The 115,343-nt window shown below is 54.3% G+C and carries 106 protein-coding genes, 4 tRNA genes, 2 rRNA genes, 1 other RNA gene, 1 pseudogene and 1 other annotated feature (2 of these 115 running past the window's edge); of the genes and pseudogenes, 53 read left to right on the forward strand and 61 right to left on the reverse strand.

The window, feature by feature from the left end; translation table 11 throughout:
• The 6 genes from ECL_RS19550 to rluD form a co-directional block, all read right to left on the reverse strand.
• Window positions 1-1,229: ribosomal RNA gene (locus tag ECL_RS19550) — 23S ribosomal RNA — on the reverse strand (it extends 1,676 nt beyond the left edge of the window).
• Window positions 1,230-1,413: 184 nt separating this feature from the next.
• A tRNA-Glu gene (locus ECL_RS19555) sits at window positions 1,414-1,489 on the reverse strand.
• 84 nt (window positions 1,490-1,573) lie between these two features.
• Window positions 1,574-3,113, reverse strand: a 16S ribosomal RNA gene (locus ECL_RS19560).
• The 16S and 23S rRNA genes sit together here with 1 tRNA gene alongside, the layout of an rRNA operon.
• Window positions 3,114-3,542: 429 nt before the next feature.
• Window positions 3,543-6,116 (reverse strand): ATP-dependent chaperone ClpB, encoded by a 2,574-nt coding sequence (gene clpB, locus ECL_RS19565; protein WP_013098336.1) that lies wholly within the window; start codon window positions 6,114-6,116, stop codon window positions 3,543-3,545.
• A gap of 129 nt (window positions 6,117-6,245) precedes the next feature.
• Complete coding sequence (gene yfiH / locus ECL_RS19570; RefSeq protein ID WP_013098337.1) at window positions 6,246-6,977, reverse strand: purine nucleoside phosphorylase YfiH; 732 nt, start codon at window positions 6,975-6,977, stop codon at window positions 6,246-6,248.
• Window positions 6,974-7,954 carry a 23S rRNA pseudouridine(1911/1915/1917) synthase RluD gene (gene rluD, locus ECL_RS19575; RefSeq protein WP_044157452.1) on the reverse strand — a complete coding sequence of 327 codons (981 nt, stop codon included), beginning with the start codon at window positions 7,952-7,954 and terminating at the stop codon, window positions 6,974-6,976. The genes yfiH and rluD overlap by 4 nt, the downstream gene beginning before the upstream one ends.
• Window positions 7,955-8,085: 131 nt before the next feature.
• Between rluD and bamD the strand changes: the two genes are divergently transcribed.
• From bamD to pheA, 4 genes are all read left to right on the forward strand, one after another.
• A complete protein-coding gene (gene bamD / locus ECL_RS19580; protein ID WP_013098339.1) occupies window positions 8,086-8,823 on the forward strand; it encodes an outer membrane protein assembly factor BamD in 738 nt (245 codons plus the stop codon).
• Between the two features lie 267 nt (window positions 8,824-9,090).
• A complete protein-coding gene (gene raiA, locus ECL_RS19585; RefSeq protein WP_008502470.1) occupies window positions 9,091-9,432 on the forward strand; it encodes a ribosome-associated translation inhibitor RaiA in 342 nt (113 codons plus the stop codon).
• Between the two features lie 103 nt (window positions 9,433-9,535).
• Window positions 9,536-9,661, forward strand: a sequence feature (Phe leader region).
• Complete coding sequence (gene pheL / locus ECL_RS19590) at window positions 9,537-9,584, forward strand: pheA operon leader peptide PheL (RefSeq protein ID WP_100249759.1); 48 nt, start codon at window positions 9,537-9,539, stop codon at window positions 9,582-9,584. Its footprint overlaps the feature before it by 48 nt.
• Window positions 9,662-9,691: 30 nt before the next feature.
• A complete protein-coding gene (pheA, locus tag ECL_RS19595) occupies window positions 9,692-10,852 on the forward strand; it encodes a bifunctional chorismate mutase/prephenate dehydratase (protein WP_013098340.1) in 1,161 nt (386 codons plus the stop codon).
• Here pheA and ECL_RS19600 read toward each other — a convergent pair.
• Genes ECL_RS19600 through aroF form a run of 3 tightly spaced genes read right to left on the reverse strand, consistent with a single transcriptional unit; the run spans window position 10,849 to window position 13,984 of the window.
• Window positions 10,849-11,721: an SMP-30/gluconolactonase/LRE family protein gene (locus ECL_RS19600; protein ID WP_013098341.1), complete on the reverse strand. Its 873-nt coding sequence runs from the start codon at window positions 11,719-11,721 to the stop codon at window positions 10,849-10,851. The genes pheA and ECL_RS19600 overlap by 4 nt on opposite strands.
• Before the next feature lie 60 nt (window positions 11,722-11,781).
• Window positions 11,782-12,903 (reverse strand): bifunctional chorismate mutase/prephenate dehydrogenase, encoded by a 1,122-nt coding sequence (tyrA, locus tag ECL_RS19605; protein ID WP_013098342.1) that lies wholly within the window; start codon window positions 12,901-12,903, stop codon window positions 11,782-11,784.
• 10 nt (window positions 12,904-12,913) lie between these two features.
• Window positions 12,914-13,984 (reverse strand): 3-deoxy-7-phosphoheptulonate synthase AroF, encoded by a 1,071-nt coding sequence (gene aroF / locus ECL_RS19610; RefSeq protein WP_013098343.1) that lies wholly within the window; start codon window positions 13,982-13,984, stop codon window positions 12,914-12,916.
• A 214-nt stretch (window positions 13,985-14,198) separates the two neighbouring features.
• Between aroF and ECL_RS19615 the strand changes: the two genes are divergently transcribed.
• From ECL_RS19615 to ECL_RS19630, 4 genes are all read left to right on the forward strand, one after another.
• Window positions 14,199-14,573, forward strand: a complete 375-nt coding sequence (locus ECL_RS19615) for a DUF2799 domain-containing protein (RefSeq protein ID WP_013098344.1) — start codon at window positions 14,199-14,201, stop codon at window positions 14,571-14,573.
• Window positions 14,574-14,775: 202 nt separating this feature from the next.
• Complete coding sequence (gene yfiR, locus ECL_RS19620) at window positions 14,776-15,264, forward strand: regulatory sequestration protein YfiR (RefSeq protein WP_013098345.1); 489 nt, start codon at window positions 14,776-14,778, stop codon at window positions 15,262-15,264.
• On the forward strand, window positions 15,257-16,477 hold the full coding sequence (gene dgcN / locus ECL_RS19625) for a diguanylate cyclase DgcN/YfiN (protein WP_013098346.1): 1,221 nt from the start codon (window positions 15,257-15,259) through the stop codon (window positions 16,475-16,477). The genes yfiR and dgcN overlap by 8 nt, the downstream gene beginning before the upstream one ends.
• A 12-nt stretch (window positions 16,478-16,489) precedes the next feature.
• A complete protein-coding gene (locus tag ECL_RS19630) occupies window positions 16,490-16,975 on the forward strand; it encodes an OmpA family protein (protein WP_013098347.1) in 486 nt (161 codons plus the stop codon).
• Window positions 16,976-16,977: 2 nt separating this feature from the next.
• Here the strand turns inward: ECL_RS19630 and ECL_RS19635 are convergent, their stop codons facing one another.
• The 7 genes from ECL_RS19635 to ffh all read right to left on the reverse strand — a co-directional run bounded on the left by ECL_RS19635 (window position 16,978) and on the right by ffh (window position 22,394).
• Window positions 16,978-18,348, reverse strand: coding sequence for a PepSY-associated TM helix domain-containing protein (locus tag ECL_RS19635; protein WP_013098348.1), 1,371 nt, complete (start codon window positions 18,346-18,348; stop codon window positions 16,978-16,980).
• 37 nt (window positions 18,349-18,385) lie between these two features.
• Window positions 18,386-18,790, reverse strand: a complete 405-nt coding sequence (locus ECL_RS19640; RefSeq protein ID WP_013098349.1) for a DUF2946 domain-containing protein — start codon at window positions 18,788-18,790, stop codon at window positions 18,386-18,388.
• 132 nt (window positions 18,791-18,922) lie between these two features.
• Window positions 18,923-19,270 carry a 50S ribosomal protein L19 gene (gene rplS / locus ECL_RS19645; RefSeq protein ID WP_002914145.1) on the reverse strand — a complete coding sequence of 116 codons (348 nt, stop codon included), beginning with the start codon at window positions 19,268-19,270 and terminating at the stop codon, window positions 18,923-18,925.
• A gap of 43 nt (window positions 19,271-19,313) precedes the next feature.
• Entirely contained in the window at window positions 19,314-20,081 is a 768-nt protein-coding gene (trmD, locus tag ECL_RS19650; RefSeq protein WP_008502493.1) for a tRNA (guanosine(37)-N1)-methyltransferase TrmD, read from the reverse strand.
• 31 nt (window positions 20,082-20,112) lie between these two features.
• Entirely contained in the window at window positions 20,113-20,652 is a 540-nt protein-coding gene (rimM, locus tag ECL_RS19655; protein WP_013098350.1) for a ribosome maturation factor RimM, read from the reverse strand.
• Window positions 20,653-20,667: 15 nt separating this feature from the next.
• The gene (gene rpsP, locus ECL_RS19660; protein ID WP_003863133.1) at window positions 20,668-20,916 is read right to left on the reverse strand and encodes a 30S ribosomal protein S16; all 249 of its coding nucleotides are present in this window, start codon (window positions 20,914-20,916) and stop codon (window positions 20,668-20,670) included.
• A 116-nt stretch (window positions 20,917-21,032) separates the two neighbouring features.
• The gene (gene ffh, locus ECL_RS19665; protein WP_013098351.1) at window positions 21,033-22,394 is read right to left on the reverse strand and encodes a signal recognition particle protein; all 1,362 of its coding nucleotides are present in this window, start codon (window positions 22,392-22,394) and stop codon (window positions 21,033-21,035) included.
• A 166-nt stretch (window positions 22,395-22,560) separates the two neighbouring features.
• Here ffh and ECL_RS19670 point away from each other — a divergent pair, with 166 nt between their 5' ends.
• Window positions 22,561-23,352 (forward strand): cytochrome C assembly family protein, encoded by a 792-nt coding sequence (locus tag ECL_RS19670; RefSeq protein WP_014832951.1) that lies wholly within the window; start codon window positions 22,561-22,563, stop codon window positions 23,350-23,352.
• An 18-nt stretch (window positions 23,353-23,370) separates the two neighbouring features.
• A complete protein-coding gene (locus ECL_RS19675) occupies window positions 23,371-24,657 on the forward strand; it encodes an HlyC/CorC family transporter (RefSeq protein ID WP_028028086.1) in 1,287 nt (428 codons plus the stop codon).
• A 52-nt stretch (window positions 24,658-24,709) separates the two neighbouring features.
• On the opposite strand, the gene grpE is transcribed toward ECL_RS19675, so the two are convergent.
• On the reverse strand, window positions 24,710-25,303 hold the full coding sequence (grpE, locus tag ECL_RS19680; protein ID WP_013098354.1) for a nucleotide exchange factor GrpE: 594 nt from the start codon (window positions 25,301-25,303) through the stop codon (window positions 24,710-24,712).
• 122 nt (window positions 25,304-25,425) lie between these two features.
• Here grpE and nadK point away from each other — a divergent pair, with 122 nt between their 5' ends.
• From nadK to bamE, 3 genes are all read left to right on the forward strand, one after another.
• Window positions 25,426-26,304 (forward strand): NAD(+) kinase, encoded by an 879-nt coding sequence (gene nadK, locus ECL_RS19685; protein WP_013098356.1) that lies wholly within the window; start codon window positions 25,426-25,428, stop codon window positions 26,302-26,304.
• A gap of 85 nt (window positions 26,305-26,389) precedes the next feature.
• Entirely contained in the window at window positions 26,390-28,051 is a 1,662-nt protein-coding gene (gene recN / locus ECL_RS19690) for a DNA repair protein RecN (RefSeq protein WP_013098357.1), read from the forward strand.
• 138 nt (window positions 28,052-28,189) lie between these two features.
• Window positions 28,190-28,528, forward strand: coding sequence for an outer membrane protein assembly factor BamE (bamE, locus tag ECL_RS19700; RefSeq protein WP_003863121.1), 339 nt, complete (start codon window positions 28,190-28,192; stop codon window positions 28,526-28,528).
• A 108-nt stretch (window positions 28,529-28,636) separates the two neighbouring features.
• On the opposite strand, the gene ECL_RS19705 is transcribed toward bamE, so the two are convergent.
• Together ECL_RS19705 and ECL_RS19710 are read right to left on the reverse strand one after the other, a co-directional pair.
• A complete protein-coding gene (locus ECL_RS19705) occupies window positions 28,637-28,924 on the reverse strand; it encodes an RnfH family protein (RefSeq protein ID WP_003863119.1) in 288 nt (95 codons plus the stop codon).
• A complete protein-coding gene (locus ECL_RS19710; protein ID WP_008502504.1) occupies window positions 28,914-29,351 on the reverse strand; it encodes a type II toxin-antitoxin system RatA family toxin in 438 nt (145 codons plus the stop codon). The genes ECL_RS19705 and ECL_RS19710 overlap by 11 nt, the downstream gene beginning before the upstream one ends.
• A 156-nt stretch (window positions 29,352-29,507) precedes the next feature.
• Here ECL_RS19710 and smpB point away from each other — a divergent pair, with 156 nt between their 5' ends.
• The 8 genes from smpB (at window position 29,508) to ECL_RS19750 (ending at window position 36,043) form a co-directional block, all read left to right on the forward strand.
• A complete protein-coding gene (gene smpB / locus ECL_RS19715) occupies window positions 29,508-29,990 on the forward strand; it encodes an SsrA-binding protein SmpB (RefSeq protein ID WP_008502505.1) in 483 nt (160 codons plus the stop codon).
• Between the two features lie 89 nt (window positions 29,991-30,079).
• Window positions 30,080-30,443, forward strand: a transfer-messenger RNA (tmRNA) gene (gene ssrA, locus ECL_RS19720).
• Between the two features lie 529 nt (window positions 30,444-30,972).
• The gene (locus ECL_RS19725; RefSeq protein WP_013098360.1) at window positions 30,973-32,505 is read left to right on the forward strand and encodes an amino acid adenylation domain-containing protein; all 1,533 of its coding nucleotides are present in this window, start codon (window positions 30,973-30,975) and stop codon (window positions 32,503-32,505) included.
• Between the two features lie 3 nt (window positions 32,506-32,508).
• Window positions 32,509-32,760, forward strand: coding sequence for an acyl carrier protein (locus tag ECL_RS19730; protein ID WP_013098361.1), 252 nt, complete (start codon window positions 32,509-32,511; stop codon window positions 32,758-32,760).
• A 25-nt stretch (window positions 32,761-32,785) separates the two neighbouring features.
• On the forward strand, window positions 32,786-33,727 hold the full coding sequence (locus tag ECL_RS19735) for a chlorinating enzyme (protein ID WP_013098362.1): 942 nt from the start codon (window positions 32,786-32,788) through the stop codon (window positions 33,725-33,727).
• 16 nt (window positions 33,728-33,743) lie between these two features.
• Entirely contained in the window at window positions 33,744-34,424 is a 681-nt protein-coding gene (locus tag ECL_RS19740; RefSeq protein ID WP_013098363.1) for an alanyl-tRNA synthetase, read from the forward strand.
• Entirely contained in the window at window positions 34,417-35,334 is a 918-nt protein-coding gene (locus tag ECL_RS19745) for a DMT family transporter (protein WP_013098364.1), read from the forward strand. Before ECL_RS19740 ends, ECL_RS19745 begins: the two co-directional genes overlap by 8 nt.
• Window positions 35,327-36,043, forward strand: coding sequence for a thioesterase II family protein (locus ECL_RS19750; protein WP_044157473.1), 717 nt, complete (start codon window positions 35,327-35,329; stop codon window positions 36,041-36,043). Before ECL_RS19745 ends, ECL_RS19750 begins: the two co-directional genes overlap by 8 nt.
• A gap of 50 nt (window positions 36,044-36,093) precedes the next feature.
• On the opposite strand, the gene ECL_RS19755 is transcribed toward ECL_RS19750, so the two are convergent.
• Window positions 36,094-36,666 (reverse strand): helix-turn-helix domain-containing protein, encoded by a 573-nt coding sequence (locus ECL_RS19755; RefSeq protein ID WP_013098365.1) that lies wholly within the window; start codon window positions 36,664-36,666, stop codon window positions 36,094-36,096.
• A gap of 138 nt (window positions 36,667-36,804) precedes the next feature.
• On the opposite strand from ECL_RS19755, the gene ECL_RS19760 reads away from it, so the two are divergent.
• Both ECL_RS19760 and ECL_RS19765 read left to right on the forward strand, forming a co-directional pair.
• Window positions 36,805-37,401 (forward strand): LysE family translocator, encoded by a 597-nt coding sequence (locus ECL_RS19760; protein ID WP_038420437.1) that lies wholly within the window; start codon window positions 36,805-36,807, stop codon window positions 37,399-37,401.
• 21 nt (window positions 37,402-37,422) lie between these two features.
• A complete protein-coding gene (locus ECL_RS19765) occupies window positions 37,423-38,121 on the forward strand; it encodes a 4'-phosphopantetheinyl transferase family protein (RefSeq protein WP_071843279.1) in 699 nt (232 codons plus the stop codon).
• A gap of 272 nt (window positions 38,122-38,393) precedes the next feature.
• Here the strand turns inward: ECL_RS19765 and ECL_RS19770 are convergent, their stop codons facing one another.
• The 3 genes from ECL_RS19770 to ECL_RS19780 all read right to left on the reverse strand — a co-directional run bounded on the left by ECL_RS19770 (window position 38,394) and on the right by ECL_RS19780 (window position 41,124).
• Window positions 38,394-39,440 carry a bifunctional transcriptional activator/DNA repair enzyme AdaA gene (locus ECL_RS19770; protein ID WP_013098369.1) on the reverse strand — a complete coding sequence of 349 codons (1,047 nt, stop codon included), beginning with the start codon at window positions 39,438-39,440 and terminating at the stop codon, window positions 38,394-38,396.
• Window positions 39,424-40,200, reverse strand: a complete 777-nt coding sequence (locus ECL_RS19775; RefSeq protein WP_013098370.1) for an isocitrate lyase/PEP mutase family protein — start codon at window positions 40,198-40,200, stop codon at window positions 39,424-39,426. Before ECL_RS19775 ends, ECL_RS19770 begins: the two co-directional genes overlap by 17 nt.
• A gap of 138 nt (window positions 40,201-40,338) precedes the next feature.
• Window positions 40,339-41,124: a hypothetical protein gene (locus tag ECL_RS19780; RefSeq protein ID WP_013098371.1), complete on the reverse strand. Its 786-nt coding sequence runs from the start codon at window positions 41,122-41,124 to the stop codon at window positions 40,339-40,341.
• Window positions 41,125-41,402: 278 nt separating this feature from the next.
• On the opposite strand from ECL_RS19780, the gene ECL_RS19785 reads away from it, so the two are divergent.
• Together ECL_RS19785 and ECL_RS19790 are read left to right on the forward strand one after the other, a co-directional pair.
• Window positions 41,403-41,729, forward strand: a complete 327-nt coding sequence (locus ECL_RS19785; protein ID WP_013098372.1) for a hypothetical protein — start codon at window positions 41,403-41,405, stop codon at window positions 41,727-41,729.
• A gap of 624 nt (window positions 41,730-42,353) precedes the next feature.
• Complete coding sequence (locus ECL_RS19790) at window positions 42,354-42,743, forward strand: DUF7079 family protein (protein ID WP_013098373.1); 390 nt, start codon at window positions 42,354-42,356, stop codon at window positions 42,741-42,743.
• 111 nt (window positions 42,744-42,854) lie between these two features.
• On the opposite strand, the gene ECL_RS19795 is transcribed toward ECL_RS19790, so the two are convergent.
• From ECL_RS19795 to ECL_RS19825, 7 genes are all read right to left on the reverse strand, one after another.
• On the reverse strand, window positions 42,855-43,865 hold the full coding sequence (locus ECL_RS19795) for a TauD/TfdA family dioxygenase (protein ID WP_013098374.1): 1,011 nt from the start codon (window positions 43,863-43,865) through the stop codon (window positions 42,855-42,857).
• 87 nt (window positions 43,866-43,952) lie between these two features.
• On the reverse strand, window positions 43,953-44,492 hold the full coding sequence (locus ECL_RS19800; RefSeq protein ID WP_013098375.1) for a LeuD/DmdB family oxidoreductase small subunit: 540 nt from the start codon (window positions 44,490-44,492) through the stop codon (window positions 43,953-43,955).
• Window positions 44,482-45,837 (reverse strand): 3-isopropylmalate dehydratase large subunit, encoded by a 1,356-nt coding sequence (locus ECL_RS19805; RefSeq protein ID WP_013098376.1) that lies wholly within the window; start codon window positions 45,835-45,837, stop codon window positions 44,482-44,484. The genes ECL_RS19800 and ECL_RS19805 overlap by 11 nt, the downstream gene beginning before the upstream one ends.
• Before the next feature lie 108 nt (window positions 45,838-45,945).
• Window positions 45,946-47,172 carry an MFS transporter gene (locus tag ECL_RS19810; protein WP_013098377.1) on the reverse strand — a complete coding sequence of 409 codons (1,227 nt, stop codon included), beginning with the start codon at window positions 47,170-47,172 and terminating at the stop codon, window positions 45,946-45,948.
• Complete coding sequence (locus tag ECL_RS19815) at window positions 47,169-47,774, reverse strand: L-threonylcarbamoyladenylate synthase (protein ID WP_013098378.1); 606 nt, start codon at window positions 47,772-47,774, stop codon at window positions 47,169-47,171. Before ECL_RS19815 ends, ECL_RS19810 begins: the two co-directional genes overlap by 4 nt.
• Before the next feature lie 12 nt (window positions 47,775-47,786).
• Window positions 47,787-49,013 (reverse strand): HlyD family secretion protein, encoded by a 1,227-nt coding sequence (locus ECL_RS19820; protein WP_013098379.1) that lies wholly within the window; start codon window positions 49,011-49,013, stop codon window positions 47,787-47,789.
• Between the two features lie 10 nt (window positions 49,014-49,023).
• Window positions 49,024-49,500, reverse strand: a complete 477-nt coding sequence (locus ECL_RS19825) for a YbhB/YbcL family Raf kinase inhibitor-like protein (protein ID WP_013098380.1) — start codon at window positions 49,498-49,500, stop codon at window positions 49,024-49,026.
• A 235-nt stretch (window positions 49,501-49,735) separates the two neighbouring features.
• On the opposite strand from ECL_RS19825, the gene ECL_RS19830 reads away from it, so the two are divergent.
• Both ECL_RS19830 and ECL_RS19835 read left to right on the forward strand, forming a co-directional pair.
• Window positions 49,736-50,515, forward strand: a complete 780-nt coding sequence (locus tag ECL_RS19830) for an L-threonylcarbamoyladenylate synthase (protein ID WP_013098381.1) — start codon at window positions 49,736-49,738, stop codon at window positions 50,513-50,515.
• A gap of 38 nt (window positions 50,516-50,553) precedes the next feature.
• A complete protein-coding gene (locus ECL_RS19835; RefSeq protein ID WP_013098382.1) occupies window positions 50,554-51,147 on the forward strand; it encodes an L-threonylcarbamoyladenylate synthase in 594 nt (197 codons plus the stop codon).
• On the opposite strand, the gene ECL_RS19840 is transcribed toward ECL_RS19835, so the two are convergent.
• The gene (locus ECL_RS19840) at window positions 51,131-52,045 is read right to left on the reverse strand and encodes a LysR family transcriptional regulator (protein ID WP_013098383.1); all 915 of its coding nucleotides are present in this window, start codon (window positions 52,043-52,045) and stop codon (window positions 51,131-51,133) included. The two genes, ECL_RS19835 and ECL_RS19840, sit on opposite strands and share 17 nt — an antisense overlap.
• A 340-nt stretch (window positions 52,046-52,385) precedes the next feature.
• On the opposite strand from ECL_RS19840, the gene ECL_RS19845 reads away from it, so the two are divergent.
• The 6 genes from ECL_RS19845 to ECL_RS19870 all read left to right on the forward strand — a co-directional run bounded on the left by ECL_RS19845 (window position 52,386) and on the right by ECL_RS19870 (window position 70,701).
• Window positions 52,386-53,792: an MFS transporter gene (locus ECL_RS19845; RefSeq protein ID WP_077681899.1), complete on the forward strand. Its 1,407-nt coding sequence runs from the start codon at window positions 52,386-52,388 to the stop codon at window positions 53,790-53,792.
• A 359-nt stretch (window positions 53,793-54,151) separates the two neighbouring features.
• Window positions 54,152-54,508, forward strand: a complete 357-nt coding sequence (locus ECL_RS19850; protein WP_013098385.1) for a hypothetical protein — start codon at window positions 54,152-54,154, stop codon at window positions 54,506-54,508.
• Between the two features lie 696 nt (window positions 54,509-55,204).
• The gene (locus tag ECL_RS19855) at window positions 55,205-65,845 is read left to right on the forward strand and encodes a BapA/Bap/LapF family large adhesin (RefSeq protein WP_013098386.1); all 10,641 of its coding nucleotides are present in this window, start codon (window positions 55,205-55,207) and stop codon (window positions 65,843-65,845) included.
• 83 nt (window positions 65,846-65,928) lie between these two features.
• Window positions 65,929-67,332, forward strand: a complete 1,404-nt coding sequence (locus ECL_RS19860) for a TolC family outer membrane protein (protein WP_013098387.1) — start codon at window positions 65,929-65,931, stop codon at window positions 67,330-67,332.
• On the forward strand, window positions 67,329-69,521 hold the full coding sequence (locus tag ECL_RS19865; RefSeq protein WP_013098388.1) for a type I secretion system permease/ATPase: 2,193 nt from the start codon (window positions 67,329-67,331) through the stop codon (window positions 69,519-69,521). The genes ECL_RS19860 and ECL_RS19865 overlap by 4 nt, the downstream gene beginning before the upstream one ends.
• Window positions 69,522-69,531: 10 nt before the next feature.
• Window positions 69,532-70,701 (forward strand): beta-barrel domain-containing protein, encoded by a 1,170-nt coding sequence (locus ECL_RS19870; protein ID WP_086528237.1) that lies wholly within the window; start codon window positions 69,532-69,534, stop codon window positions 70,699-70,701.
• 64 nt (window positions 70,702-70,765) lie between these two features.
• Here ECL_RS19870 and ECL_RS19875 read toward each other — a convergent pair whose 3' ends face one another.
• From ECL_RS19875 to ECL_RS19895, 4 genes are all read right to left on the reverse strand, one after another.
• A complete protein-coding gene (locus ECL_RS19875; protein ID WP_044157496.1) occupies window positions 70,766-71,251 on the reverse strand; it encodes an Hcp family type VI secretion system effector in 486 nt (161 codons plus the stop codon).
• Between the two features lie 14 nt (window positions 71,252-71,265).
• Window positions 71,266-71,592: a DUF1493 family protein gene (locus ECL_RS19880; protein WP_040023494.1), complete on the reverse strand. Its 327-nt coding sequence runs from the start codon at window positions 71,590-71,592 to the stop codon at window positions 71,266-71,268.
• A complete protein-coding gene (locus tag ECL_RS19885) occupies window positions 71,586-72,035 on the reverse strand; it encodes an STM2901 family protein (RefSeq protein WP_040023496.1) in 450 nt (149 codons plus the stop codon). Before ECL_RS19885 ends, ECL_RS19880 begins: the two co-directional genes overlap by 7 nt.
• An 859-nt stretch (window positions 72,036-72,894) precedes the next feature.
• Window positions 72,895-73,626: a helix-turn-helix domain-containing protein gene (locus ECL_RS19895; protein WP_013098392.1), complete on the reverse strand. Its 732-nt coding sequence runs from the start codon at window positions 73,624-73,626 to the stop codon at window positions 72,895-72,897.
• A 98-nt stretch (window positions 73,627-73,724) separates the two neighbouring features.
• Here ECL_RS19895 and ECL_RS19900 point away from each other — a divergent pair, with 98 nt between their 5' ends.
• Window positions 73,725-74,144, forward strand: a complete 420-nt coding sequence (locus tag ECL_RS19900; protein WP_013098393.1) for a nuclear transport factor 2 family protein — start codon at window positions 73,725-73,727, stop codon at window positions 74,142-74,144.
• Between the two features lie 2 nt (window positions 74,145-74,146).
• Here ECL_RS19900 and ECL_RS19905 read toward each other — a convergent pair whose 3' ends face one another.
• From ECL_RS19905 to ECL_RS19915, 3 genes are all read right to left on the reverse strand, one after another.
• Window positions 74,147-74,665 carry a DUF6622 family protein gene (locus tag ECL_RS19905; RefSeq protein ID WP_040023548.1) on the reverse strand — a complete coding sequence of 173 codons (519 nt, stop codon included), beginning with the start codon at window positions 74,663-74,665 and terminating at the stop codon, window positions 74,147-74,149.
• Between the two features lie 85 nt (window positions 74,666-74,750).
• Window positions 74,751-75,932: an aminotransferase-like domain-containing protein gene (locus tag ECL_RS19910; RefSeq protein ID WP_013098395.1), complete on the reverse strand. Its 1,182-nt coding sequence runs from the start codon at window positions 75,930-75,932 to the stop codon at window positions 74,751-74,753.
• Window positions 75,933-75,951: 19 nt separating this feature from the next.
• The gene (locus ECL_RS19915) at window positions 75,952-76,839 is read right to left on the reverse strand and encodes a LysR family transcriptional regulator (RefSeq protein WP_013098396.1); all 888 of its coding nucleotides are present in this window, start codon (window positions 76,837-76,839) and stop codon (window positions 75,952-75,954) included.
• Between the two features lie 97 nt (window positions 76,840-76,936).
• Between ECL_RS19915 and ECL_RS19920 the strand changes: the two genes are divergently transcribed.
• The gene (locus ECL_RS19920; RefSeq protein ID WP_013098397.1) at window positions 76,937-77,539 is read left to right on the forward strand and encodes a short chain dehydrogenase; all 603 of its coding nucleotides are present in this window, start codon (window positions 76,937-76,939) and stop codon (window positions 77,537-77,539) included.
• A gap of 37 nt (window positions 77,540-77,576) precedes the next feature.
• Here the strand turns inward: ECL_RS19920 and ECL_RS19925 are convergent, their stop codons facing one another.
• Genes ECL_RS19925 through ECL_RS19940 form a run of 4 tightly spaced genes read right to left on the reverse strand, consistent with a single transcriptional unit; the run spans window position 77,577 to window position 81,549 of the window.
• On the reverse strand, window positions 77,577-78,575 hold the full coding sequence (locus ECL_RS19925; protein WP_013098398.1) for a transketolase family protein: 999 nt from the start codon (window positions 78,573-78,575) through the stop codon (window positions 77,577-77,579).
• Window positions 78,575-79,420, reverse strand: a complete 846-nt coding sequence (locus ECL_RS19930; protein WP_013098399.1) for a transketolase — start codon at window positions 79,418-79,420, stop codon at window positions 78,575-78,577. Before ECL_RS19930 ends, ECL_RS19925 begins: the two co-directional genes overlap by 1 nt.
• Window positions 79,421-79,432: 12 nt before the next feature.
• Entirely contained in the window at window positions 79,433-80,182 is a 750-nt protein-coding gene (locus ECL_RS19935) for an SDR family NAD(P)-dependent oxidoreductase (protein ID WP_013098400.1), read from the reverse strand.
• A gap of 35 nt (window positions 80,183-80,217) precedes the next feature.
• Window positions 80,218-81,549, reverse strand: a complete 1,332-nt coding sequence (locus ECL_RS19940) for an MFS transporter (RefSeq protein ID WP_013098401.1) — start codon at window positions 81,547-81,549, stop codon at window positions 80,218-80,220.
• Between the two features lie 215 nt (window positions 81,550-81,764).
• On the opposite strand from ECL_RS19940, the gene ECL_RS19945 reads away from it, so the two are divergent.
• On the forward strand, window positions 81,765-82,685 hold the full coding sequence (locus tag ECL_RS19945; RefSeq protein ID WP_013098402.1) for a LysR substrate-binding domain-containing protein: 921 nt from the start codon (window positions 81,765-81,767) through the stop codon (window positions 82,683-82,685).
• Window positions 82,686-82,780: 95 nt separating this feature from the next.
• Here ECL_RS19945 and ECL_RS19950 read toward each other — a convergent pair whose 3' ends face one another.
• From ECL_RS19950 to ECL_RS19975, 6 genes are all read right to left on the reverse strand, one after another.
• Window positions 82,781-84,160: an amidohydrolase family protein gene (locus ECL_RS19950; RefSeq protein WP_013098403.1), complete on the reverse strand. Its 1,380-nt coding sequence runs from the start codon at window positions 84,158-84,160 to the stop codon at window positions 82,781-82,783.
• Window position 84,161: 1 nt separating this feature from the next.
• Window positions 84,162-85,118, reverse strand: coding sequence for a carbamate kinase family protein (locus ECL_RS19955; protein WP_013098404.1), 957 nt, complete (start codon window positions 85,116-85,118; stop codon window positions 84,162-84,164).
• Window positions 85,115-86,695 (reverse strand): xanthine permease, encoded by a 1,581-nt coding sequence (locus ECL_RS19960; RefSeq protein WP_013098405.1) that lies wholly within the window; start codon window positions 86,693-86,695, stop codon window positions 85,115-85,117. The genes ECL_RS19955 and ECL_RS19960 overlap by 4 nt, the downstream gene beginning before the upstream one ends.
• An 11-nt stretch (window positions 86,696-86,706) precedes the next feature.
• Window positions 86,707-88,122: a YlbE family protein gene (locus ECL_RS19965; protein WP_013098406.1), complete on the reverse strand. Its 1,416-nt coding sequence runs from the start codon at window positions 88,120-88,122 to the stop codon at window positions 86,707-86,709.
• Window positions 88,122-89,663, reverse strand: coding sequence for an acyl-CoA synthetase FdrA (gene fdrA, locus ECL_RS19970; RefSeq protein ID WP_013098407.1), 1,542 nt, complete (start codon window positions 89,661-89,663; stop codon window positions 88,122-88,124). The genes ECL_RS19965 and fdrA overlap by 1 nt, the downstream gene beginning before the upstream one ends.
• 105 nt (window positions 89,664-89,768) lie before the next feature.
• On the reverse strand, window positions 89,769-90,374 hold the full coding sequence (locus ECL_RS19975) for an ankyrin repeat domain-containing protein (protein WP_013098408.1): 606 nt from the start codon (window positions 90,372-90,374) through the stop codon (window positions 89,769-89,771).
• Between the two features lie 318 nt (window positions 90,375-90,692).
• Here ECL_RS19975 and ECL_RS19980 point away from each other — a divergent pair, with 318 nt between their 5' ends.
• A complete protein-coding gene (locus ECL_RS19980; protein WP_013098409.1) occupies window positions 90,693-91,622 on the forward strand; it encodes a LysR substrate-binding domain-containing protein in 930 nt (309 codons plus the stop codon).
• Here ECL_RS19980 and ECL_RS19985 read toward each other — a convergent pair.
• On the reverse strand, window positions 91,619-91,777 hold the full coding sequence (locus ECL_RS19985) for a YqaE/Pmp3 family membrane protein (RefSeq protein WP_013098410.1): 159 nt from the start codon (window positions 91,775-91,777) through the stop codon (window positions 91,619-91,621). The two genes, ECL_RS19980 and ECL_RS19985, sit on opposite strands and share 4 nt — an antisense overlap.
• A gap of 178 nt (window positions 91,778-91,955) precedes the next feature.
• On the opposite strand from ECL_RS19985, the gene ECL_RS19990 reads away from it, so the two are divergent.
• Both ECL_RS19990 and ECL_RS19995 read left to right on the forward strand, forming a co-directional pair.
• Window positions 91,956-92,477, forward strand: a complete 522-nt coding sequence (locus tag ECL_RS19990; RefSeq protein WP_013098411.1) for a rhodanese family protein — start codon at window positions 91,956-91,958, stop codon at window positions 92,475-92,477.
• A 79-nt stretch (window positions 92,478-92,556) separates the two neighbouring features.
• Entirely contained in the window at window positions 92,557-92,736 is a 180-nt protein-coding gene (locus ECL_RS19995; protein WP_013098412.1) for a YodC family protein, read from the forward strand.
• Between the two features lie 38 nt (window positions 92,737-92,774).
• On the opposite strand, the gene stpA is transcribed toward ECL_RS19995, so the two are convergent.
• Window positions 92,775-93,179 carry a DNA-binding protein StpA gene (gene stpA, locus ECL_RS20000; RefSeq protein ID WP_013098413.1) on the reverse strand — a complete coding sequence of 135 codons (405 nt, stop codon included), beginning with the start codon at window positions 93,177-93,179 and terminating at the stop codon, window positions 92,775-92,777.
• Between the two features lie 479 nt (window positions 93,180-93,658).
• On the opposite strand from stpA, the gene alaE reads away from it, so the two are divergent.
• Window positions 93,659-94,108 (forward strand): L-alanine exporter AlaE, encoded by a 450-nt coding sequence (gene alaE / locus ECL_RS20005; RefSeq protein ID WP_013098416.1) that lies wholly within the window; start codon window positions 93,659-93,661, stop codon window positions 94,106-94,108.
• Between the two features lie 32 nt (window positions 94,109-94,140).
• Here the strand turns inward: alaE and ECL_RS20010 are convergent, their stop codons facing one another.
• Window positions 94,141-94,485: a DUF2002 family protein gene (locus ECL_RS20010; RefSeq protein WP_013098417.1), complete on the reverse strand. Its 345-nt coding sequence runs from the start codon at window positions 94,483-94,485 to the stop codon at window positions 94,141-94,143.
• A 160-nt stretch (window positions 94,486-94,645) separates the two neighbouring features.
• On the opposite strand from ECL_RS20010, the gene ECL_RS20015 reads away from it, so the two are divergent.
• From ECL_RS20015 to leuA, 13 genes are all read left to right on the forward strand, one after another.
• A complete protein-coding gene (locus tag ECL_RS20015; RefSeq protein ID WP_029883716.1) occupies window positions 94,646-94,972 on the forward strand; it encodes an ElaB/YgaM/YqjD family protein in 327 nt (108 codons plus the stop codon).
• A gap of 243 nt (window positions 94,973-95,215) precedes the next feature.
• A complete protein-coding gene (gene nrdH, locus ECL_RS20020; RefSeq protein ID WP_013098419.1) occupies window positions 95,216-95,455 on the forward strand; it encodes a glutaredoxin-like protein NrdH in 240 nt (79 codons plus the stop codon).
• Window positions 95,452-95,862, forward strand: coding sequence for a class Ib ribonucleoside-diphosphate reductase assembly flavoprotein NrdI (gene nrdI / locus ECL_RS20025; protein ID WP_013098420.1), 411 nt, complete (start codon window positions 95,452-95,454; stop codon window positions 95,860-95,862). Before nrdH ends, nrdI begins: the two co-directional genes overlap by 4 nt.
• Window positions 95,835-97,979, forward strand: coding sequence for a class 1b ribonucleoside-diphosphate reductase subunit alpha (nrdE, locus tag ECL_RS20030; protein WP_013098421.1), 2,145 nt, complete (start codon window positions 95,835-95,837; stop codon window positions 97,977-97,979). The genes nrdI and nrdE overlap by 28 nt, the downstream gene beginning before the upstream one ends.
• A 9-nt stretch (window positions 97,980-97,988) precedes the next feature.
• Window positions 97,989-98,948 carry a class 1b ribonucleoside-diphosphate reductase subunit beta gene (gene nrdF / locus ECL_RS20035; RefSeq protein WP_013098422.1) on the forward strand — a complete coding sequence of 320 codons (960 nt, stop codon included), beginning with the start codon at window positions 97,989-97,991 and terminating at the stop codon, window positions 98,946-98,948.
• 333 nt (window positions 98,949-99,281) lie between these two features.
• The gene (gene proV, locus ECL_RS20040) at window positions 99,282-100,484 is read left to right on the forward strand and encodes a glycine betaine/L-proline ABC transporter ATP-binding protein ProV (RefSeq protein WP_013098423.1); all 1,203 of its coding nucleotides are present in this window, start codon (window positions 99,282-99,284) and stop codon (window positions 100,482-100,484) included.
• On the forward strand, window positions 100,477-101,541 hold the full coding sequence (proW, locus tag ECL_RS20045) for a glycine betaine/L-proline ABC transporter permease ProW (protein ID WP_013098424.1): 1,065 nt from the start codon (window positions 100,477-100,479) through the stop codon (window positions 101,539-101,541). The genes proV and proW overlap by 8 nt, the downstream gene beginning before the upstream one ends.
• Window positions 101,542-101,550: 9 nt before the next feature.
• Window positions 101,551-102,546, forward strand: coding sequence for a glycine betaine/L-proline ABC transporter substrate-binding protein ProX (gene proX, locus ECL_RS20050; protein ID WP_013098425.1), 996 nt, complete (start codon window positions 101,551-101,553; stop codon window positions 102,544-102,546).
• 622 nt (window positions 102,547-103,168) lie between these two features.
• Complete coding sequence (locus ECL_RS20055; protein ID WP_013098426.1) at window positions 103,169-104,353, forward strand: MFS transporter; 1,185 nt, start codon at window positions 103,169-103,171, stop codon at window positions 104,351-104,353.
• Window positions 104,354-104,667: 314 nt separating this feature from the next.
• A complete protein-coding gene (gene mprA / locus ECL_RS20060) occupies window positions 104,668-105,198 on the forward strand; it encodes a transcriptional repressor MprA (protein WP_013098427.1) in 531 nt (176 codons plus the stop codon).
• Between the two features lie 129 nt (window positions 105,199-105,327).
• Window positions 105,328-106,500: a multidrug efflux MFS transporter periplasmic adaptor subunit EmrA gene (emrA, locus tag ECL_RS20065; RefSeq protein ID WP_013098428.1), complete on the forward strand. Its 1,173-nt coding sequence runs from the start codon at window positions 105,328-105,330 to the stop codon at window positions 106,498-106,500.
• A gap of 16 nt (window positions 106,501-106,516) precedes the next feature.
• Entirely contained in the window at window positions 106,517-108,064 is a 1,548-nt protein-coding gene (emrB, locus tag ECL_RS20070) for a multidrug efflux MFS transporter permease subunit EmrB (protein WP_013098429.1), read from the forward strand.
• Window positions 108,065-108,242: 178 nt separating this feature from the next.
• Complete coding sequence (leuA, locus tag ECL_RS20075) at window positions 108,243-109,898, forward strand: 2-isopropylmalate synthase (protein WP_013098430.1); 1,656 nt, start codon at window positions 108,243-108,245, stop codon at window positions 109,896-109,898.
• Here the strand turns inward: leuA and ECL_RS20080 are convergent.
• The 10 genes and pseudogenes from ECL_RS20080 to alaS form a co-directional block, all read right to left on the reverse strand.
• The gene (locus ECL_RS20080) at window positions 109,876-110,649 is read right to left on the reverse strand and encodes an AraC family transcriptional regulator (protein WP_013098431.1); all 774 of its coding nucleotides are present in this window, start codon (window positions 110,647-110,649) and stop codon (window positions 109,876-109,878) included. The genes leuA and ECL_RS20080 overlap by 23 nt on opposite strands.
• A gap of 53 nt (window positions 110,650-110,702) precedes the next feature.
• Window positions 110,703-111,218, reverse strand: coding sequence for an S-ribosylhomocysteine lyase (luxS, locus tag ECL_RS20085; RefSeq protein WP_013098432.1), 516 nt, complete (start codon window positions 111,216-111,218; stop codon window positions 110,703-110,705).
• A 153-nt stretch (window positions 111,219-111,371) separates the two neighbouring features.
• Window positions 111,372-112,916: a glutamate--cysteine ligase gene (gshA, locus tag ECL_RS20090; RefSeq protein WP_013098433.1), complete on the reverse strand. Its 1,545-nt coding sequence runs from the start codon at window positions 112,914-112,916 to the stop codon at window positions 111,372-111,374.
• An 83-nt stretch (window positions 112,917-112,999) separates the two neighbouring features.
• A pseudogene (locus tag ECL_RS20095) lies at window positions 113,000-113,427 on the reverse strand (YqaA family protein).
• Window positions 113,424-113,990: a fructose-1-phosphate/6-phosphogluconate phosphatase gene (gene yqaB, locus ECL_RS20100; protein WP_013098435.1), complete on the reverse strand. Its 567-nt coding sequence runs from the start codon at window positions 113,988-113,990 to the stop codon at window positions 113,424-113,426. The pseudogene ECL_RS20095 and the gene yqaB overlap by 4 nt, the downstream one beginning before the upstream one ends.
• A 117-nt stretch (window positions 113,991-114,107) precedes the next feature.
• Window positions 114,108-114,184 (reverse strand) — tRNA-Arg (locus ECL_RS20105).
• A gap of 29 nt (window positions 114,185-114,213) precedes the next feature.
• Window positions 114,214-114,290: transfer RNA gene (locus ECL_RS20110), tRNA-Arg, on the reverse strand.
• A gap of 4 nt (window positions 114,291-114,294) precedes the next feature.
• Window positions 114,295-114,387, reverse strand: a tRNA-Ser gene (locus ECL_RS20115).
• Window positions 114,388-114,730: 343 nt separating this feature from the next.
• A complete protein-coding gene (csrA, locus tag ECL_RS20120) occupies window positions 114,731-114,916 on the reverse strand; it encodes a carbon storage regulator CsrA (protein ID WP_000906486.1) in 186 nt (61 codons plus the stop codon).
• A 241-nt stretch (window positions 114,917-115,157) separates the two neighbouring features.
• Window positions 115,158-115,343, reverse strand: partial view of an alanine--tRNA ligase gene (gene alaS, locus ECL_RS20125; protein ID WP_013098436.1) — the 3' portion only. Its footprint extends 2,442 nt past the window's final position; only the last 186 of its 2,628 coding nucleotides appear in the window; its start codon lies off the right edge, out of view — the gene reads right to left on this strand; the stop codon is at window positions 115,158-115,160.

Raw genomic sequence — 115,343 nt, forward strand, 5'->3', positions numbered from 1 at the left:
AACCCTCACAGGCCACCTTCAACGGCTTACAGAACGCTCCCCTACCCAACAACGCATAAGCGTCGCTGCCGCAGCTTCGGTGCATGGTTTAGCCCCGTTACATCTTCCGCGCAGGCCGACTCGACCAGTGAGCTATTACGCTTTCTTTAAATGATGGCTGCTTCTAAGCCAACATCCTGGCTGTCTGGGCCTTCCCACATCGTTTCCCACTTAACCATGACTTTGGGACCTTAGCTGGCGGTCTGGGTTGTTTCCCTCTTCACGACGGACGTTAGCACCCGCCGTGTGTCTCCCGTGATAACATTCTTCGGTATTCGTAGTTTGCATCGGGTTGGTAAGCCGGGATGGCCCCCTAGCCGAAACAGTGCTCTACCCCCGAAGATGAGTTCACGAGGCGCTACCTAAATAGCTTTCGGGGAGAACCAGCTATCTCCCGGTTTGATTGGCCTTTCACCCCCAGCCACAGGTCATCCGCTAATTTTTCAACATTAGTCGGTTCGGTCCTCCAGTTAGTGTTACCCAACCTTCAACCTGCCCATGGCTAGATCACCGGGTTTCGGGTCTATACCCTGCAACTTAACGCCCAGTTAAGACTCGGTTTCCCTTCGGCTCCCCTATACGGTTAACCTTGCTACAGAATATAAGTCGCTGACCCATTATACAAAAGGTACGCAGTCACACCACGAAGGTGCTCCCACTGCTTGTACGTACACGGTTTCAGGTTCTTTTTCACTCCCCTCGCCGGGGTTCTTTTCGCCTTTCCCTCACGGTACTGGTTCACTATCGGTCAGTCAGGAGTATTTAGCCTTGGAGGATGGTCCCCCCATATTCAGACAGGATACCACGTGTCCCGCCCTACTCTTCGAGTTCACAGCCTGTGTGTTTTCGTGTACGGGACTTTCACCCTGTACCGTGCGACTTTCCAGACGCTTCCACTAACACACAAGCTGATTCAGACTCTGGGCTGCTCCCCGTTCGCTCGCCGCTACTGGGGGAATCTCGGTTGATTTCTTTTCCTCGGGGTACTTAGATGTTTCAGTTCCCCCGGTTCGCCTCGTTAACCTATGTATTCAGTTAACGATAGTGCAACGGATTGCACTGGGTTTCCCCATTCGGACATCGCCGGGTCAAGGGTTCATATCACCTCGCCGGCGCTTTTCGCAGATTAGCACGTCCTTCATCGCCTCTGACTGCCAGGGCATCCACCGTGTACGCTTAGTCGCTTAACCTCACAACCCGAAGATGTTTCACTTCATGATTGCGAAAATTTGAGAGACTCGAACACACCATTAAAGATGTGTCGTTTCAATTTTCAGCTTGATCCAGATTTTTAAAGAGCAAATATCTCAAACATGACTCGCAAGTCAGTTTTGAGATATGACGGCAGGTGACTTTCACTCACGAACCAGCAAGTGGCGTCCCCTAGGGGATTCGAACCCCTGTTACCGCCGTGAAAGGGCGGTGTCCTGGGCCTCTAGACGAAGGGGACGTACAGTCTCAATCGCAAGACGCCTTGCTATTTACTTTTCATCAGACAATCTGTGTGAGCACTGCAAAGGCAGGTTCTTTAAGGTAAGGAGGTGATCCAACCGCAGGTTCCCCTACGGTTACCTTGTTACGACTTCACCCCAGTCATGAATCACAAAGTGGTAAGCGCCCTCCCGAAGGTTAAGCTACCTACTTCTTTTGCAACCCACTCCCATGGTGTGACGGGCGGTGTGTACAAGGCCCGGGAACGTATTCACCGTAGCATTCTGATCTACGATTACTAGCGATTCCGACTTCATGGAGTCGAGTTGCAGACTCCAATCCGGACTACGACGCACTTTATGAGGTCCGCTTGCTCTCGCGAGGTCGCTTCTCTTTGTATGCGCCATTGTAGCACGTGTGTAGCCCTGGTCGTAAGGGCCATGATGACTTGACGTCATCCCCACCTTCCTCCAGTTTATCACTGGCAGTCTCCTTTGAGTTCCCGGCCGGACCGCTGGCAACAAAGGATAAGGGTTGCGCTCGTTGCGGGACTTAACCCAACATTTCACAACACGAGCTGACGACAGCCATGCAGCACCTGTCTCACAGTTCCCGAAGGCACCAATCCATCTCTGGAAAGTTCTGTGGATGTCAAGACCAGGTAAGGTTCTTCGCGTTGCATCGAATTAAACCACATGCTCCACCGCTTGTGCGGGCCCCCGTCAATTCATTTGAGTTTTAACCTTGCGGCCGTACTCCCCAGGCGGTCGATTTAACGCGTTAGCTCCGGAAGCCACGCCTCAAGGGCACAACCTCCAAATCGACATCGTTTACGGCGTGGACTACCAGGGTATCTAATCCTGTTTGCTCCCCACGCTTTCGCACCTGAGCGTCAGTCTTTGTCCAGGGGGCCGCCTTCGCCACCGGTATTCCTCCAGATCTCTACGCATTTCACCGCTACACCTGGAATTCTACCCCCCTCTACAAGACTCCAGCCTGCCAGTTTCGAATGCAGTTCCCAGGTTGAGCCCGGGGATTTCACATCCGACTTGACAGACCGCCTGCGTGCGCTTTACGCCCAGTAATTCCGATTAACGCTTGCACCCTCCGTATTACCGCGGCTGCTGGCACGGAGTTAGCCGGTGCTTCTTCTGCGGGTAACGTCAATTGCTGCGGTTATTAACCACAACACCTTCCTCCCCGCTGAAAGTACTTTACAACCCGAAGGCCTTCTTCATACACGCGGCATGGCTGCATCAGGCTTGCGCCCATTGTGCAATATTCCCCACTGCTGCCTCCCGTAGGAGTCTGGACCGTGTCTCAGTTCCAGTGTGGCTGGTCATCCTCTCAGACCAGCTAGGGATCGTCGCCTAGGTGAGCCGTTACCCCACCTACTAGCTAATCCCATCTGGGCACATCTGATGGCAAGAGGCCCGAAGGTCCCCCTCTTTGGTCTTGCGACATTATGCGGTATTAGCTACCGTTTCCAGTAGTTATCCCCCTCCATCAGGCAGTTTCCCAGACATTACTCACCCGTCCGCCACTCGTCACCCGAGAGCAAGCTCTCTGTGCTACCGTTCGACTTGCATGTGTTAGGCCTGCCGCCAGCGTTCAATCTGAGCCATGATCAAACTCTTCAATTTAAAAGTTTGATGCTCAATGAATTAAACTTCGTAATGAATTACGTGTTCACTCGTTGAGACTTGGTATTCATTTTTCGTCCGAGGACGTTAAGAATCCATGTCACTTTGAGTGCCCACACAGATTGTCTGATAAATTGTTAAAGAGCAGTGCCGCTTCGTTTTCGCTGCGGCGCGGGGTGTGCATATTACGCTTTCCCGCTTCAGAGTCAAGCGTTTAATTTGCTTTTCTCTGCTGACCCGGCGGCGTGTGTGCCGTTATTCCGTGTCAGTGGAGGCGCATTATAGGGAGTTATTCTGAAGCTGCAAGGATAAAGTGAAAATTATTTACTGACCGCTCACTTTCCAGGCAAATTACATCCCAGACCTCAATTCTGGCCTGGTTTTTAAACAAAAACGAGCCGCAAGCGGCTCGTTTTTGCGTTTTGTGACTTACTGCACTGCCACAATTCGGTCGTCGTTGGCTTCCAGACGGATAACTTTGCCCGGAACCAGTTCGCCTGACAGTATCTGCTGCGCCAGCGGGTTTTCGATCTGCTGCTGGATAGCACGTTTCAACGGACGCGCCCCGTAAACCGGATCGTAACCATTTTCGCTCAGCAGTTTCAGCGCATCGTCAGAGATGTGAATTTCATATCCACGCTCTTCCAGACGTTTGTACAGACGCTGCAGCTGGATCTGTGCAATCGAAGCAATGTGTTTCTCACCCAGAGGATGGAATACCACCACTTCATCGATACGGTTGATGAACTCCGGACGGAAGTTATGGCTAACCACACCCAGAACCAGATCCTTCATATGGCTGTAATCCAGTTCACCGAAACGTTCCTGAATCAAATCGGAACCCAGGTTCGATGTCATGATCACGACCGTATTACGGAAATCCACCGTTCTCCCCTGCCCGTCGGTCAGACGACCATCATCCAGGACCTGCAGCAGAATATTGAACACATCCGGGTGCGCTTTTTCCACTTCGTCCAGCAGGATGACGGAATAAGGGCGACGGCGTACCGCTTCTGTCAGGTAACCACCTTCTTCATAACCGACATATCCCGGAGGCGCACCCACCAGACGTGAAACGGAGTGTTTCTCCATAAACTCGGACATGTCGATACGCACCATCGCATCGTCGCTGTCGAACATAAAGTTAGCCAGCGCCTTACACAGCTCGGTTTTACCCACCCCGGTAGGGCCCAGGAACAGGAACGAACCAATCGGACGATTAGGATCAGACAATCCGGCGCGGCTACGACGGATGGCGTTGGAAACCGCTTCAACCGCCTCGTCCTGGCCAATCACGCGCTGATGCAGATCCTGCTCCATGCGCAGCAGTTTATCGCGTTCGCTTTCCATCATGCGTGCTACCGGAATACCGGTCCAGCGCGCCAGCACCTCTGCAATTTCCGCATCCGTTACTTTGTTACGTAACAGACGCATCGTTTTGCCTTCAGACTGCGTCGCAATCTCAAGCTGTTTCTCCAGCTCAGGGATTTTGCCGTACTGCAGCTCAGACATTCGCGCCAGGTCACCCACTCGACGCGCCTGCTCAATGGCAATTTTTGCCTGTTCAAGTTCAGCCTTAATGGTCTGAGTGCCAGAGAGTGACGCTTTCTCTGCCTTCCACTCTTCTTCTAACTCAGAATACTGGCGCTCTTTATCGTCCAGTTCCTCATTTAGCATATCGAGGCGTTTTTTACTGGCTTCATCAGACTCTTTCTTGAGTGCCTGCTGTTCCAGTTTGAGCTGAATAATACGACGGTCGAGTCTGTCCAACTCTTCCGGTTTCGAGTCTATCTGCATACGAATGCTGGATGCGGCCTCATCGATAAGGTCGATCGCTTTATCCGGTAACTGACGGTCGGCGATATAACGATGCGAAAGCGTCGCTGCCGCAACAATCGCCGGGTCAGTGATCTGCACATGGTGGTGCAGCTCATAACGTTCTTTCAGACCACGCAGGATCGCGATGGTATCTTCCACGCTTGGTTCCGCGACAAACACCTTCTGGAAACGACGTTCAAGTGCAGCATCTTTTTCAATGTACTGACGGTACTCGTCCAGCGTCGTGGCACCCACACAGTGAAGTTCACCGCGTGCCAGTGCAGGTTTCAGCATGTTCCCGGCATCCATCGCGCCGTCTGCTTTACCGGCACCGACCATGGTGTGCAACTCATCGATAAACAGAATGACATTGCCTTCCTGTTTTGCCAGATCGTTAAGCACCCCTTTCAGACGCTCTTCAAATTCACCGCGATACTTCGCCCCGGCCACCAGCGCCCCCATATCCAGCGCCAGTACACGGCGGCCTTTCAGCCCTTCCGGTACTTCACCGTTTACAATACGCTGCGCCAGTCCTTCAACGATGGCGGTTTTACCAACACCCGGTTCACCAATCAGCACCGGGTTGTTTTTGGTACGGCGCTGTAGAACCTGAATAGTACGGCGAATTTCTTCATCACGGCCGATCACCGGGTCAAGTTTACCCTGCTCAGCACGCTCGGTCAGATCGACCGTAAATTTTTTCAAAGCCTGACGTTGGTCTTCGGCTCCCTGATCGTTCACGCTTTCACCCCCACGCATTTTCTCAATCGCCTGAGTCACATTGGCCGTGGTTGCGCCGGCAGTTTTCAGCAGGTCGGTCAGGGTACCGCGTGATTCAAGCGCCGCCAGAACAAACAGTTCCGACGAAATAAAGTTGTCCCCACGTTTTTGCGCCAGCTTGTCGCAAAGGTTCAGCACCCGCACCAGATCCTGGGACGGCTGAACGTCGCCGCCGGTACCTTCTACCTGCGGTAAACGGCTCAGCGCCTGATCGATGGCAGTGCGTAACTGGCCAGCATTAATGCCAGCAGATGTTAATAATGGACGTACCGATCCCCCTTCCTGATTCAGCAAGGCGCTCATTAAATGAAGAGGTTCGATGAATTGGTTGTCGTGCCCCAGTGCAAGGGACTGGGCATCGGCGAGAGCAAGCTGGAATTTATTAGTAAGACGATCCAGACGCATAACTCCTCCCATAACAGGTCAAATTTGCTACTGGAGATTAAATGAGGTCATCCCTCAATTATTCAAGGTTAATGACCTGAATTATGTGAAAAGAAAACGGCACGTGCCGGATCGTCTTGATTCTTTAGGTTATATCAGCCAAATAAAACTTGCCATACGCCCCGTCGTCTTGTCGCGGCGATAAGAGAAGAAATCACCCTTTTCGGTGAACGTACAGCGGTCACCGCCGAAGATCTGCGTCACCTTGACATTATTCAGACGCTGACGTGCAAGCTGATAAATATCGGCCAGATATTTTTCCCCCACGGGTTCGAAAGCGTTAACGGCTTGCGGATCTTTTGCCATAAACGCTTCACGAACCTCTGGGCCCACCTCGAATGCCTGAGGACCAATTGCCGGGCCAAGCCAGGCAATGATATTTGCAGGATCGTCTTTGAAGCAGGCGACGGTTTCTTCCAGCACGCCTTCACACAGACCACGCCAGCCCGCATGAGCAGCCGCAACCTCGGTACCCGCACGGTTACAAAACAGCACCGGCAGGCAATCGGCTGTCATCACCGCGCATACTGTTCCCTGCGTATCGCTGTAGGAGGCATCGGCACGTTTAGACGCGTAGGGTTCTCCCGTCAACTTCAGCACGGCTTTACCGTGAACCTGCTCAAGCCACACCGGTTTAGACGGTAAGTTGCCCGCAGCAAACAGCCGCGAGCGGTTTTCTTCAACGTGTTCCAGGTTGTCGCCGCAGTGTGCGCCAAGGTTCAAAGACGCCCACGCCCCCTGACTTACCCCGCCAACGCGGGTTGAACTGCAGGCTGCCACACCTTCAGGCAGTGGCCACTCCGGAACAATCAGTTTGGTCATAACCAGTCCACTTGATCTTTGTGTTCTTCAAAATCCGCGCGCATGGCGTCAATAAGCTCCACCATATCCTGCGGGATCGGCGCATGCCATTCCATTTGAATCCCTGAAACAGGGTGATAAAGGCGCAGCATGGTGGCGTGCAGCGCCTGACGATCAAACTTGCGCAGTACGCTAATGAACTCGTCCGATGCTCCTTTTGGCGGACGCGGACGACCACCGTAAACCTGATCCCCCACCAGCGGATGGGTGATGTGCGCCATATGCACGCGGATCTGGTGGGTACGACCGGTCTCCAGACGCAAACGCAGACGCGTATGAATGCGGAAATGTTCCATAATGCGATAGTGCGTCACCGCCGGTTTACCCATCGGATGCACCGACATATGAGTACGTTTGGTAGGGTGACGGCTGATCGGCTCATCAACCGTACCGCCAGCAGTCATATGGCCAATAGCCACGGCTTCATATTCGCGGGTGATCTCACGCAGCTGCAGTGATTCCACCAGGCGAGTCTGGGCAGGTACGGTCTTTGCCACCACCATCAGACCGGTGGTGTCTTTATCCAGACGATGCACGATACCGGCACGCGGCACATCAGCAATCGGCGGATAATAATGGAGAAGTGCGTTAAGTACCGTACCGTCAGGATTCCCCGCTCCCGGATGAACAACGAGGTCGCGCGGCTTGTTAATCACCAGAATGTCATCATCTTCATAGACGATATCCAGTGGGATATCCTGTGGCTCGAAGCGGATTTCCTCTTCGATTTCAGCATTGATGGCGACAGCTTCCCCACCTAACACTTTCTCTTTCGGTTTGTCCCAGACTTTACCGTTTACCAGCACGCGCTGGTCAAGAATCCATTCTTTTATGCGTGAACGCGAATAATCAGGGAACAATTCGGCCAAAGCTTGATCTAAGCGTTGACCGAGCTGATTTTCGGAGACTGTTGCGGTGAGTTCTACTCGTTGTGCCATAAACTGCTTCTTCGTTTAACGTTGGGTTTTACGGCTTTGCCGTTTAATATAGTGTGCTATTGTAGCTGGTCTTAATCGGGAGCAGGAACAGAGTTTCTCCCGGACAAACATTTGAGGAAAGTCAAAACGTCATGACGCGCATGAAATATCTGGTGGCAGCGGCCACGTTGAGCCTGGCTTTGGTGGGCTGCTCCGGTTCAAATGAACAGGTCCCTGACAATCCGCCGAATGAAATCTATGCGACTGCACAACAAAAGTTGCAGGACGGTAACTGGAAACAGGCGATAACGCAACTGGAAGCGTTGGATAATCGCTATCCATTTGGTCCGTATTCGCAGCAGGTACAGTTAGATCTCATCTACGCATACTATAAAAATGCCGATCTGCCGCTGGCTCAGGCAACCATCGATCGTTTCATGCGTCTGAACCCGACTCATCCTAACATCGACTATGTAATGTACATGCGCGGTCTTACCAACATGGCGCTGGATGACAGTGCCCTGCAGGGCTTCTTCGGTGTGGATCGCTCCGACCGTGACCCACAGCATGCGCGTGATGCGTTCAACGACTTTTCCAAACTGGTGCGCGGCTATCCGAACAGCCAGTACGTAACCGACGCCACCAAACGTCTGGTGTTCCTGAAAGACCGACTGGCGAAATACGAATACTCGGTTGCTGAATACTACACCCGTCGTGGCGCATGGGTTGCCGTGGTTAACCGTGTAGAAGGAATGCTGCGTGATTATCCGGATACGCAGGCGACCCGCGACGGCCTGAAGCTGATGGAGAATGCTTACCGCCAGATGCAGATGACCGCACAGGCAGACAAGGTAGCAAAAATCATCGCCGCGAACAGCAGCAACACCTGATAGCGACGTCAAAGCAAAACGGCAGCGAGCGGGCTGCCGTTTTTTTATTCAATTCAGACAAAGCTGAAGCGGTTTAGCTTCAACACATCCTATCAACTATGACCGCAATTTTTGCCTTCGACAAGGTAAATCTCACCTCTTCCTGCCCTGCCTCACAAAAAGATTCCCTGACAAAAACCGACAAAATAACGTGATCTAAATCACACATTTTGACATTAGGACAGGTATGCTGGAATCACCAAGACGGAAAGACAAGAGGTAAAATTTATGACAATGAACATTACCAGCAAACAAATGGAAATTACCCCGGCAATTCGCCAGCACGTCGCAGACCGTCTCGCCAAACTGGATAAATGGCAAACACACTTGATTAATCCACATATCATCCTGTCTAAGGAGCCGCAGGGTTTCATCGCTGACGCAACTATCAATACTCCAAACGGCCATCTGGTCGCCAGCGCAAAACACGAGGATATGTACACCGCTATTAACGATTTGATCAACAAGCTGGAACGGCAGCTCAATAAAGTGCAGCACAAAGGTGAAGCCCGTCGCGCCACGACCTCGGTGAAAGACGCCAGCTTCGCGGAAGAAGTTGAAGAAGAGTAATCCTTTAAATTGAGTTTACCGCCAACGCGCCTTCGGGCGCGTTTTTTATTGACAGGGTGAAAACAGTACGGGTACTTTAACGTTATCAACCACAGGATGATTTCATGAAACTGACGCCGTTTTTCTTCGCATTCTTTTTTACCTTCCCCTGAACGGGAGGCGTTTCGTCGTGTGATAAAGAATGCGAAGACGAACAACAAGGCCTCCCACACCGGGAGGCCTTTTTTATTGATAACGATAAAACGAGACAGACAACACTATGACACCGGAAAACCCGTTACTGGATCTGCGAGTAAAAATCAGCGCGCTGGATGAAAAATTACTGGCACTTCTGGCTGAACGCCGCGCGCTCGCCATCGAAGTGGGTAAAGCCAAACTGGACTCCCACCGTCCGGTACGTGATATCGACCGCGAACGCGACCTGCTGGAACGTCTGATTCAACTCGGCAAAGCCCATCACCTTGACGCACATTACATCACCCGTTTGTTCCAGCTCATCATCGAAGACTCTGTTCTGACCCAGCAAGCGCTGTTGCAGCAGCATCTGAATAAAACCAACCCGCACTCTGCCCGCATCGCGTTTCTTGGCCCTAAGGGCTCCTACTCCCATCTGGCTGCCCGCCAGTACGCTGCACGTCATTTTGAAGAGTTCATTGAGAGCGGCTGCGCGAAGTTCGCCGATATTTTCAATCAGGTGGAAACCGGCCAGGCGGATTACGCCGTCGTGCCGATTGAGAACACCAGTTCCGGTGCCATCAACGACGTGTACGATCTGCTGCAACACACCAGCCTGTCGCTGGTTGGGGAGCTGACAATTCCTATCGATCACTGCGTGCTGGTCTCTGGCTCAACCGATTTGAGCACCATCGAGACGGTCTACAGCCATCCGCAGCCGTTCCAGCAGTGCAGTCAGTTCCTGAACCGTTATCCGAACTGGAAAATTGAGTACACCGAAAGCACCTCCGCGGCGATGGAAAAAGTCGCCCAGGCAAACTCCCCTACCGTCGCGGCGCTGGGCAGCGAGGCGGGCGGTGCGCTGTATGGTCTCCAGGTTCTGGAACGTAACCTGGCAAACCAGACGCAAAACATTACCCGCTTCATCGTGCTGGCACGCAAAGCCATTAATGTCTCTGATCAGGTGCCCGCCAAAACCACCCTGTTGATGGCAACCGGGCAGCAGGCAGGCGCACTGGTTGAAGCGCTACTGGTACTGCGTAACCACAATCTGATCATGACCCGGCTCGAATCGCGCCCGATTCACGGCAATCCCTGGGAAGAGATGTTCTATCTCGACATTCAGGCCAACCTGGAATCGCCGTCCATGCAGAAAGCCCTGCGCGAACTGAGCGAAATCACCCGTTCAATGAAGGTGCTGGGCTGTTATCCGAGCGAAAACGTGGTACCGGTTGACCCAAGCTAACGTTCGATAAACCGGCTTTTCTTCATCCCTGCCACACTGACCGGCAGGGTGAAGATAGCGCCGGAGAGGGGATATTGCGCCACCTCCTGCGCATCCATATTTTCCCGGGTGGTCGTGATAAACAGCGTTTTCATATCGTCACCGCCAAAGCAGACCATCGTTGGGCAACGGACCGGCATTCGGTACTCTTCCAGTTGCTCTCCCTGAGGTGAAAAGCGCGCGATGCGCCAGCCATCAAACAGCGCACTCCAGTAACAGCCTTCCACGTCCATCGCAGCACCGTCAGGTATCCCTTCGCCGTCGTTGAACCGGCGGAATACCTCCCGTTTACCGGGTTCCCCCTGCTCATCCAGCGGGGTACGGTAGATAACGCCGTTTGGCGTATCAGAGGTAAACATCCACCGATGGTCGGGGCTGAATGCCAGACCATTGTGGCCATGAATGTCGCACTGGATAACTTTTGGCGTCAGATCGTTATCAATGCGCATCAGCAGCGCCCCGTTGTAATCACCCGGTGCCCAGAAGGTCCCGGCGTAGAACTGGCCCCGGTGATCGGTTCCCCCATCATTGAAACGCGCAAGCTGCGGATTCGACGGGTTATCACAGACTTTGCGCTGCAGCAGGCCGTGTTTATCGGAAAGCCAGATGCCGCTTCGCATCGCGACGATAAAGCCGCCGCGTTCGCGCAGGGCGAAACACCCCACCTCTTCGTGGAAAGAGAGCACGGTGTGTTCCGCCGTGGGTAAATGATAACGGTGGATCTCACCTTCAAGAATATCCGCCCAGTAAAGCGCATTTTCCTCTGCACTCCACGTCGGGCATTCGGGCAGATGCCCGGTGTAGTTCAACAGCAGCTGCGGTTCGGCCATGACAGTTCCCCAAAATGAAAAAAGCCAGCAATGCTGGCTTTCAGTATATACATCATCGCATTACTGGCGACTGTCATTTGCCTGACGCAACAGCGTGCGGCTCTCGCTCTGGAAACGTTGCGCGTAATCGCCAAACCAGTGTTCGACCTTACGGAAGCTGTCGATAAACGCCTGCTTGTCTCCGTGCTCCAGCAGCGTAATGGCTTCGCCAAATCGCTGGTAGTAACGCTTAATTAGTGCCAGGTTGTTCTCAGACGACATAATAATGTCGGCGTAAAGCTGGGGATCCTGAGCAAACAGACGCCCCACCATCGCCAGCTCCAGACGATAGATAGGCGAAGAGAGTGCCAATAACTGCTCAAGCTGCACATTCTCTTCCGCCAGATGCAGCCCATAGGCAAAGGTCGCAAAGTGGCGCAGCGCCTGGATGAACGCCATATTCTGATCGTGTTCAACCGCGCTAATGCGGTGCAGCCGCGCGCCCCAAACCTGAATCTGTTCCAGGAACCACTGGTAGGCTTCCGGCTGACGACCATCGCAGTAGACCACCACCTGTTTCGCCAGGCTGCCGCTGTCCGGGCCAAACATAGGATGTAGCCCCAGGACCGGCCCCGTGTGCGCAGCCAGCATTGCCTGCAGCGGACCATTTTTCACGGATGCTAAGTCCACCAGGATGCAATCTGCAGGTAGCGGAGGAAGCTTCGCAATGATCTGCTCCGTCACGTGAATCGGCACGCTGACGATGACCATTCCGGCATCTTTCATCAGCTCCGGTGCTTTTGCCCAGTCCTCTTTTTCCAGGATACGCACCTGATAGCCAGACAGGGTCAGCATTTTTTCAAACAGCCGCCCCATCTGACCCGCCCCGCCCACAATAACGACCGGGCGCAGGGACGGACAAAGGGTTTTGAAGCCTTTATCGTTTTCGCTGGAGTAGGACTCCCGCATCACACGACGCAAGACATCTTCAATCAAATCCGGCGAGACGCCCAGCGCCTGGGCCTCTTTACGACGGGAAGCCAGCATGGAGGCCTCGCGCTCCGGAACGTAAATCGGCAGGCCATATTTGCTTTTGACCTCACCCACCTCGGCAACCAGCGCCATACGGCGCGCTAACAGATCCAGCAGTGCCTTATCCACTTCATCAATTTGATCGCGTAATGCGGTCAATTCAGCAACCATACCTAACCTCTTAAGCCAGACGCGTCGCCAGCTGGCCGTTTATATCTTTGTGGATCTCACGCAGCAGCGCATCGGTGGTTTCCCAGCTGATGCAGGCATCCGTCACGGACACACCGTACTTCATTGCGCTGCGCGGTTGTTCAGATGATTGATTGCCTTCATGAATATTGCTCTCAATCATCAGACCGATAATAGAACGGTTGCCGTCTTTGATTTGTGCGACCACCGATTCCGCCACCGCAGGCTGACGACGGTAATCTTTGTTCGAATTACCATGACTGCAATCTACCATCAGTGCCGGGCGCAGTCCCGCCTGCTCCATCTCTTTTTCACACTGTGCCACATCTGCCGGGCTGTAGTTTGGCGCTTTACCGCCACGCAGGATCACATGACCGTCCGGATTACCCTGCGTCTGCAGGAGACAAACCTGGCCCGCCTGGTTAATACCTACAAAGCGATGCGGCATGGCCGCGGCGCGCATGGCGTTGATCGCCGTGGCAAGGCTACCGTCGGTCCCGTTTTTAAAACCTACCGGCATCGACAGACCAGACGCCATTTCACGGTGGGTTTGTGATTCCGTGGTACGCGCACCAATCGCAGACCAGCTAAACAGATCGCCCAGGTACTGCGGGCTGTTCGGATCCAGCGCTTCGGTTGCCAGTGGCAGCCCCATGCTGACCAGCTCAACCAGCAGGCGACGCGCAATCTTCAGACCGGCTTCCACATCAAACGAGCCATCCATGTGCGGATCGTTAATCAACCCTTTCCAGCCAACGGTGGTACGTGGCTTCTCAAAATAGACGCGCATCACCAGGTAGAGGCTATCGCTGACCTCCTCCGCTAATGCTTTAAATCGACGAGCGTACTCAATGGCGGTTTCAGGATCGTGAATGGAACAAGGACCACATACCACCAGCAGACGCGGATCGCGGCCAGCGATAATGTCAGAAATGGTCTGGCGCGAGTGCTCAATTTGAGCCTCCTGCGCGGCGCTCAGCGGGAACTCCGCTTTCAGTTGATCCGGTGTAATCAAAACCTGTTCGTCAGTGATATGTACGTTGTTCAGCGCGTCTTTTTGCATGATGGCGATCCTGTAAAGCTCGTTTGCGATAGGTGTTTTCCTCGAAGAGGTGAAACAACGATACCACAACAAGTAAAGATTTCAATCCAAAATACGTACACTTTACTTTACAAAAGCAATTTTACTGCAAAAATCAGCCGACAAAATCGTAAACATAAAATTACACCCTCACTTTCTTTTGCCAGGCTATGCTGAAGAAAAAAGGAGAATGGCTATGCGTTCAATCGCTCTGATGCTGTTGTCGCTGTTTTTATCGGGCTGTGAGATCAACCCTTATACCTTCCAACCCGACTGGACTAGTCCCAGCTGGTTTGATGCGGGTAAAGAAGACGCCATGAATGGTCTGCCGGTTAAAGATAATCAGACGCTGGCCGATAGTTTTAACGACCCGCAGGTTGATCGTAGTGAATATCTTCGTGGCTACGCCGACGGACAGAAAAAAGTGTGTGAGGAAGGTTTTATTCACGCCTGGGGAGTAGCAGGTAAATCTTTCCCGGCCAGTTGTGATACTGTTGAAAACGCAGCAAAACTGCATGAATCATGGCAACAAGGAATGGATAAGAGTATGCGTTCCAGCAGACTTAATTAAGCCGTTTTTTATACGCCGGAATATATACAACTGTAGGATTTAGCTTAGGTCGTACTCAGTACATTTCTGACATAATGACGGCTTTGATAAACAATGGTATTCTGCCGACAACTCGTAAGGACATCTATTTTCCAGAGCGGTATGGCGGATTCTGGTGAGAAATTCATTCTTGATCTCTTTGTTCCGACTCACTCTGGTGCTAATGCTGTTCTTTATGGTGGGCCCAGCACCGGCAGCCACATTCACGGAAACCGATAAATCGGTACGTTCGATTGTATCGGGTATTGTGAGCTATACCCGATGGCCGTCACTTTCCGGGCAACCTAAACTCTGCGTTTATGCCTCGTCTCACTACACGCAAGCACTGAGCAGCGAAGAGGGGCAAAGCGAGTTACCTTATACTCCCGTCATTGTACGTAACGATCAGGAAGCCCTGTCCGCGACGTGTGATGCTATTTATTTCGGGGCTGAATCGCCTGCAAAACAACTTGAATTAATAAGTCAATATCAGGGCAGAGCATTGCTATTAATCTCAGAGCAGAATCCGGAATGTGTTATTGGCAGTGCATTCTGCCTGATAATCGATCATAACCAGGTCAGATTTTCCGTTAATCTGGATGCATTGACGCGCAGTGGCGTACGCGTCAATCCGGATGTATTAATGCTGGCACGGAATAAGCAGCATGGATAAAGAAATCACTTCAACGCCACGTCCAACGTTTAAAAGCACGTTGAGACGAATCAGCATGATAAGCGTCATCATCACTATGACGTTAATTTGGCTCCTGCTCTGTTTTGCTTCTGTGGTGACATTAAAGCAATACGCCCAAAAAAATCTCGAATTAACCGGCGCAACAATGAGCCACAGCCTTGAAGCCTCACTGGTGTTTAATGATTCGCTGGCGGCTAACGAAACGCTCGCCACCCTGGGTAAACAGGGCCAGTTTGCCGTGGCTGAGGTTATTAACGCGCATAAAAAGCGGTTTGCTTACTGGTCCTGGAACCCGGAAGAGAATAACGACACGCTGGGTGCATTGGTTAGCCGCTGGCTGTTCCCCGACCCGGTCGCACAGCCCATCATGCATAACGGTAATGCGATCGGCGAAATTCGCCTGACCGCACGCGATAATCTCATCAGCCATTTCATCTGGCTGTCGTTTGCCGTTCTTACCGGCTATATTCTTTTTGCCACCGCCGTCGCGCTTACGATTACACAATCTCTGCATCATGGCATGGTCACGGCGCTGCAAAACATCACCGATGTCGTGCATGACGTACGCACCAACCGCAACTTTTCCCGGCGGGTGAAGGATGGCCGCATCGAAGAATTCCACCAGTTTGGCGAAGACTTCAACAGTCTGCTGGATGAAATGGAAGAGTGGCAGCTTAAGCTGCAGGCGAAAAACGCTCAGCTACTGCGTACCGCCATGCACGATCCTCTCACCGGCCTCGCCAATCGGGCGGCGTTTCGTAGCAGCATCGCGGCATTAATGCACGACGCCTCCGCCAAAACCAACACTGCCCTGCTCTTCCTCGACGGTGATAATTTCAAGTTTATTAACGATACCTGGGGACATGCTGCGGGCGATTGCGTCCTGATTGAAGTCGCCCGCCGGATGGTTGAGTTTGGCGATAAGCGTCATCAGTCATACCGCCTTGGCGGTGACGAGTTTGCGATGGTGCTGTACGGCGTGCAGTCTGCCGCGGAGGTTCAACAGATTTGTGCTGCGTTGTCGCAGCAGTTTATGCGCCCGTTCGATCTGCATAACGGGCAGACAGCAACGATGTCACTTAGCATTGGCTTTGCTCTGGCGTGGGAAAGTGCCTCTGTGGAAGCATTACTGGAGCAAGCCGACCGCAACATGTACCAGGATAAAAACCAGCGTACAAAAGCAATAACTTAGAAAGGATACGATATGTTAAAGCGATACTTCGCGCCGTTATTTCTCGCTTCGATGGTACTGACGGGTTGTCAGTCACCGCCTGAAGGTAAATTCTCCCCTGAGCAAATTGCGGCGATGAAGTCATACGGTTTTAACGAACTGAATGGCGACTGGTCTTTGGGCCTGTCAGATACGATCCTGTTTGATAAAAATGACGCCAGACTGCGCCCGGAAAGTGAAGCGCAGATCCGCACCATGGCCTCTCGCCTGGCGGCTACCGGCCTGAAACACGCCCGTATGGATGGCCACACCGATAATTACGGTGAAGAGAGCTACAATGAAGCGCTGTCGTTAAAACGTGCCAATGCAGTGGCTGACGTCTGGGCCAAAGGCGCCAATATCCCGCGCAGCAACCTCACCACGCAGGGATTAGGTAAAAAATATCCGGTTTCCAGCAACAGTACGGCGCAAGGGCGTGCTGAAAACCGTCGGGTCGCGGTGGTCATCAGCACGCCATAGCCTTATTTAATGGATGATTGTGCGAGCGACACGCCAGTTGCCGCTCGCCAGCGTAGCCAGTCAATCAGCATAAACAGCGCCAGGCTCACGCCCATCACCGGCAATGCCAGCCCCAGCAATACGCTGACCACCACCGTGACGGCTTTTCCCCATCCCGGGAGCGCCAGCCAGCACTGACAAAGCGTCTGAAGCGGATCCGCCGTTGATTGCGCCGGACGACGCATCCACCACATCCGGTATCCCCAGACAATCAGCGCACACAGCGCCAGGCCAAATGCGACGAGCAGTAACTGGTTAACCAGCCCGAATAAGATCCCCATATGGAAATCCACCCCCCAGCGGGTCAGCTTTGCCATTAACGGGAAATCCTCAAAGCGGGTTCTGTCCAGAATTTGCATGGAATTTGGATCCACCGCAACGGCATCCACCTGGGTCGGCCAGCTGCGGTCAATTTCCGTCACGGTCCACGCCTGGTCAGCGCTTTTCGCCGGGCGGATTTCGAGTTTATTCGCATCAATCCCGGCCTGGCGGGCAGCGTGCAATACGCCATCGAACTGGGTCAGATCCATCGTCATGTCGGGCATCATCATGCCAGCATGATGCCCATGGTGTTCAGCGTGCTCATCCATCGTGACGGGCGCACCCGAAAGCGTGGTGTTCACCTGCGGCGTGAGCCAGTTCATCTGCGCGCGCAGTTTATCCACGTTGCCACCCGCCCACTGGGACCACGTCAGGCCGGTCGCAGAAAACAGCAACATTCCCCCCAGCAGCACCCAGCCCAGCGTGACATGCAGGCGACGCCGGTTCTGAAAACGATTGTTGAGCCGACGTTTTGGCCGGGTATAAAACCACAGCGCAATCCCGCCCAGCGCAGCGACCCACATCCACGAGGCGGCCAGCTCGCTATAGAGCCGACCAACGTTACCCAGCATCAGGGACGTATGCAGATAATCAATGGTCTGGCGTAGCGGTAAAATCCCGCTGGTGCCATACACGGTCATATCGCCACGCACCGCAAGAGTAACGGGATCGATAAAAATAGCGCGGGTCTCCGATGGGCCAAGCGACGGGTCGGCAAACATCACCCGGGTGGTTTCACCCGCAGCCAGGCCAGGACGAACGGCGTATAAACGCAGCTCGGTGCCGATGTTTTTTTCCGCCACGGCGATCTGTTCCGCCAGCGGTTGGAGTTCCCCCACGGAATCCGTATGGAGCGCGTGCCGGTACAGAATATTTTCCAGCTGCGGTGTCGCCACGTACAGCGTACCGGTCAGCGCGGCGAAGAAGATAAACGGGCCGACAAACAGCCCGACATAGAAATGGAGTCGACGCAGCAGGTTTCCCCATGCCGCGCGCGGAGTGCAGGTAGTCATACTTTTCCTATTTAAGGCAAAAAGTTATCGATATTTTTTAAAGGGAAAAAGCAGACTGCCGCGGCGGCGCGCGGGTATCAGGATAAAGCCAGGGGAAAAAGTGCCAGTGGCTGACCGCCTGACGCGGCATCCTGACACGCAGCCTTTGCAGCACGATACTGAGCAGCACAATCAGCGCGAGTATCATGCCCGGCACGTGGGCTAATAGCACGCAGTAGCCACAGGCTTCCGCATGGTCAACCGGCATGCTGTGCTGCATATCGCCGTGGTGCTCATCCATCGACATCATGCTCATGTCATGATGCATCCCCGGCATGGCAATCATGGGATCTTTTTGCAGCGAGACGGAGATCAGCGGTGCGATCACGATCAGCAGGATCGCAAACAGCGCGGTCAATGCCGCTGCGCGTTTCCAGTTATGCTGATGCAGTACGTTAATCACTTACCCTCCACGGAAGAGGCCAGCATTGTAAATGATTTATGACGAAAGGGTTAACACGAGAGATGCGATGGGATAAAAAAAGGGCCAGCCTTTCGGCCAGCCCTTTCTAACAGGATGTCGCTTAAGCGAATCTTAGTTCAGACGCTCTTTAATACGAGCAGACTTACCAGTACGCTCACGCAGGTAGTACAGTTTAGCTTTACGTACAGCACCACGACGTTTAACAGCAATGCTGTCAACTACCGGAGAGTGAGTCTGGAAGACACGCTCAACGCCTTCGCCGTTGGAAATTTTACGAACAGTGAATGCAGAGTGCAGACCGCGGTTACGAATAGCGATAACCACGCCCTCGAATGCCTGCAGACGTTTTTTGGAACCTTCAACAACCCATACTTTCACTTCCACGGTGTCACCTGGACGGAAGGAAGGTACGTCCTGCTTCATCTGCTCTTGTTCAAGTTGCTTAATAATGTTGCTCATAATTTAATCTCTTATCCTGGGTAAACTGATATTCGGGAGCGTATTACGCATTCCCATCATGTTCATGCTGCTGTTGCGCGTGTTCAGTTTTGAACTCGGCCAGCAACTTTGCTTGCTCTTCAGTCAGAGCCAGGTTTTCCAGAAGTTCAGGTCTTCTAAGCCAGGTTCGGCCCAGCGACTGCTTCAAACGCCAGCGACGTATCTCAGCATGGTTTCCTGACAGTAACACTGCCGGGACTTCCATCCCTTCTAACACTTCAGGACGGGTATAGTGTGGACAGTCCAGCAACCCATCGGCAAAGGAATCTTCCGTTGCCGAAGCTTCATGGCCCAGTACTCCCGGAATGAACCGGGCGACGGAGTCAATCAGCGTCATTGCGGGTAACTCACCACCGCTGAGAACGTAATCGCCGATAGACCATTCTTCGTCAATCTCGGTTTGAATTACGCGCTCATCTATCCCTTCGTAGCGACCACAGACCAGAATCAGTTTTTGATTCGTCGCCAGTTCGCTGACGCCCGCTTGATCAAGCTTGCGTCCCTGAGGTGACAGATAAATCACCTTTGCGCCTTCACCTGCCGCGGCTTTTGCTGTGTGAATGGCGTCCCGTAAGGGTTGCACCATCATTAACATCCCCGGTCCGCCGCCGTAAGGACGATCGTCCACGGTACGGTGCCGGTCATGCGTGAAGTCACGAGGACTCCAGCTCTGGATGCTCAGCAGGCCATTCTTTACTGCCCGGCCAGTTACCCCGTAATCGGTAATCGCGCGGAACATTTCAGGAAACAGGCTAATTATGCCAATCCACATAGCGCCGTCTTTTACCGTTTATCCGGAGAATTTAAAAACCAGGATCCCAATCTACTTCAATCGTTTGAGTAGCGAGATCGACTTTCTTGATAACCTGTCCATCGAGGAACGGAACCAACCGCTCCTTGATGCCAAATGCATCTTTCAGGTTTGCCTTAATGACGAGAACGTCATTGGACCCGGTTTCCATCATGTCGATGACTTTCCCCAGGCTGTAGCCTTCAGTAGTGACTACCTGGCAACCCATAAGGTCTTTCCAGTAATAGTCGCCTTCTTCAAGCTCCGGCAACTGCGACGAATCCACGACAATTTCACAATTAGTCAGTGCATTCGCGGCATCACGATCGTCAACGCCTTTCAGCTTGATGATGATGTCCTGATTGTGGTGACGCCAGCTTTCCAGCTCGACCTCTTCCCACTTACCGCCTTTCTGGATAAACCAGGGCTGGTAATTAAAAATGCTATCAGCGTCTTCAGTGGAGGAAAACACTCTGAGCCAACCACGGATACCGTAGCAAGAACCCATTTTGCCCAATACAATCGGTTCAACAGGTGCTTTATTGCTCATCATGACCACCGTGACAGATTAAGCTGCTTTGTTTGCTGCTTTGATCAGCGTAGCAACGCGATCGGAAACAGTCGCGCCCTGGCCAACCCAGTGAGCGATACGATCCAGATCCAGACGAGTTTCTTCTTCTGCGCCAGCGGCCAGTGGGTTGAAGAAACCAACGCGCTCGATGAAGCGACCGTTGCGTGCATTACGGCTGTCAGTCACAACAACCTGGTAGAACGGACGCTTTTTAGCGCCGTGACGTGCTAAACGAATAGTTACCATAACATCCTCTTGTGTGAATAAAACAACCGGGCCCCATCGAGGAACGGAGCCCGGGTGTCATATTAAAAGCCCGAAAATTTTACTCATTTTCGGGCAAAAAGCAATCTCAAAAGCGATTATCGCCCAGGAAAACCGGGTGGCATCATGCCTTTCATGCCACGCATCATTTTCGCCATGCCGCCTTTCTTCATTTTCTTCATCATGCGCTGCATGTCGTCGAACTGTTTCAGAAGGCGGTTAACGTCCTGCACCTGCATGCCGCAACCGGCTGCGATACGGCGCTTACGGGAACCTTTGATGATATCCGGGTTAGCACGCTCTTTGAGGGTCATTGAGTTGATGATCGCCTCCATACGCACCAGCACCTTGTCATCCATCTGCGCTTTTACGTTGTCTGGGATCTGGCCCATGCCCGGCAGTTTGCCCATCAGGCTTGCCATCCCGCCCATGTTTTTCATCTGACGCAGCTGCTCAAGGAAGTCGGTCAGATCGAAACCGTCGCCTTTTTTCAGCTTGCTGGCCAGCTTCTCGGCCTGCGCACGGTCAACTTTGCTCTCGATATCTTCAATCAGCGACAGTACGTCGCCCATGCCGAGGATACGGGAGGCAATACGGTCCGGGTGGAACGGCTCCAGCGCTTCGGTTTTTTCGCCCACACCGAGGAATTTGATCGGCTTACCGGTGATATGACGAATAGAAAGCGCCGCACCACCGCGGGCGTCACCGTCCACTTTGGTCAGCACCACGCCGGTTAACGGCAGCGCTTCGTTGAACGCTTTCGCGGTGTTTGCCGCATCCTGACCGGTCATGGCGTCAACCACAAACAGGGTCTCTACCGGGTTGATAGAAGCATGCACCTGTTTGATTTCGTCCATCATCGCTTCATCAACGTGCAGACGACCGGCGGTATCCACCAGCAGCACGTCGTAGAACTTCAGCTTCGCCTCTTTCAGCGCCGCGTTCACGATGTCGACTGGCTTCTGGGCCACGTCAGACGGGAAGAAATCGACCCCAACCTGCTGCGCCAGGGTCTCCAGCTGTTTGATCGCCGCCGGGCGATAAACGTCCGCAGAAACCACCAGCACCTTTTTCTTGTGCTTCTCGCGCAGGAATTTACCCAGCTTACCGACGCTGGTGGTTTTACCCGCACCCTGCAGACCCGCCATCAACACGACGGCCGGAGGCTGAGCCGCCAGGTTTAGAACCTGGTTCTCTTCGCCCATCGCCGAAACCAGTTCGTTACGAACGATTTTGACGAACTCCTGACCCGGGGTCAGGCTCTTGTTAACTTCATGACCAACCGCCTTCTCTTTAACGCGGTTGATAAAATCACGAACAACCGGCAACGCGACGTCTGCTTCCAGCAGCGCCATGCGCACTTCGCGCAGCGTTTCCTTGATGTTGTCTTCGGTAAGGCGTCCGCGGCCGCTGATGTTGCGCAGCGTGCGCGACAAACGATCGGTTAAATTATCAAACATTGTCTCTCGCCTGAGTAGAAACGTTGGGCCGCCATGAGCGACACATACACAGAATTTTGCCGGAGTATAACATGAAGGCGCCTTTGTTGTTATGCAACGGTTGGAGCAGGCGTCACGTAACGTTATACTGCTTCTCTTTCTTATTAAGACAACTGTCGATGCCTATATGCCTGTTTTCGCACTGATCGCCCTTGTTGCCTACTCTGTCAGCCTTGCGCTGATCATTCCCGGACTGCTGCAAAAAAACAGCGGCTGGCGGCGCATGGCTATTCTGTCGGCGGTGATCGCACTGATTAGTCACGCTTTTGCGCTGGAATCGCGCATCATTCCCGGTGACGGCAGCGTGCAAAACCTGAGCGTGCTGAACGTCGGTTCGCTGGTCAGCCTGATGATCTGTACGGTGATGACCATTGTCGCCTCTAAGAATCGTGGCTGGCTGTTGCTGCCCATTGTTTATGCCTTCGCGCTGATCAATCTGGCCTTAGCTACCTTTATGCCCAATGAGTTCATTACGCATCTGGAAGCCACGCCGGGCATGCTGGTGCACATCGGCCTGTCGCTGTTCTCTTACGCAACGCTGATCATTGCCGCGCTCTATGCCATGCAGCTCGCCTGGATTGACTACCAGTTGAAAAACAAAAAGCTGGCGTTTAACCATGAGATGCCGCCGCTGATGGTCATTGAGCGTAAGATGTTCCACATCACCCAGGTCGGCGTAGTATTATTGACCTTAACGCTCTGCACTGGCCTGTTTTATATGAAAAACCTGTTCAGCGTGGAGAATATCGACAAAGCGGTGCTCTCCATCATCGCGTGGTTTGTCTATATTGTGCTGTTATGGGGCCATTATCATGAGGGCTGGCGCGGTCGTCGCGTGGTCTGGTTCAATGTCGCGGGTGCGGGCATACTCACCCTTGCCTATTTCGGAAGTCGCTTCATACAGCAATTTGCTGGCTAAGTAACAAAGGAGTTCCCCCTGGAACACATCTCTACCACCACGCTGATCGTTACGCTGATCGTCATGGTGGTCATCTCCGCCTATTTCTCTGGCTCGGAAACCGGCATGATGACCTTAAACCGCTACCGGTTACGTCATCGTGCTAAACAGGGTAACCGTGCCGCACGTCGCGTTGAAAAACTGCTCCGTAAACCGGATCGCCTGATAAGCCTGGTGCTTATCGGTAACAACCTCGTCAATATCCTCGCCTCTGCGCTGGGCACCATTGTCGGGATGCGACTGTACGGCAACGCCGGGGTCGCGATTGCTACCGGCGTACTGACGTTTGTAGTGCTGGTGTTTGCGGAAGTGCTGCCCAAAACCATCGCTGCGCTTTACCCGGAAAAAGTGGCTTACCCGAGCAGCTTCCTGCTGGCACCGCTGCTGATCCTGATGATGCCGCTGGTCTGGCTGTTGAATATGGTCACCCGTATCCTGATGCGCATGGTCGGCATCAAAGCCGACGTCGCCATCAGCAGTGCACTCAGCAAAGACGAGCTGCGCACCATCGTGAACGAATCCCGCTCGCAGATTTCACGCCGCAATCAGGACATGCTCCTGTCGGTGCTGGATCTGGAAAAGGTCAGCGTTAACGACATTATGGTGCCGCGTAACGAAATCGTCGGGATTGATATTAACGACGACTGGAAGGCCATCGTCCGCCAGCTGACCCACTCCCCGCACGGACGCATTGTGCTTTATCGCGACTCCCTGGACGACGCCATCAGTATGCTGCGCGTACGGGAAGCCTATCGCCTGATGACCGAGAAAAAAGAGTTCACTAAAGAGGTGATGCTGCGCGCCGCCGACGAGATTTACTACGTGCCGGAAGGAACGCCGCTCAGCACGCAGCTGGTAAAATTCCAGCGTAACAAAAAGAAAGTCGGTCTGGTGGTCGATGAGTATGGCGATATTCAGGGGCTGGTGACGGTCGAAGATATTCTGGAAGAGATTGTTGGAGACTTTACCACCTCCATGTCCCCTTCTCTTGCGGAAGAGGTCACACCGCAAAACGACGGTTCGGTGCTGATTGACGGCAGCGCGAACATCCGCGAACTCAATAAAGCCTTTAACTGGCATCTGCCGGAAGATGAGGCTCGCACCATGAACGGGATGATTCTGGAAGCACTGGAAGAGATCCCGGCGGCGGGCACGCGGGTGCGCATTGAACAGTATGATATTGATATCCTGGACGTGCAGGACAATATGATTAAGCAGGTGAAGGTCCTGCCTGTTAAACCACTGCGCGAAAGTATCGCGGAATAAAGTTGTAGGCCGGGCAAGGCGAAGCCGCCGCCCGGCACTACGGAGCGGCAAATTACGCTTTCGCTTTCGCCACGGTTACCATCGCAGCACGGATGGTACGGCCGTTCAGGGTATACCCTTTCTGCATCACGCCCAGCACTTTACCGGCTTCAACGTCTTCTGATTCCACCATCGCAATTGCCTGGTGCACGTTAGGATCCAGCGGGACGTCGGTATCGGCAATCACTTCCACACCAAACTTACGCACCACGTCCAGCATGGATTTCAGCGTCAGTTCGATACCTTCGATCATTGCCGCGTTGTCCGGATTCGCTTTATCAGCCACTTCCAGCGCGCGATCGAGGCTGTCGATTACCGGCAGCAGTTCGTTGACGAATTTCTCCAGCGCAAACTTATGCGCCTTTTCAACGTCCTGTTCGGTACGACGACGCAGGTTTTCCATTTCCGCCTTGATGCGCAGAACACTGTCGCGTTCGCGATTCTGTGCTTCTACCAGTTGGGCTTCCAGATTCGCAATTTTTTCATCGCGCGGGTCCACCTGCTCAGCAGATGCGTCTGGCTCTACAGCCTCAACTTCATCGTGCTGTTCCGTGATAATTTCTTCAGGGGCTTGCCCCTCAGGCGTTTTCTGTTCTTTACTACTCATGAATTTCTCCGCGTTTTTCTGCATTCATCTCGCTAACTTCGCTTATTATGGGGATCAGTTTCCTGGATTCAAGGGAACAAGAGAGATTGTCATCATTCATCAGGCACAAGGACCTCCAGAAAATGAATAATCATTTCAGGTGTATTGGGATCGTCGGGCACCCGCGTCACCCTACGGCATTGACGACACATGAAATGTTGTATCGCTGGCTGTGTAGCAAAGGCTATGAAGTGATGGTTGAGCAGCAGATCGCTCAGGAGCTGCAGCTAAAGAGCGTCAAAACCGGCACGCTGGCAGAGATTGGACAGCAGGCGGATCTTGCCGTGGTGGTCGGCGGCGACGGCAACATGCTCGGCGCGGCTCGCACGCTGGCGCGCTACGACATAAAAGTCATCGGCATTAACCGTGGCAATCTCGGTTTTCTGACCGACCTCGACCCGGACAACGCGCAGCAGCAGCTGGCCGATGTGCTGGAAGGACATTACATCAGCGAAAAACGTTTTTTACTGGAAGCGCAGGTGTGTCAGCAGGACTGCCAGAAACGCATCAGTACCGCCATTAACGAGGTGGTACTTCACCCCGGCAAAGTGGCGCATATGATTGAGTTCGAAGTGTATATCGATGAAATCTTCGCGTTCTCCCAGCGCTCTGACGGGCTGATTATCTCCACGCCGACGGGCTCGACCGCCTATTCGCTTTCTGCGGGAGGACCAATCCTGACGCCTTCGCTGGATGCCATAACGCTGGTGCCGATGTTCCCGCACACCCTTTCTGCCCGCCCGCTGGTGATTAACGGCAGCAGCACCATCCGCCTGCGTTTCTCGCACCGCCGTAATGACCTGGAGATCAGCTGCGACAGCCAGATCGCGCTGCCTATTCAGGAAGGTGAAGATGTGCTAATTCGGCGATGTGATTATCACCTGAACCTTATTCACCCGAAAGATTACAGCTATTTCAATACATTAAGCTCGAAGCTTGGCTGGTCAAAAAAATTGTTCTGATTTTGCATCCAGTACTTTACTGTATAAAAAACCAGTTTATACTGTATGAAAACACAGTCATGGTTTTTCATACAGGAAAACAATTATGCTGGCACAACTGACCATCAGCAACTTTGCCATTGTTCGTGAGCTTGAGATCGATTTCCACAGCGGCATGACGGCGATCACCGGGGAAACCGGTGCGGGTAAATCCATTGCCATTGATGCCCTCGGCTTGTGCCTTGGCGGGCGTGCTGAGGGTGACATGGTGCGCATGGGCGCCAACCGTGCTGACCTCTGTGCTCGCTTTTCCCTGAAAGACACCCCTGCAGCCCTGCGCTGGCTCGAAGAAAACCAGCTTGAAGATGGACGTGAGTGTTTACTTCGCCGCGTTATCAGCAGCGACGGTCGGTCACGTGGTTTTATCAACGGCACGGCGGTACCGCTTTCTCAACTTCGCGAGCTGGGTCAGTTGCTTATTCAGATACATGGTCAGCACGCGCATCAGCAGCTGGTTAAGCCGGAGCAGCAAAAATCGCTACTCGATGGCTATGCAGGTGAGTATGCACTTACTCAGTTGATGGCAGAACACTATCGCCAGTGGCACCAGAGCTGCCGCGAGCTGGCTCAGCATCAGCAGCAAAGCCAGGAGCGTGCCGCACGCGCCGAGCTGCTGGAGTATCAGCTCAAAGAGCTGAACGAGTTTAACCCGCAGGCGGGTGAGTTCGAACTCATTGACGAAGAGTACAAGCGTCTGGCCAACAGTGGCCATCTGCTCTCTACCAGCCAGAACGCCCTCACCTTACTGGCAGATGGCGAAGACGTTAATCTGCAAAGCCAGCTGTATAACGTGCGTCAGCTTGTTACCGAGCTGGCGGGCATGGACAGCAAACTGTCCGGCGTGCTGGATATGCTGGAAGAGGCGGCGATTCAAATCTCTGAAGCCGGTGATGAACTGCGCCACTACTGTGAACGTCTGGATCTCGATCCCAATCGCCTGTTTGAGCTGGAACAGCGCATTTCCCGTCAGATTTCTTTGGCGCGCAAGCACCACGTCACGCCGGAAGAGTTGCCTGCGTTCTATCAGTCTCTCCTTGATGAACAGCAGCAACTTGACGATCAGGCTGATTCACTGGAAACGCTGACTCTGGCGGTAAACCAGCACCATCAGCAGGCGCTGACCACGGCGAAACAGCTGCATGATGTTCGTCAGCATTATGCTCAGGAACTCAGCCAGCACATCACCGACAGCATGCATACGCTGGCGATGCCACACGGCATATTCACGATTGATGTCCGCTTCGAAGAGAACTCCCTGACGGCGGAAGGCGCGGATCGCATCGAATTCCGTGTCACCACCAACCCAGGCCAGCCGTTACAGCCTATTTCCAAAGTGGCATCTGGCGGTGAGCTCTCCCGTATTGCTCTGGCGATCCAGGTTATCACCGCCCGTAAAATGGAAACCCCGGCCCTGATTTTCGATGAAGTGGATGTGGGGATCAGCGGCCCGACGGCGGCGGTAGTGGGTAAACTGCTGCGCCAGCTCGGTGAATCGACCCAAGTAATGTGCGTCACCCACCTGCCGCAGGTGGCAGGCTGTGGTCATCATCACTTTATCGTCAGCAAAGAAACGGACGGTGAAATGACCGAAACGCACATGAAACCGCTGGATAAACGCTCGCGCCTGCAGGAGCTGGCTCGTCTGCTGGGAGGCAGCGAAGTCACCCGCAATACGCTCGCGAATGCGAAAGAACTGCTGGCGGCATAAACTTTTTCGGGATCTCAGGGTCATACAGAACAACAAAAACGCCGCCAGACCGGTTTCAAAGTGGGGCAAGGTCTATTATCATCGGCATATTACATATGAGCCGCGTACTGCTCGGGCCCGAAAAGGAATCAAATCACTATGCGCTGTAAAACGCTGACCGCTGCCGCTGCGGTTCTTCTGATGTTGACCGCAGGCTGTTCCACTCTGGAGAAAGTGGTTTACCGTCCTGACATCAACCAGGGGAACTACCTTACCCCTAACGATGTGTCTAAAATCCGTGTAGGGATGACACAACAGCAGGTCGCTTATGCACTGGGAACCCCGATGATGTCCGATCCGTTCGGCACCAACACCTGGTTCTATGTATTCCGTCAGCAGCCAGGCCACGAAGATGTGACCCAGCAGACCCTGACGCTGACCTTCAGCAGCGCTGGTGTGTTGACCAACATCGACAACAAGCCTGCCCTGACCAAATAATCCGGCGTCAGAAATGCAAAAAGGTGCTCAATGAGCACCTTTTTTGTATCGACATTTCGCACTGGATCGTAGCCCCGGTAAGCGCAGCGCCACTGGGGGAGAAAAGCACTACTTACCAGATTTCTCCGCACGCTGGCGACGCAGCTCTTTCGGGTCGGCAATCAGCGGGCGATAAATCTCCACCCGGTCGCCCTCTTTCAGCACATCACCTAGTTTCACCGGGCGGCTGTAAATGCCGACTTTATTTTTTGCCAGATCGATATCGCGACGAAGCTCCAGAATGCCAGAAGCTCGGATAGCCGCCTCAACGGTTGCACCCTCTTCCAGCGTCACGCGCTGCAGATACTGCTTCTCCGGCAACGCGTAGACCACTTCCACAGCTATCTTATGCGACACTGTAGACCTCTTTGGCGCGGGTCGTGAACGCCTGAACCATATTGGACGCCAGCTCTTTGAAGATGCGGCCAAACGCCAGCTCAATCAGCTTATTGGTAAACTCAAAGTCCAGATGGAACTCGATGCGGCAGGCATCAGCGCTCAGCGGCGTAAACTTCCAGCCTCCCATCAGGGTCTTGAATGGACCATCCACCAGATGCATCAAAATACTCTGATTGTTCGTCAGCGTATTGCGGGTGGTGAACGTCTTGCTGATCCCCGCTTTGGAGACATCCACCGCCGCCGTCATCTGCGTCGGGCCAGACTCCAGAACGCGGCTCCCGGTACACCCAGGGATAAATTCTGGATAAGACTGAACATCGTTCACTAACTGATACATTTGTTCCGCGCTGTAAGGTACAAGCGCAGTACGGCTAATCTGAGGCATAGCATTTCCCATGGTCACACAACGGACAAATAATAACATTTATCACCTGTTAAAAAAACGCTAAGCCTCATCTCGTGCTAAGATAGCGCGTTAGACCTCACAGGACGCAATGAGGTGACTTTTTGAAATCAGATTACCGACGGCTTTACGACACTTATGACGAAGAAAAAAGCACATAAACCAGGCTCGGCGACCATTGCGCTCAACAAGCGTGCTCGCCATGAGTATTTCATTGAAGAAGAATTTGAAGCTGGCCTTGCCCTGCAGGGCTGGGAAGTAAAATCGCTGCGCGCCGGGAAAGCCAACATCGGCGATAGCTACGTCATCCTGAAAGATGGCGAAGCCTTCCTGTTCGGTGCCAACTTTACGCCGCTGACCGTCGCCTCTTCGCACTACGTGTGTGACCCAACGCGTACCCGTAAGCTGCTGCTGAACAAGCGTGAACTGGAATCCCTCTACGGGCGCATTAACCGAGAGGGCTTTACCGTGGTCGCGCTGTCGCTGTACTGGAAAAACGCCTGGTGCAAAGTAAAAGTTGGCGTTGCCAAAGGTAAAAAACAGCACGACAAACGTACTGACCTGAAAGAGCGCGAATGGCAGCTCGACAAAGCGCGCATTATGAAAAACGCAGGACGTTGATTCTGCACACTTATTGTACTATTCAATAAGTTAGCGTTCCGGGCTGGTATCCAGGAAGTGAAATCTGGTATACTGAGTTCAACACTATTGGGGCTGATTCTGGATTCGACGGGATTTGCGAAACCCAAGGTGCATGCCGAGGGGCGGTTTGCCTCGTTAAAAGCCGCAAAAAAATAGTCGCAAACGACGAAAACTACGCTTTAGCAGCTTAATAACCTGCTCTGAGCCCTCTCTCCCTAGCTTCCGCTCTTAAGACGGGGATCAAAGAGAGGTCAAACCCAAAAGAGATCGCGTGGAAGCCCTGCCTGGGGTTGAAGCGTTAAAACTAATCAGGCTAGTTCGTTAGTGGCGTGTCTGTCCGCAGCTGGCGTGCGAATGTAAAGACAAACTAAGCATGTAGTACCGAGGATGTAGAAATTTCGGACGCGGGTTCAACTCCCGCCAGCTCCACCAAACATTCATTCATGATGTATCATGAACTTTAAAAAATCCTGCAACTTTAACGAGTTGCAGGATTTTTTTGTTGCGTGTATGGTCATGATATCTGTATGGATCTTGAGCATTCTGTATCTTGTTTAGCACCGCGTTGCCAGAACGCTAAAAAATTAAAATTCCCAACAAACTCAACCAATTCATCCAGCAATCACACCGTCTTCAACTATTAAGATCATGTCTGGGCTCGTTAGTACCAGCCCTTTTCCTCTCGAACAAAGTACACCCACCCGCCTTAATCTCGCCATGACGTTTGTTTAGCCATGATTCATATGCAGGTACCTACAAGCGAGCGAACAATGGTTCAATCGCCTGAGGCAAGAAATTAAAACGAACACCACCTTTGCATAATCGCGAGAGGGCTACAGGATTAATATTTATTTATTCATATTTTACAATGAGTTATGTAAAATATTAAAATTAACAATAAAAAAACATTTGTTCACTTCTTTAGCTTAATGTACTTTTATTCCGAACAGGAGGGTATTGTATGAGAATCATTGATTCACAGGCACATGATGCGCTAACTCAGATTGAGCTTTTTTGGGCAGTATCCTGGAAATTCCCACAAAGGGTTGCGGTTAAAGATCTCGATCATGAGATCAGCTATGGCGAGCTCAGAGACTGGATGCTCAGGATTATTCAGACACTGAAGGATGAAGGTGTTCACGCAGGTGACAAGGTTGCAATAGAGCTGCCACCAGGTGCTGAGTTAATCGCCTCTATTCTGGCGATTCAGTTCATTGGTGCTGCTTATGTACCAATAGACCGTAATGCGCCAGTAGCGCGTAATATTCTGATATTGAATGATTCTCAGCCTCGCATGATTATCAATGAGAGCGGTCATTCAAACTTTGCCGGCTTTCAGGCAAAAAGCATATACCAGATGTTGTCTGTCTCTGTTATGGCGGATTCATTACTGAATATGGCCGTTCCGGAAGGATTGGCATATATTATTTATACTTCGGGCACGACAGGTAACCCAAAAGGTGTTCCGATCACCCATGCTAATTTGCGTGCTCTCTTTCGTGCAACGGAACCTGTGTTTAAGTTTAACGAAGATGATTCCACTGTGCTTTTTCATTCCTATGCTTTTGATTTTTCAGTATGGGAAATGTGGTCAGTTTTAGCTTATGGTGGGAAGCTTGTTATTCCAGATAATGAAACACGTTTAACCCCTAGTAAACTTGCACAACTCGTTCACGATCAAAAAATTACTTTACTTAATCAAACTCCTGGTGCTTTTTCCGTTAATGCCTCTTGGCTCTGTCAATTCCCGAAGGGATCATTGGCTTTACGGTTTATTATTTTTGGTGGCGAAAGGCTTAATTTTCAGATGCTCAAACAATGGCAGCAGCATTTTGGGCTGATGTCTCCTTTACTGGTTAATATGTACGGCATTACCGAAACGACTGTTCATTCAAGTTGGCATATTATCAGTAATGATGATCTGGAGCACACAGAGTCTATAATAGGTGAATTATTGCCTGGATTCGATTACATCATTCGGCCCCTTGATGAAAGTGATCTGCGTTCAGGCTATGGCGAATTGCTTCTCTGTGGTTCGCAAGTCACGCCGGGTTATCTGAACCAGAATAATGAGACCAATGGTAAATTTATTTTGGCTGAAAAAAACAATATTACCAAGCGGTATTATTGCACAGGAGATCTTGTTCAATATAATTCCACAGGGAAGTTGGTTTATATGGGGCGTTGCGATCAACAGGTAAAAATAAATGGTTATCGAATCGAAATTGGCGAGATTGAATCTGTGCTTGCAAGGCTTGAATCTATTATCGACATTTCCGTCATAACGTCTCATTCAGAAACACTTGGTCATCATCTGGTTTGTTGTTTTGCATCAAATGACAATAAAGCAGATGTTATTGAACAGTTACATAAATTGGCAAAGGAGTTATTGCCATTTTATATGCGCCCTATTCGCTATCGTGGTTTTGATGCTATACCAAAAACCATTAATGGAAAAATCGATAAACAACACCTGAAACTTTCTGTGGAGTAAATTATGAACGAAGTTGATTTAGATGATGTCAATAAAGAACAGGTAAAAGTACTTGCATTACAACAGTATATAGTTTGGCTGCAAGATGTTTTAGAAAAATCAGTCAGCGCGGAAGATAACTTCCTTGATATTGGTGGGCATTCAATGATTGCCATTGCACTGAATGAACGAGTACGAAATGAATTCAATCTAACGCTATCTATGGAACGTCTATATAACAGCACGCTTAGCGAAACATTTTACAGTACTAAATAAAACCAATCATTCACTGGAGATTACCATGTCAAATAATATTCATTTGTCTGAAGAAGAACTTGCCAACTTCCATAAAAATGGTTATATCGGCCCAATTACCATTTATTCTCCGGAAGAAATGGCGGAAATTTGGAGTACCGTTCGTCGGCAATTACCAGATCGTTCGAATGCTGCTTACCCTTCAGACTCGTACGGTGCGGCAACGAATATATCGAATTACGATCGCCATCTTGATATCAATAAACTTAGCCAACATGTCACTAATCCCAAAATTGTGGCACCGGTATCTGATATCCTTGGCGATGATGTTTTATGCTGGCGTACGGAGTTCTTTCCTAAATACCCCGGTGATGAAGGTACTGACTGGCATCAGGCTGATACATTTGCTAACGCCAGTGGAAAACCGCAAATTCTTTGGCCTGGAGAAACTGAAGATCAGTTTGGAAAAGGGACTTTAACGGTCTGGACAGCTTTTACTGATTCAACCATTGAGAATGGTTGTCTGGAAATTATGCCTGGCACCCATCATAAAATGAATTATGATGAAAAGAAATCAATGCAATATCAAAGCGACATTATTAATAACATTGAAAAGGAGGGTAAGAGTCGTGGATTCTTTGGATATGATTACCGCGACCTGCAAATAGATCCTGACTGGCATCCGGATGAAAAACAGGCCGTCCCGTTGGAGATGAAAGCCGGTCAATGTGTCATCTTTTGGTCAACGTTAATGCATGCTTCCTATCCTAATATATCTGATAAGATATATCGCATGGGCTTTGCTACCCGCTACGCCCCCAGCTTTGTTGATATTTATCCCAATACCGATCATGTGCATGAGTATGGTGGCAATATCCCATTGGATAAATTTGGCTGCGTGATTGTTGCTGGCCAAAGTCGTAATACTAATAATCGTATAGCAACCCATAATTTGCTCGGAAATCCATTTACTCCCCTTTCTATATAAAATAAGGATTATCGCTATGCAACAAAATCAGTGTTATCTGGAGGATACTTATCGCTTTAATATATTAAGCGATGTCATTGCTACCGGTGCTGATGAAGGAGGGCAATGGATTGCCCTGCAGGATAATATTTTTCATCCGCAGGGAGGCGGGCAACCTGCAGATCTCGGGTGGGTAAATGACATACCGGTGGTGGTAAAAAAACAGGAATCAGGATTAGTGGTTCTTTATCCGCAGTCTCCTTTTTCGCCGCCGGTTGAAACAAAAGTATCATCAGTTGTATCAGCGGATGCCCGCGCTTACCATGCTGCACTGCATACTGCCGGGCATTTACTGAACTGGGAAATGCGCCAGTTCGGGTGGATGGCTGTCCGGGGGCATCATTTCCCCGGTGAGTCGCGTGTGGAATTTAGCGCCATTGATGCTTCAGCTATTCCAGCTGATCGCCTGGAGGCGGCTGAAATTGAACGAATTATTTGCCAGCGTCTGCAAAAGGGAGCGGAAATCCGCAGTTGGTTCGAGGGCACCACCCGGCTATGCCAGATTAACCAATCAGAGGCTATGCCTTGTGCCGGGACACACACTGATGATTTGGCAAAAATTAGCTCATTTAACATTAAGGCGATAAAGTTTAAAAAGGGCACTCTACGGATCAGCTATGATGCCGGGCATGTCCCGCTAAAGGAATGTCATGTCTAATTATTCTATTCTGGCTCCACGCAGCCGACTTTGGATAATTGATCTGGGATTATTGACCGTTGCCCTCTCATGGGGGGCAAGTTATTCCTTGATGCAGCTTATTATCCAGGCAGGGGTCACTGTTCCCCTGTTTTTAATGCTGAGATTCGCACTGGCTGTTCCCTTCATGTTTGTTGGCACTCGTGTCAGATTAAACAGCTTCACTCGTGGTGAAGTGATTAATGGGATCGTATTTGGTGTGCTTCTTTATGCGATCCTAACATTCGAAACGTTTGGTGTTAAACACACCTCAGCTGCAAATGCAGGTTTCTTGATTGCATTATCGGTGGTATTAGTTCCCTTTTTTGAACGTTTTATCGGCAAGAGAAAACAAAGCAAATTCATTTATTTCACCTGTTTTATGTCCCTTGCAGGTGGCGGCATGTTGAGCTTTACGGCCAATGGAAATATTGAGTTCAATCAAGGCGATATTCTTATCTTATCGGCTGCATTGATTCGCGGTTTTCAGATATTTATGTTTGGTCGGCAGACTGCTGGTAAGGATTACTCGCTAATCAATATCACATTGATTGAATTACTGGTTGTCGCGGCCCTCGGCTTGGTTACTATTGTGCTGACCGAACCCACTGCGTTGCAATATATACCTGAAATATCTATTTCGACATGGGGCTTGATTCTCTTTCTGAGTCTGCTGGCAACGGCATTTGCATTCCTGATGCAATTATATGCCGCTAAAATAACCAGTCCGACGCGCGTCGGGTTGATCTTGTCTCTCGAACCGGCCTTTGCAGCTATGTTTGCCATCACCATTATGGGCGAAACCCTTGGTGTGCTGCAAGCAATAGGGGGCGGGATCATTATATGTGCAGCCCTGTTGGGGCGCATTGCTGAAGGGAAGCGTTATGAATGAGCAGCCACATATTGCTATGTTTCATCATGCCGGAGGGAACGCTGCCGCTCTTGATGTACTGGAAAAGCATTTTTCAAACTTCAATGTGAGTAAGTTTGAAATGCCTGGCCGCGGACGCCGCCGTCAGGAAGCGTTACTAACAGATATCAATAAGGTGATTAAGGATTTTTTTCCACAATTGCCACGCCATTGTCCGATAATTTTTATGGGGCATAGTCTCGGCGCCTATGTCGCATATGTAATGGCAAAAAAATACCGTTTCAATGATGCTCGACAAAAAAGTATGCTCGTGGTGATTGGTAATGAACCAATCCATTGCCGTCAGTTTTTTGATTTAACTGAATCCAGTGAAATTGCAAAACATTCATTACTTAATTTTGCGAATCATTTCAGGCAATTACCTGACTGGCTGCAGAGAGAACCCGTTTTGCTGAAGCAATTTTTGCAGGTGCTATCTGCTGATTTGCAGGTTGCTAATTCTATCAGTGAAGAAGATAGCGCTGCGCTTGACGATATTCCAGTATTAGCATTTTACGGAAAAGAGGACCCCTTATTTCTTTTTCCCCCGGAACGATGGCAAGAATGTACCCTCCAGCCATTCAGGCTGGAGGGGATCTCAGGGGGGCATTTTATTTCAGATACACAAGCTCGTGAGATTAGTGAACTAACAATGGATTTTATACGGAACAACAAGGTCTTTAATATATAAATAGCGCAGGCAGGTGAGGGGTAACACAGTAATGCCGTAAACCTGCTGAATTAACCTTGTGTACTGTAAGACATTATAACCGTCGCACTTACCGCATCATCTGCACAAATATAGGCATGTTTAACATCACCTGAGAAGGCATAAAAATCTCCAGGTTGAAGAATAATACTTTCACTGTCAGATATTTTCAGAAGTAATGTGCCAAGGTGAACGATGATATGTTCATGCGTCCCTGAAACATGAGCCGGACTGTTTATTACCACACCTGGTTTCATTTGTAAATGCCATATTTCTGTGATATTGCCCTGGCCGATGCGGAACTTCATTACCTGGGAATAATCACCTTTGTAGTCAGAATTTTTTTCGATATAGGGATAGCGTTCATTATTATTACCGAGCAAATCGCCTAATGTAAGTCTTAGTGCGCTGGCGATGGAATCCAGTGTATCAACGCGAGGATTAGAACCGCCCGATTCGAGCGTGGACAGCGTAGCTTTGGAGACGCCGGAAAGTTTTGCCAGTTCATTAAGTGAAAGATTTCGAGCTATTCGTAACTTTTTTACGTTATTACCAATGTTGGTGTACGTTCTTTTTAAGCGATCGCTCTGTTGTGCATTACTCATCTTTTAATCTTCACTGTCAGGATAAAATTTGTAGCATATTAACATTTTAGGAAGAAAATATCTTCAAAAGTGACACATGAATTCAAACGCGGGCTATCAGTCTGATTTTTCTCATTTGTTAATGTATCAGAGGTTGAAATGTTACTGAATGACTGCATTAAAATTATGGGTTCTGGCATGTTGTTGCTTGTAATGCCTGGCCCAACCAATACTCTTCTCCTTTTCTCAGGGTACGCCAGTGGTATCAGGCCAAGTATAAAAATGATTATTGCCGAATGGGGGGGATACTTTTGTGCAATCACCTTTTGGGGAGTTATTGTGAGTGTCTTAGCTCAACATGGCACGTTTTTACTCGGTATTATTAAGTTATTATCAGCATTCTATGTCGCCTGGCTGGCTGTTAAAGTCTGGGGGTTTTCATTACAGTCTCGACCGACAAAAATTGGAATGAAAACCATATTTATTACCACTTTGTTTAACCCTAAATCATTCGTATTTGCGACATATATAATTCCTTCAATTGCTTTCAGAGAGCTTCAGTCTTTCACTGCCGCCATGCTGAGTGTTTTTGTCGCGCTATTGCCTCTTTCTTTTATATGGGTTGCCTGTGGGAAGGGGATAGCCAGGCAAGGCAAGCTGCAATCACGATTATGGCCAATGTTTTTTTATCGCGGTCTGTCGCTGGCGATGGCGAGTTTCGCTGCTTCTATGGTTTACCATTCCGTCGCTGTTTGATGCGAAAACCTAAGGATAACCATGAAAATTTGCTGGTATCAAACACAACGACTAATGAAAGTCTTACCCGATTACATCCATTTCACCGTATTGCGTTTCTCCCTGGATGGTGTGCTGGAGGATGCTTTCCGAGTTTATGATATACCGCTCCCGCGCCGGTTGGCGAACGCATCAGATCAACGCCGGGCTGAATATCTTGCTGGACGGATTGGCGCTCAAAAGTTACTACAACATTTCGATTCCTCGCTATGTGCGCCGCTGATGGCAGATGATCGCGCACCCTCATGGCCTTCTTCCTTTTGTGGGGCAATTTCTCACGATCGCGATTTTGCTTCTGCCGCCGTTATCAAAATGCACCATGGCCGGGTCGGAATAGATATTGAATCGCTCTCACCGAAAATAGCTCTCGATACGATAAGCCAGCGCATAGCCTCTGCCAGGGAAATTGACACATTGGCCAACTCCCGCGATTTGCTTTCGGACCACGTCCTGCCATTGCTTTTTTCTGCTAAAGAGAGTGCCTATAAGGCTTTCCCACGTGATCTTCAACAGCATCTGGACTTTCACAGTATTGAATTGCGCGAGATTGATCCCCACTTGCAGCAGTTTACTTTTAGCCTGACACTTACGCTTAATCATGAATATGAGGCGGGGTTTCGCTTTAACGGCTGGTATACTTTTCTGGGAAATCGGGTTCTGACCTTGGTTCATTTGCATTGACGGATATCGGTGACTCCAGACAATCTCCGCTCTCTTTGCGCCTTCCCTTCCCTTCCCTTCCCTTCCCTTCCCTTCCCTTCCCTTCCCTTCGAAAAAAAGAAAAAATCTCAAACAAAATCAATCATCTCCCCCATCAATTACAAAGACTTCAACCCATTTCCGATCACCAGAGTCGACTGATGAAGTCCTTAAAGCCCTGCAGGCTTTTCTGAGCTTGTAATTTATCCCGCAGAGCCCGTAAAATTTTCCGGCTACAAGTGAGCATCACGCCATTAAACGTTATTTCTCTCATGCTCAATGAGCCATTCTTTTCGAGAAATCCCCCCTCCATAACCCGTCATCGCTCCATCTTTACCAATTATCCTGTGGCAAGGGATCACAATCGCAATTCGGTTTGCACCATTAGCAGCAGCGACAGCGCGCACAGCATTTGGCTTATTCATCCGTAGTGAGATGGCCTGATAGTGTGAGGTCTGTCCATAGGGAACTGACCGCAGCTCGCGCCAGACGGATTGTTGAAAATCACTCCCCGGGGCATCTACAGAGAGATCAAACTGTCGGCGCGTTCCGGCAAAATACTCGCTGACCTCTTTTACTGTCTGCCGGGTGTGGCTGTTTTCTCCGGTGACGATTCTGGCGTTAAATAAACGCTGAATATCGCGAAATTCTGTTTCTAACATCCGGCGATCGGTAAACTCCAGTAGACAAACTCCCCGCTCTGTCGCACAGACAAACATCGGCCCAAGCGTCGTGGTAAAACGGTGAATGACAATCACCTGGGTTGCCTGAGTCGGCGCTGCACCAGTAAGTCGCTTATAGGTATAACCAAACCCGCTCAGGGATTCATAGCCGTTGTCCAGCGCAACGTCAGTCGCCGTTCGTCCGCTTTTGAGCTCCTGCAGGGCAACGTTCACCCGCTGCATTCGCTGGAAAGCCTGAAAAGTGATGCCGTGATGTTGCAGAAACCAGCGCCTTACCCGCTCCGGACTGATTCCATGCTGGCGAAGCTCCGCGTCTGCAACACGGGATTTAATATCGCGCCTGACAAGCGCAAGCGCCTGTTCAACAAATAATGGCGCGCTGTGCGCATTCTCAGCGGGTCTGCAGACCTTACAGGGCCGAAAACCGGCCGCAAGGGCAGATTTGGCATCTTTATAAAATTCGACATTTTCACGTTTGGGCTTTCGCGCCCGACATACCGAAATGCAGAACACGCCAGTGGTTTTAACGCCGACAAAAAACACGCCAGTATATTCTGAAGCACGTTCAAGTAATGCCTGATACCAGATATCACATAAATTCTTATCGGTTATTTTCATCACCAAAAAGTCCTTCAAACGTCTGACGAGATCGGATCGCATGCATGACATCAGTCAGCGTTGACTGCATGGCTGAATGCACAAAATTGCCCATGGAAATGCGGCTTACTCCGGCCAGCTTCAGCCTGTCGAACGACGGAAGGTCGGGCATACACATGACATTAAGAGGCAGAACCGTCGCCTCTGCAATGAGGCTGATGTCTTTCTCTGACGTCAGACAGGGAACAAAAAGGCCGTCAGCACCTGCAGCTTTATAACTTTGACCCCGTAATATCGTCTCCTGCAACGCATCTACATGCCCGAGCAGGTAAGTGTCAGTCCGGATGTTCAGAAACAGGCTATGATTTTCGCTTCTTAGCGCATCGCATACTGTTCTTAGGGTACAGGTAAAATCAGAGGCATCGTCAAGCTGACGCACCCCGTTTATGACTCTGCTGTCTTCAAGGTTAACGCCTGCGACACCTGTCTGAGCAAGGCGCCTGAGATTGGCTGTTATCTCTTCGGCTGAATCACCATACCCTGCTTCCATGTCAACGCTCAATGGCAGCTTGCTGACAGCCTGGATACGGGTGACCATATAAAATAACGCATCAAATGGCATTCCCTGCCCGTCTTCATATCCTAGTGTGGACGCGATTGCTGCGCTGGACGTTCCCAATGCCTGATAACCTGCTTCTTGCGCTGCTACAGCACTGGCGGCATCCCAGACATTAGCGATAAGAAGTGGCTCATGCTGGTTGTGGAGTTCTGCAAAGTTCATATCCATATCCTCTCGATAGATTGAAAATGAATCTAAGCAGTCAGCAAGAACGTCACAACCGAAATTCAGACGACCATTTTTTTAGCAAACGTCGTCTGAACCCGGAGTGAATCAGACCGAAACCTTTCAAGGTCGGGTTCAGGCTTTCAGCATGGCAAGAACCGCCCATCGTGCCGCATCGTCTGCGATATTTTTCGGCAGCGCATCAGCCCGCAGAGTGATATAAGCGTCAATAGCCTTTCTGATGGCAATGCTGACGGAGTCACGATCGTGCGTTGCCAGCGTGGATGCAAGCAGGCCATCAGGATCAAGGCCATGGAATTCAATGCGGCGAACCCCACGTTGCGGTAGATTTGCCCGACGGCACAGCATAGGTCCCAGCACTTGCTCGCGAAAGAATGACAGCATGCCAATCGCTTCAAAGAGTTCGCCCCTTCCCAGTTTCACCGCCGCATAATGAAGCCAGATCCATGCTCGGGACTCAAACCACTCTGGCGTCATGTCAGGCCATTGAGCACTATATTTTGCCAGTTGTTGTTCCAGAGCCAGGTGATCGCGGGTAAATAACACTGCAGGCTCCTCAACGCGTTGAGTGAGCATGTCCAGTGTGACAAATTTCAGATCGACATGGAGGAGTTCAGGACCATAGAGGCATATAAGCAGACGAGGCTCTCCGACATGTTCGCCGGTGAAGGCATGCAGCAGATGCCCCAGTGTTCCGGCGAACTCAATACGCTGCGCCATGATCTCGTCATAGCAGAGAGGGTCTACCACAACGACAAAATCGAGATCGGAGTAAATATCGAACCCGCCATGAATAAGCGAGCCGCCAGCGAGAAGAGAGTGAATTCGCGAATCAGCCTGAATTTTAAGCTTGAGTTGCTCTGCAAAACTTCTGTGTAAATCGGGTAATGTACTTAGCATACTTTTTCCTGTTCACAAAAAAGACAAAGCATTACAGAATATCGAGCTCTTTCAATAAGGGCCAGATATTTTTTGCAGGAACAGTCTTGTCCCTGAGGAGTTTACTCGCTTAGCCATAAAGCAATCTCTTAGATATGAAGGGCATAGTTATGTTCTGACTGCTGGGCACGATATCGTAATTCATCACTTCAGCGAGTGTTGAATCTGTTTTTGCTCAGTCATAACTGTTATTGTTTAATATAATTTAAGCAGGAGCATTCAACGTTCAGGAGTGATGGGTGATAGATGCGCAACAGGAAGCGAAACTTCGTTCATACGGGTTTACTGATAAAAACATTACAGCTTTGCGTGCCGTACTTGAAGATCCGAAACGTAAAGATCGGACTCTGCATTCACTTTTAGTTGAGCTAAAACGACGCTTCTACACGACCTGGATCATTGTCATTGGTTTACTGTTTTTTGCTACCTATGCCACTATCACTAATGATTATGATAATGGTTGGGTTTATTTCGCAACAATTATCGTTTTATCTCTTTTTATACTGGGAATGGCCCCGCTGTCTGTTTCATGTAAGGCGGTGAAATTTTTACGCAACGAAGATTAACTCTCCTTTCTGCCTGGCGAGCAAACTCTTGTTCATCGGTATTATAGGTTTTCCCATTTTATAAAGTTTATGGGCTAATTTTTTCACCTTTAATAGCCTATGTCGGCCCTGTCATCAAATACGATGAGGCGTTACATTAAAACTATTTTCATGCGTTCAATATAAAAAGCATAAAAACATTTCTGTAATTACAGGGATGACTAATGAATGTTGCATTCAAAAAATTGTATAGTGTTTATATAAGGAGAAAATTAGCCAGAGATATTATCTCTACCGCGTTGTTCGTCATGATGAGGTGCTGAATAGGATTCACATACCCCGCCGTTGCTGGAGCAATGCAGAATGATCAGAGAGCCTTTTCTACTGCTCTTGCTTCGCTGCAAGGAAAGGCGTCAAATTTTGCAGCACATTGTATACAGGACTCGCGTGTCAGACAGCAGTATTTGCGCGATATTCTGAAAATGTCTGCTGAGTTTGTGCAAGCAGTGGTAGCCACGGGTGTGTGCGCAGCAACTGCACCCGTTTGTATTGGTGTTGCGGCATTAGTGGGCGGAATTCTTGCGTCGATTGGAACAGACCTCCTGTTCGGAACCGTGTATGTTTCACCGCAAGGGAGAAATTAAAATGCATTTGACTGAAACCCAGCTGATCGCCCGCGTCCCCGTCTGGCACGCCTTATCAGAACTTTTTTCCGGGCGTGAACTCCAGGAGTATGACTATCAATGGATGGCAGAGGTGCTGAAAAAATCCGAATTAAACCGGGAAGAGATCTTCAGAATTGTGGATGAGGAAGTCGCCCCTGCTCTACAGGCTAACCTGCTTTACAACCCAACGCCGGTGATGGACGGTTGGTCAGAGGAAGACATCAAACGGCTTGTGACAGCGTATTTGAACAGAAAGCCGACAATTATCGAACGCATCATTCCGGCCCGGGTACTGTTAAAACAACGGCGCAAACACATCAGCAAGGAACTTAACAGGCTATCCGCTGAGCTTGATAACGGCTTGTCATAAGTTATAAAGCGAGATGATAACCAAAGAACGTTAATAGCACAGGCCTTCCCGCAAAAACAAAAGCCCGCACACCTCAGGAATGCGGGCTTTTTTATACCAGCAAGGTCACCCTTACTCGGCGACCACAAACCCCGGCAGATCGGCATCGAAGTAGTTATGATACATATTCATCACCTCGGGATTACGGAAGCTGTAGGTTTTCAGCAGCCAGCGTTTTTCCGCTGAGTATGGATCTCTCACCTGGATGATTTCCCGGTTGTGTAAAGAGTCCTGATTGGCGAAGGAGAACAGGTCGCCTTTGTTAATAGCAACGCGGCCTTTTGCCGCTTTGGTGATGGCCACCTTAAGGTCAATTAATGCTTTGATCGCCTCTGCTGGCGCATCCGGAGAATACGTTGTGCGTGTGTCGTAGTAACGGAAAGTATGAATATTCTCCAGGATCGGATGCAGCTCAGAATCAATCTGGCTGGCGTTCGAGTCGCGAGAGTATTCATCAAAAGGGGTAATAAAAAGTGGCTTTCGTAACCACTCCTGGGATTCAGCCTTCAAATTATCCAGAATCGCTTTACCGTCCAGGTAGCCGGTAAAAATCAGGTTTTCTTCGCTGCAACGCATGCCTAATAAACTGAGAAAATCAGCACGTACCGGGTGAGCGGTGCGATCGTTGTGGTAATAAAGTTCGCCGTCCGTTTTTTGCGTTTGTGTGTTGCTGTATTTTTTGTCGGCATAAACATCATGGAAAAAATCACCGTTGTTGCGCGTACGGTAGGCCAGTAACGGGGAGTCGGTGAGCTGTGCGAACAGCTCCAGCAGCGCCTCTCCTACAAAGGTGAGCTTTTTGGCGTACTTATCGTTAACGGGATTGGACTGATCAAATTCAGGAATGATGGTGTCGAGTGGTACGTTTTTTAATAAATGCGCGTTAATGCCTTGATCCTTGCGCTCTTGCCTGACGCGCTCGCAGGCCTGAACAAAAAAAGTGGGCACCAGACCATTTTCGATGAGTTCGGTGATGGACTGCTTGAAGAGTTTGTAGTCTGTATAAGGGCTGATGGTGACACGGCTGATAAGTTTTGATAGCTCATCTTTTTGAAGATCGTTAAACTCTAGCTGGGTGATCATAGTTTGATTGCCTTATGTACGCTCAAAACAGACGCTGCACCCTGAGAAAGTAAGGCGTCTTGTTTTGAGTCTTATGGTTGTATTGGATTAAATCTTTCCTGTTTGCCTTGCGTAAGCGAACAAGCCACCGGCGGCGACAATGTTCGCAAGTTCCCCTACCGGAGCGGTTTTCAGAATCCCATCAGCAGTACCAATCTGATGAGCGTCTAAATCGATTTCAATGGTATCCCCCGTTTTCAGCGCACGGATATCACAGCCTTCATTCAGCGTGACGGGCATGATTTGCCCCGTGGATACACAGTTACGGAAAAATATGCGGGCGAACGACTGGGCGACGACGGCCTTCACGCCGGATGCTCCCAGGGCCACCACCGCATGCTCGCGCGATGAGCCACAGCCGAAATTTTTCCCGGCCACAATAAAGTCATAACCGGCTCGCTGCGTCTGCGGGTTAATAAACGGCAGCGCCCCTTCCGGCAGTCCGCACATGGCGAGCGTTGCCAGCTCTTCACGCCCCTCGGCAGAGGCCGGGTTAATTTTCAAATATTCAGCCGTTAATATCTGGTCGGTATCGATATTGTCGCCTAACACATAAACTGTACCGCGCATTACGTTATTAATAGTCATTAGTTAAGTACCGTTCTGGATTAGTAATAAAACCGGTCACTGCCGCAGCAGCCACTGCATAAGGAGAGGCCAGATAAATCATCGCGCCTTTATTTCCCATCCGCCCCACAAAGTTACGGTTGGTGGTGGAGATCACGCTTATCGGATCCCTGACTCTCCCAAAGGTGTCCGCTGGCCCGCCACAGCAAGCCGCGCAGCCGGGTTCAGAAGATAATTTAACGCCAGCCCGGGTCAGGATTTCATACACGGATCGGCCCTTCACCTGGGTGGTGATCAGATTATGAAAAACCTCTTTGGTCGCGGGAACGGCGTAGGTTGGGATGGCCACCTTGCGCTGCCACAGTATTTCCGCAGCAGCGATAAAATCATCCGTTTTACCGCCCGTGCAGGAGCCAATATAGGCTTGCGAAATGGCAATATTTTCCAGTTGTGCCACTGCCACCACATTATCCGGGGAGTGTGGCCGCGCAATCACGCTGGTTAATGCCGAGACGTCAATATCAATCGTGCGGACGTAATGCGCGTTTTCATCAGGCGCCAGCACGGAATACGGGACGGTAGTTCTGGTCGCCAGGTAATCCAGCGTGGCCTGGTTTGGCACCATAATGCCGTTTTTAGCCCCGCACTCCACAACCATATTGCACATCGTCATTCGCTCTTCGACCGATAATTCATCGATGACGTTGCCGGTAAATTCGATGGCATTATAGGTCGCCCCTTCCACGCCCAGCTCTTTCATTAACACCAGAATTAAATCTTTCGCCTGAACGCTTTTCGCTTTTTTACCGTAGTAATTCACTTTTATGGTGGCGGGGACCATCAACGGGATCTCCCCCGTACCCAGGGCATACGCCCCGTCGGTGATCCCCACGCCAATGGCGAAGGTGCCAAAGGCCCCGGCGGTCACGGTGTGAGAATCGGTCCCCAACAACACCTCTCCCGGCCGGGTGTGTCCCCCTTCCGCCAGGCCGATATGACACACGCCTTTATAGTCCGGGGTGCCCACATCATAAAAATGGGTAATATTTTGCGCTTTTGCGAATTCCCGCATTACCCGAATATTTTGATTCGCCTGCGGGTCGGCGGAATAAACAAAGTGGTCAGGGATCATAATAAAGCGATCCGGATTCCAGACTTTTGCCTCTTCACCAAATTCTTTTTTAAATACGCTGGCGACGCCAGGCGTGCAGGGATCGTGGGACATTAATACATCAACATTCACGAAAAGCACTTCACCCGGTGAAACATGCGATCTCTTGCTGGCTCTGGCGATTATTTTTTCGGTTAACGTCATCCCCGGCTTTATATTTACCGACGCATAATCATCAGTTTCGTGAATATTCATTTTTCTCTCCTCTTTATCTGATGGGGAAATTACACCGTACAGAGGAGGGGCTTTCAACGGGAATCCGTTATTCGTCAGATTAGTTTCATTTTGCGTATGAATTGTTCCTCAGGTGGAACTGTGCTCCCCGCTGCGCAAATTCTTTAAGTAAAGCAGTGCAGATATGCATACCACCAGAATATAGATCAGGCAGAAGATCAGCATCAGCGTGGAAAAGTCCCGGCTCACCAGCAGCCACGCCCCAACGGCCAGTAAAAAAGCATTGGCCAGCCCGAAATCACGCTCCATGCGCCCGAACACGCGCATACGTTCATCCGGGGTATTGGCAGAGAGATCGAGGTTAGCAAGCGTGACGGGCCGGATCGTCCCGGAGCCAAACCCCAGCAGCACCAGCGCCAGCAGCCCGGAGACAAAATAGTCCATGCCTCTCGCTGCAAGCCATTCATTGCTGGCAAAAAGCCCCAGCGCCGCCGTCATAAAAAGGCTTGTCGTCGCCAGTAACGCCGTTACCCCAAACCGTGCGATAAACGGCCCGGCTATTTTGATCGCCCCCCAGGACGAGAGTGTAAAGCAGCTCAGCACGGCACCGAAAAGCAGCGGGTCGACGTTCACCATAATAAAGTAGAACGGGATAAAGCCGATGAACGGCGCCAGCGTAAAAGCGCGTGAAATGGAATAGAACAGCATCCAGAAGAGCTGGTCCCCTCTGGGCGAAAAAGAGACCCGCTCAACAGGCCGGGCTGATTCGGGCTCTGCCTCCTGCACGCGAATCAACGCCACGCATCCGGCGGAGATAACGCTCACCACAATGGCGGCGATAAACGGCCACTGGGGGTTGTAGTCAAACAGAATACTCCCCAGCGATCCGGCGATCAGGGTGGCAATAAACATCCCGCTTTGCGACGTGGTCTGGATCTGCATAAACCGGTGCTGATCGCCTGCGGTGAGCTGGCGCAGCAGGGCCGCATCCGTGGTCAGCGCAATGGTAAATCCCGCGCCGCCAAGCAGCTGCGACACCACCAGCAGAGGGAGGCTGACCTCACTTTGCCGGGTGCTCCAGAGCATCAGCGCCATTCCCAGCGCCTTCATCAGTTCGCCTGCAATCACCGTCTGTCTGGGTGACAAGAAGCGCAGCAGCCAGCCGGGTATGCCGCTGCTGAAGGTGCTGGTCAATCCATACAGCGCCAGCAGGAAAATAATCCGGTACATCCCCATGTCTATTGTCCAGAAATAGAGCAGCAAGACGGGAAGATGGAAATAGCAACGGGAAATAATACGGTAGGCCAGGAACAGGCCATGGTTGCCAGACCCGGGATGTAACCGGCGCGTCGTCATGACGCCAGCATCGCCATAATATCCATATCTCCCGCACGAAGGATTTTAATCTCCTTCTCCAGTAACGAGACGATGGTGCTGGAGACCGTTGTCACCGGACGCTGGACTGCGGGCAGAATATAGCCCACACGGTCGCCAAACGTCTGGCGGGCGGCATCAATGTCGATCAGGCAGTCAGACTCCACGCCGGAAAGATTGGCAGAACTCATCCCCAGCGGGCGGCCAAACAGCGCAATCACCTCTCGCAACACGCTCTGATGATTGCACACCAGAGAGATGGATTCCGGCTTCAGATACGGGTTCTGCGGCACATTGTCCGATGCCGGAACCACCACATTCAGCGCGCCGGGCATGGCACCAATCAGTTTGTCGAGCGCAGCGCGGTGCTGGACCTTATCGACGGCGATGTAATCCCATGCCTGCGCCGGTTCCGCGACGAAAAGCGTCAGCGGTTTCTGTCGTTCGCGTTTTTTGAGATCGTAAATTTTCTGGCAGGCGTCAATGTTCCACGGGTCTGCCGCCAGGGCGTAATTCGTGTCCGTGGGGACCAGAACCACCTCGCCGCGCTTCAGGGCGGCGACCGTATTGTGTATATGCTGCATCTCTTTTCCTGTTTAAATGTTGACGGTTACGCTACGGCCCGCGAGGCAGAAACTGGCGGGATCCGGCACGTCTTTCCAGTCGATATCGATATGTGCAGTCAGCACTTTCACGGGCAACTGCCGGCGCGCGATTTCAGGCGGGGGCTGTACGTCCCTCTCCCCGACCGCCACGCGTCCACTCCCTGCGCGGAGGGTTCTTATCGTTCCTTTCCAGCGCGTGGCGGATGCGGTGGTCAGACGCACCGTTACCGCCATCCCCGGGCGCAGACTGCCGGCGTCAGCCTCATCAAAAAACGCCTCTACCCAGCGGGTGCGGCAATCCAGAATGCGCACAATCGGGGTGCCGTTCTGAACGCTCGCACCACTCTCCTCCGTCACGTCCCAGATCACGCCGTCCGTGCTGCTGTTGAGCGCCGCCTGCTGACGGGAGTGAAGGAGCGCAGCGACTTCCTGAATGCTCTGCGTCGTCGCCTGCTTGCGGGCAATCAGCTGTAGCTTCTCCTGCTGCATATTCTCGATAGTGAGCGACATATCGCGCTGATTCTGCTGTGGCGCATCCAGCGTTCTTGGCCCTGTCAGCTGAAGGCCGGATTTGGCGGCATTCACGTCCAGTAAACGCTGACGGAGCTCGGCCGCTTTCGCCTCCTGGCTGGCCTGCAACACCCGCGTGTTGTTCTTACGCTCTTCATACTCCATGCGGCTGATGAAACGCTGCTGGTAGAGATTTTCATAGCGCTGAAGCTGCTGTCGGGAGAAGGCAGTTTGCGCCGTAATCGCGCTCAGCTCCTCCTTCAGTTGCACAAACGTGGCAGCCGATTGTTTCTCACCTAACTGCTGCTGCATCCTGCTCTCGGCGAGGTACTGCTGCCGCTGCTGCTGATAAACCTGCAGTCGTTGATCGATCCCCGAAATTTGCTTGTCGAGTTCAGCAAGCTGGATCTCCAGCGCGCTGCGCTGGGCCACCAGGCCGGGGATCTGGTCGTTCGCCTGCGTGGTGACCACATTTCCCAGCGATTGCCGGGCCCGGACCGCCTGTCCCGGCGCGATGTTCTTCGCCAGCACCAGCTGTCCCGGCAGCGGGGAGAGCACCGTGGATATTCGGCCATTGATAAAGGCCTCCTTGCTGGAGACCCCCATTCCCGCAAAAAACAGCAGAACAATGGCCACCAGCACGCCACCCGCCACGCCCCATTTGAGCAGGCTATGCCGGGCGAAAACCGCTCTGATTCGGTTAATCACACACGCCTCATTAACGCTTATACAGCGTGACGACGCTGGCTTTCTCAAGGGTATGCATGTTGATGAGGAAACGTATCACCGCGTTTGGCAGATCCGGCGTCACGCCCAGGTCATCGCAGCTCAGGGCGTGCAGGGTGAAGATATAGCGGTGCGGAATATCCCCCTCTGGCGGGCAGCAACCGCCGTAGCCAGGCGCACCAAAATCGGAGCTGGCGTGTTTGATGTCGGGTGTGTTCGCCGGGTTTCCCGCGCCTGCCGCAAGCCCGGTCAGGCTGGCAGGAATGTTATACGCCACCCAGTGCCAGAAACCGCTGCCCGTTGGCGCATCAGGATCGTACGCGGTTACGGCAAAACTTTTGGTTCCCTGCGGGACATTTTCCCAGGACAAGGCGGGCGAGACATTATCGCCATTCCCCCCAAAATTATGATATTCGTTCGCTTTGGAGAGAAAAGCGTAGTCACTTAAACCTGCAATAGATACTTTCATAGCGTTAACCTCTGTTTGAAAATCGGTATTTACCGGTGGGTTGTTCTATTGGTAACCGATTGAAAGCAAAACCGGTAACAGAATTAACCAACCCGGCATATTGCCCAGGAATAACGCGATATTGTTCCAACACTGAAACAATGCGGTGAAAATTTCTCTGCTGATTGCGAAGCCTCTTATTACACGACATCCTTTCCCTAAATTTATGACACCAGTGCGGTGCAGGGAGAATTGAATGATGAATAAGAAAGTCGCGTGGAATGGTCAGGTTCAGCCGGAAGCGATTAACGTATTATCGGCTGAAGGCGGAATGATTGTTTGCCCTACGAAAGTGGGTTATATCATTATGACCTCAGATAAAGAGGGGCTGGAGAGAAAATTCGAAGCCAAACAGCGAAACCGTAATAAACCCGGCGTGGTATTGTGCGGCAGTATGGAACAGCTGAAATCGCTGGCGGAGATGAACCCGGAAATCGAGGCATTTTATCAGGCCCACTGGGATGCAGACGTATTACTGGGCTGTATTTTACCGTGGCGAGAAGATGCCATCGCCAGATTACCCGATAACGGCCTCAAAGAGCTGATGATGGACGGCAGAAAAACAAGCTGCTTCGTGATTAAATTTGGCAAACCCGGCGAAATGATTGCTAAAGATCTGTGGGAAAATCATCAGAAATTCTCTTTTGCCAGCTCGGCGAATCCGTCAGGAAAAGGCAACCGCGGCATGGTGGAATTCATTGGGGAACGCATCGAATCGCGTGCAGACTTAATTATTTGTGCCAACGAGTACGTTAAGTCTATACAGCCTGATGAAACCCAGGAGAGTCGCTATGAACAAGGCGTGATGGTGTCCATGGTGGACAGCGAAGGGAAACTGGTCCCTGAACAGGGTAGTGCCAGAAAAGTGACCCCTTGCCCGGTATTAATTCGCAAAGGTCTCGACGTGAATAAAATTATTAATTTCATGTCCGCCCAGTTTAATACCTGGGACTATCGCCACGGCGATTACTATTAATTTTTGGGTTTAACCGCGTCACAGGGATATCGATAATCATGTCATTTATAGACAAGGCCATTACCGTATTGCGTAATAGCGGGATCATCCTGATCCCTACCGATACCCACTTTGCCCTGGCAGCCGATCCTTACAGCCCGGATGCCGTGGAAAAACTGACGCTGTTAAAAAGATCGCCCTGTACCAGAGAGATGACGTTTTGCTTCTGCGAACTGGCGGACATATGGGAATGGGTGGATGTCAGCCCGTGGCAAAGAAGCAAAATTGAAATGCTCAGCCGGGCCTGCTGGCCCGGCACCCTTAAAATCAGCCTGCGAAAGAAACAGCGCGCCGATTTTCTTCCCGGCGCAGGCGATATTCTCCCGGTCGTCTGCGTGAAAAACAGTCAGATGCGAACCATCATCAGCCGCTTAGGCAGGCCGCTGGTGGTGATCCCGGCAGGGTATCCGCAGGATGAGGGCGATCTTGTCAGTTTTACCCTCGCCCGGGAAGACATGGGAGACTGTGTCGATCTGGTTGTCCCGTCCAACTGCAAAAACCCCAGCCGTACCGCCACCACGCATATCTCTTTGCTGGATGACAAAGTCTCGATCCTGCGTCATGGCGAGCTGGATATCAGTAGCCTGCTTTGACCTCGGCCCCGGCGATCAGCTGCTGAAGTTCGTCGCTAAAGCGTTTAATGCCTGAGGTCATCGTGTTTTTATTTTTGGACAGTAGCCACACTTTATATTCATCCATCTGCCAGCCGGGTAAAAGCCGGACCAGTTTCCCGGTGGCGAGGCTTTCTCGCGCAATGTAATTGGGCAAGTAAGCAATGCCGAGGCCGGAAAGCGCCATGCTGATCAGCGCCACGCTGTTGTTGCTTCTGAAGCGGCTATGAACGTCAATATTGACCTTCTGTTTCTCTTTTCTGAACGGCAGCGAAACCGTACGCGCCACACCGCGAAACAGAATGTAGTTGTGGGCCGGGAGATCGCCCGGCGTCAGAACAGGACGCATCCGGGCGATACAGTCAGGGGTGGCATAAAGCCCCCACTGGATGGAGCATAAAAATTTGGTGTGCTCATGGGTTGGCGTGTCCTGCGCCACAATGATAGAGAGATCGTACTGGCTCTCTTTGATATCCACCGCTTTATCCGATAAATCGAGATCGACGTTGGCCATAATATTTCGTTCTAAGTACGCATTTAATGCTGGCACAACATACTCTTTTCCGAACGTCACCGGGGCAAGTATTTTTATTGTCCCCGCTGGTTCCTCATAATAATCCCGTATAAAGCGTTCTGCGGCGCGCAGTTCATTCAATATTTTGAAGCAGTGCTGATAGTAGCTCAGCCCCAGCTCCGTAATCTCTATTTTCCGGGTGGTGCGCTTAAGCAGCATTGCACCAATACGTTTTTCCAGCGTTGAAATATCCCGGCTAACTGATGACTTCGACATTCCCAAAGAGAGTGCGGCCTCGGTGAAGCTCAGGGTTTCGACGACACGCGCGAAAACCACCATCGGAATTAAATTCTCGATTTTTTCCATTCTACAATCTGCACCAGGTCAGCAAACATCACCCGATAATTAGTGGCAAAAGTCCTTGCTATCGTCAAGTGAAAATTTTCCAGCATTGTCGTTCTGCCCCGGCTCGATAATAACTCCGTAGCGCCGCACGGCTATTTTTCACCGCGTAACAAGAATATATTTTCTTCGAAAAATGGGTTAACTCAGAGGGTGAATATCCACGCACTAAAAGAAAAATATCTGGTTTTTTATGCTTTATTTATTGCTTCTGAATACGAATTAAAAATTTAAATCCGCTGATTTCCCTCTAGCATAACGACTCAGGGTGAATGTTACGAGAGGGTTAATCGTGAGTGAATGCATAGTTTCAGGTACACAGTGGGGGGCACAAAACCCCATCCGCGAGGACGATCTTGCGGCAAGGATCGATGCCTTACCGGCTTCCGCCGGACTTTGGCGATTCATCGCCTTGCTGTCCCTTGGCGGTTTTTTTGAGCTTTACGATCTGTTTCAGACAGGCTACATCAGCGCCGGTCTCATTGCTGATGGCATCTTCCACACCGGCCAGCAGGGCGTGTTCGGTATGGCCGACCAGGCCGCGTTTGCGTCCGCAACTTTTCTGGGGCTTTTTATCGGTGCCAGCCTGCTCAGCCCCTATGCTGATCGCATTGGCCGACGCGCAACCTTTATGTATGCCCTGCTCTGGTACGGGCTGTTCTCCCTCGTCATGGCGTTTCAGCATCAGGCGGAATGGGTGATCTTTTTTCGTTTTATGGTAGGCATCGGCCTCGGCGTTGAACTGGTTACCATTGATACCTATCTGACAGAGTGGGTACCTGCTCACCTTCGCACCCGCGCCTTTGCTTTCGCCTTTTTCATTCAGTTTCTCTCGGTTCCTGCCGTCGCGCTGATGTCATGGTGGCTGGTACCGCAGATGTGGTTTGGCCTGAGCGGATGGCGGTTCGTGGTGATCGCTGGCGCGCTGGCGTCCATCATTATCTGGCTGGTACGCAAGGGGCTGCCGGAATCTCCGCGCTGGCTGCTGCAGCAAAAGCGCTTTCATGAGGTGAGAACCGTCATGCAGGAGATGGAGAAGCGCTGCGGCAGCGGCGAACAGGCGGATTTCCCTCTCCGCGCCGGGCAGCACAACGAACAGGTTTCACTCAAGGGCAGGTTTAAAGATATCTGGTCTCCGCGCTACCGTGGCCGGGTTGCGATGCTGGTGGTGATGAATATCTTTCAGGCGATTGGCTTTTTTGGCTTCGGAAACTGGCTGCCCGCCCTGCTGTCCGGCAGCGGGACATCCGTCACGCACAGTTTGTTATACGCCTTTTTCATCACGCTGGCCTATCCTCTTGGCGCGCTTATCTGCAGCCGCTATGCCGATCGAATGGAAAATAAATGGCAAATCGTGTTGTCCTGTCTGACCACGGTCATCTTTGGTTCGCTGTTTGCGTTTCAGAGCAACCCACTGCTGCTCATTGCCTGCGGCTTTTTTATTACCTGGTCCAATGCCTGGCTGACTTACAGCTACCACTCCTATCAGTCAGAGATTTTCCCCACCCGTATCCGGGCGCGAGCGGTCGGCTTTTGTTACTCCTTTAGCCGTTTATCCACCGTCTTCAGCAGTATAATTATCGGTCTGATACTGCAATATAGCGGCTCAACGGCGGTCATTGCCTTTATTGTGATCAGTATGCTGATTGTTATGCTCACCATTGGTATTTTTGGTCCCAACACGCGCGGTATCGACCTGGAAAATATTTAATCACGGTGACTAATAAAATGCCGTCTTACAACTTGTGAGCGGCATCCATGATTATTTTCGCTGCCCTGTAGATAATAACGTTGCCCCTAATAACATCGGGCGGGAGCATACCAGGAAAACACGGATGAAATTTGCGCAAACAAGGAGAGAGCGATGTACAGACCCTTCACCATAGTATTTTTTATTCAACTGACGCTGGCAGCACTGGCTGAGATTGGATATCTCACGTTCGGTTAGCCTTTCGCATGAAATAGCGCCGTCATGGCCTCCACCCTTTTACAGTTTTTTCCTAAAGCCGCTTCGCTTTGTCTGTGACATGCTGAATCACGCTCATAACCGATAACGTAAATGAGGATATTATGAAAAAAACAATTATCGCATTGTCTGCCATTCTGCTGGCTTCTCCAGTATTTGCTGCGACCACACATGCAACTGATGATACCGTCGCCGCGGCGAACGCTAACGCCAACGAAGCGAAGCAAAAACTGCACGAAGAGCAGAACAAAGGTGAAGAGCTGAAGCTGAAACAGAAACATGCTGCAGAAGGTAAAAGCGAAAGCTTTGGCAGCAAGGTCAGCGAAGACTCACAGAAAGTCTGGCACAAAACCAAAGAAGGCACCGAGAAGGGTTGGGACGCCACCAAAGAAGGTGCTGAGAAAGGCTGGAACAAAACCAAAGAAGGTGCCAGCGAGCTGGAAAAGAAAGTCACTGAGTAACCGTCACACAGATAAAAAGGCCGCCTGCGCGGCCTTTTTTATTGCTTCAAATAAAGTCAGGCGTATTTTACCCCTCACCATTCTATTAAATATCGCCCGCTAGCAGAAAATTTAACCCTGTAAAAGAATATTTTTAAAATGCGAATAAATATAATATATCTTACATCAAAAACATTACCCTATCTTAAATCGCAATTAAGCAACCATAAGCAATCAATGCCAGAATACGATTAAAGTTATCACCTACCAATTATTTTCCCGCGGCAAAAACGCACAAAAAACCGACTCATCAAAAATGAATTAATCGCAAATAATCAATGGCTTACAAACTTTAAATTATAAACAAAATCTATAAAGCAATGCCCTCTTCACATCCTTGCGCCATGTTTACTAAAGCTTAATTTGCATATCCAGACTTTTCTGACTATATCATTTTCATACCGTCCCGGATTAATTCCTCTATTAAATACAAGGTTATATAAAAGACAAAATCACATTGTTGATAGTTTTTCTCAAATAAATAGATTCGCTCTGATGTTGCCACTCTGCATTCTGGCGGGCATCGTTCGCGCTGAAAATAAATACGGTGAGCGCTGTTTTAAATAACAGTTACTCCGCCGGGGGCGCGCTTTACCCTTAACAGAGATGGCTCATCTTGCTCGCCGTTAACGATAACTCTGCTGGAGTACTCACTAAATGAGCCAAATCTCTGTTATATCGAAACTTACGGGTGTGGAAACCACCACGGAAGGCACTCAGGTTACGCTGAGCCATTCCTCTATCGTTGAGCTTAAGGTAGAGCGAGCCAATGTCGCTGACTTCGCCCGCAACGGTAACGATCTGGTGATCACGCTACACTCCGGCGAGGTGATTACCGTTAAAAATTTCTTCGTCACCGATGCGCAAGGGGCGAGCCAGCTGGTACTGCAGGACAGTGAGGGGGCGCTGTGGTGGATTCAGGACCCCGCCGGGGCGGCCACCTATGAATCTATTGCCTCCACTGACGTCCTGCTTGCCGCATCCGGAAGTGATGCAGGCGGCGCGGCCATCTGGCCCTGGGTACTGGGTGGCATTGTCGCTGCGGGTGGCATCGCGGCGGCGGCAAGCACCGGCGGTGGCGGCGGTGGGGATGACGATGATGACAACGGCAGCAACCCCGGCACGCCGACAAACCCTTCCGATCCGGATACCACTCCGCCGAATGCGCCGTCCGGCCTGCAGTTCTCGCCGGATGGTAAAACCGTCTCCGGTACCGCCGAACCGGGCAGTACCATCACGCTGAAAGACGCCGACGGCAACGTCATCGGCACCGGTAAAACCGGCAGCGACGGTAAATTCACCATCGACCTGGGGACGCCGCTGACTAACGGCGAACAAATTACCGCCACCGCGACGGATTCCTCCGGAAATACCAGCCCGGGCACGACCGTAACCGCTCCGGACACCACCGCGCCGGATGCCCCGGACATCCTGCTGGTAAATGACGATGCCGGCGACAAAGCGGGCCCGCTGGAAAACGGCCAGCGCACCGATGATGCCCGCCCGACCTTCAGCGGTATCGGCGAGCCAGGCAGCACCATCACTCTCTACGATAACGGCAAGCAGATTGGCACCACCACGGTGGATGCTAAAGGTAGCTGGAGCTTTACCCCCACCACCGATCTCACCAACGGCAGCCACACCATTACCACAACCGCGACCGATGCGGCAGGCAATACCAGCCCGGCATCCGCTGCCGTCAGTTTTGTTGTCGATACGGTTGCGCCCGGCGCGCCCACCATTAGCAGCGCAACGGACGATATTGATCCCGGCAAAGGAACGGTAAGCAGCGGAGGCAGCACTAACGATCCGCGTCCTCAGCTCTCGGGTACCGCCGAACCAGGCTCCACCGTAACCATCTATGACGGCTCTGTCGCTATTGGCACGGCGGTCACCGGCAGCAACGGCACGTGGACCTTCACGCCATCGGTCAATCTGGGTGAAAGCACCCACCAGTTCACCGTCCGGGCAACCGATGCCGCTGGCAACACCGGACCCGCCTCTCCGGTATTCACCCTCACCGTGGATCTCACCCCTCCGGCAACGCCAACGGCGATTGTACTGAGCGATGAGACCGGGGCCATTAAAGGCGCAATTACCGCAGGCCAGTTCACCGACTCCTCTGAACCACTGCTGGCGGGACGGGGAGAGCCTGGCGGCACAATCCAGGTCTATGACAATGGTGTGCTGATTGGGCAAACCACCGTGCTGCCAAACGGCACCTGGAGTCTCAGGCCAGACAATCCGCTCGCGGAAGGCCCGCACTCGATCACCATTAAACAAACCGATGCGGCGGGCAACCAGAGCGCAGAATCGCAGCCGGTAAACTTTACCGTCGATACCACGCCACCGGCGCTGCCCGTTATTGCCATTAACCCGGTGGGAACCCAGGTTACCGGCACCGCCGAGCCAGGCAGCAAAATCGTCATCACCAACAGCAACGGCGACGTGATTGGCCGCGCCACCACTGACGGCAACGGTAACTTTGTTGCGACCCTTTCGCCTGCACAAACAAACGGCGAGCAGCTTTCGGTAGTAGCCACTGACGCGGCGGGCAACCAGAGTCCGGCGGCGTCCCTCACCGCACCGGACACGACACCCGATATCCTCTCTGTGGTGGATGATCAACCCGGCGTCACAGGCCCCATCAGCCAGAATGGGATCACCAATGACCGCACCCCTACCCTGAACGGCACGGCGGAGCCAGGCTCGACCATCACCATCCATAGCGGCGGCGACGTCCTCGGCACGGTCGTTGTTCCATCATCTGGCCAGTGGACCTTTACGCCATCCACCCCGCTGGCCGAAGGTGCCCATGTACTGACGGCGACATCAAGCAACGGTAACGTTTCAAACGCCTGGACCATTACCATTGACGGAACGGCGCCTGATGCGCCCGCCATCACCCAGCTTGTCGATAATGTCCCTGGGGGCACCGGCCCGGTGGGTGCCAACGACACCACCAATGACGCAACGCCGACGCTCAACGGTACCGGTGAACCCGGCTCAACGATCACCATCCGTCTGGATGGCGTCGATATTGGCACCGCGGTGGTCGGTAGCAGCGGCGCGTGGACCTTTACGCCCACCACGCCGGTTGGCGACGGTGCGCATACCCTGACCGCGATCGCCACCGACGTCGCCGGTAACACCAGCCCGGTATCCGGTGGATTTACCTTTACCGTTGATACCACCCCACCGCCGGTCGCGACGCTGGCAACCGTCACCGACGACGCCGGAGACGTTAAAGGCCCGCTCAGCAGCGGCGATACCACGGATGACACCCAGCCGTTACTTCAGGGGAGCGCCCCGGATGGCACGGTCATCACCGTGTATGACGGCACCACGCTGCTCGGTACCGCAACGCTCGACGGCAGCGGCGGCTGGAGCTTTACCCCTACCACGCCGCTCACCGACGGCCCGCATTCGCTGACGATCCATGCCACAGATGCCGCCGGGAATACCTCGATTTCTGATCCGTTCGAGCTGGTGATTGATACCGTCGCACCGGCCACACCGGACACGCCAGCCATCACCGTTAACCCGGATGGCTCAGCACCCACGTCGCTGAACCCGGGGGAAACCACCCGTGATACCACGCCGACGCTGAGCGGTACCGGTAATCCGGGCGATACGGTGACGATTTACAACGGCACCGACAAAATCGGTGACGCCGTGGTGGACGGCGACGGCAACTGGAGCTGGACGCCACCCGCCGAACTGCCCAACGGCACCTATGACATTACCCTGACCGTCACCAACAAGGACGGCGCGGGTAACGAAAGCGCCCCGTCCCAGCCGGTGACTATCACCATCGACACCGACGCGCCTGCCGCGCCCGCGGTCCCGGTCATTACCGACAGCGTCAGCCAGATAACCGGCCCGGTTGCCGATGGCGAAACCACCAACGATCCGCGTCCGGTACTGAGTGGCACCGGTACGCCAAATGATGTGATTACCATTTACGACAGCGTTGATGGCGGCACGCCAACCGCCGTGGGTACCGTCACGGTAGACGGCAACGGCAACTGGAGCTGGCGTCCTGAAAGCGCCATTGACGAGGGCAGCCACGAATTTACCGCTACCGCCACCGACGAGGCGGGTAACGTCTCTGACCCATCTACGGGGATCACTATCACCGTCGATACCCTCGCACCGGATACCCCGGTGATTGGCGCCATCGCCGGTGAGCCGAATGGCGGTGTTACTACGGATACCACACCAACCGTCGGTGGAACCGGTGTGACGGGTGAAACGGTAATCGTCTACAACAATGGCGTCGAGCTTGGACGCGTGGTTGTGGCTAACGGCGAATGGTCATTCACCCTGCCCACACAGACGGATGGCCCGCTGAACATCACCGTTGCGGCAGTCGACGCTGCGGGTAACGTCAGCGCACTCAGCCCGGTCTTTACCGTCACCGTCGATACCACTGCACCTGAGATCCCGCTGATCAACAGCGTTGAAGACAGCCAGCTCACCAACGGGACGCTCTATACCCGCGACGGTACGCCAACACTCAACGGCACCGGCGAGCCGGGCTCCACCGTGATTGTCAGCGTGGACGGTACGCCATCCACAGTCCTGGTCACCGTCCAGCCGGACGGTACCTGGAGCTGGACCGCCGACACCACACTGGCGGAAGGCCCACACAGCTTCACCGTCTCGTCGGTCGACCCGGCGGGTAACCCTTCAGGAAGCTCTGCGCCGCTTGCCGTCACGGTGGATACCGTGCTTCCGGCAGCGCCGGACAATATCAGCGTGGCTGCACAGGGGACGCCGCTGACCGGTACCGGCGAAGAGGGTGCCACCATTATCGTTACAGACGCCAGCGGTAACGTGATCGGTACCGGGGTGGTTTCAGGCGGCAACTTCTCCGTGGCGCTCAGCCCGGCCCAGCAGGACGGCGCGGCGCTGACCATCACCGCCACCGATGCCGCAGGGAATCTCAGCCCTGAAGCCTCCTATACCGTCACCGGTACGCAGCCGAACCTCCCGGACGTTCCCGTCATTACGGTCATCAACGACGATACGGCCCCGGTTACGGGCGATGTGAAAGACAAAACCACCAACGACACGACGCCGACCCTCGTCGGGACGGCAGAGCCAGGCAGCATAATCACTGTCTATCAGGATGGCGTGCAGGTTCTGCTGCCAACCGTAACCGCCGATGCAAACGGCAACTGGAGCTATACGCCAGCTCTGCCGCTGGGTGAAGGAGCGCACACCTTTGAGGTCACCGCCACGCTGAATGGCGAAACCAGCGGACGTTCGCCAGTGGCGACCGTCACTGTTGATCTCACCGCCCCTGACGCGCCTGCCATTGGCGCAGTTATTGATGATGTCGGCCCGGGCACCGGTCCACTCACGGACGGGCAGACCACCAATGACAACCGCCCAACCCTGACCGGTAGCGGCACGGCGGGCGATACCATCTCCATTTACAGCAACGGCACCCTGCTGGGCACCACCGTGGTCGGCCAGACGGGTAACTGGAGCTTCACGCCGTCCGCGCTGGCGGAGGGCAATAACGTCCTGACCATCCGTGAAACCGATCCGGCGGGCAACCAGAGTGCGCCATCGGCAGGCTTCACCATCGTGGTTGATACCAGCTCCACCACCCCGGTGATTGTTAACGTCACCGATGATGTCGGCAACACCGCCACGACCGTGGTCAGCGGCAATACCACCAACGACGCAACGCCTACCCTCTCCGGTACGGCGGAAGCGAACAGCGTGGTGACGATCTTTGATGGCAATACGCAGATTGGCATCGTCACGGCGGACGGTACCGGCGCGTGGAGCTTTACGCCTGAGACCGCCCTCGTCGAAGGGTCACACAGCTTCACCGTCAAGGCCACCGATCCGCAGGGTAACGTCAGCCTGTCGTCAAACGCCTGGAGCGTGGTGGTTGACCTGACGGCGCCAGCGGTCCCCGTGCTGGAAACCGTCAGCGACAACGTGGCGGGCGGGATTGTCGGTAATCTCACCACCGGCCAGGTCACTAATGACACCACGCCAACGCTCAGCGGGACAGGCGCCGTCGGCAGTACCATCCACATCCTGAACAATGGCGTGGAGATCGGTACCGCACCGGTAGACAGCAACGGCAACTGGAGCTTTACCCCTAATCCGGCGCTGGGAGATGGCAGCTATAACATTCGCATCAACGCCAGCGATGCCGCCGGTAACGTCTCAGCCAACTCGCCGGTCTTCGTCTTCACGGTTGATACCGCAGGTCCTTCCGCGCCGGTGGTTACCAGTGTGATTGACGATGTCGGTCCGGTCACCGGGACGCTCACCAGCGGCAACAGCACCAACGACACAAAACCCACCTTCAACGGCACGGGCGAAGTCGGTTCCACGGTGCACATCATTGTTGATGGCAGCGAGATTGGCACCGCGGTCGTCAATGCTCAGGGGAACTGGACCTTCACCCCGGGTACCGCGCTCACCGAAGGGCCACATGCCATCACCTTCAACGCCACCGATACTGCAGGCAATACCGGCAGCACGTCGGCACCGATTAACCTGACGGTGGATACCTCCGCACCAACAGCGCCGTCCATTTTGACCGCGAGCGATAACGTGGGCAGCGTTCAGACACCGCTCTCCTCCGGGCAGAGCACGGACGATACCACCCCAACCCTTAGCGGCACAGCCGCGGCCAACGCGACCATCACTGTCTATCAGGACGGCCAGCAGGTCGGCACCGCCCAGGCTGACGGCAGCGGCGCGTGGAGCTTTACCCCGTCCACAGCGCTGGCGAATGGTAGTCACACCTGGTCCGTCACGGCCACCGATGCGGCGGGCAACGTCAGCCCCGCATCGCCTGACTTTACGCTGGTGGTGGATACCACTGCGCCTAACGCGCCGGTTATCAGCCAGGCGGTTGATGACGTGGGCACGATCACCGGCCCTGTCAGCTCCGGACAAAGCACCGACGACACCATTCCGCGTCTCGTCGGTACCAGCGAGCCGTTTGCCACGGTGAACATTTATGAAGGAACGACGCTGGTGGGCACCGGTACCGCGGATGCCAGCGGAAACTGGAGCATTCTGCTGACCACCACGCTGGCAACCGGTCCTCATAGCTTTACGGCTCAGGCGACGGATGCGGCAGGTAACACCAGCGCGCCGTCAGCGACCTTCAACCTGACCATTGACACCACGCCGCCTGCGCAGCCGGTGCTGAGCAGCATTGTGGATGACGTCGGGAATGCCGCCACGCCTGTCGCCAATGGCGGATTGACCAACGACGCGCAGCCAACCCTCACCGGGACGGCGGAAGCGGGCGCGACGGTGAAAATCTTCGATAACGGCGTGCAGATTGGCAGCGTTGTCGCCACCGGCGGTAACTGGAGCTTTACGCCATCCCCGGCGCTCAGCGATGGTCAGCACAGCCTGACGTTCACCGCCACCGATGCGGCGGGCAACGCCAGCGCACCCACCAACGGGTATGTGATCAACGTGGATGCCACCGCGCCAGCCGCACCGGTCATCAGCGCGATTGTAGACGACGTGGGCAGCGTTACCGGGCCGGTGACGGGCAATAACCCGACCAACGACACCCGACCAGCGTTGAGCGGTACCGTCGAAGCCAATGCGACGGTGCGTATCTACGACGGTAGCACGCTGGTTGGCACGGTCACCGCCGATGCCAACGGCAACTGGACGCTGGCGCAAACCACCACCACGCTGACGGAAGGTTCGCACAGCTTCACCGCCACCGCCACCGATGCCGCGGGCAATACCAGCGCGCCATCAACCGTGACCACAATCCTGGTGGACCTGACGGCACCGGGCGCACCGACCAGCCTGCAGGTGATCGCTAACGGAACCCAGGTCACCGGTACCGCGGAAGCGGGCAGCACCGTCACCATCACCAGCGGTAACGGCACGGTGCTCGGTACCGCGACGGCAGACGGTAACGGCAACTTTAGCGCTACCCTCACCACGGCGCAGACCAACGGTGAAGCCCTGCTGGTCTACGCGACCGATAAGGCCGGTAACGCTGGCGTCAGCGCCTCGGTGGTTGCGCCATCAACCAACATTCCAAACGCACCGGTTATCGCCAACATTGACGATAACGTCGGTAGCGTTACCGGAGGGCTGACCAACGGTAAAACCACCGATGACACCACGCCAACCCTGAGCGGCACCGCACAGCCGAACGCCACCGTCACGCTGTATAACAACGGCGTGTCGATGGGTACGGTAGTGGCGGATGCCAGCGGTAACTGGAGTTTTACGACCCCGGCATTAAGCGAGGGCTCACACGCCTTTACCGCCACGGCAACCAACTCAGCCGGCACCAGCCCGATCTCGCTCTCGACAACCGTTATCGTCGACGTGACGGCGCCAAACGCGCCTGCCGGGACCTTTAACGCTGACGGCAGCGTATTGACCGGTACGGCGGAAGCGGGCAGCACCGTCACCATCCGCCTCGCGGACGGGTCAACGGTGACCACCACCGCAGACAGCAATGGCGCCTACAGCTACACCTTCCTCAACAAGCAGACCGAAGGCCAGACGCTGCAGATCACGGCCACCGATGCGGCGGGTAACACCTCGCAGCCGGGCTCGGTCCTTGCGCCGGTGGTGCCGCTCTCTGCCAGCAATAACGTTGAAGAGCTGGATCTCAGTACCACCGCCACCGTCACCAACAGCCAGTACAGCGACTATGGCTTCCTGCTGGTGGGTGCCGTAGGCAACGTGCTGACCCTGCTGGGCAACGATACAGCCCAGGTTGAGTTCAACGTGGGCAGCGGCGGCAGTGCGGATATTGTGGTCAATGCCAACGCCACGGGGGCGGTGCTTTCGCTGCTCAACACCCTGGAGCTGGTGGTGCAGCGTTTCGATACCGTCAACAACACCTGGACCACCGTCGTGGATACCGGACAACCGCAGTTCGCCGACCTGCTGACCCTTGGGGCCACCGGCGTGTCGCTGAACCTGACCGGGCTCGCTGATGGCCAGTATCGCGTGCTGAGCTACAACACCAACCTGCTGGCAACCGGCTCGTACACCAGCCTGGATGTGGCGGTGAAAGAGACCAGCGCCGGGACTGTAACGGGCGACACCAGCCTGGACGGTAACGTGATCCTGGATACCGATCCTACCGCAGGCAGCGATAACGCCCCGGCAGGTACGACCGTCTCCGCCGTGACCAACGCGCTGGGGGTCACCACCAGCGTTAACGCCGACGGCACGGTGATTCAGGGGCAGTACGGTACGTTGACCATTAACCGCGACGGTAGCTACACCTACAACCTCACCGACACCAGTGCCGCGGTGATTGGCCGCACGGAGAGCTTCACCTACACCATTACCCATAACGGTGTCAGCGCGTCGGCGAACCTTGTGCTGTCGCTCGGTTCGGGCAGCGTGGCGAATGGCATTGTCGCCGTAGACGACGCGGCTTCCCTGACCTTCGACACCACCGTCCAGGCCATCGATAACGGCACATCATCGCAAAGCGGCTTTACCCTGGTGGGGATCAATCTCGGCAACACGCTGGGGCTGAACCTGCTGGACGACATGACCAACCCGATCATCTACACCGTGGAGGAAGGTACAACCCGCACCATGACGATTCAGGCCTCCGTGGGGGGTGTAGCCCTGGCATCGGTGTTCGACCTGTACGTCTATAAGTTCAACAACGCAACCCAGACCTTCGAGCAGATGCGCGTTGAGCCGGGCTGGCTGCGTGCGCCGCTGCTGGGCGGCACCTCCTCGCAGCTGACGCTGAACCTGCCTGCCGGGGAGTATCTGTTCCTGCTCAATACGGCGGCAGGGATCACCGCGCTGACGGCCTACACCCTGAGCGTGCTGCAGGATCATGTCTACAGCGTCTCCAGCATCGGGGAAAGCACCACGGGGGATGTGCTGGCGAACGATCCGGTGCCGGATGGCACGGTGGTGACGGAAGTGAACGGTGTGGCGGTTAACAGCAGTGGAACAACCGACATTCAGGGAGAATACGGCACGCTGACCATTGATTCGTCCGGCCAGTACACCTACACCCTGAATAGCGGCGTGGGTGCGGACCATATCAGCACGCCGGACACCTTCGTCTATACCATTACGGCACCAAACGGCGCGAAAGATACGGGCTCACTCAACATTACCCCAACCGCGCGGGCAATGGATGCGGTGAACGATGTCAGCACCGAGATGAGTGTCACGTCGGTACACCATACCTCGGCCTACTCTGACACCACCGTCGGTAGCGCCAGCTGGACCACCTCGTTGCTAGGTACCACCACGGGCAGCGGAAGCGGGACCTTTGTGGTGGATCCGAACACCGCCCTGCATAGCGCGTCGCTGCACTTTGACGTCGCGTCGCTGCTGGCGCTGGGCGGGCTGACGGTGAACTGGACGATCAGTGATGCCAACGGTGTTATCCGCACCGGCTCCTTCAGCGGCGGCTCGCTGCTGGGCGGCAGTATCGACGTGCCCCTGACTGGGCTGGATCTGAACGCCGGGACCTATACGCTGAGCTATACCGGCAGCGTACCGGGGCTGAGCGTGGGCAATATCACCATCACCCCGAGCGTGAACGGTACCACCTACTCGCTGACCCAGTTCGACTCCACCAGCGGCCACACCGTTGACGGCAATATCTTCGACGGTACAGATTCCGCCGGGGCGATGGATCAGCTGCAGTCGGTCGATACCCGCGTGACCATTACCGGCTTCGACGGCACCACCACCACGCTGGATCCTTACACCGGCAGCACGCTGGTCAACGTCACGGGTCATTACGGCACGCTGTCGATTGGCGCAGACGGCCACTACACCTACACCCTCAACAGCGGGGTGTCGCTCTCAACCATCACGTCGAAGGAGGTCTTCAACTACACCCTCACCGATGCCAACGGCAATACGGACACTGCCACGCTGACCATCAATATGGCGCCGCAGTTCGTCAGTTCTGAGCATAACGATGTCATTACCGGCACCGCGTACGGCGATACGCTGATTTATCAGGTGCTGAACAGCACCGCAGGCAACGCCACCGCGGGTAACGTCAGCAGTACCGCCGGCGATCACTGGACCAACTTCTCGCTGGCCCAGGGAGACAAAATTGACATCGGCGATCTGCTGGTGGGCTGGAACGGCAGTGCGTCAACGCTCGGTAATTACCTGCATGTGACGAACAGCAATGGCAGTACCGTGATCGCCATCGACCGTGACGGTACAGGAAGCACCTATACCAATACCACGCTCGTGACGCTTGATAACGTCCAGACCACCTACGACGAGTTAGTTAACCAGCAACACATCGTGACCTGATAGCACCTGTAGTACCTGACCCGGGCGCACTGCGCCCGGGCATAAACAATAAAGCTGTACTTATTTTTTATTAGGGACATGACATGGGAAAGATGATGCCTTACTGGTGGCTCTCGTGCTGCCTGATATCTGTGCCCGCACTCTCCGCTAATCCGGCGGCGATGATTAATACCGGACAACTTCGCGAAACGCAGGAACTCCCCTCCCTGAATGGCCGCGTGGCGCCTGTGGCGGGCAACGCCGCCCCCGGCACGCTGCAGCTTGGCGACGCCGTCAACCGCGCCGTCACCTGGCACCCGGCCATCAGTGAAGCGGTAGGAAAACTCTACCAACAGAGTGAAGAGGTGGACGTCGCCAAATCGAAATACTACCCGCAAATTAACGCCGGTATGGACAATGGCTATACCCATGACGGCGACGATAATGGCTTTACGCCATCGCTGGTGCTCTCTCTTTCCCAGATGCTGTACGACTTTGGCAAGGTAGCAAGCCAAGTGCGTGCCGAAAACGCCGGGGTTGCCCAGCAGCAGGCCAACGTGCTGGTGAGCATCGACACCATCGCCCACGATACCGCCATCGCCATGGTGGAAGTACAAACCTGGCAGCAGATGGTCGATACCGCAAAAGAACAGCTCGACGCTCTCTCCTCCATTGGCAAGCTGACCCGCCAGCGTAACGACGAAGGGGCCACCTCGCTCTCTGACGTGGTGCAGACCGATGCCCGTATCGAAGGGGCCCGCGCCCAGCTCATGCAGTACCAGGCCAGCCTCGACAGCGCCCGCGCCACGCTGATGAGTTTTCTCGGCTGGAACACCCTCAACGAGGTGGGCAACGATTTTCCGCAAAAGCTGGCCCGCAGCTGTGATATCGCCGAACCGGACGATCGTCTGGTGCCAGCGGTGTTAGCGGCCTGGGCGCAGGCTAACGTCGCGCAGGCCAACCTTGACTACGCCAACGCCCAGATGACTCCGACCGTCTCGCTGGAGCCGGAAGTGCGTCACTACCTCAACGACCGCTATGCGGGTAACGAAACGCGGGATCGCACGCAATACTCCGCGTGGGTGAAAGTGCAAATGCCGCTCTATCAGGGCGGCGGCCTCACCGCCCGGCGTAACGCTGCCGGACACGCGGTGGAAGCGGCGCAATCCACCATTCAGCGCACCCGCCTTGAAGTTCGCCAGAAGCTGCTTGAGGCGCGCAGTCAGGTGATGAGCCTGCTCAGCACCCTGCAGATCCAGGGTCGTCAGGAGGCGCTCAGCGCCCGCACCCGCGAGCTGTATCAGCAGCAGTATCTTGACCTTGGCTCACGCCCGCTGCTCGATGTGCTCAACGCCGAGCAGGAGGTCTACCAGGCGCGTTTCACCCAGCAACAGACCCTTGGCCAGCTGCATCAGCTGCAGCTCAACTGCCTCTACAACACCGGGCAGCTGCGCCATGCGTTCGATCTTGATAACCGCACCATCCAGACCGTGGAGATCCAGCCATGAAAGAGCGTGATATGCCGCAAGCTGAGCCCATGACGGATGATGCCCTGGCCCAGTGGGCGCAGGCCTTTGGCTTTATTGCCACGCGCTACCGCGTCGCCTGCTCTCCCGGCGCGCTGCTGGCAGGCGCACCGTGGCTGAAAGGCAAACCGATGGTGCCCGCCCTCACCCAGCTCGCCCGCGAGGCGGGGCTGTCGTTTCAGCTGCTTACCGCCAGCCAGCAGTCGATCAACAGCTGGCGTCTGCCGGTGGTGGTGGCGCTAAACGACGGCAGGGTTGGCGTGATCGAACATTTCGACGGCGACGATACGCTGGAGGTCAGTTTCTTTGACGACCAGACCTACACCAACCGTTTGTCGATGACGGCGATGCTGCCCGCCATCCGCCACGTCATCGCCCTGCGTCCGCTGGCAGCGCTGAAGGACAGCCGGGTGGACGCCTATATCTCAAAATACCGCCCGGACTGGCTCTACCGGCTGGTAATGCGCGACCTGCGCCCCTACAGCTGGGTGATGCTCGCCGCGCTGTTTATCAACGTGCTGTCGCTCTCCGGGATTGTCTTTTCCATGCAGGTGTATGACCGGGTGATCCCCGCCCAGTCCTATCCGACGCTGTACGTACTGACCATCGGGGTGCTGATCGCCACCCTGTTCGGCTTCGTGTTGCGCGTGGCGCGCGGGCACATTATGGATCTGCTGGGCAAACGCTCGGATCTGCGCGTCTCGGATCGCGTGTTCGGTCACGCCCTGCGGCTGCGCAACAGCGCGATCCCACGCTCTACCGGCAGCTTTATCTCCCAGCTGCGCGAGCTGGAGCAGATCCGCGAGATGGTCACCTCCTCCACCATCTCGACGATTGTCGATCTGCCTTTCTTCTTACTGTTTGTGGTGGTGCTGGCGATTATCGCCCCGCAGCTGGCGTGGATCGCCCCGGTGGCAGCGGTGATCATGGTTCTGCCCGGCCTGCTGCTGCAGAAGAAACTGGCGGAGCTGGCGAAACAATCCGCCCATGAATCGACCCTGCGCAACGCGGTGCTGGTAGAAAGCGTGCAGGGGCTGGAGGACATCAAGCTGATGCAGGCGGAAAACCGCTTTTTGCAGCAGTGGAACAGCTATATCCAGATCACCGCGGAATCCGGCCTGCGTACCCGCGAGCTGACGCAGAATCTGATCAGCTGGGGGATGACCATCCAGAGCCTGGTTTACGCCGCCGTGATCGTGGTTGGCGCACCGATGGTGATCGACGGCACGCTGACCACCGGTTCGGTGGTCGCCGCCTCGATGCTGGCCTCGCGCATGATCGCCCCCATGGCGACGCTGTGCGGCGTGCTGGCCCGCTGGCAGCAGGTGAAAGCGGCAAAAGAGGGGCTGGACAGCATTATGCAGTTACCTACCGAGAACCAGCGCGAGGAGACGCCGATCCGCCTGGACGTGCTGCGCGGTCACTACCTGTTCGAGCAGGCGCAGTTTCGCTATCACCCGGAGGATCCGCGCATGGCGCTGCGCATCAACCGTCTGGAGATCAAGCCCGGTGAGAAAGTGGCGATCCTCGGGCGTAACGGCGCGGGCAAATCAACCCTGCTGCAGGCGATGGCAGGCGGGATGGATCTGGCCGGCGGCGAGCTGCGGCTCGACAACCTCAGCCTGCCGCACCTCGACGTCGCCGATGTCCGGCGCAACGTCGGCTTTATGACCCAGAACGCACGGCTGTTTTACGGCACCCTGCGGGAAAACATCACCCTCGGCATGCCGCGCGCCACCGACGACGAGATTTTCGCCGCACTGGAGTTAACCGGCGCGGCGAGCTTTGTGCAGAAGCTACCGAAGGGGCTGGACTATCCGATCATGGAGAACGGCGTGGGGCTCTCCGGCGGCCAGCGGCAGTCTATTTTGCTGGCGCGTATGCTGCTGCGCGACCCGAATATCGTCCTGATGGACGAACCCACCGCCTCGCTGGATGAGCATACCGAACGGGAATTTATCCAGCGTCTGAGCGCCTGGCTCGGCCACCGTACGCTGATCGTCGCCACCCATCGCGTGCCGGTGCTGGAACTGGTCGAGCGGGTGGTGGTGCTCAAGGAGGGCATGCTGGTGATGGATGCCCCGAAAGCGCAGGCGCTGAACAACAGCCGCATGCAACAACAGCAGGCAGCCGCCGCAAGGGAGTGGAAAAATGAAAATCAGTCAGCATGATGCCGCGGCAATGGACGATCTGGATAATGCGCTCGGTTCTGAAAGCGGCTACACCGGCGCGCGACGAATCGTGATCCTCTCTCTGCTGCTGTTTATCGTCCTCGGGATCTGGGCCTGGTTTGGCGTGCTGGATGAGGTCTCAACCGGTACCGGCAAAGTGATCCCCAGCTCGCGCGAGCAGGTTTTACAGTCGCTGGACGGGGGGATCCTCACCGAGCTGAACGTCCACGAGGGCGATCAGGTGCAGGCCGGACAAGTGCTGGCGCGCCTTGATCCCACGCGTTCAGAATCAAACGTCGGCGAAAGTGCGGCACGCTATCGCGCCTCGCTGGCTTCCAGCGCGCGCCTGTATGCCGAGGTGAACGATCTGCCGCTTAAATTCCCCCCTTCGCTGAAGGAATGGCCGGAGCTGATTGCGGACGAAACGCGGCTCTACAACTCCCGCCGCGCGCAACTTGAGGATACCCAGCGGGAGCTGCGTGCCGCGCTCGATCTCGCCAATAAGGAGCTGGCGATCACCCAGCGGCTGGTTAAAACCGGGGCCGCCAGCCACGTAGAGGTGCTACGCCTGCAGCGGCAGAAAAGTGACCTGGAGCTGAAGCTCACCGACGTGCGCTCGCAGTATTACGTTCAGGCGCGCGAGGCGCTCTCCAAAGCCAACGCGGAGGTGGATATGGTCTCGGCGATCCTGAAAGGCCGTCAGGATTCCGTCACGCGCCTGACGGTGAAATCGCCGGTGCGCGGGATCGTGAAAAACATCAAGGTCACCACCATCGGCGGCGTGATCCCGCCCAACGGCGAGCTGATGGAGATCGTGCCGGTGGACGATCACCTGCTGATCGAAACTCGCCTCTCGCCGCGCGATATCGCCTTTATCCACCCGAACCAGGAAGCGCTGGTCAAAATCACCGCCTACGACTACGCCATTTACGGCGGGCTGCACGGGGTGGTAGAGACGATTTCCCCGGACACCATCCAGGACGAAGCCAAGCCGGAAGTGTTCTATTACCGGGTGTTTATCCGCACCAGCCAGGATTACCTGGTGAATAAAGCAGGCAGGCACTTCTCAATTGTGCCTGGGATGATTGCGACGGTGGATATTAAAACCGGGGAGAAAACGGTGCTGGATTATATGATTAAGCCGTTTAACCGGGCGAAGGAAGCGCTGAGGGAGCGGTGATCTTTGCAGGATGAACAGGGCATGCCTCCACTCAATTTATAGAGCGGAGGCAGTTTGTTGCACTTCAAACCGTAGCTCGCTCATTCCAGGCATCGGAGTATTGAATATTTCCATCAACATAACGCCATGTGATTTTCTCGTAGCGCAGTTGAATGCTTTCCATGTGCCCTGTTCCCGGACAGTTACGTGTATCGTGCATAATTGGCGTAATAGAAACAACTTTTACACTTTCCAGTAAAATATTGAAGTATTCGACTTCCTGCCCTGCATCATTAATGTGGTACCACTTTACCTCTGCAGATTTGAGAGCTTGCCCTGTTGCAACAGCCCGATAAAGATAGGGGGATGCGCTGTCAATTTCTTTTTCAAACAGGAAAGGAGCGTGCTGACGTGTTCCGGTGAGGCTTCCTGTTGTCCCATCAACCGGGATACTTAAATTATGTGTCAAACCACGTAATTCAATACTCCCTTCTCTATGTTCTACGTCAGATGACCCCTTAATCAGATTCCCTGCATCATCTTTTAGCCATAAATGGACCGGTACAGCCATCATTTTCCTCCTTATTAATCATATAACCATCTTCCCGCTTTCGCAGATTCGGCGAACATCCTCACCGTTAAAGGCTTAGAAATTTGCTTTACGGGTTTATCCGTAAACCATTTTCGAAAAAACCATGTGTGAAACCATGGGTAATAGGCATTGTAATTCATCAGCGTTATATCAATATTGAATCGTTCGCTGAATTTATCCATACAGATGGCTAAATCATCATCCTCTGCATAGTCTTGTAAAATATCATCTAACTGCAAAGGTATGAGCTTGCCGGTAAATGTACCCATAACGGGCAATTCATTCTGAAAAAAAGCCAAAACCTCTTGTTCAGTTACCATATCCGGTCTTTCTTATGAGCAATCGTGTTATACATTTTAAGTGTCTTATAGCATATTTGAGCCAAATCGCTGGCTACCAATGTCCAGCCAATCACTGGTAGGCCTCTCCCGATAAAGGCCCCCAAATTTGTCACATACTTAGGTTTTAAAGTGGCAATGCTCGCTTCAGTTAACGTCGGTAATCTTACAGGTAACTCTACATTGAGATATTGACGTAAATATTTTGATGCTATAGATGTTCCTGCTGTTGTTCCGTAGGGCTTATTTCTGGTCTTTAATATCGGCAATCCTAAAATGATACAACTCATTGTTAGTGCATCCTCTATGCCGCCAAACTGCTCTTCAATTTTATCTAACAAAATCCAGAAAAACAGTTCACCAGCCGATATGTTGCAAATTCCTTTATAGAAGTAGGTTCCATTAAGCGCCTCGACGGTATCCATACACACCTTCATAGCCATTCTTATTAAGAATAAATACCATACGCCACTTTGACCGCAATGTTGATAAAATAGACCTTTATAAATTCCTAATTTTATAAACCGGCAGTATTATGTGCGGCGGAAAATATTTGCTCATCAGGTGAAACATTTTTGGCTTGAACGCATTCCTCATTTTCCATTTTTTCTGAAGCAGCCTCGCAGAATGTAACTTATCCCTTCATCCCCACTTTTTCTAACGGCTTTTCGGGCGTATGTTCCTCCCACGCCAGCAAAATCTGGCGTCGGGATTGGCATCCCGGTTAAACTTAATGGCGGCGTAAGCTCTTGTTGCGCCGTGCGTCTGGCTACATTCCAATGGTGGGCTGGGCGGGGGCGTCGCAAGACGCGCCGGTGTCCATTAAGGCCGGTAATGCCAACTCCGTTCAGTCCTGCCACCCGGGAAATTGGCATTTCTCTGGCAGAGTCTTAATCACTTAATGGAAACTGTCATATGACCACCAGTAACGCACTTTTCACGACCCCTTTCGACTGCAACACCGACTTCATCGATCTTGCCGACAATTGCCAACGCTATTGCGAAGCGCTGGTGGAAGAGACCAATCCCGCGAGAAAAATAGCCCTCTGCGGTCGTCTTGCTTCGACTTTTGCCCTGCTCCGCCCAATGCTGCTGGAGCCTATCCCTGAGCACTTACAGGGACGGAGGCTGGAATCGCGTTGCTGGGTTGAGGTGGTTTTCTCCCTCTCCCTGTGGGAGAGGGCCGGGGTGAGGGCATCATACCGCACCTATTTTATATTTATAAACAGGACGTTAATTATGAGTAACCAGGAAAAATTACGCATCTCAACGACGCCACGCGCATTACCTTCGCCCAAAAGGGGCTTCTTTAAGCGCCCACTGCCCCGGCGTTTTACCGGTCCACGCGCTGAAGACCTCAATGAATGCGCTGACGCTGCTGTAGCCGCAGGACAGCGCAATCCATCCCACCGGCTTCCCCGCGGCCAACCACTCCATTGCCTGCATTACCCGCGCCAGTTGCCGCCAGTTAACGAAGTTCATTCCGGTCTGGGCACGAAAACGACGGTTGAACGTACGCACGCTCATCCCCGCCTGGCGGGCATGGTTCTCAACCGTCTGATTATCATCGACAAACTGCAGCAAATGCCTGACTACGTCCTTCAGACGCGGATCCGTCGGCACGGGCAGAGTAAAGTGCACCTGAGGTGCCACGGCAAGCTCATCCAGCAGCAGGGTGAGCTTTCGCGGATCGTACTCGCTTTCAGCAACGCTTAAGCGGGAAAACAGTGCATGGGTAAGATCGTCGGGCTCGAACAGGGCGGGCACATCGGGAAGCCTTGCGCAGCAGGCGGGGTCAAGATAGATGGCGCTGCCTTCTATCGCGCTTTCAGAAAAGGCGGCGTGCTGATTGCCAGGCGGGATCCAGCCGATGTGTTTTGCCGGTACGACCGAGCGCCCCTGCTGCGACTCAATCACCAGCAGACCCGTTGCAATGCGCCACAGCTGCCCAGCGCGATGGCTGTGCCAGGGGGTTCGGTACCCGCCAGGATGAAGGAGCGTCTCAGTACTGACCATATCATTTTGACCGAAAACCGTTATTCATCGGCGTATTACAGAAACTGCGTCTTCGGCTGTCAAGGATAATGGCGACTAAACCACATAAGGAGCCCTTAATGAGCATAATCACATCCCTGATAGCCGACACCGACAATGCCGCACAGCGCGAAAAGATGGCGTGCCTGTTAACCCGCTTATTCAACGGCGATATCGATCCGGCAGAGGTCTTTACGCCCGATTACCAGCAGGTTACGGACGGTCACACGCTTGATTACCGGGGATTTATCCAGCACCTGAGCCACGTCCGCTCGCAGACTCGCACGATCGCCTTTACCGTGGCGGAGATAGCCTGTCATGACGAACTTCTGGCTGACCGGCATATCGTGACGGTCACGTATCCTGGCGGTCGTCAGGCAGAGATCGAGGTTTACCTGTTTGCCGCGCTGCGTGAAGGGAAAATCTGGCGGATCCATGAAGTCACGCGGGCCCTCAGCGGCGATGCTTCAGATCGCACGCTGGCCCATGCGACAGAGTAACGTCACTCCGCCGGGCGCGGTACGCTACGGTTATATACCTCAACATAACGCGCAAATTTTCCGATAAACACGCCCGCAAATACCCCGCCTGAGATAATTGCCAGCGCACTCATGGCGGGTTGCTGCATTGTATGGGGAGAGATGGCGCTCATCACGCCCAGCACATACTTCACCGCGAACGCCAGCATCATAAACGGCAGCGCGGTGTAGTCTGCCTGACGGTAGAGGCTGCGCGGTGCCTCAGCTCGGGTGATAGCCGCCTGCTTAATCAGAAAGTACCCCAGTGCCGCACCGGCAAGGATCCCCGCCGTCCACAATGCAACAGTCGCAGGAGTCAGCGTGCGATAGACCACCAGATCGTAAATATCCCAGATAAGAAAAATGCCCGGAATGATAGCAAGCCGCTCCAGCGTCACGGTGGCCGGCTTGCGGGCTTTAATGCCGCGGGAGATAAGGAAGATAAACAGCACCCACACCCAGGCGGGTGTGTGCGTAACGACACCGAGCAGAAATTCAAACATGGAGATCACCATGGACGATCGCGGCTCCTGCCGCCCTGAACGCGTATTGCGCATAACGGCAGGAGCGCCATTATGCGCAGGTCTTTTACAGCGATTTTTTCAGGCGACGAACCGCCTCTTTCAGCTCTTCATCCGTTGGCGTTACAAACGACATACGCAGCGTCGAATGGTCTGGCTCATTGCAGTAGAAAAATTCGCCCGGCACAAATACTACGCCGTTACTTAACGTCTTTTCCAGCCAGCGCGTGGTATTACTACCATTTTTCATATTCGCCCACAGGAACATGCCGCCCTTCGGCTTGTGGAACGACATCACATCGCCCAGCTCGGCTTCCAGTTCGTTGGCGAACGTCTGATACTTCTGACGATAGGCTTCGCGGATCATTTTGATCTGCCCGGCCAGACGCCCGGTTTTCAGGTATTCGTAAGTCATCAGCTGCGACAGCGTACTGGTGTGCAGATCGGTGGTTTGCTTCAGGTTCACCACCGCACGCTTCAGCCACTCCGGCACCAGCACCCAGCCCACACGGGTGCCCGGCGCGAGAATTTTAGAGAAGGTTGAGGTATACACCACGTTCTCTTCGTTGCCGATATCTTTGGCATGGGCAATTAACGGGCGGAAAACTTCGTCGGTGTAATTAATTTCACTGTACGGATCGTCTTCGATAATCACGAAGTCATAGCGCTTCGAGAGTTCCACCAGCTGTTTACGGCGCGCCTCAGACAGCGTAACGCCACCCGGGTTACCAAATGTCGGCACAATATAAACCGCTTTGATGGGTTTATTTACCACCAGGGCTTCGAGTTCATCCACTTTCATGCCGTCGCCATCGGTGCCAACGGATTCGAAATTCGCCTGCGCCAGACCAAAGACCTGCAGCGCAGCAAGATAGGTTGGGCGTTCGACGACGACGGTATCGCCCGGATTAATTAACGCGCGCGCCAGCACGTCGAGGGATTGTTGTGAACCGGAGGTCACGCCCACATCATCCGCTTTGCAGCGGATCCCGCGCCCTTCGCAGATGCGCTGAATCTCTTCCCGCAGTCCCGGCACACCCTCGGTCAGACCATACTGGAAGGCTTCACCAAAATGCTGCGACAGTACGGCATCAGCGGCGATTTTCAGGCCTTCGTGATCGAACAAAGCCGGGTTAGGAATACCCCCACCCAGCGAAATGACGCCTGCCATTTTGCTATGTTTTAATAATTCACGGATGGCGGAAGATTGCAGGCCCTGCGCGCTGCTGGCGAGTTTGTTTGCAGACATTCTTTGATTACCTTCTTTTTTATATTGTGCCCAATCTTAGCAGAATATGAGCAATAAATTCCGTTAGCTTCGGGAGGGGACGTAAATCCTGACGCCACAGTAAATGCACCGGCCTCGGCGCGGGTGTAAACGGCTCCAGAACCCGAACCAGCCTGCCGCTTGCCAGCTCTTCCGCCACCAGCACCTCCGGCTGCAGAAGCAGCCCTGCCCCGGCGCGCGCCGCCATGCGTAAGCCGTAGCCGTCGTTGCATCGTAAAATGGCATCGCGCTTCCAGCGCACTTCGCCCTCCACACCCGGCAACCGCCATTCGTTGCGCGCGGTCCATACCGTGTGGGAAAGGCAGAGATGGTCCACCAGATCGGCAGGCGTTTGCGGCGTACCGTGGCGCGCCAGATAATCCGGCGACGCGCAGATCACCATGTTGTAAGGGCACAGGTATTTCGCCACCAGATCGTCATTGCGAATATCACCAATGCGAATGGCCAGATCGACCCCCTCTTCCACCAGATCCACCATCCGGTTAGTGAGATCCAGTTCGATACGCACTGCCGGATAGCGCTGCAGAAAGGTGGCGGTCAGCGGCGCGATAACGCAGCCGCCAAACGACGTAGGTGCCGTCACGCGCAGGGTGCCCGCCGGTGCGGCGCGCAGACGTTCCACCGCGCTTTCGGCAATGGCCACCTGCTCCAGCACCCGCTTCGCCTCGTCAAAATAGACCCGCCCGGCGTCGGTCAGGCTTTGACGTCGCGTATTGCGCTCCAGCAGACGGGTGCCAAGCTCGGATTCCAGCAGCGCAATGTACTTCCCCACCATCACCGACGACATATCCAGCCGGGAGGCCGCCCCGGTAAAACTGCCGCTTTCCACTACGGCGATAAAGGTTTCCATGCCGCGAAGCTTATCCATATTACAAACCTCTGGTTAGCAATCTTCTAACTTTAGCCCAGTTTATCCGACTTTTAATTTATTAAAGAATGAAGGCTCACAACATGAGGAGTCGGCAATGAAAATCATCATTATTGGTGCCAGCGGTACGGTCGGTCGTGCAGTAACGGAGGCGCTCAGTCGCCGCCACGAAGTGATCCGCGTGGGCCGCACGCAGGGCGATGAGCAGGTGGATATTACGTCACAGGCGAGCGTGCAGGCGCTGTTTGAGAAGGTCGGTCGTGTGGATGCGATTGTCTCCGCCAGCGGCGGGTTGTACTTTGGCCCCCTCGCCACCATGAAAGACAGCGATTTCAATCAGGGGTTACAGGATAAACTGCTCGGACAGGTGCGTCTGGCGCTGACCGGCCAGCACTACCTGAACGATGGCGGCTCCATTACCCTGATTAGCGGGATTGTGGCGCACGAGCCCATCGCGCAGGGCGTCAATGCCACCACGGTGAATGCCGCGCTGGAAGGGTTTGTTCGCGCTGCCGCCTGCGAGCTGCCGCGCGGGATCCGCATCAACCTGATAAGCCCGACGGTCCTCACCGAATCGGTCGAAACGTACGACGGCTTCTTCCCGGGCTTTGAAAGCGTGCCGGCCGCCACCGTGGCGCAAGCCTATCGCCGCAGCGTGGAAGGGGTGCAGACCGGGCGGGTGTATAAGGTGGGTTACTGAAGCAGGAAAGGGGCGAGGAACGCTCGCCCCGTCACGATCAGAGCCTGCGTCGGATTTTCTCCACCATAGCGGTGGTTGAGATCCCGTAGCGGTCGTGCAGGGTTGGCAGCGCCCCCGCATCAAGGAATGCGTCCGGCAATGCGACGGTATCGAAATCCACGTTCACGCGGTTGCGCATTAACAGCGACGCGACGGCCTCACACAGCCCGCCAACGCTGCTGTGGTTTTCCGCCACAATAACCAGCCGTCCCGGCTTCGCGGCCTGCGCCAGAATGGTCTCCTCATCCAGCGGTTTAATGGTGGGCGAGTGCAGTACCGCCACGCTGACGTTATCCTTACGCAGTTGCTTTGCTGCCTCCAGCGCGCGCATGGTCATTAGCCCTGAGGCGATGATCAGAACGTCGCTCCCCTCTTCCAGCAGCGCGGCTTTGCCCAGCGTAAACTGGTAATTGTACTGGTCCAGCACCACCGGCACCTTGCCGCGCAGTAGTCGCATATACACCGGCCCATTGTGCGCCGCGATCGCCGGTACAGCCTGTTCGGTGTCTATCGCGTCGCAGGGATCGATGATGGTCATCCCCGGAATACCGCGCATAATCGCAATATCTTCCGTCGCCTGGTGGCTCGGACCGTAGCCCGTGGTTAACCCCGGCAGTGCAGCGCATATCTTCACGTTGAGATGCTCTTCGGCGATAACCTGATGAATAAAATCGTAGGCACGACGGGTGGCAAAGACCGCATATGTCGTGGCGAAGGGAATAAACCCCTCTTTTGCCATTCCCCCGGCCGCGCCCATTAAGAGTTGCTCCGCCATCCCCATCTGGAAGAAACGTTCCGGATACGCCTGCGCAAAGATATGCAGATCGGTATATTTCGACAAATCCGCCGTCATACCGACAACTTCCGGGCGCTGTTCCGCCAGCTTCACCAGCGCATGGCCGAACGGTGCAGAGCGCGTCTCCTGGCCGTCTTCCGCAATAGAGGCAATCATGGCCGACGTGGTTAAACGCGGTTTTTTCTCCGTTATCTGGCTCATTACAGCACTCCTTCAGGTTTGTTGGCATCCAGCACGGCGAGTGCCTTTTGCCACTCGTCAGCATCCACGCGAATAAAATGGTTCTTGTCACGTTGTTCGAGGAAAGGCACACCTTTGCCCATCAGCGTGTCGCACAAAATGACGCGTGGCTGGTTTTCCGGATAGCGTCTGGCGTTATCAAACGCCGCCACCAGCGCAGGGACATCGTTGCCATTTACGCGCTGCACATACCAGCCGAACGAGGTCCATTTATCTTCCAGCGGCTCAAAGCCAAGGATCTTGTGCGAATTGCCGTCTGCCTGCTGGCGGTTAATGTCCACCAGCACGATCAGGTTCGACAGGCCATGGTGCGCTGCAGACATAGCCGCTTCCCAAGTTGATCCTTCGTCAAGCTCACCGTCCGACATGGAGTTAACGACCCATGCCGCGCTCTGCTTGTGCTTCAGCCCCAGCGCCATGCCGACCCCAATACTTAACCCCTGTCCCAGCGAACCACCGGAGATCTCCATGCCCGGCGTATAAGTTGCCATACCGGACATTGGCAGGCGGCTGTCGTCCGAGCCGTAGGTCTCCAGCTCCTCTTCAGGAATGATCCCGGCTTCAATCAGGGCGGCATAACAGGCAATGGCGTAATGACCGTGGGAAAGCAGAAAACGGTCACGACCTTCCCACTCCGGCTCGTCCGGCTTGAGGTTCATACCGTGGGTAAACGCGGTGGCCAGTACGTCGGCATAGCCCAGCGCCTGCCCGATGTAGCCCTGCCCCTGCACTTCGCCCATGCGCAGCGCATAGCGGCGAATACGCCATGCCGCCGCGGCAACCTGTTGAACTGTGGTATCCGTCATCGTCGAGTCTCCTTAATGGATCAGCATGCCGCCGTTCACGTCGAGCGTGATACCGGTGGAGTAAGACGAAAGGTCGCTGCCAAGGAACAGCGCGGCGCGGGCAATATCCTGCGCGTCGCCGAGGCGGTTAAGCGGAATGCCCGCCAGGATGGCGGTTTTCATCTCATCGCTGAGCTTGCCTGCGGTGATGTCCGTCTGGATAAGGCCGGGTGTAATGCAGTTTACGCGTACGTTATCCGGACCCAGCTCGCGGGCCATCGCTTTCGCCAGGCCCAGCACACCTGCTTTAGCTGCGCTGTAGTGGGGGCCGCCAAAAATACCGCCGCCGCGCTGTGCTGATACCGATGAAATGCAGACAATGCTGCCCGACTGCTGCGCGCGCATGGTGGGGATCACCGCCTGGGACATCAGCAGCGTGCCGCGCAGGCTGACGTCCAGCACCGCGTCGTAATTCTCGCGTTTAATATCCATCAGCTTAATCGGCTGAGTAATTCCGGCGTTATTCACCAGAATATCGATGCGCCCGTATTTACCCAGCACCTGCTCAATGGCGGCGTTAACCTGTAATTCATTGCTGACGTTCGCCGCAAGGCCCAGATGCTCTTCACCCAGATTCGCCGCCGCTGCCCGACTGGCCTCAGCATCTAAATCGATAATCACCACCTTCGCACCCTGCCCGGCATATAATTTAGCCGTGGCAAAACCCAAACCGCGTACAGAAGCCGCGCCGGTAATAACGGCGACTTTATCTTTCAGTAGCATATATTTACTCCACTATGGTAAAAGGAATTTATTTTTTATTTCGGTTCATCCAGCAACATAATCACAAACAGGCCAATCGCTGCACAAACACCGAAATAAATAAAGACAGAATTAAAACTTCCTGTTTTATCCAGCAGAAAACCTGCCAGCATCGGGGAAACAAATCCGCCGAGATTTCCGCCGCTATTGATAATTGACGCAGCAATGGGATACGTTTTACTGTCCGCAACGGCCATACCGTAAGCCGTAAAAGCAGGCCAGCCGATATTCAGACAGAGGCCGACAAAAAACAGCCCCACGCAAACCGCAACGGTGCTTTGCGGAATATTCAGCATGATGACCATCATTAACACGGTACTGATGGCGGTAAACATCATGGTCGGTTTACGCCGACGGCCGAGCAGTTTGTCGGATACGTAACCGCCAAAAATCGCCCCGATAAATCCGCCGATGCACGGCATACTGGCGACCAGCCCCATGCTCATAAACGTAAAGCCTTTCTCTTTCACCAGATAGAGCGGGATCCACGTCAACAGGCCATACAGCACGCTGACCATCATGAAATAGGCCAGACAGTCGCCGAGGATATTCTTCGAGGTAAACAGCCCTTTTACCGTGCTCACCGGGGCTAAGTCCCGCACGCGAATCAGGCGGTCAAGGCGCGCAAAGCCCGGTGAAATCACGATGTTTTCCCGTCTGGCATCCGGCGTCTCCTGACCCACAGTAATGGTCTCCAGTTCGGCTTTAGAGACGAATGCGCTCTCTGATGGTCTGGTGCGCACCAGCAGATACCACAGAACGGCAATGACCAGACCGGGGATCGCGAAGGAGAAGAAGACCCAACGCCAGCCCCAGGTCATGGCGATCCACACCGCCAGCGGCGGCACGAGGATCGGCGCGAACATGGTGGCCGCGATGTAGACGCCGGTGGCGGTGGCCTTCTCCTTTGGTGGAAACCAGTTATTGATGGTGGAGGCCAGCCCGACGGGGCACGGCCCCTCCGTTAACCCCAGCCCCAGACGAATAAACTTCAGCCCAAGAACCGAGGTTGCCGTGCCCATCAGCCAGGTAAACGCCGAGAAGCCGAATATCGACAGCGCCACCATGCCGCGAATACCCTTTTTGGCGATAAAAAAGCCCGCTGGAATTTGGCTCAATGCGTATCCCAAAAAGAACATACTGGCGATGGCACCGGCTTCGAAATTATTAATATGAAACTCATCAATGATAAAGGGCAGTACTGCACCAATATTTGTTCGGTCAGCATAGTTAATGGCATACACAATAAAAATTAATGCCAGCACAACGAAACGGTAATTGGTTTTTTTAGTGTTTATGTAGGGGACAGCATGTTCTATACGAGACATAACTTACCTCATTATTCGAACAACGTGAGTCGTTTTATTTTTACGTTCAAGGTCAATATATCGGCTCATGAATGAAACACCATTCAATAAACCTCATTTATTGCTGAGATAAATTTGATTCGCGATACAGCTCAAAAAAATAACATCGGGATAAAATTGCCCGCATGTCGTCTCAATGTTATGTTTTTTATCAATAAACATGACAGGAGTAGGCTATGTCCGCGCAGGATCGCCAGACGTTATCACTGCCCTCGCTCAGAAATTTGCAGGCATTCATCGCCGTCGCTAACGCATTGAGCATCCATCAGGCGGCCGAACAGCTCAACGTCACCCCCTCCGCGGTCAGCCATCAGATCGCGTCGCTGGAGTCGTGGATGGGCAAGAAATTATTCATCCGCAGCGGCAAAGGGGTTCAGCTCACCCCAACGGGAGAAAAATATCTGCGGGAGGTCTCGGCGGCGATGAGCGCCATCGGACGCGCCACCGATCAGATCGTCAAAGAGAAAGATAACGCCGTGCTTCGGGTGCACTCCTCGCCCACCTTCGGGTTGTCATGGCTGTTGCGCCGCCTGGGTAAGTTTCGCGCCGAATATCCCGATATCACCATCAATCTCACCTGCTCCTATGAGAATCTGCAATTCGCCAGAGATAATATTGATATTGATATCCGCCACGGTATCCCGGACTGGGATGCTTACCGGGTGATGACCATAAAAAACGACACGCTGGTGGTGCTGGCCTCGCCGGAGTATGCGCAAAAACACCCCATCAGCACACCCACCGATCTGCTGCAACAGTCACTCATCTCGTCCACCAGCACTCTGGTGAACTGGGAAAAATGGTTCGCCTGGCACAATATCGACAGGCCCTGGCTCAACTTCAGCCTCAGCTTTGACCGCTCCTATATGAGCTTTGAAGCGGCGCGCATGGGGCTGGGATTTATCCTTGAGAGCAAAATGATGGCGACAGACCACCTGAAAGATGGCTCACTGGTGCAGGTACTGCCGGATGAGATGGGGATCGCCATTAACGCGCATCATCTGGTAATGCCGCATATGCATGAACGCGCGTGGAAGATCCAGCAGTTCGTTGAGTGGATTGACCGGGAGCTGCGGCTGTCGGGTTATCATCTGTAACGTCGGGTGGCGGCTTCGCCTTACCCGACCTACAAAATCTGCGGCCTGTTGCCCTCACCCCAACCCTCTCCCACCGGGAGAGGGAGAAATGCACATTAACCCACCGTGCCCCAGACAAGGTTCCCCTTATGGAAGGTCGCGGTGCGCGGTGAAATGCGCGCCACCGCCTCGGCGGAACAGGAGGCGTCCACCAGCACAAAGCTGGCATCGTCCTGCGCTTTCGGCCAGACGCGTTCACCTTTGTCGTTCAGCGGCAGCACGTCACCGGTCGCAATACCTAAAGCGCGGGACAGCGTCTGCTCATTAGGGCGGATATACAGCTGGGCGTAGAGATTCGCTTTTTCCAGCATGTCCCCCAGGCCGTACGGTGACCAGTGGTCGATCACGCTGTCGGTGCCGGTCATGACAAACACGCCTTTATCGCGCAGCTGCTTCAGCGGCATATGCAGGGTGCCAATCGGCACGGTGGAGGCGATAGTCACCTGCTGCGCCGCCATGCGGGTGGCAATCTCGTCCACCTGCTGCTCGTTGAGCGTGGCCAGCGCAAAGGCGTGGCTGATGGTCAGTTTGCCCTTCAGTTGCGGGGTTTTCTCCACGGTTTCGACCATGTAGTTCACCGCCGCCACGCCCGCCGGGCTGGTTTCGTGCAGGTGAATATCCACCCCTTTGTCATAATCCAGCGCAATCTGGAACATGGTGTCTAGAGATTTCTCCATCGCCCCGTCAACGTTGGTTGGATCCAGCCCGCCCACGTAGTGCGCCCCGGCCTGCATCGCCTCGCGCATCAGCTTTTCGGAATTCGACAGCAGCAGGCCGTGCTGTGGAAACGCCACGATCTCGCAGTCAAATCCGGGCTTGCGGCGCGCCAGCACCGCCTGCAGGTTCTCGAGATTCTTCAGGCCCGAGACTGGCTCAATATTGCAGTGGCTGCGGGCGAGGGTGGAACCTTTCGACTGGATCAAATCGATCAGCTTTTCGGCGCGCTCCTGGGTATAAGGCTGGAGTTCGGGGAGCAGCTTCTGCTCAAGGCGGATCATATCCTGAATGGTGGTACCCGCCGGGCGGTTGAGCGAACGCCACGGGCCGCCGTAGAAGGTTTTATCCAGGTGAATGTGCATATCGCGCATCGCCGGGAGCATCAGCTTGCCGCCTGCGTCATAGTGCGGCAGGGTGGCGTCCGCGTGACTTTTGTTATCCCGCAGGGCGACAATTTTCCCGTCTTTGATCTCCAGCGTTTTCAGCTCGGTGCGGGTGCTCGTCGCCACGCCGCCGTCGACGTTAAATCCGGCCTCCAGCAGCACGTTGTCCAGGTAGTAGTGTTTAGCGGTGATGTTCATCGGTTTGCCCGTCTCGCAGGTTGGTTTTGCGGAATCGGCAGCATACGCGACGGAGCCGGTCGCGCCAAACAGCGCGCAGGCGGTGACCATTTTGCCGCTCTGGCTGATGAATTCACGGCGGCTTTTATTTTCACTCATCTTATCTTCCTTCATTAACAATATGGGTACCGGTTTCCCCGCGCAGCGCGGCGGGCAGGCAGTCTGGCGAGGTGATGATCACGCGCTTGCCGCCATGGCGTAAAAATTCCAGCGAGGCGACGATTTTGGGCAGCATGCTGCCCGCCGGGAAATGGCCCTCGTCTTTGTAACGCGTCATCTGCGCCACGCTCACCGTGTCCAGCGCCTGCTGATTCGGCTTGCCAAAGTGGATGCACACTTTTTCGACCCCGGTGGTGATCACCAGTACGTCGGCGCGGATCTCGCGCGCCAGCAGCGCGGTGGAGAGATCTTTATCAATTACCGCGTCAACGCTCTGGTAATCGCCCTGCTCCGTGCGCACCACCGGAATACCGCCGCCGCCCGCGCCAATTACTACAAAGCCTTTTTGCGTCAGGGTCTTAATGGCATCGGCTTCAACAATGCGTAACGGCTGCGGCGAGGCCACCACGCGACGATAGCCCCGGCCAGAATCCTCAACAAAGTGCCAGTCCGGATGCGCCTGCTGCAGTTCATCGCGCTGCGCTTCGCTGAAGAATGCGCCGATGGGCTTGGTCGGGTGGCTAAAGCCCGGATCGTTTTTATCCACCTCCACCTGAGTGACGACGGTGACCGCTTTTTGCTCACCGCGCGCAGACAGGCGGTTGTTAAGCGCCTGCTGGATCAGGTAGCCGATCCCACCCTGCGTATCCGCCACGCAATTAGCCAGCGGCGTGAGCGGCAGTCCCTCCCGCTCGTGAGCAATTTCGGCGCGGCGGAGATCCAGCCCCACCTGGGGGCCGTTGCCGTGGGTGAGCACGATGTCATAGTCCGAGGCCAGCATCTCCAGCACCGACTCTGCCACCGCCTTTACCGCCTGCGCCTGATGTTCAACCGACTGGCTGGCGTTATCTTTGATAATGCTGTTGCCGCCAATGGCGACGACCATAAGCTCTTTCATTTTGTTTCCTTTAGAAGGTGCGTTCTGGTGCCCTCACCCCGGCCCTCTCCCACCGGGAGAGGGGGATTAACAGAGATATCCAGCACATGCTTCACCACAAACATGCCGCCCATCATCAGATACGCCGTCACAAACATCAGCGAACTGCCTTCGGCAAAGCCCACCACCGGGGCGTGGATCACGCCAAACAGCGCCAGCAGTGCGCCACCGGCGGCAGCAACGGCGCCGCGCAGCGGTTTGTTGATAATGGCGAAGATGGCGATGCAGCCCCACAGCATGCTGGCGAGCGGTGCGCCGCTGCCCAGATGCACCAGCCCCTCGTAGTAGATCCCTTTACTGTGCAGCACGTCGGTGCCGATTTTCGCCGCGCTGGTGCCCGCCGCGCCCATCACGCTGTTCATCATGGTCAATGCCCAGTTGGCGATCCACGGGAACAGGCAGATGAAAATCACGGGCACCTCCACTTTGGGCGTTTCCCTCACCACCTGGTTGGCGGTGACAACGCCGATAAACACCAGGATCGGCACGATGGCGGTCATCGGAATGATGGCGAGCATAAACGCCCCCAGCCCGAACAGCGGCACGATAAACATCGTCACGCCGGAGGCCAGCGTGTAGCCGATGCTGGCGCCCATCGCTTTCCAGCCCGCATGACCCACATAGACCGTCACCGGGAACGGATTGCCCATCAGGCAGCCGAGCATGGAGGCCAGGCCGTTTGCCAGCATTACCTTGCGGGTCGGGTATTCGTCTCCCGCCGCGTGGGCGCTTTCAATGTTTTCCAGGTCAAAGATGTAGTTCGCCAGCCCCAGCGGCACGGCAGACGCCAGGTACGGCAGCGCGTGCGGCAAGCCCTGCAGGAAACCTTCTACATGGACTTCGGGCGGGTTAAAGCCGAAAGAGGACATCGAGGCTTTGATTGCCTCCGGGCTTTGCAGGCCGGAGATCCACGCTAACACCGTGCCAGCAATCAACAACAGCAGACCGGTCGGGATCCTGGCGAAGATCGGTTTTTTGCCGAACCAGTTAATGAAGATCAGCAGCAGCACAATGAACGACACGGTGGGCGCTTCAAACGCCTGCAGCATCGGGTTCATCGCCAGCAACAGCAGGCCCAGGCCCGACAGACACGAGAGCAGCACGGTACGCGGGATCATCTTGCGGATGGTCTCCCCCAGGAAAGAGCCGCCCGCCAGAATCATCGCCTCGACAAAGCACCACACCAGACCGATCTGAATGGCAAAATCCGCGTCACCGGTTTGCTGGTAGACCGGCATCAGGACCAGAAAAGTAACGGTAAAAATCGACGGCGCGCTCGGGCCAGACGGCAGCGCGGTGACGTCCGTTCGTCCGGTGGCGCGCGCCATCTGCAGGCCAAACCACGCGTAGCAGACGCTCGCCACCAGCACCGCCAGCCCGAAGGCCGGCGCGATGCGTCCATAAACAATCTCCTTCGGGATGCCGACGACAAAAATGAGCAACCCCATCATGGTCAGCAAATTGGTCAGGTTGTTGGTCATCAACCCGAAATATGCCGCCCAGTCACCTCTTTTCCACTCCAGTTTCATGTTTTTCATGGATGCTTGCCTTATAAAAAGTAGCGATCGCGGAAGGTCAACAGCGCCTTTTCAAAACAGCTAAACGGCGGGTGCACAATGCCCGCGCCAATCATGCCAATACCGGCGTCTTTGTGGGCAATGGCGGTATTGATAACCGGCAGAATGCCGCTGCCTGCGACTCGGGTGATGTCGATGGCGGTTGGAATGCCCATAAACGACAGCAGCGGAATGGTGACGTTCGGGTTTTCACCGAGGGTGATTTCGCGCATCTGGCGGGAGAAGTCGATGGCTTCTTCCACCGTGCCGCCCACCAGCGCGACAATCGCCGGGGCCGTCGCCATCGCAAAGCCACCGATACCGTAGGTTTCCGTGATGGCGCTGTCGCCGATATCCAGCCCGGAGTCTTCCGGCTTGTAACCCGCGAACATCGGGCCAATCACCTGCTGCGCCGGGCCGGTGAACCACTGTCCTGGCAGGCCAGAGACGCGCAGACCAAACTCGTAACCGTTACGCGCCATGGTGGTGACCACGGTGCTGTACTCAATGCCGTGGGCGGCGTCCAGCGCGGCCTTACACATCGCCATCCACGTCGGGCCGGAGAAGTAGTCGCTGCTGGCGACAAACTCAAATACCTCGCGCTGCTGCGCCACCGGATAGCCCGCCTGGATCAGCCCCGGCGTCAGCGCCTGGATCAGCAGCGTGGTGCCCGCGTTGTTGCGGTTGTGGCATTCGTCACCCATGTGCAGCGCCTGAGCCAGCATCAGGCGCAGATCGATTTCGCCGATAATCTTCATGGCGTCGCGCAGCATCGGGCCAAGCACATCGCGCATCCAGTTCAGACGGTCAATGACGCTCTGGTCGTTGGCGCCCATGCGCAGGATCTTCGCCATCTGCTCGCTGAGGTTGGTGTAGGCGCGGTTGCCGTAGGTTTTGTTCTCAACGATATGCATAAACATCGACGCGGAGGTAACGCCCGCCATCGAGCCCACGCAGTCGTGCTCGTGGCACGGCGAGAAGGTGATGTCGCCTGAAGCCGCCAGCCTTGCCGCCTCCTCCAGATCGTTCGCCAGCCCTTCAAACACCAGCGCGCCGGTGACAGCGCCTTTCATCGCGCCACACATATTTTCCCAGCTCACCGGAGGACCGGCATGCAGAATGGTGGTACGGGTCATCCCCGGCACAACGTTAATCGCCTGGTCGTACCCCACCAGCACCGGGTGGGACTGAATGATGCGCTCCAGCGCAATCTTGTTGGCGGCAGCGATCTTCTCTGCCAGCGGCTCCGCGGCCAACTGGTCGAGCGCTTCGACGATCTGCATATTGCCCTGCCCCGGCGGTGCCCAGTCGAGCTGGGTGACGGGGACGTGCTGTTTTTTAAGATCGTCACTGAACAGCGCAATACCGACGTTAATGACGTTCAGCGGTTGGTTGAATAAGGTGGTCATCAGGCGTTCTCCCCTTTGCAGACAAATTCGCGTGCCAGTAATCCGGTGTTAGTACTGCTGCTGGCCCAGATCACGCCGGCATCGGTCAAAAGCTGACACTGCTGCGCCAGCGATTGGGGATCCTGGTCGGAGCCCAACACGTAGCCGAGGATCTCCAGCGGACGGTTATCGGCTTCCGCAATCGCCTGCGCCTCTTTAATGGCATCGAGCATCACGCCGACCGGATCCTCATGCGCGCCAAAGCCCAGCACGAAGTCCATCACAATTACGCCCACTTCCGGATCGCGCGCCTCCTGCAGCAGGCGGCTGATGCGGTTGGTCGGGTCGATCATCGGGTGCGGTTTGCCGTTGGTGAAATCGTCATCCCCAAAATCGAGGAAGGTGTGAGCCTGGCTGACGTTAATGTCGCGCAGGCGTTTCGCCGGATCGGGCTGAATGTTGCTGTAGACGTCGTCGTACTTCTCAAGCGCGGCGAACATCGCTTCATCACACAGGGTGCCGCCACAGAACAGACCGCGAATGTATTTCTGCTGCGGAGTGAGACGGGCGCGCACCTCTTCAATCAGGGGCCAGTTGAGCGGATGCAGGTTAAGGGACGCTTTGTTGATACCGGTGAGCAGCACGGCCTTCAGGGCCGCCTCTTTGGTGCCACGGGCGAACTGCAGACCGTCTTCATCGGCGGGCGGTTCGTTGCGACCAAGGAAACAGGCGATGACGGGTTTGCGACAGGCCCGGGCACGCGCCAGCACCTTTTCTGCCACCGCTGGCGCTGGCGGTTTGGAGATCAGCGCGATGACCTGGGTGGCATCGTCGGCCTCCAGCATGTCGATGGCGTCGAGCATCATCAGACCACCGATTTTTTCACTGAGATCGCGCCCGCCGGTGCCAATCAGCTGCGATACCCCGCCGCCAAATTCATGAATGCGCACGCTCAGCTCCTGGCTACCGGTACCGGACGCCCCGACAATGCCTATCGACCCGCGGCGTACGGCGTTGGCGAAGCACAGTCCTGCGCCGTTGATAGTAGCGGTGCCGCAGTCTGGCCCCATCATCAGCAGCCCTTTCTGGTGCGCCAGCTGCTTGAGCGCCAGCTCATCGTCGAGGGATACGTTATCGGAAAAGAGCATCACGTTGAGATCGTTTTCAAGCGCCTTGCGCGCTTCGCGTGCCGCAAACATGCCGTTTACTGAAATCACCGCCAGGTTACTGTCGGGACGGTGGGCTTTCGCGCTGGCCAGAGTCGCGTAGCGTGCTTCATGGGTGCCCGCGCTCTCTTTTCGGGTGAATAACGCTTCAATCGCCGCCAGGGTTTCATCATTGGCCGCGTCGCCTTTAATGACGATCATCAGATCGCCGTTTTTCGCATCCTCTAATTCCGGCGTTAACAGCCCGAGGTTTTTTAATACGCCTTTGTTCATTTCCGTCGCCATCGCTACAAAGGCCTGCTCAACGCCCGGCAATTTATTGGCTTTGGTGGAAACGGACATTAATGAGACGGAGTCAAAATACGTGTTCTTTTTAATCACGATTTTTGTGGGCATTATTTTCTCCTGAATGCGGATAAAAGGGGGCCGCCGTCGTGCAAAATGCACGTCGGAAAAATACGTTTGAAATGGGGCCAGCCGGAAACAGGCTGGCCGAATAAATTACGCGCCCGCCGCCAGCAGCTGGTCAGCTATCGCGTGGTAGCCTTTTTCCCGCGCCAGTTCGAGCGGGGTTTTACCGTATTTATCGGTCATGTGCGGATTCGCACCGTGGTCCAGCAGCAGCTTCACGATCGCCTGCTGTTTCGGGCCGCCGTCATTCAGGACAATGGCTTCCAGCAGCGGCGTCCAGCCGACAAAATTGGTGTGATTAACGTTGATATCGGTTTTTTCCAGCAACTCGCGGACAATCTCCACATGTCCTTTCTCACTGGCGGGCGTAATCCCCACTCCGCCGAAGCGTGTCAGGCGGTCCAGATCCGGGTTGGCGGGCAGAACAAGCCGCAGCAGGGTTAAATCATTGGTCAGGCAGCTGATCAGGAAGGGGTTAAAACAGGTCTGGTCCTGTTTATCTATATCCGCACCGGCGTCAATTAATAACGCGACACAGGGGTAATGTTTTTTCAGGCTGGCAATAACAATGGCGGTTCTTTTCTGACGGTTGGTGGCGTTAATATCGACACCTTTCTCAAGGCAGGCTTTTAGCGCGTCGACATTACCCTGCTCTGCCGCCAGTAAAAATTCCGTCACAAGTTCGTTCGCAGACATACAGACTCCCGATGGTGTGTTGCTGATGACCTGAGAATAGCAACAGCCCTTTCAGAAAAGAATCCGCTTAAAAATCATTCATCGACAGTCAATTCATTGTTGAGTTAAATTCAACGGTTCAGCCAAAACGTGCGTCTGTGCAACCTTTTTCTTATGGGTAAGCGTTTTTTCAGGCCATTCACGGCATTTTGCTTATGACCAAAGAAGCCTTGCATAACAAGGCCTGTAGCTAAACATCAGAACTGTGACCGCCGTCAAATGCGTTGTTGCGCCGCTGTTAAAATATGTTCAAAACTGATGGTAACCCGGAGCCGTAATATGAATTCCATCTTTACTGAAGAGAATCTGCTGGCCTTCACCACGGCGGCGCGTTTTGGCAGTTTCAGCAAAGCCGCCGCCGAGCTGGGTGTGACCACGTCGGCCATCAGTTACACCATCAAACGTATGGAGACCGGGCTGGACGTGGTGCTGTTTGTGCGTAACACACGCAGCATCGAGCTGACCGAGTCCGGCTTTTACTTTTACCGCAAGGCTACCGATCTGCTGAACGATTTCTATGCTATCAGGCGTGGGATAGACACCATCTCTCAGGGCATCGAGGCGCGGGTACGCATCTGCATCAATCAGCTTTTGTATACCCCACGTCATACCGCGCGGCTGCTGCAGGTGCTGAAAAAGCAGTTTCCCACCTGCCAGATCACCGTCACCACGGAGGTCTATAACGGCGTCTGGGACTCAATCATCAATAACCAGGCCAATATCGCGATTGGCGCGCCGGATACGCTTCTTGACGGCGGCGGCATTGATTACACGGAGATTGGCGCTATCCGCTGGGTATTCGCCATCGCGCCGGAACACCCGCTGGCGTTTGTCCCGGAACCGATCGCGGAAAGCCAGCTGCGCCTCTACCCGAACATCATGGTGGAGGACACCGCGCACACCATTAATAAGAAGGTCGGCTGGCTGCTGCACGGGCAGGAGGCGATTCTGGTGCCGGATTTTAACACCAAATGCCAGTGTCAGATTCTGGGGGAAGGGATCGGTTTTTTACCGGAATACATGACCCGGGAGGCCGTAGCGGACGGGCTGCTGGTGACACGACGCATTAATAACCCGCGTCAGGATTCGCGCATGCTGCTTGCCACGCAGCATGCGGCGACCGGCCAGGTTACGCGCTGGATCAAACAGCAGTTCGGCCCGCAGGGCGTACTGACCGGGATCTACAGCGACTTACTGTGGCGCACCTAGTTTCTCGTCTGAACCCAAAACGCGTGGATAAGTCCAGGGAAGTAGCCCAGTATGGTCAGAAGGATATTCAGGATAAACGCCCAGCCCAGTCCCTTGCCAAGCAGTACGCCCAGCGGCGGGAGAATAATCGTAAAAACAACACGCCAAAAACCCATAAAGACTCCGTGCAAGCTAACCAATTGAAAATTATAAAAGAGACATCTCTAAGCGTAGCCAGTTTACGGGTAACTGCCATTCGGCTGGCGCGCTTTTACCTGCCTTTACCCTCTTTACACTGGCTTAAATCCTTCTTTAAATGCTCTACTACATAAAACACGATCGTAAGGAAACACCATGTCTCTTCCTCTGATTACGCCACAGCAGGCAAACGCGCTTATTGGTGACGGCGCAAAGCTGATTGATATTCGCGATCCTGACGAATATGCCCGCGAGCATATTCCCGCCGCACAGTCCGTGCCGCTGGACATCTTACCCGGCGCACTGAACGCCGGGGCGGGTGAAACGGTGATTTTTCACTGCCAGTCCGGGGCCAGAACATCGAACAACGCCGCACGTCTTGCCCAGGCGGCGTCGCCTGCTCAGGCCTTGGTGGTCGAGGGCGGTATTCAGGGCTGGAAACAGGCCGGACTACCGACCGTAGAAGATAAATCCCAGCCGCTGCCGCTGATGCGTCAGGTGCAAATTGCTGCCGGGCTGCTGATTCTGTGCGGCGTGGTGCTGGGCTATACGCTCTCCAGCGGCTTCTTCCTGCTGAGCGGTTTTGTCGGGGCCGGGCTTCTGTTTGCTGGCCTGACCGGATTTTGCGGCATGGCAAGACTGCTCAAGGTGATGCCGTGGAACAGACATACCTCATAAGCAGTAATCGATGAACCCTGCTGTACCCGGCGTGTGACGTGGGCTACAGTGAAGATCGCTAAAACGATGAGGAGGTTCTATGTTTTCTGTCGGTGATTATGTGCAACCGCGTCAGGGCGGCCCGAAACTGAAAGTGCTCGAAGTCAATGGGGATAGCATTGTGGCCGTTCAGGCCAGCAATGAGCAGGGCGAGAAATATACCCTGAAAGCAGCGGAAGTTGCGCTGTACACCGAAGACGGTGATTTTGGCGTCTGCTAAACAGACAACCGGGCGGAGTCTTCCGCCCGGCTCACGCATTAGATCAGAAAATCATCCAGTGATTTGCCATTTTCCAGCGCATTGGCAATAGGCTTCGGCGTGCGGCCCTGACCGGTCCACGTTTTCTCTTCACCGTTCTGGTCAATAAAGCGATATTTTGCTTCACGCGGCTTACGTTTTTTCGCCGATTTACCCGCATGCGCCAGCTCTACACCCAGCAGATCGGACGGTGAAATACCATCGGCTTTCATCCGTTCCAGCAGAGCATTAATTTTTTCCTGCTGCTCAGCGCGCTGTTGCTCTAATTCCGCCTGCTCACTACGTTTCTCTTCAGCAACGACCCTGACTTTTTCCAGCATTTCCTCAAGAACGTCCAGGGATAATTCACGCGCCATGGCGCGCAGAGTTCGGATATTATTAAGATTCTGTAACGTCAAAGACATATTATTTGAAAACCTTTTTTGTGGTGAGTCGTAAAATCAAAGCGAAGAATAATTCATTTCAAACATAATATCCACCCATCGACGCTTTTTGTCATTATTGTAAATATTTTTAAAGACGCCGCTTATATTATCCGGATATCGCGTTGTCGCGCTGCTTTTAATAAACATTCATAACAACATAAACGGTCGGTTTTAAGGCAAATCGCAGGAGGGTACGCTGCGCGCTGCGTGTCGCACGGTCGCCGCCCACGCATCGCAAGCAACTTGTTGATTTTGCGCATCAAAAAACAGGACGAGAAAGAAAATAACGAAGCGAGCAAAAAACCATCATCTTTAGAGGATTTTGTGGAAAAAACGCGAATAAATAAAAATTTAATACTAGTTGTTAGTTTAAAGCCAGAAGGATACGCTATACATGTCAACCAAACCAACCCAAATCACTAAGATCATTACTTTTGTGCGTCTCAAGGAGCTCAGCCATGTTCTCACCGCAATCTCGCCTGCGCCACGCGGTAGCGGATACTTTCGCGATGGTTGTCTACTGTTCCGTCGTGAACATGCTGATTGAAATATTCCTCTCCGGAATGACCTTCGAGCAGTCACTTTCTTCGCGTCTGGTAGCGATCCCGGTGAACATTATTATCGCCTGGCCTTACGGCTTATACCGTGATGCCGTGATGCGCTTCGCCCGCCGCATCAGCCCGTCTGGCTGGATGAAAAACCTGGCAGATGTGCTGGCTTATGTGACGTTTCAGTCGCCGGTGTATGTGGCGATCCTGTTGACGGTGGGGGCAGACTGGCATCAGATTGCCGCAGCGGTGAGCTCAAATATCGTGATTTCGATGTTGATGGGCGCGGTGTATGGCTATTTCCTCGACTACTGTCGCCGCCTGTTCAGGGTCAGCCAGTACAGCCAGGCAAAAGCCTGATATGAAGCGACTGGCATATGCCAGTCGCAGTATTATTGTGCGTCGCCAAACAGTCCCTTCAGAAACCGCTCCAGCGCCATACGCGAGCTAAAACCATGCGGAATACCATAATGCTCGTGCGTCTCGCCGCCTAAATAGAGCGGAAATTGCTGGTAGTGATCGCAGGTTTTAATATCCGAGGCAGGCTCAGCAAATGACAGACTTCTGTCTTTCAGCGTCGGGTGAATAATAAGAGCGGTACGCCCCATTCTGGCTTCACGATTCACGTAAACATAATTCTCGCCACGGCGATAGCCATACGCTTTTGGCGTCACTTCATCCATGGTGAATCCCGCTTTTTCAAGAACGCGCGCCACCTCATCCGGTCGTAAATACATATCTTTTCCTCGTTATCTTTTCCTGCCCGGCAACCTTACAGTATTCAGCATTAGCAGGGCTTTCAGAATATTCCATAAACGGCCTGATGAGTCGTGACTCGCTTCAGATATTAAATTTCTGAACTAAACTAAACCGGAAGACAAAATTATGGAGGATCGTATGTTTAACAGACCGAACCAAAACGATATTAACGACGACGCTCAGGATATTCGTAATGATGTCAGCAGATTAGCGGACACGCTGGAGGAGGTGCTGAAATCCTGGGGCTCCGATGCGAAGGACGATGCGGAGGCCGCAAAACGTAAGGCTCAGTCTCTGCTGCGTGAAACACGCGCCCGAATGCATGGCCGCTCTCGTGCCACCCAGGCTGCCTGCGACATGGCAAGTTGCGCCACCACCTTCGTTCGTGAAAAACCGCTATGTACCCTGGGTACGGTCGCGGCGGTGGGTATTTTTGTTGGCGCCCTGCTTAGCCTGCGTAAGTAAGCGCGCGTTATCAGCCCCGGTTGCCTCTGGCGCCGGGGCTTTTCTTTGCCTGAAAGCCTGAAAAACCCGTGCAGCCTGCCCTGCCCCGCTGTGCTCATCATTGGGGCGCCATCAATCTGAATTTCCCATATCTTGTATGGTTGAAACTTAGCACAACTACATCTAGTATTCCCTTTAGCAAGACACACACAACCTGACGCGATGCTTCGCGCCGTTCTCTCACTTTAAATGGAAATACGAATCATGAGCATTATTATTTACACTCGTAACGATTGTGTTCAGTGCCACGCGACCAAACGCGCTATGGAAAGCCGCGGGGTGGACTTTGAGATGGTGAATATCGATCTGGTGCCCGAGGCTGCCGATACTCTGCGTGCCCAGGGATTTCGCCAGCTGCCAGTGGTGGTGGCCGGGGAAACCAGCTGGTCTGGCTTTCGCCCGGACATGATTAACCGCCTCGCCGCGCAGGCCGCAAGGGCATGAGCGGGCTGGTCTACTTTTCCAGCAGCTCGGAAAACACGCTCCGCTTTATTGAGCGCGTCGGGCTGCCTGCGGTGCGCATTCCGCTCAACGAGCGGGAGCGTATTCAGGTAGACGCCCCTTACATTCTGGTGGTTCCCAGCTATGGCGGCGGCGGTACGGCAGGTGCGGTACCGCGTCAGGTGATCCGCTTTCTCAACGATCCCCATAACCGCGCGCTTATTCGCGGCGTGATTGCGGCGGGCAATCGTAATTTCGGCGACGCCTTTGGTCGCGCCGGGGATGTCATCTCTCAAAAATGCGGCGTGCCGTATCTCTATCGCTTTGAACTGATGGGGACACAGCAGGACGTAGAGAACGTGCGTAAAGGAGTGAACGAATTTTGGCAACGACAACCGCAGAACGCGTAATGCAGGCGACACCGGACTACCACGCCTTAAACGCGATGCTTAACCTCTACGATCGCGAGGGGCGCATCCAGTTTGGTAAAGATCATGACGCCGTGGACGCCTTTTTTGCCGCCCACGTCCGTCCAAACAGCGTGACGTTCGCCAGCCAGGATGAGCGTCTCGACTACCTGGTCAACGAAGGGTATTACGAAGAACGCGTGCTCTCCCGTTACGACCGCGCCTTTGTGGTCAGGTTATTTGAGCGGGCCCACGCCAGCGGTTTTCGGTTCCAGACGTTTCTGGGCGCCTGGAAGTATTACACCAGCTACACCCTGAAAACCTTTGACGGCAAACGCTACCTTGAAAGCTTTGAGGATCGCGTAGTGATGGTGGCGCTGACCCTGGCCCAGGGCGATGAAGCCCTGGCTGAACAGCTGATGGAAGAGATCCTCTCCGGACGCTTCCAGCCGGCCACTCCGACCTTCCTTAACTGCGGCAAGGCCCAGCGCGGCGAGCTGGTCTCCTGTTTCCTGCTGCGTATAGAAGACAATATGGAGTCGATTGGCCGCGCGGTAAATTCGGCGCTGCAGCTGTCCAAACGCGGCGGCGGCGTGGCGTTTTTACTGTCTAACCTGCGTGAAGCGGGTGCGCCAATTAAGCGCATTGAGAACCAGTCATCCGGCGTGATCCCGGTGATGAAGATGCTGGAAGATGCCTTCTCCTACGCCAACCAGCTTGGCGCGCGTCAGGGGGCCGGGGCGGTCTACCTGCACGCCCACCACCCGGACATTCTGCGTTTTCTGGATACCAAACGCGAAAACGCCGACGAAAAAATCCGTATCAAAACCCTGTCGCTCGGGGTGGTGATCCCGGATATCACCTTTAAGCTCGCCAAAGAGAATGCCGACATGGCGCTGTTCTCGCCGTATGACATCGAGCGAATTTATGGCAAAGCGTTTGGCGACGTGGCGATAAGCGAGCTTTACGACGAGCTGGTTGCCGACGATCGCATTCGCAAAAAATACATCAACGCCCGCGATTTCTTCCAGCGGCTTGCCGAAATTCAGTTTGAGTCCGGCTACCCGTATATCATGTATGAAGACACGGTAAACCGTGCGAACCCGATTGCCGGGCGCATCAACATGAGCAACCTCTGTTCGGAGATTTTGCAGGTCAACAGCGCGTCCACTTATGACGAGAATCTGGACTACGCCGACATCGGCAAAGATATCTCCTGCAACCTCGGGTCGCTGAATATCGCCCACACCATGGATTCCCCCGATTTTGGCCGTACGGTCGACACGGCAGTTCGCGGCCTGACGGCTGTATCAGACATGAGTCATATCCGCAGCGTGCCGTCCATTGAGGCAGGCAACGCCGCGTCGCACGCCATCGGCCTGGGCCAGATGAACCTGCACGGCTATCTGGCGCGGGAAGGCATCGCCTACGGCAGCCCGGAAGGGCTGGATTTCACCAACCTCTATTTTTACACCATCACCTGGCATGCGCTGCACACCTCAATGATGCTGGCGCGCGAGCGCAACCAGCGCTTCGCGGGCTTTGAGCAGTCGCGCTATGCCAGCGGGGAATATTTCAGTCAGTACCTGGAGAGCGACTGGCAGCCGAAAACGGAGAAAGTGCGCGCGTTGTTTGCCCGCGCCGGGATCGTTCTGCCCACGCGCGAAATGTGGCAGCAGCTGCGTGACGATGTGATGCGCCACGGCATCTATAACCAGAACCTGCAGGCGGTGCCGCCCACCGGCTCTATCTCCTATATCAATCACGCCACGTCGAGCATTCACCCGATTGTGTCGAAAATTGAGATCCGCAAGGAGGGCAAAACCGGGCGCGTCTACTACCCCGCCCCGTTTATGACCAATGAAAACCTGGCGCTGTATCAGGACGCGTATGAAATTGGCCCGGAAAAAATCATCGATACCTACGCCGAAGCAACCCGACACGTGGATCAGGGCCTGTCGCTGACGCTCTTCTTCCCGGACACGGCCACCACGCGGGATATCAACAAAGCACAGATTTATGCCTGGAAGAAAGGCATTAAAACGCTCTATTACATTCGCCTGCGCCAGCTTGCGCTGGAAGGCACCGAAATCGAAGGCTGCGTGTCCTGCGCGCTGTAAGGAGAAAGGATGAAACTGTCACGCGTGAGTGCGATTAACTGGAACCACATTCAGGATGATAAGGACCTGGAGGTGTGGAACCGCCTGACGAGCAATTTCTGGCTGCCGGAAAAAGTGCCGCTTTCTAACGATATTCCGGCCTGGCAAACCCTGAGTCATGCCGAGCAGCAGTTGACAATTCGCGTCTTTACCGGTCTGACGCTGCTGGACACCATCCAGAATACCGTTGGCGCCCCCGCGCTGATGGCCGATGCGCTGACGCCGCACGAAGAGGCGGTGATGTCGAACATCAGCTTTATGGAAGCGGTGCACGCCCGCTCCTACAGTTCGATCTTCTCGACGCTGTGCCAGACCAAAGATGTGGATGCGGCCTACAGCTGGAGTGAAGAGAGCGAGTCACTGCAGCGCAAGGCCAACCTGGTGCTGGATTATTATCAGGCCGATGAGCCGCTGAAGAAGAAAATCGCCAGCGTGTTTCTGGAATCATTCCTCTTCTACTCTGGCTTCTGGCTGCCGATGTACTGGTCGAGCCGCGGCAAACTCACCAACACCGCCGATCTCATTCGCCTCATTATCCGGGATGAAGCGGTGCACGGGTATTACATCGGCTATAAGTACCAGAAAGGGCTGGAGAAAGTCAGTGATGTCAGACGCGAGGAGCTAAAAGGATTTGCCCTTGATTTGCTGATGGATCTCTATGATAACGAACTGAGCTATACCGAAGAGCTCTACGCCGGAACCGGCTGGGAAGAGGAGGTAAAAGCCTTCCTCTGTTACAACGCCAATAAGGCGCTGATGAACCTCGGCTACGAGGCTTTGTTCCCGCCCGAAATGGCCGACGTGAACCCGGCAATTCTGGCGGCGCTCTCCCCCAACGCTGACGAAAACCACGACTTCTTTTCCGGGTCCGGCTCATCGTATGTGATGGGTAAAGCGGTGGAAACAGAAGATGAGGACTGGGATTTTTAATGATCGCCTTAACGTTCATTAATTAAATATAAATATTCCAATTTCCTTCCGGATATTTCTCCTTCAGCTACACTGTCATCTCCACGACATATTCGCCTGAATCACTCCGATCCAGGCGAATTCTCCCGATGGCGCAGCAAAAAATTCACAAAAATTCAGATCGCGCTCAGCCCTTTACTCATGGGAAATTCAGCCGTTTCGCTTACTGCAAAATTCAACCCATAAGCAAACCCAGGGTTGCCTCAGAATCTGAGTATGTTAGGGTTATGCCCGTTAACAATTTACCATGGTAATCATATCGACATAAACAAATAACAGGACACTCTCTATTGCATGGCAATTAAATTAGAAGTGAAGAATCTTTATAAAATATTTGGCGAGCATCCGCAGCGCGCATTCAAATATATTGAAAAAGGCCTTTCGAAAGAGCAAATTCTGGAAAAAACCGGGCTATCGCTTGGCGTTAAAGACGCCAGTCTGGCCATTGAAGAAGGCGAGATTTTTGTCATCATGGGGTTATCCGGTTCGGGTAAATCCACTATGGTTCGCCTTCTCAATCGCCTGATTGAACCCACCCGTGGGCAGGTCCTGATTGATGGTGTAGACATTGCCCAAATATCAGATGCCGAACTCCGCGAGGTGCGCAGAAAAAAGATTGCGATGGTCTTCCAGTCGTTCGCCCTGATGCCGCATATGACGGTACTGGATAATACCGCCTTTGGTATGGAATTAGCGGGCGTTGCCGCCAGCGAACGTCAGGAAAAAGCGCTTGATGCATTGCGCCAGGTGGGGCTGGAAAATTATGCCCATGCGTATCCGGATGAGCTTTCCGGCGGCATGCGTCAGCGTGTAGGTTTAGCCCGCGCATTAGCCATCAATCCCGATATTTTATTAATGGATGAAGCCTTCTCGGCGCTTGATCCCTTAATTCGCACCGAGATGCAGGATGAGCTGGTAAAATTACAGGCGAGACACCAGCGCACCATTGTCTTTATTTCTCACGATCTCGATGAAGCCATGCGTATTGGCGACCGCATTGCCATTATGCAAAATGGCGAAGTGGTGCAGGTCGGTACACCGGATGAAATTCTGAATAATCCGGCAAATGATTATGTGCGGACCTTCTTCCGCGGCGTGGATATTAGCCAGGTGTTTAGCGCCAAAGATATTGCCCGTCGTACCCCGAACGGCATTATTCGTAAAACACCGGGTTTCGGTCCGCGCTCTGCCCTTAAGCTTCTGCAGGACGAAGACCGTGAATACGGTTATCTGGTTGAACGCGGCAATAAATTTGTCGGCGTTGTCTCCATCGATTCTCTCAAAACCGCGCTCAGCGAAAACCAGGGAATTGATGCGGCGTTAATTGACGCTCCGCTTGCCGTGGATGCCGAAACGCCGCTCAGCGAGTTGCTCTCTCACGTCGGCCAGGCACCCTGTGCCGTGCCGGTTATTGGTGAAGAACAACAGTACGTCGGCATCATCTCAAAACGGATGTTGCTGCAGGCTTTAGATCGCGAGGGGGCAAACCATGGCTGATCAATCTAACCCGTGGGGCACCACAGAGGCAGCAGACAGCGCTGCGCAATCTGCCGATGCGTGGGGTTCCACGCCAGCACCTGCCGATGGCGGTGGCGCGGCAGACTGGCTCAATAATGCGCCAGCACCGGCACCAGAACATTTCAATATTATGGATCCGTTCCACAAAACGCTGATCCCCCTGGACAGCTGGGTAACGGAGGGGATCGACTGGGTGGTTACCCATTTCCGTCCCGTCTTCCAGGGGATCCGCGTTCCGGTGGATTACATCCTCAACGGCTTCCAGCAGCTGATGCTGGGCATGCCCGCGCCGGTGGCGATTGTGCTGTTCTCGCTGATCGCCTGGCAGTTTGGTAGTGCAGGTATGGGGATCGCCACGCTGATCTCGTTGATTGCGATTGGTGCCATTGGCGCGTGGTCGCAGGCGATGATCACCCTGGCGCTGGTGCTGACCGCCCTGCTCTTCTGCATTGTCATTGGATTGCCTACGGGGATCTGGCTGGCGCGCAGTCCACGGGCGGCGAAGATCGTTCGTCCGCTGCTGGATGCGATGCAAACCACGCCAGCGTTCGTTTATCTGGTGCCCATCGTGATGCTGTTCGGTATCGGCAACGTGCCGGGCGTGGTGGTGACCATTATCTTCGCCCTGCCGCCGATTATTCGTCTGACAATACTCGGGATTAACCAGGTGCCTGCGGATCTGATTGAGGCCTCCCGTTCGTTCGGTGCCAGCCCGCGGCAGATGCTGTTTAAAGTTCAGCTCCCGCTGGCAATGCCTACCATCATGGCGGGGGTTAACCAGACGCTGATGCTGGCGCTCTCGATGGTGGTGATCGCCTCGATGATTGCCGTTGGCGGGCTGGGTCAAATGGTATTGCGCGGTATTGGCCGCCTCGATATGGGGCTGGCGACCGTCGGCGGCGTGGGCATTGTGATCCTCGCCATTATCCTTGACCGCCTGACCCAGGCTGTCGGTCGTGATTCACGCAGTCGCGGCAACCGTCGCTGGTATACCACCGGCCCTGTCGGGTTACTCACCCGCCCATTCAGAAAATAAGGAACAACGATGCGACATAAGGTACTTTTTGCCACAGCGTTTGCCACCCTTGTCTCCACCAGCGCATTCGCCGCGGACCTGCCGGGTAAAGGCATTACCGTGCAGCCGGTGCAGAGCACCATTTCGGAAGAGAGCTTCCAGACGCTTATCGTCAGCCGCGCGCTGGAGAAGCTGGGTTATACGGTCAATACGCCGAGCGAAGTGGATTACAACGTCGGCTACACCTCGATTGCCTCCGGTGATGCGACCTTCACTGCCGTCAACTGGCAGCCGCTGCACGACGATATGTACGCCGCGGCTGGCGGTGATAAGAAGTTCTACCGTGAAGGCACCTTCGTGACCGGTGCGGCGCAGGGTTATCTGATCGACAAGAAAACCGCCGACCAGTACCACATCACCAATATTGAGCAGCTGAAAGATCCGAAGATCGCCAAACTGTTCGACACTAACGGCGACGGCAAAGCCGATATGATGGGCTGCTCGCCGGGCTGGGGTTGTGAAGCGGTGATTAACCACCAGAACAAAGCGTACGGTCTGGCGAAAACCGTCGACGTGAGCCACGGCAACTACTCAGCGATGATGGCCGACACCATCGCCCGCTTTAAAGAGGGTAAACCGGTGATTTATTACACCTGGACCCCGTACTGGGTGAGCGACGTGCTGAAGCCGGGTAAAGATGTGGTGTGGCTGCAGGTACCGTTCTCCTCCCTGCCGGGCGAGCAGAAAGATATCGACACCAAACTGCCGAACGGCATGAACTATGGCTTCCCGGTGAATACGATGCATATCGTCGCCAACAAAGCCTGGGCGGAGAAAAACCCGGCCGCCGCCAAACTGTTCTCGGTAATGAAGCTGCCGCTGGCGGACATCAACGCCCAGAATGCGATGATGCACGCGGGCAAATCGTCTGAGGCGGATGTGAAGGGCCACGTTGACGGCTGGATTAAAGCCCACCAGCAGCAGTTTGATGGCTGGGTGAAGGAAGCGCTTGAGGCGCAGAAGTAAGTTTTTCCCCTCACCCCGGCTCTCTTAATCATTCCCTCTCCCTGTGGGCTGAGGGTTCCCCACAAAATAATGCCTGCACGGAGGACCCCCTCTCCCTTGAGGGAGAGGGTTGGGGTGAGGGGGAACATATGGCTGTAGAAGTCATTCCGTTCACTTTATGTTCCTTGCTACTCTGTAACGACATAGCCCGTGAACGTGCCAGGGTGGCTCAGTCGCCACCACCCTGGCGACCCGGGCTCCCGGCGGTAAATCGCCGCTTCGCGGTGCCCTCGGCTTATTCCTTCCGGCTTATCGGGGACGGGCGGATGTAACGTCCCTGTAAAGCCGCCCTCTCGGCGCATCCATGCGCCTCGCCCCGGCCTGCAGGAAACGCCTCAGCGATTTACAGCCGGACCAGAGCGTCGCTGTAAGTCATTAATTTTACTGAAACAACTTTCGTCGCTTCCGGTAAAAAATTACTGGGGAACCCTCACCCCTGTGGGAGAGGGTTAAGGTGAGGACACCAGACCGCACCATCCCCTAAACCGCACAATCCATCACCCGACAATCCCCCATCCTTCACAATCATTGGTTATTATTGTTTCCGGAAAAATAATCACTTAACTAATGATTTCTGAAACCCATGACAAAAACATCTCAGGGGCTTAGCCCCGCGCTTATTCTTTTAATGTCCGTGGCAACGGGTCTGGCGGTCGCCAGTAACTACTACGCTCAACCTCTGCTCGATACCATCGCCCGGGCGTTTAACCTTTCTGCCAGCTCGGCAGGCTTTATTGTCACCGCCGCCCAGCTCGGCTATGCCGCCGGGCTGCTGTTCCTGGTGCCGCTCGGCGATATGTTTGAGCGCCGGATGCTGATTGTCTCCATGACCCTGCTGGCCGCAGGCGGCATGCTGATCACCGCCAGCAGCCACTCTTTAACAATGATGATTATCGGCACCGCGCTGACGGGTCTGTTCTCCGTGGTGGCGCAAATTCTGGTTCCACTGGCCGCCACCCTCGCCGCACCGGAAAAGCGCGGCAAAGTGGTGGGCACTATCATGAGCGGCCTGCTGCTGGGGATACTGCTGGCACGTACCGTAGCAGGTCTGCTGGCCAGCCTTGGCGGCTGGCGTACCGTCTACTGGGTGGCAAGCGTGCTGATGGTGGTGATGGCGCTCGCGCTCTGGCGCGGCTTGCCGAAGGTGAAGCAGGAAAATCACCTGAACTATCCTCAGCTTCTGGCCTCCGTGTTCAGCCTCTTTACCCGGGATAAACTCCTGCGCACCCGCGCGCTGCTGGGATGTTTCACCTTCGCCAACTTCAGCATCCTATGGACGTCGATGGCCTTTCTGCTGGCCGCACCGCCATTTAACTATTCCGAAGGGGTGATTGGTCTGTTTGGTCTGGCCGGTGCGGCGGGGGCGCTCGGCGCGCGTCCGGCAGGCGGGCTGGCCGATAAGGGCAAATCTCACATGACCACCAGCGCGGGACTGGTGCTGCTTCTGCTCTCCTGGGCGGCCATCTGGTACGGTCATACCTCCGTGCTGGCGCTGATCGTCGGCATTCTGGTGCTCGACCTCACCGTACAGGGCGTGCATATCACTAACCAGACCGTGATTTACCGCGTGAAGCCAGACGCGCGAAACCGTCTTACTGCCGGGTACATGACCAGCTACTTCATCGGCGGTGCTGCGGGCTCGTTAATTTCCGCCTCGGCGTGGCAGCATGGCGGGTGGACAGGCGTGTGCGCGACAGGAGCCGTTGTCGCCGCGCTAAACCTGGTAGTATGGTGGCGCGGATACCATCGTCAGGAAGCCATTCACTAAGTTTTACATAGCTTTGGGCCTCTTAGGGTGTAAAGGGGCCCCTCACTCTGTTAATGTAAACGTAATCATTTATCCCAGAAATTTTAATGTGGGTGACATATTTTCAAACGGCATGAATAGTTCAGACCCCTGTCCTCACATCCTCTCTTCCGCGGGTTCATCCCTCTCTCTTTCTGTGCTCACCGGGTCACGGACTCACCCGGCGCTTTCTGATAGTGACATTAGTTTGGCGGATTTAACCGCACAAATAATTCATTTACATTATTTGTCACTGTCGTTACTATATCGGCTGTAATTAATGAGGTTATGCCCAAATGGATAGTTCGTTTACGCCCATTGAACAAATGCTTAAATTCCGCGCCAGTCGTCATGAGGACTTTCCGTATCAGGAAATCCTGCTGACCCGCCTGTGCATGCACATGCAGGGGAAACTGCTGGATAATCGTAATAAGATGCTGAAAGCTCAGGGGATTAACGAGACGTTATTTATGGCGTTGATTACGCTGGAGTCTCAGGAAAACCACAGTATTCAGCCGTCTGAGCTGAGCTGCGCGCTGGGTTCGTCCCGTACGAACGCCACCCGTATCGCTGATGAGCTGGAAAAGCGCGGCTGGATTGAACGCCGTGAAAGCGATAACGACCGCCGTTGCCTGCATCTGCAACTGACCGACAAAGGTCACCAATTCCTGCGTGAGGTGCTGCCACCTCAGCACAACTGCCTGCACAAACTCTGGTCTGTCCTCAGCACAAGCGAGCGCGACCAGCTTGAGCACATCACTCGCAAGCTGCTCACCCGTCTGGATCAGATGGATGAAGATGGCGCCATCCTTGAGGCGCTGCGCTAACGCGACGACACGCTCGAACATCCAGATTTAATAAAAGAAAACTGACAGGCCAGCACGTGACACTGCTGGCCTTTCTGACAACAGGTCGGCTCAGCCGATGTGAAAATAAGAAGATCGTGGAGAACAACAATGAGCGCAAATGCGGAGAACACAACCCCGCAGCAACCGGCCAACAAGAAAGGCAAACGTAAGAGCGCCCTTCTTCTGTTGACCTTGCTCTTTATCATTATTGCCGTGGCATATGGGATCTATTGGTTTTTAGTATTGCGTCATGCAGAAGAGACAGACGACGCATACGTGGCAGGGAATCAGGTACAAATTATGGCGCAGGTGTCGGGCAGCGTGACGAAAGTCTGGGCTGACAATACCGACTTTGTGCAAAAAGGGGATGTGCTGGTCACGCTGGATCCGACCGACGCTCAACAGGCGTTTGAAAAAGCACAGACCGCGCTGGCCTCCAGCGTGCGTCAGACCCGTCAGCTGATGATCAACAGTAAGCAGCTGCAGGCCAACATCGACGTGCAGAAAACCGCACTCGCCCAGGCGCAGAGCGATTTGAACCGTCGCGTGCCGCTCGGCACCGCCAATCTGATTGGCCGTGAAGAGCTGCAGCACGCCCGCGATGCCGTTGCCAGCGCCCAGGCGCAGCTGGATGTGGCTATTCAGCAGTACAACGCTAACCAGGCGATGATTCTCGGTACCAGCCTTGAAAACCAGCCTGCGGTACAACAGGCGGCGACCGAAGTGCGTAACGCGTGGCTTGCCCTGCAGCGTACCAAAATCGTCAGCCCGATGACCGGCTACGTCTCCCGTCGTTCCGTACAGCCAGGCGCGCAGATCAGCCCAACCACGCCGCTGATGGCGGTCGTGCCGGCGGACAATCTGTGGGTTGATGCGAACTTCAAAGAGACGCAGCTTGCCCATATGCGTATCGGCCAGACCGCAACTGTTATCAGCGACATTTACGGCGACGACGTGAAGTACACCGGTAAAGTGGTGGGTCTGGATATGGGTACCGGCAGCGCCTTCTCGCTGCTGCCTGCGCAAAACGCCACCGGTAACTGGATCAAAGTGGTGCAGCGTCTGCCTGTGCGTATCGAGCTTGATCCTAAACAGCTGGCAGACCATCCGCTGCGTATTGGCCTCTCCACGCTGGTGACGGTGGATACCGCTAACCGCGACGGCCAGATTCTGGCAAGCCAGGTACGTAGCACCCCGGCTTATGAAAGTAACGCCCGTGAAATTAGCCTCGATCCGGTCAACAAGCTGATCGATGACATCGTGAAGGCAAACGCCGGTTAATCCGAAGGTGAGCGTTATGCAACAGCAAAAGCCGCAAAAACCGCTGGAAGGCGCGCAGCTGGTCATTATGACCATTGCGCTGTCGCTGGCGACATTCATGCAGGTGCTGGACTCCACCATCGCAAACGTGGCGATCCCGACGATCGCCGGGAACCTTGGCTCATCATTGAGCCAGGGAACCTGGGTCATTACCTCGTTCGGGGTGGCAAACGCCATCTCCATTCCGATTACCGGCTGGCTGGCGAAGCGCGTCGGTGAGGTGAAGTTGTTCCTGTGGTCAACAGTGGCGTTTGTGCTGGCCTCCTGGGCGTGCGGGATGTCCAGCAGCCTGACGATGCTGATTTTCTTCCGCGTCATCCAGGGGATTGTCGCCGGGCCGCTGATCCCCCTTTCGCAAAGTTTGCTGCTGAGTAACTACCCGCCTGCAAAACGCTCCGTCGCGCTGGCGCTGTGGTCAATGACCGTGATCGTCGCGCCTATCTGCGGACCGATTCTCGGCGGGTACATCAGCGATAACTACCACTGGGGTTGGATCTTCTTCATCAACGTTCCGATTGGAGCGGTTGTGGTTCTGATGACGCTGCAATCCTTGCGCGGTCGTGAGACCCGTACCGAACAGCGGCGAATCGACAGCATTGGTCTGGCGCTGCTGATCCTCGGTATCGGCAGTCTGCAGATCATGCTCGACCGGGGTAAGGAGCTGGACTGGTTCAACTCGCAGGAGATCATCATCCTGACCATTGTCGCGGTGGTGTCGCTGAGCTTCCTGATTGTCTGGGAGCTGACGGACGACAACCCGATAGTCGATCTCTCGCTGTTTAAGTCGCGAAATTTCACCATCGGCTGTCTGTGTATCAGCCTCGCCTATATGCTCTACTTCGGCGCGATTGTTCTGCTGCCGCAGCTGCTGCAGGAGGTGTATGGCTATACAGCGACCTGGGCGGGTCTGGCCTCTGCGCCTGTTGGGGTGATCCCGGTGCTGCTGTCGCCGATCATTGGCCGCTTTGCCCATAAGCTCGACATGCGCAGGCTGGTGACTTTCAGCTTCATTATGTATGCGGTGTGCTTCTACTGGCGTGCGTATACCTTTGAACCGGGGATGGACTTTGGCGCCTCTGCGTGGCCGCAGTTTATTCAGGGCTTCGCGGTAGCGTGCTTCTTTATGCCGCTGACCACCATCACGCTGTCTGGCTTACCGCCTGAGCGTCTGGCGGCCGCGTCGAGCCTGTCGAACTTTACCCGTACATTAGCGGGCTCCATCGGGACATCGATCACCACCACGCTGTGGACAAACCGGGAATCGATGCACCATGCGCAGCTGACCGAAGCGGTAAATCCGTACAACCCGAATGCGCAGCAGATGTATAGCCAGCTTCAGGGGATGGGCATGACGGAACAGCAGGCGTCCGGCTGGATTGCCCAGCAGATCACCAACCAGGGGCTGATTATCTCGGCTAACGAGATTTTCTGGATATCCGCGGGGATCTTCATCGTCCTGCTGGGGCTGGTGTGGTTTGCCAGACCGCCGTTTGGTGCCGGCGGTGGAGGGGGTGGCGCGCACTAGTCCTCTGCGTGAAATGCCCGGTGGCGCTACGCTTACCGGGCCTACGACCGGGCCTACGATATGTGCACATCCGGCAAAACCCGCGCTGTTGTCCAAAACGCGACAGCAATTGTCACATCCGATAAAGCAGCGCTCCTGAAATCGATTCACGATAGTGAAAAGACAACAGGAGCGCATCATGCTGAACACACCCGCCGACAAGTACCAGCCTTATCCCGTTATTTCTCTTCCCGACCGTCGCTGGCCTGAGCAACGCATCACCCATGCCCCGCGCTGGCTCTCAACCGATTTACGCGATGGCAACCAGGCCCTGGCCGAACCCATGGACAGCACGCGCAAGCTGCAGTTCTGGGATCTGCTGTTAAGCTGCGGGTTTAAAGAGATTGAAGTTGCCTTTCCTTCTGCGTCGCAGACGGATTTCAACTTTGTTCGCCAGTTGATTGAAGAGAATCGCATCCCGGATGACGTCACAATTCAGGTATTAACCCAGGCACGAGAAGACCTGATCGTCCGGACCTTCGAATCGTTACGTGGCGCGAAACAGGCCACCGTCCATCTGTATAACGCCACCGCCCCGCTGTTTCGCCGCCTGGTGTTCGGCCTGGAGAAAGCGCAAATCGTTGAGCTGGCAACACGCTCCACGCGGCTTATCCGCACGCTGTGCGAAGAGAACCCGGAGACGCGCTGGCAGTACGAATACTCCCCGGAGACCTTCTGCTTTACCGAGCCGGAGTTTGCGCTGGAGATTTGTGAAGCGGTGGCGGAGATCTGGCAGCCCTGCGCCGAACGGCCCATGGTGATCAACTTACCGGCCACCGTGGAGGTCAGCACGCCAAACGTGTATGCCGATCAGATCGAGTATTTCTGCCGCCACTTTAGCCGTCGCACCGATGTTTGCATCAGCGTTCACCCGCATAATGACCGCGGCACCGGCGTGGCCAGCGCAGAGCTGGCGGTGATGGCGGGTGCGGACCGGGTGGAAGGCTGTCTGTTTGGCAACGGCGAACGCACGGGCAACGTCTGCCTGGTAACGCTGGCGATGAATCTCTACAGCCAGGGGATCAGCCCGAATCTCAACTTTAGCGATATGAACCGGGTGGTAGAAGTGGTGGAAGCCTGCAACCAGCTTCCGGTACACCCGCGCCATCCGTGGGCGGGACGGCTGGCCTATACCGCCTTTTCGGGCTCGCATCAGGACGCCATCAAAAAAGGCTTTGATGCCCGCAAACCGGGCGAGCGCTGGGAGATGCCGTACCTGCCCGTCGATCCGCAGGATATCGGCTGCACGTATGAAGCGGTGATCAGGGTTAACAGCCAGTCCGGGAAAAGCGGCAGCGCCTGGCTCATCGAGCAGAATCATGGTCTGAAGTTGCCCCGCGCGTTGCAGCAGGATTTTAGCCAGCATGTGAAGCAGGAGACCGATCACCATGGTAAAGAGATGACGCAGCACGCCCTGTGGCAGCTGTTTCGCAGCCGCTACGGGCTGGTCGCAGAGCCACACTTTGCCCTGCAATCTTATCGCAGCGACAGTCAGCAGAACGGTCAGTTACGTTTGACGGCAAGCGTCGTGACGCAGGGCGCAACGCGCCAGCTTGAAGGCCAGGGCAACGGGCTGTTATCCGCGGCCGCCAGTGGGTTAAGCCGCTGGCTCAACACCCCGTTTGTGATTAAAGACTACCACGAACATACGCTGGGGGAGCGCAGCGACAGCCGCTCGGTGGCTTACATCCGCTGCCTGTTCCAGGACGGCAGCAGCCGTTGGGGAGTGGGCATTGACAGTGACGTGGCGCGCGCCTCGCTCCAGGCGCTGTTTAATGCGGTGAGCTGTCTTTGAAGTAATCGCTGGGTGATGTCCCCATCACCCGGCGAAACATCGCGGTAAAGGCGCTGTGGCTACCGTAGCCCAGATCCAGCGCTACGCGTAGCACGGGCTGCCCCTGAGCCAGCCGTTGCAACGCCTCCAGCAGGCGCGCCCTTCTCAACCACTCCGCGTAGCGTAAACCGGTCTGCTGTTGAAAATGACGGTTCAGTGTGCGCTCGCTCATGCCTGCGCAGCTCGCCGCCTCAGTACTGCTCCAGCTTTCACCGGGTGCCTGGCGGATCCGCTGGCAAAGCTGGCGTAACGGCTCGCTTTCTGGCTCCGGCAGATGAAACGGCAGCACTGGCATCAAACGGATCTCATCCAGAATCAGCTCATACACCCGCTCGTCGCGGCTCCCCGGCGAGTAAGACTCATCAAGCAGCAGGGAAGCGAGGATCAGTTCGCGTAACAGCGACGAGATCTGCACGATCTGGCAGGTTGCAGGGAGATCGGCCCGCGCCAGCGGATCGATAAACAGGGTACGCGCCGCCACGTTGCCGGTGATGCGAAGCGAGTGTTGCGTTCCTGCTGGCAGCCAGACGCCACGGCCCGGCGGAACAACCCAACAGCCCGATGCGGTATCCACTCTTACCACCCCGCTCAGGGTGTGCAGCAGCTGGGCACAGTCGTGCTGGTGCCACGGCTCGCTGTCACCATGAACGTAATCATGGGCAAACGGAACGAGGGGACGATGGGTAAAGGAGAAGGTAGACGTTGTGGTCATGGGTTAAACAACCCTCACCCTACCCTCTCCCGTCGGGAGAGGGAAAAGGTGCACTAGATGTGCAGTTCCTGCAGTTTTTCTTTTGGCAGGGCCAGCTCTTCGTTGCTGTTGACGCGAACATCACGCTCGATGATGTGACGCGCGATCTCCTGGGCTTCTTCCAGAGAGTGCATCTGGTATGTGCCGCACTGGTAGACGTTCAGCTCGGGGATCTGGTTCTGCTCTTTTACCTTCAGCACGTCCTGCATGGCCGCTTTCCAGGCATCAGCAACACGCTTCTCTTCAGGCTGGCCGATCAGGCTCATGTAAAAACCGGTACGGCAGCCCATCGGAGAAATATCGATAATCTCCACGCCGTTACCGTTCAGGTGGTCACGCATAAAACCAGCAAACAGGTGTTCCAGCGTATGAATGCCTTTCTCCGGCATCACTTCTTTATTCGGCACGCAGAAGCGCAGATCGAAAACGGTGATCGTGTCGCCGTGCGGGGTGTTCATGGTCTTCGCCACGCGGACTGCAGGTGCTTCCATACGGGTATGGTCGACAGTAAAGCTATCTAATAACGGCATACGTCACCTCCGATAGTGATTTTTTTTAAAATAAACTGAACTCTTCTACAGAATGCACGTCTGAGTATATGAAAGACGCGCATTTGTTATCATCATCCCTGAATTCAGAGATGTATATTTTGGCCACAGCGATGTGGCCTTTTTCTTTTCTGCTTAAGCCTGCTTCGCCAGAAACGCCTCAAACGACTCCGTATCCGCCGCTTCGACCTCTTTCTGACGTACGACAGACGCATCGCGCTCCGCCGCAAAATCCGCTTCGCTCAGGATCTCTAAAGGCTCCTGCATCAGCATTTCACGGTACTCCGCGGAGAGTGCACGCCCTGTTCCGCCGATGCCCTGATCAATCATAGAACGCAGAATACGCGCCGAGAATGTCAGTTCCGGGTTATCAAAGCATTCCACTAACTGGTCGCAGACCTGTTGATACGCTTCGCCACCGTAAAGGCTGTCCATTGTCTGGGCAACGCGCTTCAGGTCGCGGAAAAGATCTTTACCCACTTTCGGCAGCGGGAACTGCGCCGTTTCACAGCCGATACCCAGCGTCAGGCCCGGTTTGCGCCCTTCCAGGATCACGCGGTTCCAGTTAGTGCGGGTACAGAGCAGTTCGTCTGAACTCATTTCCGGCGCATCGGCCAGCACACACCAGACCATAAACAGATCCAGGAAGCGAACCTGCTGCTCATCAACACCGACCGGTGAGAACGGGTTGATATCCAGTGAGCGCACTTCAATGTATTCGATCCCGCCGCGCTGCAGCGCATCCGAGGGGGTTTCACCGCTGCGCGTCACGCGCTTCGGACGAATCGGTGCGTACAGTTCGTTTTCAATCTGCAGCACATTGCTGTTGATTTGCAGACGTTTGCCGTCTTTTTCGAGGCCGATTTTCTCGTACTCTTCCGACGGGGTTTTGATCGCCCGCTTCAATCCTGCCACATATTCGTGCAATTCGTTAAACGTAATACCGAGATTGCTTTGCGATTTATTGGTATAGCCAAGGTCGCTCAGACGCAGCGAGGTGGCATACGGCAGGTAGTACATTCCGCACGCGGTCTTCTCGAACGGTAGCGTCGTCGGTTTCCCCTGCAGGAACGAGGAGCATATAGCCGGAGACGCACCAAACAGGTAAGGAATAACCCAGCCAAAACGGTAATAGTTGCGGATCAGGCGGAAATAACCCGCGGAGATCGCGTCCTTATCCGTTTCACCGCATTTCGCCTGCCAGAAAGCCATTGGCAAAGAGAAGTTGTAATGTACGCCTGAGATCGTCTGCATCAACGCGCCGTAGCGGTTTTTCAGACCCTCGCGATACAGCGTTTTCAGTCGACCGATATTCGACGTGCCGTATTGCGCCAGTTCAATCTCCTGCCCCTGCTCGATATAGCAGGGCATGCTGAGCGGCCACATACGCTCATCGCCCATATTTCGGGCGGTGTAGCGATGGATGTCGCGCAATATCGTCAGCATATGATCAATATCACCGTCCACCGGAGTGATAAATTCCAGCAGTGCTTCAGCGAAATCGGTAGTGATCCATTTATGTGTCAGCGCCGAGCCTAACGTCTTCGGGTGACCCGTCGTCGCTAAGCTGCCATCCGCGTTTACGCGCAGCGTTTCACGCTCAAGGCCACGCTGAATACCCTTCAGTGCCTGAGGGTGGTTTTCCAGCCAGGCCAGCGCCTGTGATACGTCCGGGATCAAATTGACCTCCCGCCTGTCAAAGTAATGTTACTCAGCATAATTGTAATGGTTGACGATTGAAGGTCGCGTATTCATTCCACCAATTAGTGCCACCACGTCATACCCTGTAGTGTTGCCCACGCCACAAGAACATAGCGCAACGCCTTGCCAAGGCACAAAAAAAGAGCACCGGCCCCCAGGAGATGCGCATCCATCCCGCCAGCAGACACAGTAAATCGCCTATTACAGGCATCCAGCTTAATAACAGCGTGGCAGCGCCATAGCGTTTTAGCCAGCCGACTGCCTTTTCCTGCCAGCGCGATTTTTCACGCAGCGGAAAGAAACGCCCAAGAATAACGTTAGTCAGCCCTCCAAGGCTATTACCCATTGTTGCTATTAACACAAGCAACCAGGGCTGACTCACGCCAGACAACAGCATCGCCACCAGCACCACTTCCGAATTACCCGGTAAGAGCGTAGCACTTAAAAAACTGCTGGCGAATAATGATAAAAGTGACAGCGCGTCACTCACAGTAAGCGAACATCCACCGCATCCATTCCGGCAGCATGCGCGGCCTGAATGCCAAAGTCGGCATCTTCAAAGACAACGCATTTTGCCGCCGGCACACCCATTCGTTCTGCACAAAGCAGGAAGGTGTCCGGTGCGGGTTTGTGATTTTTAACATGGTCGGCGGCAACCACCGCAGAAAAATAGTGGCGCAGGCCAAGATGGTTGAGCAGCGCTTCGGCAATAGCGCTTTCGCTGCCCGTGCCGACCGACATCGGGCGACGTCCGTGCCACTCTTTTACCACGTCAATAAGCGGCAGAGGACGCACGGTATCCAGCAGGATAGCTTTTACTGCATCGGTTTTTTCACGCGCGAGCTGGTGCGGATCGAGATCGGCCTGATTAAGTTCAATCACGGCCTGTGCGATACGCCAGGTAGGTGATCCGTTGAGGGCTATCATCGCCTGGAGATCGAAGCGCATACCGTAACGTCCAAGAACGTCCGTCCAGGCCTGGCGATGCGTGGGTTCGGTATCCAGAAGCGTGCCATCCATATCGAAGATCAAACCGTCATACTGTGCGTACATCGTGCTCTCGCTAACCGATTAACAAAGGGTTACTTTATCGTAAACGGGCGTTTTTGTCGCTGACAGAGAGTGTGATTGCTGACGGAACGTCGAAGGAATAAACAAACCAGGAGAAGATGGTGCATCCGGGAGGATTCGAACCTCCGACCGCTCGGTTCGTAGCCGAGTACTCTATCCAGCTGAGCTACGGATGCATCGGGGAAATGCTTTTAGAAACAGTAAATGGTGCATCCGGGAGGATTCGAACCTCCGACCGCTCGGTTCGTAGCCGAGTACTCTATCCAGCTGAGCTACGGATGCAAAATGGCGGTGAGGCGGGGATTCGAACCCCGGATGCAGCTTTTGACCGCATACTCCCTTAGCAGGGGAGCGCCTTCAGCCTCTCGGCCACCTCACCACACAACGCCTCTTTCGAGTGCTTCGAGCCACTCGTTAAGAGCTTCTCGTCGCTGCGTGGCGCATATATTACTTTCTGGGACTTATAAGTCAAACAATTTTCCAAAAGCTTTTATCGTTTGCACAAATCACAGGCAATTCGCATGTAAAAGCCGCAAAGAGAGTGTTTTATAAGCGGATTTTGCAGGCATCCTCCCAGAAATCTATGAAGAGAAGCGTGTGGTTTGGACGAGATAAGCTGGCGAGAGTGGTTAAAAACAGAGCGATTGAAATCGAACGGTAACTTTAAGCAGGAAAAATAACAGGAGGGGTTGCGTCTCGCCCGACAGCGAGACGCGACAATATCAGTAACTGGACTGCTGGGATTTTTCAGCCTGGATACGCTGGTAGATCTCTTCACGGTGGACAGATACTTCTTTAGGAGCGTTAACACCAATACGTACCTGGTTACCCTTTACCCCTAAAACTGTCACGGTGACCTCATCCCCAATCATGAGGGTCTCACCAACTCGACGAGTCAGAATCAGCATTCTTTGCTCCTTGAAAGATTAAAAGAGTCGGGTCTCTTGTATCCCGGCATTATCCATCATATAACGCCAAAAAGTAAGCGATGACAAACACGTAAAGTGTAAGCAGTCACGGCATCACATTCTGTTAAACGTAAGTTTAGCCGATATACACAAACTCAACCTGACTTTATCGTTATCGATAGTGCAGTGAACAAGACGCCATAACGTTACCGCTATGGCGTCTGTTTGTGCTTTGTAGTTATTACAGTTTCGCGCTTACCCAGCTTTCAACGCTGGCCAATGCCGCAGGAAGTGCCGCCGCATCCGTACCACCGGCTTGCGCCATGTCCGGACGACCGCCACCTTTGCCACCCACCTGCTGGGCAACCATGCCAATCAGTTCCCCTGCTTTAACGCGGTCGGTCACATCCTTAGAGACGCCCGCAAT

Origin of the sequence: Enterobacter cloacae subsp. cloacae ATCC 13047, from assembly GCF_000025565.1 — a bacterium.
Classification (GTDB): Bacteria; Pseudomonadota; Gammaproteobacteria; order Enterobacterales; family Enterobacteriaceae; genus Enterobacter; species Enterobacter cloacae.

Coding starts and splice junctions, on each gene's coding strand:
- ECL_RS19895 (WP_013098392.1), bottom strand. CDS start 73,626: ATGGTCAGTACTGAGACGCTCCTTCATCCTGGCGGGTACCGAACCCCC.
- nrdF (WP_013098422.1), top strand. CDS start 97,989: ATGAAACTGTCACGCGTGAGTGCGATTAACTGGAACCACATTCAGGAT.
- ffh (WP_013098351.1), bottom strand. CDS start 22,394: ATGTTTGATAATTTAACCGATCGTTTGTCGCGCACGCTGCGCAACATC.
- clpB (WP_013098336.1), bottom strand. CDS start 6,116: ATGCGTCTGGATCGTCTTACTAATAAATTCCAGCTTGCTCTCGCCGAT.
- ECL_RS19755 (WP_013098365.1), bottom strand. CDS start 36,666: ATGAGTAATGCACAACAGAGCGATCGCTTAAAAAGAACGTACACCAAC.
- ECL_RS19730 (WP_013098361.1), top strand. CDS start 32,509: ATGAACGAAGTTGATTTAGATGATGTCAATAAAGAACAGGTAAAAGTA.
- ECL_RS19790 (WP_013098373.1), top strand. CDS start 42,354: ATGCATTTGACTGAAACCCAGCTGATCGCCCGCGTCCCCGTCTGGCAC.
- ECL_RS19825 (WP_013098380.1), bottom strand. CDS start 49,500: ATGAAAGTATCTATTGCAGGTTTAAGTGACTACGCTTTTCTCTCCAAA.
- ECL_RS19615 (WP_013098344.1), top strand. CDS start 14,199: ATGCGTTCAATCGCTCTGATGCTGTTGTCGCTGTTTTTATCGGGCTGT.
- ECL_RS19985 (WP_013098410.1), bottom strand. CDS start 91,777: ATGGGTTTTTGGCGTGTTGTTTTTACGATTATTCTCCCGCCGCTGGGC.
- ECL_RS19760 (WP_038420437.1), top strand. CDS start 36,805: ATGTTACTGAATGACTGCATTAAAATTATGGGTTCTGGCATGTTGTTG.
- dgcN (WP_013098346.1), top strand. CDS start 15,257: ATGGATAAAGAAATCACTTCAACGCCACGTCCAACGTTTAAAAGCACG.
- proW (WP_013098424.1), top strand. CDS start 100,477: ATGGCTGATCAATCTAACCCGTGGGGCACCACAGAGGCAGCAGACAGC.
- ECL_RS19990 (WP_013098411.1), top strand. CDS start 91,956: ATGTCTCTTCCTCTGATTACGCCACAGCAGGCAAACGCGCTTATTGGT.
- ECL_RS20055 (WP_013098426.1), top strand. CDS start 103,169: ATGACAAAAACATCTCAGGGGCTTAGCCCCGCGCTTATTCTTTTAATG.
- grpE (WP_013098354.1), bottom strand. CDS start 25,303: ATGAGTAGTAAAGAACAGAAAACGCCTGAGGGGCAAGCCCCTGAAGAA.
- ECL_RS19735 (WP_013098362.1), top strand. CDS start 32,786: ATGTCAAATAATATTCATTTGTCTGAAGAAGAACTTGCCAACTTCCAT.
- ECL_RS19965 (WP_013098406.1), bottom strand. CDS start 88,122: ATGACCACCTTATTCAACCAACCGCTGAACGTCATTAACGTCGGTATT.
- bamE (WP_003863121.1), top strand. CDS start 28,190: ATGCGCTGTAAAACGCTGACCGCTGCCGCTGCGGTTCTTCTGATGTTG.
- proV (WP_013098423.1), top strand. CDS start 99,282: ATGGCAATTAAATTAGAAGTGAAGAATCTTTATAAAATATTTGGCGAG.
- smpB (WP_008502505.1), top strand. CDS start 29,508: ATGACGAAGAAAAAAGCACATAAACCAGGCTCGGCGACCATTGCGCTC.
- rluD (WP_044157452.1), bottom strand. CDS start 7,954: ATGGCACAACGAGTAGAACTCACCGCAACAGTCTCCGAAAATCAGCTC.
- ECL_RS19750 (WP_044157473.1), top strand. CDS start 35,327: ATGAATGAGCAGCCACATATTGCTATGTTTCATCATGCCGGAGGGAAC.
- ECL_RS19870 (WP_086528237.1), top strand. CDS start 69,532: ATGGACGATCTGGATAATGCGCTCGGTTCTGAAAGCGGCTACACCGGC.
- ECL_RS19710 (WP_008502504.1), bottom strand. CDS start 29,351: ATGCCTCAGATTAGCCGTACTGCGCTTGTACCTTACAGCGCGGAACAA.
- yfiR (WP_013098345.1), top strand. CDS start 14,776: ATGCTGTTCTTTATGGTGGGCCCAGCACCGGCAGCCACATTCACGGAA.
- emrA (WP_013098428.1), top strand. CDS start 105,328: ATGAGCGCAAATGCGGAGAACACAACCCCGCAGCAACCGGCCAACAAG.
- yfiH (WP_013098337.1), bottom strand. CDS start 6,977: ATGACCAAACTGATTGTTCCGGAGTGGCCACTGCCTGAAGGTGTGGCA.
- stpA (WP_013098413.1), bottom strand. CDS start 93,179: ATGTCTTTGACGTTACAGAATCTTAATAATATCCGAACTCTGCGCGCC.
- recN (WP_013098357.1), top strand. CDS start 26,390: ATGCTGGCACAACTGACCATCAGCAACTTTGCCATTGTTCGTGAGCTT.
- nrdI (WP_013098420.1), top strand. CDS start 95,452: ATGAGCGGGCTGGTCTACTTTTCCAGCAGCTCGGAAAACACGCTCCGC.
- ECL_RS19915 (WP_013098396.1), bottom strand. CDS start 76,839: ATGGATAAGCTTCGCGGCATGGAAACCTTTATCGCCGTAGTGGAAAGC.
- mprA (WP_013098427.1), top strand. CDS start 104,668: ATGGATAGTTCGTTTACGCCCATTGAACAAATGCTTAAATTCCGCGCC.
- ECL_RS19980 (WP_013098409.1), top strand. CDS start 90,693: ATGAATTCCATCTTTACTGAAGAGAATCTGCTGGCCTTCACCACGGCG.
- ECL_RS19925 (WP_013098398.1), bottom strand. CDS start 78,575: ATGAGCCAGATAACGGAGAAAAAACCGCGTTTAACCACGTCGGCCATG.
- ECL_RS19975 (WP_013098408.1), bottom strand. CDS start 90,374: ATGTCTGCGAACGAACTTGTGACGGAATTTTTACTGGCGGCAGAGCAG.
- ECL_RS20080 (WP_013098431.1), bottom strand. CDS start 110,649: ATGACCACAACGTCTACCTTCTCCTTTACCCATCGTCCCCTCGTTCCG.
- ECL_RS19850 (WP_013098385.1), top strand. CDS start 54,152: ATGAAAAAAACAATTATCGCATTGTCTGCCATTCTGCTGGCTTCTCCA.
- ECL_RS19840 (WP_013098383.1), bottom strand. CDS start 52,045: ATGGAAAAAATCGAGAATTTAATTCCGATGGTGGTTTTCGCGCGTGTC.
- nrdH (WP_013098419.1), top strand. CDS start 95,216: ATGAGCATTATTATTTACACTCGTAACGATTGTGTTCAGTGCCACGCG.
- ECL_RS19860 (WP_013098387.1), top strand. CDS start 65,929: ATGGGAAAGATGATGCCTTACTGGTGGCTCTCGTGCTGCCTGATATCT.
- emrB (WP_013098429.1), top strand. CDS start 106,517: ATGCAACAGCAAAAGCCGCAAAAACCGCTGGAAGGCGCGCAGCTGGTC.
- nadK (WP_013098356.1), top strand. CDS start 25,426: ATGAATAATCATTTCAGGTGTATTGGGATCGTCGGGCACCCGCGTCAC.
- ECL_RS19670 (WP_014832951.1), top strand. CDS start 22,561: ATGCCTGTTTTCGCACTGATCGCCCTTGTTGCCTACTCTGTCAGCCTT.
- ECL_RS19795 (WP_013098374.1), bottom strand. CDS start 43,865: ATGATCACCCAGCTAGAGTTTAACGATCTTCAAAAAGATGAGCTATCA.
- ECL_RS19945 (WP_013098402.1), top strand. CDS start 81,765: ATGTCCGCGCAGGATCGCCAGACGTTATCACTGCCCTCGCTCAGAAAT.
- luxS (WP_013098432.1), bottom strand. CDS start 111,218: ATGCCGTTATTAGATAGCTTTACTGTCGACCATACCCGTATGGAAGCA.
- ECL_RS19770 (WP_013098369.1), bottom strand. CDS start 39,440: ATGAAAATAACCGATAAGAATTTATGTGATATCTGGTATCAGGCATTA.
- ECL_RS19880 (WP_040023494.1), bottom strand. CDS start 71,592: ATGGTAACTGAACAAGAGGTTTTGGCTTTTTTTCAGAATGAATTGCCC.
- ECL_RS19950 (WP_013098403.1), bottom strand. CDS start 84,160: ATGAGTGAAAATAAAAGCCGCCGTGAATTCATCAGCCAGAGCGGCAAA.
- rpsP (WP_003863133.1), bottom strand. CDS start 20,916: ATGGTAACTATTCGTTTAGCACGTCACGGCGCTAAAAAGCGTCCGTTC.
- ECL_RS19900 (WP_013098393.1), top strand. CDS start 73,725: ATGAGCATAATCACATCCCTGATAGCCGACACCGACAATGCCGCACAG.
- leuA (WP_013098430.1), top strand. CDS start 108,243: ATGCTGAACACACCCGCCGACAAGTACCAGCCTTATCCCGTTATTTCT.
- raiA (WP_008502470.1), top strand. CDS start 9,091: ATGACAATGAACATTACCAGCAAACAAATGGAAATTACCCCGGCAATT.
- aroF (WP_013098343.1), bottom strand. CDS start 13,984: ATGCAAAAAGACGCGCTGAACAACGTACATATCACTGACGAACAGGTT.
- bamD (WP_013098339.1), top strand. CDS start 8,086: ATGACGCGCATGAAATATCTGGTGGCAGCGGCCACGTTGAGCCTGGCT.
- ECL_RS19855 (WP_013098386.1), top strand. CDS start 55,205: ATGAGCCAAATCTCTGTTATATCGAAACTTACGGGTGTGGAAACCACC.
- ECL_RS19930 (WP_013098399.1), bottom strand. CDS start 79,420: ATGACGGATACCACAGTTCAACAGGTTGCCGCGGCGGCATGGCGTATT.
- fdrA (WP_013098407.1), bottom strand. CDS start 89,663: ATGCCCACAAAAATCGTGATTAAAAAGAACACGTATTTTGACTCCGTC.
- ECL_RS19805 (WP_013098376.1), bottom strand. CDS start 45,837: ATGAATATTCACGAAACTGATGATTATGCGTCGGTAAATATAAAGCCG.
- proX (WP_013098425.1), top strand. CDS start 101,551: ATGCGACATAAGGTACTTTTTGCCACAGCGTTTGCCACCCTTGTCTCC.
- ECL_RS19775 (WP_013098370.1), bottom strand. CDS start 40,200: ATGAACTTTGCAGAACTCCACAACCAGCATGAGCCACTTCTTATCGCT.
- alaE (WP_013098416.1), top strand. CDS start 93,659: ATGTTCTCACCGCAATCTCGCCTGCGCCACGCGGTAGCGGATACTTTC.
- ECL_RS19940 (WP_013098401.1), bottom strand. CDS start 81,549: ATGTCTCGTATAGAACATGCTGTCCCCTACATAAACACTAAAAAAACC.
- trmD (WP_008502493.1), bottom strand. CDS start 20,081: ATGTGGATTGGCATAATTAGCCTGTTTCCTGAAATGTTCCGCGCGATT.
- ECL_RS19830 (WP_013098381.1), top strand. CDS start 49,736: ATGATGAATAAGAAAGTCGCGTGGAATGGTCAGGTTCAGCCGGAAGCG.
- ECL_RS20015 (WP_029883716.1), top strand. CDS start 94,646: ATGTTTAACAGACCGAACCAAAACGATATTAACGACGACGCTCAGGAT.
- ECL_RS19910 (WP_013098395.1), bottom strand. CDS start 75,932: ATGTCTGCAAACAAACTCGCCAGCAGCGCGCAGGGCCTGCAATCTTCC.
- ECL_RS19635 (WP_013098348.1), bottom strand. CDS start 18,348: ATGACTACCTGCACTCCGCGCGCGGCATGGGGAAACCTGCTGCGTCGA.
- ECL_RS19800 (WP_013098375.1), bottom strand. CDS start 44,492: ATGACTATTAATAACGTAATGCGCGGTACAGTTTATGTGTTAGGCGAC.
- ECL_RS19765 (WP_071843279.1), top strand. CDS start 37,423: ATGAAAATTTGCTGGTATCAAACACAACGACTAATGAAAGTCTTACCC.
- pheA (WP_013098340.1), top strand. CDS start 9,692: ATGACACCGGAAAACCCGTTACTGGATCTGCGAGTAAAAATCAGCGCG.
- ECL_RS19960 (WP_013098405.1), bottom strand. CDS start 86,695: ATGAAAAACATGAAACTGGAGTGGAAAAGAGGTGACTGGGCGGCATAT.
- tyrA (WP_013098342.1), bottom strand. CDS start 12,903: ATGGTTGCTGAATTGACCGCATTACGCGATCAAATTGATGAAGTGGAT.
- ECL_RS19920 (WP_013098397.1), top strand. CDS start 76,937: ATGAAAATCATCATTATTGGTGCCAGCGGTACGGTCGGTCGTGCAGTA.
- ECL_RS19745 (WP_013098364.1), top strand. CDS start 34,417: ATGTCTAATTATTCTATTCTGGCTCCACGCAGCCGACTTTGGATAATT.
- ECL_RS19875 (WP_044157496.1), bottom strand. CDS start 71,251: ATGGCTGTACCGGTCCATTTATGGCTAAAAGATGATGCAGGGAATCTG.
- csrA (WP_000906486.1), bottom strand. CDS start 114,916: ATGCTGATTCTGACTCGTCGAGTTGGTGAGACCCTCATGATTGGGGAT.
- yqaB (WP_013098435.1), bottom strand. CDS start 113,990: ATGTACGCACAGTATGACGGTTTGATCTTCGATATGGATGGCACGCTT.
- rimM (WP_013098350.1), bottom strand. CDS start 20,652: ATGATGAGCAATAAAGCACCTGTTGAACCGATTGTATTGGGCAAAATG.
- rplS (WP_002914145.1), bottom strand. CDS start 19,270: ATGAGCAACATTATTAAGCAACTTGAACAAGAGCAGATGAAGCAGGAC.
- ECL_RS19835 (WP_013098382.1), top strand. CDS start 50,554: ATGTCATTTATAGACAAGGCCATTACCGTATTGCGTAATAGCGGGATC.
- ECL_RS19600 (WP_013098341.1), bottom strand. CDS start 11,721: ATGGCCGAACCGCAGCTGCTGTTGAACTACACCGGGCATCTGCCCGAA.
- ECL_RS19905 (WP_040023548.1), bottom strand. CDS start 74,665: ATGTTTGAATTTCTGCTCGGTGTCGTTACGCACACACCCGCCTGGGTG.
- ECL_RS19780 (WP_013098371.1), bottom strand. CDS start 41,124: ATGCTAAGTACATTACCCGATTTACACAGAAGTTTTGCAGAGCAACTC.
- ECL_RS19935 (WP_013098400.1), bottom strand. CDS start 80,182: ATGCTACTGAAAGATAAAGTCGCCGTTATTACCGGCGCGGCTTCTGTA.
- ECL_RS20010 (WP_013098417.1), bottom strand. CDS start 94,485: ATGTATTTACGACCGGATGAGGTGGCGCGCGTTCTTGAAAAAGCGGGA.
- ECL_RS19995 (WP_013098412.1), top strand. CDS start 92,557: ATGTTTTCTGTCGGTGATTATGTGCAACCGCGTCAGGGCGGCCCGAAA.
- ECL_RS19955 (WP_013098404.1), bottom strand. CDS start 85,118: ATGAAAGAGCTTATGGTCGTCGCCATTGGCGGCAACAGCATTATCAAA.
- ECL_RS19885 (WP_040023496.1), bottom strand. CDS start 72,035: ATGGATACCGTCGAGGCGCTTAATGGAACCTACTTCTATAAAGGAATT.
- ECL_RS19740 (WP_013098363.1), top strand. CDS start 33,744: ATGCAACAAAATCAGTGTTATCTGGAGGATACTTATCGCTTTAATATA.
- ECL_RS19810 (WP_013098377.1), bottom strand. CDS start 47,172: ATGACGACGCGCCGGTTACATCCCGGGTCTGGCAACCATGGCCTGTTC.
- ECL_RS19725 (WP_013098360.1), top strand. CDS start 30,973: ATGAGAATCATTGATTCACAGGCACATGATGCGCTAACTCAGATTGAG.
- ECL_RS19630 (WP_013098347.1), top strand. CDS start 16,490: ATGTTAAAGCGATACTTCGCGCCGTTATTTCTCGCTTCGATGGTACTG.
- ECL_RS19865 (WP_013098388.1), top strand. CDS start 67,329: ATGAAAGAGCGTGATATGCCGCAAGCTGAGCCCATGACGGATGATGCC.
- ECL_RS19815 (WP_013098378.1), bottom strand. CDS start 47,774: ATGCAGCATATACACAATACGGTCGCCGCCCTGAAGCGCGGCGAGGTG.